This is a genomic window from Cohnella yongneupensis (genome assembly GCF_042655785.1).
GTDB classification, from domain to species: Bacteria; Bacillota; Bacilli; order Paenibacillales; family Paenibacillaceae; genus Cohnella; species Cohnella yongneupensis.
Genome location: NZ_JBHSNC010000036.1, coordinates 1 through 115,343 on the forward strand (window position 1 = coordinate 1; position 115,343 = coordinate 115,343).

110 protein-coding genes, 15 tRNA genes and 2 pseudogenes (1 of these 127 running past the window's edge) are annotated in these 115,343 nt (G+C 53.3%); 97 read left to right on the plus strand and 30 right to left on the minus strand.

Annotated features, from left to right (window positions below; all coding sequences use genetic code 11):
* Positions 1-84: 84 nt before the first annotated feature.
* From ACFPQ4_RS11430 to ACFPQ4_RS11510, 17 genes are all read left to right on the plus strand, one after another.
* A tRNA-Asn gene (locus ACFPQ4_RS11430) sits at positions 85-160 on the plus strand.
* A 4-nt stretch (positions 161-164) separates the two neighbouring features.
* Positions 165-257: transfer RNA gene (locus ACFPQ4_RS11435), tRNA-Ser, on the plus strand.
* A gap of 35 nt (positions 258-292) precedes the next feature.
* Positions 293-367: transfer RNA gene (locus ACFPQ4_RS11440), tRNA-Glu, on the plus strand.
* Between the two features lie 106 nt (positions 368-473).
* Positions 474-550 (plus strand) — tRNA-Met (locus ACFPQ4_RS11445).
* A 34-nt stretch (positions 551-584) separates the two neighbouring features.
* A tRNA-Asp gene (locus ACFPQ4_RS11450) sits at positions 585-661 on the plus strand.
* Between the two features lie 11 nt (positions 662-672).
* Positions 673-748, plus strand: a tRNA-Phe gene (locus tag ACFPQ4_RS11455).
* Between the two features lie 21 nt (positions 749-769).
* Positions 770-845: transfer RNA gene (locus ACFPQ4_RS11460), tRNA-Thr, on the plus strand.
* A gap of 17 nt (positions 846-862) precedes the next feature.
* A tRNA-Tyr gene (locus tag ACFPQ4_RS11465) sits at positions 863-946 on the plus strand.
* A 12-nt stretch (positions 947-958) separates the two neighbouring features.
* A tRNA-Trp gene (locus tag ACFPQ4_RS11470) sits at positions 959-1,032 on the plus strand.
* Between the two features lie 24 nt (positions 1,033-1,056).
* A tRNA-His gene (locus ACFPQ4_RS11475) sits at positions 1,057-1,132 on the plus strand.
* A gap of 17 nt (positions 1,133-1,149) precedes the next feature.
* Positions 1,150-1,223: transfer RNA gene (locus ACFPQ4_RS11480), tRNA-Gln, on the plus strand.
* A gap of 7 nt (positions 1,224-1,230) precedes the next feature.
* Positions 1,231-1,305 (plus strand) — tRNA-Gly (locus ACFPQ4_RS11485).
* A gap of 18 nt (positions 1,306-1,323) precedes the next feature.
* Positions 1,324-1,397, plus strand: a tRNA-Cys gene (locus tag ACFPQ4_RS11490).
* 15 nt (positions 1,398-1,412) lie between these two features.
* Positions 1,413-1,489: transfer RNA gene (locus tag ACFPQ4_RS11495), tRNA-Arg, on the plus strand.
* 21 nt (positions 1,490-1,510) lie between these two features.
* Positions 1,511-1,596 (plus strand) — tRNA-Leu (locus ACFPQ4_RS11500).
* 125 nt (positions 1,597-1,721) lie between these two features.
* On the plus strand, positions 1,722-2,156 hold the full coding sequence (locus tag ACFPQ4_RS11505) for an MEKHLA domain-containing protein (protein WP_378111990.1): 435 nt from the start codon (positions 1,722-1,724) through the stop codon (positions 2,154-2,156).
* Positions 2,157-2,291: 135 nt separating this feature from the next.
* Positions 2,292-3,899 (plus strand): methyl-accepting chemotaxis protein, encoded by a 1,608-nt coding sequence (locus ACFPQ4_RS11510; RefSeq protein WP_378111991.1) that lies wholly within the window; start codon positions 2,292-2,294, stop codon positions 3,897-3,899.
* 94 nt (positions 3,900-3,993) lie between these two features.
* Here the strand turns inward: ACFPQ4_RS11510 and ACFPQ4_RS11515 are convergent, their stop codons facing one another.
* Positions 3,994-4,719, minus strand: coding sequence for a C40 family peptidase (locus tag ACFPQ4_RS11515; protein ID WP_378111992.1), 726 nt, complete (start codon positions 4,717-4,719; stop codon positions 3,994-3,996).
* Positions 4,720-4,952: 233 nt separating this feature from the next.
* Between ACFPQ4_RS11515 and ACFPQ4_RS11520 the strand changes: the two genes are divergently transcribed.
* From ACFPQ4_RS11520 to ACFPQ4_RS11585, 14 genes are all read left to right on the plus strand, one after another.
* The gene (locus ACFPQ4_RS11520) at positions 4,953-5,243 is read left to right on the plus strand and encodes a LiaF transmembrane domain-containing protein (protein ID WP_378111993.1); all 291 of its coding nucleotides are present in this window, start codon (positions 4,953-4,955) and stop codon (positions 5,241-5,243) included.
* A gap of 15 nt (positions 5,244-5,258) precedes the next feature.
* Positions 5,259-5,933: a PspA/IM30 family protein gene (locus tag ACFPQ4_RS11525; protein ID WP_378111994.1), complete on the plus strand. Its 675-nt coding sequence runs from the start codon at positions 5,259-5,261 to the stop codon at positions 5,931-5,933.
* A complete protein-coding gene (locus ACFPQ4_RS11530; protein ID WP_378111995.1) occupies positions 5,926-6,432 on the plus strand; it encodes a PspC domain-containing protein in 507 nt (168 codons plus the stop codon). The genes ACFPQ4_RS11525 and ACFPQ4_RS11530 overlap by 8 nt, the downstream gene beginning before the upstream one ends.
* A gap of 2 nt (positions 6,433-6,434) precedes the next feature.
* Positions 6,435-7,106: a PspA/IM30 family protein gene (locus ACFPQ4_RS11535; protein ID WP_378111996.1), complete on the plus strand. Its 672-nt coding sequence runs from the start codon at positions 6,435-6,437 to the stop codon at positions 7,104-7,106.
* Positions 7,107-7,251: 145 nt separating this feature from the next.
* Positions 7,252-7,896, plus strand: coding sequence for a cell wall-active antibiotics response protein LiaF (gene liaF / locus ACFPQ4_RS11540; protein WP_378111997.1), 645 nt, complete (start codon positions 7,252-7,254; stop codon positions 7,894-7,896).
* Positions 7,897-7,921: 25 nt separating this feature from the next.
* Positions 7,922-8,965, plus strand: coding sequence for a HAMP domain-containing sensor histidine kinase (locus tag ACFPQ4_RS11545; RefSeq protein ID WP_378111998.1), 1,044 nt, complete (start codon positions 7,922-7,924; stop codon positions 8,963-8,965).
* Positions 8,966-8,971: 6 nt separating this feature from the next.
* The gene (locus ACFPQ4_RS11550; protein WP_378111999.1) at positions 8,972-9,616 is read left to right on the plus strand and encodes a response regulator; all 645 of its coding nucleotides are present in this window, start codon (positions 8,972-8,974) and stop codon (positions 9,614-9,616) included.
* 146 nt (positions 9,617-9,762) lie between these two features.
* Positions 9,763-11,316, plus strand: a complete 1,554-nt coding sequence (gene zwf, locus ACFPQ4_RS11555) for a glucose-6-phosphate dehydrogenase (RefSeq protein WP_378112000.1) — start codon at positions 9,763-9,765, stop codon at positions 11,314-11,316.
* 42 nt (positions 11,317-11,358) lie between these two features.
* Positions 11,359-11,982, plus strand: a complete 624-nt coding sequence (locus ACFPQ4_RS11560) for a cyclase family protein (RefSeq protein ID WP_378112001.1) — start codon at positions 11,359-11,361, stop codon at positions 11,980-11,982.
* 141 nt (positions 11,983-12,123) lie between these two features.
* Positions 12,124-12,747: a YhbD family protein gene (locus tag ACFPQ4_RS11565; protein WP_378112002.1), complete on the plus strand. Its 624-nt coding sequence runs from the start codon at positions 12,124-12,126 to the stop codon at positions 12,745-12,747.
* A 14-nt stretch (positions 12,748-12,761) separates the two neighbouring features.
* On the plus strand, positions 12,762-13,448 hold the full coding sequence (locus ACFPQ4_RS11570) for a hypothetical protein (RefSeq protein ID WP_378112003.1): 687 nt from the start codon (positions 12,762-12,764) through the stop codon (positions 13,446-13,448).
* Positions 13,441-14,115, plus strand: coding sequence for a hypothetical protein (locus tag ACFPQ4_RS11575; RefSeq protein WP_378112004.1), 675 nt, complete (start codon positions 13,441-13,443; stop codon positions 14,113-14,115). The genes ACFPQ4_RS11570 and ACFPQ4_RS11575 overlap by 8 nt, the downstream gene beginning before the upstream one ends.
* 20 nt (positions 14,116-14,135) lie before the next feature.
* Positions 14,136-15,683 (plus strand): MDR family MFS transporter, encoded by a 1,548-nt coding sequence (locus ACFPQ4_RS11580; RefSeq protein WP_378112005.1) that lies wholly within the window; start codon positions 14,136-14,138, stop codon positions 15,681-15,683.
* 110 nt (positions 15,684-15,793) lie between these two features.
* Positions 15,794-17,311 (plus strand): MDR family MFS transporter, encoded by a 1,518-nt coding sequence (locus ACFPQ4_RS11585; RefSeq protein ID WP_378112006.1) that lies wholly within the window; start codon positions 15,794-15,796, stop codon positions 17,309-17,311.
* A gap of 4 nt (positions 17,312-17,315) precedes the next feature.
* On the opposite strand, the gene clpP is transcribed toward ACFPQ4_RS11585, so the two are convergent.
* Complete coding sequence (gene clpP / locus ACFPQ4_RS11590) at positions 17,316-17,909, minus strand: ATP-dependent Clp endopeptidase proteolytic subunit ClpP (RefSeq protein ID WP_378112007.1); 594 nt, start codon at positions 17,907-17,909, stop codon at positions 17,316-17,318.
* A 179-nt stretch (positions 17,910-18,088) separates the two neighbouring features.
* Between clpP and ACFPQ4_RS11595 the strand changes: the two genes are divergently transcribed.
* From ACFPQ4_RS11595 to ACFPQ4_RS11615, 5 genes are all read left to right on the plus strand, one after another.
* Complete coding sequence (locus tag ACFPQ4_RS11595) at positions 18,089-18,802, plus strand: sigma-70 family RNA polymerase sigma factor (RefSeq protein ID WP_378112008.1); 714 nt, start codon at positions 18,089-18,091, stop codon at positions 18,800-18,802.
* A 146-nt stretch (positions 18,803-18,948) separates the two neighbouring features.
* Positions 18,949-20,532 (plus strand): peptide chain release factor 3, encoded by a 1,584-nt coding sequence (locus ACFPQ4_RS11600; RefSeq protein ID WP_378112009.1) that lies wholly within the window; start codon positions 18,949-18,951, stop codon positions 20,530-20,532.
* Between the two features lie 127 nt (positions 20,533-20,659).
* Entirely contained in the window at positions 20,660-21,832 is a 1,173-nt protein-coding gene (locus ACFPQ4_RS11605; RefSeq protein WP_378112010.1) for an alpha-D-ribose 1-methylphosphonate 5-triphosphate diphosphatase, read from the plus strand.
* A gap of 143 nt (positions 21,833-21,975) precedes the next feature.
* Positions 21,976-22,641 (plus strand): potassium channel family protein, encoded by a 666-nt coding sequence (locus tag ACFPQ4_RS11610; protein ID WP_378112011.1) that lies wholly within the window; start codon positions 21,976-21,978, stop codon positions 22,639-22,641.
* Positions 22,628-23,446, plus strand: a complete 819-nt coding sequence (locus tag ACFPQ4_RS11615; RefSeq protein ID WP_378112012.1) for a TrmH family RNA methyltransferase — start codon at positions 22,628-22,630, stop codon at positions 23,444-23,446. The genes ACFPQ4_RS11610 and ACFPQ4_RS11615 overlap by 14 nt, the downstream gene beginning before the upstream one ends.
* 69 nt (positions 23,447-23,515) lie before the next feature.
* Here ACFPQ4_RS11615 and ACFPQ4_RS11620 read toward each other — a convergent pair whose 3' ends face one another.
* The 3 genes and pseudogenes from ACFPQ4_RS11620 to ACFPQ4_RS11630 all read right to left on the minus strand — a co-directional run.
* On the minus strand, positions 23,516-24,337 hold the full coding sequence (locus ACFPQ4_RS11620; protein ID WP_378112013.1) for a DUF817 domain-containing protein: 822 nt from the start codon (positions 24,335-24,337) through the stop codon (positions 23,516-23,518).
* Between the two features lie 35 nt (positions 24,338-24,372).
* Entirely contained in the window at positions 24,373-24,774 is a 402-nt protein-coding gene (locus tag ACFPQ4_RS11625; protein ID WP_378112014.1) for a hypothetical protein, read from the minus strand.
* A 150-nt stretch (positions 24,775-24,924) separates the two neighbouring features.
* Positions 24,925-25,437: pseudogene (locus ACFPQ4_RS11630) on the minus strand (SDR family oxidoreductase); the annotation flags it as partial.
* Between the two features lie 42 nt (positions 25,438-25,479).
* On the opposite strand from ACFPQ4_RS11630, the gene ACFPQ4_RS11635 reads away from it, so the two are divergent.
* From ACFPQ4_RS11635 to kduD, 8 genes are all read left to right on the plus strand, one after another.
* Positions 25,480-26,067, plus strand: coding sequence for a TetR/AcrR family transcriptional regulator (locus ACFPQ4_RS11635; RefSeq protein ID WP_378112015.1), 588 nt, complete (start codon positions 25,480-25,482; stop codon positions 26,065-26,067).
* Between the two features lie 94 nt (positions 26,068-26,161).
* Positions 26,162-27,502 carry a helix-turn-helix domain-containing protein gene (locus ACFPQ4_RS11640; protein ID WP_378112016.1) on the plus strand — a complete coding sequence of 447 codons (1,341 nt, stop codon included), beginning with the start codon at positions 26,162-26,164 and terminating at the stop codon, positions 27,500-27,502.
* A 12-nt stretch (positions 27,503-27,514) separates the two neighbouring features.
* Positions 27,515-28,417: a VOC family protein gene (locus tag ACFPQ4_RS11645; RefSeq protein ID WP_378112017.1), complete on the plus strand. Its 903-nt coding sequence runs from the start codon at positions 27,515-27,517 to the stop codon at positions 28,415-28,417.
* A 147-nt stretch (positions 28,418-28,564) separates the two neighbouring features.
* Positions 28,565-29,854, plus strand: coding sequence for an ABC transporter substrate-binding protein (locus ACFPQ4_RS11650; protein ID WP_378112018.1), 1,290 nt, complete (start codon positions 28,565-28,567; stop codon positions 29,852-29,854).
* Positions 29,855-30,053: 199 nt separating this feature from the next.
* On the plus strand, positions 30,054-30,944 hold the full coding sequence (gene yunB / locus ACFPQ4_RS11655; RefSeq protein ID WP_378112019.1) for a sporulation protein YunB: 891 nt from the start codon (positions 30,054-30,056) through the stop codon (positions 30,942-30,944).
* Positions 30,945-31,021: 77 nt separating this feature from the next.
* A complete protein-coding gene (gene kduI / locus ACFPQ4_RS11660; protein WP_378112020.1) occupies positions 31,022-31,855 on the plus strand; it encodes a 5-dehydro-4-deoxy-D-glucuronate isomerase in 834 nt (277 codons plus the stop codon).
* 56 nt (positions 31,856-31,911) lie between these two features.
* Complete coding sequence (locus ACFPQ4_RS11665; protein WP_378112021.1) at positions 31,912-32,688, plus strand: DeoR/GlpR family DNA-binding transcription regulator; 777 nt, start codon at positions 31,912-31,914, stop codon at positions 32,686-32,688.
* Positions 32,654-33,430: a 2-dehydro-3-deoxy-D-gluconate 5-dehydrogenase KduD gene (gene kduD / locus ACFPQ4_RS11670; RefSeq protein WP_378112022.1), complete on the plus strand. Its 777-nt coding sequence runs from the start codon at positions 32,654-32,656 to the stop codon at positions 33,428-33,430. The genes ACFPQ4_RS11665 and kduD overlap by 35 nt, the downstream gene beginning before the upstream one ends.
* 18 nt (positions 33,431-33,448) lie before the next feature.
* On the opposite strand, the gene ACFPQ4_RS11675 is transcribed toward kduD, so the two are convergent.
* Positions 33,449-34,471, minus strand: a complete 1,023-nt coding sequence (locus tag ACFPQ4_RS11675) for a M23 family metallopeptidase (protein ID WP_378112107.1) — start codon at positions 34,469-34,471, stop codon at positions 33,449-33,451.
* Between the two features lie 136 nt (positions 34,472-34,607).
* Between ACFPQ4_RS11675 and lipA the strand changes: the two genes are divergently transcribed.
* Both lipA and ACFPQ4_RS11685 read left to right on the plus strand, forming a co-directional pair.
* Positions 34,608-35,513, plus strand: coding sequence for a lipoyl synthase (lipA, locus tag ACFPQ4_RS11680; protein ID WP_378112023.1), 906 nt, complete (start codon positions 34,608-34,610; stop codon positions 35,511-35,513).
* A gap of 5 nt (positions 35,514-35,518) precedes the next feature.
* On the plus strand, positions 35,519-36,472 hold the full coding sequence (locus ACFPQ4_RS11685; protein ID WP_378112108.1) for a YutD family protein: 954 nt from the start codon (positions 35,519-35,521) through the stop codon (positions 36,470-36,472).
* A 78-nt stretch (positions 36,473-36,550) separates the two neighbouring features.
* Here ACFPQ4_RS11685 and ACFPQ4_RS11690 read toward each other — a convergent pair whose 3' ends face one another.
* Complete coding sequence (locus ACFPQ4_RS11690; protein WP_378112024.1) at positions 36,551-37,348, minus strand: NAD kinase; 798 nt, start codon at positions 37,346-37,348, stop codon at positions 36,551-36,553.
* A 94-nt stretch (positions 37,349-37,442) separates the two neighbouring features.
* Positions 37,443-38,558: a nucleoside recognition domain-containing protein gene (locus ACFPQ4_RS11695; RefSeq protein ID WP_378112025.1), complete on the minus strand. Its 1,116-nt coding sequence runs from the start codon at positions 38,556-38,558 to the stop codon at positions 37,443-37,445.
* Positions 38,559-39,047: 489 nt separating this feature from the next.
* Between ACFPQ4_RS11695 and ACFPQ4_RS11700 the strand changes: the two genes are divergently transcribed.
* Both ACFPQ4_RS11700 and ACFPQ4_RS11705 read left to right on the plus strand, forming a co-directional pair.
* Positions 39,048-39,431, plus strand: a complete 384-nt coding sequence (locus tag ACFPQ4_RS11700; protein ID WP_378112026.1) for a globin domain-containing protein — start codon at positions 39,048-39,050, stop codon at positions 39,429-39,431.
* A 17-nt stretch (positions 39,432-39,448) separates the two neighbouring features.
* Positions 39,449-40,150, plus strand: coding sequence for a DUF2225 domain-containing protein (locus ACFPQ4_RS11705; RefSeq protein ID WP_378112027.1), 702 nt, complete (start codon positions 39,449-39,451; stop codon positions 40,148-40,150).
* A 27-nt stretch (positions 40,151-40,177) separates the two neighbouring features.
* On the opposite strand, the gene ACFPQ4_RS11710 is transcribed toward ACFPQ4_RS11705, so the two are convergent.
* Entirely contained in the window at positions 40,178-40,432 is a 255-nt protein-coding gene (locus ACFPQ4_RS11710) for a hypothetical protein (protein ID WP_378112028.1), read from the minus strand.
* A gap of 73 nt (positions 40,433-40,505) precedes the next feature.
* Between ACFPQ4_RS11710 and ACFPQ4_RS11715 the strand changes: the two genes are divergently transcribed.
* A complete protein-coding gene (locus ACFPQ4_RS11715) occupies positions 40,506-42,278 on the plus strand; it encodes a M3 family oligoendopeptidase (RefSeq protein WP_378112029.1) in 1,773 nt (590 codons plus the stop codon).
* Positions 42,279-42,505: 227 nt separating this feature from the next.
* Positions 42,506-42,904, plus strand: a complete 399-nt coding sequence (locus ACFPQ4_RS11720; protein WP_378112030.1) for an O-methyltransferase — start codon at positions 42,506-42,508, stop codon at positions 42,902-42,904.
* A 92-nt stretch (positions 42,905-42,996) separates the two neighbouring features.
* Here ACFPQ4_RS11720 and ACFPQ4_RS11725 read toward each other — a convergent pair whose 3' ends face one another.
* The 3 genes from ACFPQ4_RS11725 to ACFPQ4_RS11735 form a co-directional block, all read right to left on the minus strand.
* Positions 42,997-43,245 (minus strand): small, acid-soluble spore protein, alpha/beta type, encoded by a 249-nt coding sequence (locus ACFPQ4_RS11725; RefSeq protein ID WP_378112031.1) that lies wholly within the window; start codon positions 43,243-43,245, stop codon positions 42,997-42,999.
* Positions 43,246-43,327: 82 nt separating this feature from the next.
* On the minus strand, positions 43,328-44,179 hold the full coding sequence (locus tag ACFPQ4_RS11730) for a TIGR03943 family putative permease subunit (RefSeq protein ID WP_378112032.1): 852 nt from the start codon (positions 44,177-44,179) through the stop codon (positions 43,328-43,330).
* An 18-nt stretch (positions 44,180-44,197) separates the two neighbouring features.
* The gene (locus tag ACFPQ4_RS11735; protein ID WP_378112033.1) at positions 44,198-45,124 is read right to left on the minus strand and encodes a permease; all 927 of its coding nucleotides are present in this window, start codon (positions 45,122-45,124) and stop codon (positions 44,198-44,200) included.
* 436 nt (positions 45,125-45,560) lie between these two features.
* Here ACFPQ4_RS11735 and trpS point away from each other — a divergent pair, with 436 nt between their 5' ends.
* Complete coding sequence (gene trpS, locus ACFPQ4_RS11740) at positions 45,561-46,559, plus strand: tryptophan--tRNA ligase (protein WP_378112034.1); 999 nt, start codon at positions 45,561-45,563, stop codon at positions 46,557-46,559.
* Between the two features lie 16 nt (positions 46,560-46,575).
* Here trpS and ACFPQ4_RS11745 read toward each other — a convergent pair whose 3' ends face one another.
* Positions 46,576-46,752, minus strand: a complete 177-nt coding sequence (locus ACFPQ4_RS11745; RefSeq protein ID WP_378112035.1) for a hypothetical protein — start codon at positions 46,750-46,752, stop codon at positions 46,576-46,578.
* Positions 46,753-46,847: 95 nt separating this feature from the next.
* On the opposite strand from ACFPQ4_RS11745, the gene ACFPQ4_RS11750 reads away from it, so the two are divergent.
* Positions 46,848-47,054, plus strand: coding sequence for a small, acid-soluble spore protein, alpha/beta type (locus ACFPQ4_RS11750; protein WP_378112036.1), 207 nt, complete (start codon positions 46,848-46,850; stop codon positions 47,052-47,054).
* 120 nt (positions 47,055-47,174) lie between these two features.
* On the opposite strand, the gene ACFPQ4_RS11755 is transcribed toward ACFPQ4_RS11750, so the two are convergent.
* Positions 47,175-48,158 carry a metal-dependent hydrolase gene (locus ACFPQ4_RS11755; RefSeq protein WP_378112037.1) on the minus strand — a complete coding sequence of 328 codons (984 nt, stop codon included), beginning with the start codon at positions 48,156-48,158 and terminating at the stop codon, positions 47,175-47,177.
* An 81-nt stretch (positions 48,159-48,239) separates the two neighbouring features.
* On the opposite strand from ACFPQ4_RS11755, the gene ACFPQ4_RS11760 reads away from it, so the two are divergent.
* Complete coding sequence (locus tag ACFPQ4_RS11760) at positions 48,240-48,536, plus strand: hypothetical protein (protein WP_378112038.1); 297 nt, start codon at positions 48,240-48,242, stop codon at positions 48,534-48,536.
* Here the strand turns inward: ACFPQ4_RS11760 and gerQ are convergent.
* Both gerQ and ACFPQ4_RS11770 read right to left on the minus strand, forming a co-directional pair.
* Complete coding sequence (gene gerQ, locus ACFPQ4_RS11765; protein WP_378112039.1) at positions 48,523-48,984, minus strand: spore coat protein GerQ; 462 nt, start codon at positions 48,982-48,984, stop codon at positions 48,523-48,525. The two genes, ACFPQ4_RS11760 and gerQ, sit on opposite strands and share 14 nt — an antisense overlap.
* A 35-nt stretch (positions 48,985-49,019) precedes the next feature.
* A pseudogene (locus ACFPQ4_RS11770) lies at positions 49,020-49,253 on the minus strand (cell wall hydrolase); the annotation flags it as partial.
* 313 nt (positions 49,254-49,566) lie between these two features.
* Between ACFPQ4_RS11770 and cyoE the strand changes: the two are divergent.
* Positions 49,567-50,424, plus strand: coding sequence for a heme o synthase (gene cyoE, locus ACFPQ4_RS11775; RefSeq protein ID WP_378112040.1), 858 nt, complete (start codon positions 49,567-49,569; stop codon positions 50,422-50,424).
* Between the two features lie 4 nt (positions 50,425-50,428).
* Positions 50,429-51,148 carry an SCO family protein gene (locus tag ACFPQ4_RS11780; protein WP_378112041.1) on the plus strand — a complete coding sequence of 240 codons (720 nt, stop codon included), beginning with the start codon at positions 50,429-50,431 and terminating at the stop codon, positions 51,146-51,148.
* A 99-nt stretch (positions 51,149-51,247) separates the two neighbouring features.
* Here the strand turns inward: ACFPQ4_RS11780 and ACFPQ4_RS11785 are convergent, their stop codons facing one another.
* Both ACFPQ4_RS11785 and ACFPQ4_RS11790 read right to left on the minus strand, forming a co-directional pair.
* On the minus strand, positions 51,248-51,607 hold the full coding sequence (locus ACFPQ4_RS11785) for a toprim domain-containing protein (protein ID WP_378112042.1): 360 nt from the start codon (positions 51,605-51,607) through the stop codon (positions 51,248-51,250).
* A 381-nt stretch (positions 51,608-51,988) separates the two neighbouring features.
* Positions 51,989-53,203 carry an MFS transporter gene (locus ACFPQ4_RS11790; RefSeq protein WP_378112043.1) on the minus strand — a complete coding sequence of 405 codons (1,215 nt, stop codon included), beginning with the start codon at positions 53,201-53,203 and terminating at the stop codon, positions 51,989-51,991.
* 163 nt (positions 53,204-53,366) lie between these two features.
* On the opposite strand from ACFPQ4_RS11790, the gene ACFPQ4_RS11795 reads away from it, so the two are divergent.
* The 3 genes from ACFPQ4_RS11795 to ACFPQ4_RS11805 are packed head-to-tail and all read left to right on the plus strand — an operon-like array spanning position 53,367 to position 57,083.
* Positions 53,367-53,822 (plus strand): hypothetical protein, encoded by a 456-nt coding sequence (locus ACFPQ4_RS11795; protein WP_378112044.1) that lies wholly within the window; start codon positions 53,367-53,369, stop codon positions 53,820-53,822.
* 20 nt (positions 53,823-53,842) lie between these two features.
* Complete coding sequence (locus tag ACFPQ4_RS11800) at positions 53,843-54,958, plus strand: transglutaminase domain-containing protein (RefSeq protein ID WP_378112045.1); 1,116 nt, start codon at positions 53,843-53,845, stop codon at positions 54,956-54,958.
* A 34-nt stretch (positions 54,959-54,992) separates the two neighbouring features.
* Positions 54,993-57,083 (plus strand): peptidoglycan D,D-transpeptidase FtsI family protein, encoded by a 2,091-nt coding sequence (locus ACFPQ4_RS11805; protein ID WP_378112046.1) that lies wholly within the window; start codon positions 54,993-54,995, stop codon positions 57,081-57,083.
* A gap of 61 nt (positions 57,084-57,144) precedes the next feature.
* On the opposite strand, the gene ACFPQ4_RS11810 is transcribed toward ACFPQ4_RS11805, so the two are convergent.
* Positions 57,145-58,104 carry a GGDEF domain-containing protein gene (locus tag ACFPQ4_RS11810; protein WP_378112047.1) on the minus strand — a complete coding sequence of 320 codons (960 nt, stop codon included), beginning with the start codon at positions 58,102-58,104 and terminating at the stop codon, positions 57,145-57,147.
* A gap of 285 nt (positions 58,105-58,389) precedes the next feature.
* Between ACFPQ4_RS11810 and ytxC the strand changes: the two genes are divergently transcribed.
* The 6 genes from ytxC to ACFPQ4_RS11840 all read left to right on the plus strand — a co-directional run bounded on the left by ytxC (position 58,390) and on the right by ACFPQ4_RS11840 (position 64,423).
* Positions 58,390-59,256: a sporulation protein YtxC gene (gene ytxC / locus ACFPQ4_RS11815; RefSeq protein ID WP_378112048.1), complete on the plus strand. Its 867-nt coding sequence runs from the start codon at positions 58,390-58,392 to the stop codon at positions 59,254-59,256.
* Between the two features lie 372 nt (positions 59,257-59,628).
* Positions 59,629-61,581, plus strand: coding sequence for a threonine--tRNA ligase (thrS, locus tag ACFPQ4_RS11820; RefSeq protein WP_378112049.1), 1,953 nt, complete (start codon positions 59,629-59,631; stop codon positions 61,579-61,581).
* 150 nt (positions 61,582-61,731) lie between these two features.
* Entirely contained in the window at positions 61,732-62,256 is a 525-nt protein-coding gene (locus tag ACFPQ4_RS11825) for an RNA polymerase sigma factor (RefSeq protein WP_378112050.1), read from the plus strand.
* A 45-nt stretch (positions 62,257-62,301) separates the two neighbouring features.
* Positions 62,302-62,424 carry a hypothetical protein gene (locus ACFPQ4_RS11830; RefSeq protein WP_378112051.1) on the plus strand — a complete coding sequence of 41 codons (123 nt, stop codon included), beginning with the start codon at positions 62,302-62,304 and terminating at the stop codon, positions 62,422-62,424.
* 176 nt (positions 62,425-62,600) lie between these two features.
* Entirely contained in the window at positions 62,601-64,046 is a 1,446-nt protein-coding gene (locus ACFPQ4_RS11835; protein WP_378112052.1) for a methyl-accepting chemotaxis protein, read from the plus strand.
* 20 nt (positions 64,047-64,066) lie between these two features.
* Positions 64,067-64,423 carry a hypothetical protein gene (locus ACFPQ4_RS11840; protein ID WP_378112053.1) on the plus strand — a complete coding sequence of 119 codons (357 nt, stop codon included), beginning with the start codon at positions 64,067-64,069 and terminating at the stop codon, positions 64,421-64,423.
* A 112-nt stretch (positions 64,424-64,535) separates the two neighbouring features.
* On the opposite strand, the gene ACFPQ4_RS11845 is transcribed toward ACFPQ4_RS11840, so the two are convergent.
* Entirely contained in the window at positions 64,536-65,816 is a 1,281-nt protein-coding gene (locus ACFPQ4_RS11845) for an ammonium transporter (RefSeq protein ID WP_378112054.1), read from the minus strand.
* A 268-nt stretch (positions 65,817-66,084) separates the two neighbouring features.
* Here ACFPQ4_RS11845 and liaF (ACFPQ4_RS11850) point away from each other — a divergent pair, with 268 nt between their 5' ends.
* The 11 genes from liaF (ACFPQ4_RS11850) to glnA all read left to right on the plus strand — a co-directional run bounded on the left by liaF (ACFPQ4_RS11850) (position 66,085) and on the right by glnA (position 78,253).
* Positions 66,085-67,095, plus strand: a complete 1,011-nt coding sequence (gene liaF / locus ACFPQ4_RS11850; RefSeq protein WP_378112055.1) for a cell wall-active antibiotics response protein LiaF — start codon at positions 66,085-66,087, stop codon at positions 67,093-67,095.
* A 4-nt stretch (positions 67,096-67,099) separates the two neighbouring features.
* The gene (locus tag ACFPQ4_RS11855) at positions 67,100-68,122 is read left to right on the plus strand and encodes a HAMP domain-containing sensor histidine kinase (protein WP_378112057.1); all 1,023 of its coding nucleotides are present in this window, start codon (positions 67,100-67,102) and stop codon (positions 68,120-68,122) included.
* A 35-nt stretch (positions 68,123-68,157) separates the two neighbouring features.
* The gene (locus tag ACFPQ4_RS11860) at positions 68,158-68,832 is read left to right on the plus strand and encodes a response regulator (RefSeq protein ID WP_378112058.1); all 675 of its coding nucleotides are present in this window, start codon (positions 68,158-68,160) and stop codon (positions 68,830-68,832) included.
* Positions 68,833-68,887: 55 nt separating this feature from the next.
* Positions 68,888-69,301, plus strand: coding sequence for a YugN family protein (locus ACFPQ4_RS11865; RefSeq protein ID WP_378112059.1), 414 nt, complete (start codon positions 68,888-68,890; stop codon positions 69,299-69,301).
* Positions 69,302-69,464: 163 nt separating this feature from the next.
* A complete protein-coding gene (locus ACFPQ4_RS11870) occupies positions 69,465-70,973 on the plus strand; it encodes a S1C family serine protease (protein WP_378112060.1) in 1,509 nt (502 codons plus the stop codon).
* A 72-nt stretch (positions 70,974-71,045) separates the two neighbouring features.
* Positions 71,046-71,732 (plus strand): response regulator transcription factor, encoded by a 687-nt coding sequence (locus tag ACFPQ4_RS11875; RefSeq protein WP_378112061.1) that lies wholly within the window; start codon positions 71,046-71,048, stop codon positions 71,730-71,732.
* A 2-nt stretch (positions 71,733-71,734) separates the two neighbouring features.
* Entirely contained in the window at positions 71,735-73,213 is a 1,479-nt protein-coding gene (locus ACFPQ4_RS11880; RefSeq protein WP_378112062.1) for a sensor histidine kinase, read from the plus strand.
* Between the two features lie 629 nt (positions 73,214-73,842).
* Positions 73,843-74,805 (plus strand): 4-hydroxy-3-methylbut-2-enyl diphosphate reductase, encoded by a 963-nt coding sequence (locus ACFPQ4_RS11885; protein WP_378112063.1) that lies wholly within the window; start codon positions 73,843-73,845, stop codon positions 74,803-74,805.
* A 27-nt stretch (positions 74,806-74,832) separates the two neighbouring features.
* Entirely contained in the window at positions 74,833-75,336 is a 504-nt protein-coding gene (locus ACFPQ4_RS11890) for a DUF2062 domain-containing protein (protein WP_378112064.1), read from the plus strand.
* 159 nt (positions 75,337-75,495) lie between these two features.
* Positions 75,496-76,557 carry a 3-deoxy-7-phosphoheptulonate synthase gene (gene aroF / locus ACFPQ4_RS11895; protein ID WP_378112065.1) on the plus strand — a complete coding sequence of 354 codons (1,062 nt, stop codon included), beginning with the start codon at positions 75,496-75,498 and terminating at the stop codon, positions 76,555-76,557.
* A 271-nt stretch (positions 76,558-76,828) separates the two neighbouring features.
* Positions 76,829-78,253, plus strand: a complete 1,425-nt coding sequence (glnA, locus tag ACFPQ4_RS11900) for a type I glutamate--ammonia ligase (RefSeq protein WP_378112066.1) — start codon at positions 76,829-76,831, stop codon at positions 78,251-78,253.
* 360 nt (positions 78,254-78,613) lie between these two features.
* Here glnA and thpR read toward each other — a convergent pair whose 3' ends face one another.
* The gene (thpR, locus tag ACFPQ4_RS11905; protein WP_378112067.1) at positions 78,614-79,267 is read right to left on the minus strand and encodes an RNA 2',3'-cyclic phosphodiesterase; all 654 of its coding nucleotides are present in this window, start codon (positions 79,265-79,267) and stop codon (positions 78,614-78,616) included.
* A gap of 99 nt (positions 79,268-79,366) precedes the next feature.
* Between thpR and serC the strand changes: the two genes are divergently transcribed.
* From serC to ACFPQ4_RS11920, 3 genes are all read left to right on the plus strand, one after another.
* Positions 79,367-80,458: a 3-phosphoserine/phosphohydroxythreonine transaminase gene (gene serC, locus ACFPQ4_RS11910; protein WP_378112068.1), complete on the plus strand. Its 1,092-nt coding sequence runs from the start codon at positions 79,367-79,369 to the stop codon at positions 80,456-80,458.
* Positions 80,459-80,561: 103 nt separating this feature from the next.
* Positions 80,562-81,020 carry a tRNA (uridine(34)/cytosine(34)/5-carboxymethylaminomethyluridine(34)-2'-O)-methyltransferase TrmL gene (gene trmL / locus ACFPQ4_RS11915; RefSeq protein WP_378112069.1) on the plus strand — a complete coding sequence of 153 codons (459 nt, stop codon included), beginning with the start codon at positions 80,562-80,564 and terminating at the stop codon, positions 81,018-81,020.
* A 213-nt stretch (positions 81,021-81,233) separates the two neighbouring features.
* Positions 81,234-81,476, plus strand: coding sequence for an AbrB/MazE/SpoVT family DNA-binding domain-containing protein (locus tag ACFPQ4_RS11920; protein WP_378112071.1), 243 nt, complete (start codon positions 81,234-81,236; stop codon positions 81,474-81,476).
* A 113-nt stretch (positions 81,477-81,589) separates the two neighbouring features.
* Here the strand turns inward: ACFPQ4_RS11920 and ACFPQ4_RS11925 are convergent, their stop codons facing one another.
* A complete protein-coding gene (locus ACFPQ4_RS11925; protein WP_378112072.1) occupies positions 81,590-81,742 on the minus strand; it encodes a hypothetical protein in 153 nt (50 codons plus the stop codon).
* Between the two features lie 160 nt (positions 81,743-81,902).
* Between ACFPQ4_RS11925 and ACFPQ4_RS11930 the strand changes: the two genes are divergently transcribed.
* On the plus strand, positions 81,903-83,039 hold the full coding sequence (locus ACFPQ4_RS11930) for an aminotransferase class I/II-fold pyridoxal phosphate-dependent enzyme (RefSeq protein WP_378112073.1): 1,137 nt from the start codon (positions 81,903-81,905) through the stop codon (positions 83,037-83,039).
* Here ACFPQ4_RS11930 and ACFPQ4_RS11935 read toward each other — a convergent pair whose 3' ends face one another.
* Both ACFPQ4_RS11935 and ACFPQ4_RS11940 read right to left on the minus strand, forming a co-directional pair.
* Positions 83,040-83,345 (minus strand): Rieske (2Fe-2S) protein, encoded by a 306-nt coding sequence (locus ACFPQ4_RS11935; protein WP_378112074.1) that lies wholly within the window; start codon positions 83,343-83,345, stop codon positions 83,040-83,042.
* Entirely contained in the window at positions 83,314-84,168 is an 855-nt protein-coding gene (locus ACFPQ4_RS11940; protein WP_378112075.1) for a DUF2161 domain-containing phosphodiesterase, read from the minus strand. The genes ACFPQ4_RS11935 and ACFPQ4_RS11940 overlap by 32 nt, the downstream gene beginning before the upstream one ends.
* Positions 84,169-84,367: 199 nt before the next feature.
* Between ACFPQ4_RS11940 and ACFPQ4_RS11945 the strand changes: the two genes are divergently transcribed.
* A complete protein-coding gene (locus tag ACFPQ4_RS11945; protein WP_378112076.1) occupies positions 84,368-86,263 on the plus strand; it encodes a PrkA family serine protein kinase in 1,896 nt (631 codons plus the stop codon).
* Positions 86,264-86,428: 165 nt separating this feature from the next.
* A complete protein-coding gene (gene lacZ, locus ACFPQ4_RS11950) occupies positions 86,429-89,566 on the plus strand; it encodes a beta-galactosidase, LacZ type (RefSeq protein WP_378112077.1) in 3,138 nt (1,045 codons plus the stop codon).
* Between the two features lie 20 nt (positions 89,567-89,586).
* Here lacZ and ACFPQ4_RS11955 read toward each other — a convergent pair whose 3' ends face one another.
* From ACFPQ4_RS11955 to ACFPQ4_RS11965, 3 genes are all read right to left on the minus strand, one after another.
* A complete protein-coding gene (locus tag ACFPQ4_RS11955; RefSeq protein WP_378112078.1) occupies positions 89,587-91,128 on the minus strand; it encodes a glycosyl hydrolase family 18 protein in 1,542 nt (513 codons plus the stop codon).
* Positions 91,129-91,267: 139 nt separating this feature from the next.
* Complete coding sequence (locus ACFPQ4_RS11960; RefSeq protein WP_378112079.1) at positions 91,268-92,488, minus strand: sensor histidine kinase; 1,221 nt, start codon at positions 92,486-92,488, stop codon at positions 91,268-91,270.
* A gap of 152 nt (positions 92,489-92,640) precedes the next feature.
* On the minus strand, positions 92,641-93,987 hold the full coding sequence (locus ACFPQ4_RS11965; protein ID WP_378112080.1) for a sensor histidine kinase: 1,347 nt from the start codon (positions 93,985-93,987) through the stop codon (positions 92,641-92,643).
* Between the two features lie 242 nt (positions 93,988-94,229).
* On the opposite strand from ACFPQ4_RS11965, the gene ACFPQ4_RS11970 reads away from it, so the two are divergent.
* From ACFPQ4_RS11970 to ACFPQ4_RS11995, 6 genes are all read left to right on the plus strand, one after another.
* The gene (locus tag ACFPQ4_RS11970; protein WP_378112081.1) at positions 94,230-94,889 is read left to right on the plus strand and encodes a hypothetical protein; all 660 of its coding nucleotides are present in this window, start codon (positions 94,230-94,232) and stop codon (positions 94,887-94,889) included.
* Positions 94,882-95,412: an accessory gene regulator ArgB-like protein gene (locus tag ACFPQ4_RS11975; RefSeq protein WP_378112082.1), complete on the plus strand. Its 531-nt coding sequence runs from the start codon at positions 94,882-94,884 to the stop codon at positions 95,410-95,412. The genes ACFPQ4_RS11970 and ACFPQ4_RS11975 overlap by 8 nt, the downstream gene beginning before the upstream one ends.
* Entirely contained in the window at positions 95,409-95,549 is a 141-nt protein-coding gene (locus ACFPQ4_RS11980; RefSeq protein ID WP_378112083.1) for a cyclic lactone autoinducer peptide, read from the plus strand. Before ACFPQ4_RS11975 ends, ACFPQ4_RS11980 begins: the two co-directional genes overlap by 4 nt.
* A 13-nt stretch (positions 95,550-95,562) precedes the next feature.
* Positions 95,563-95,952, plus strand: coding sequence for a LytTR family DNA-binding domain-containing protein (locus ACFPQ4_RS11985; protein WP_378112084.1), 390 nt, complete (start codon positions 95,563-95,565; stop codon positions 95,950-95,952).
* 154 nt (positions 95,953-96,106) lie between these two features.
* Positions 96,107-96,883: a class I SAM-dependent methyltransferase gene (locus tag ACFPQ4_RS11990; RefSeq protein ID WP_378112085.1), complete on the plus strand. Its 777-nt coding sequence runs from the start codon at positions 96,107-96,109 to the stop codon at positions 96,881-96,883.
* Between the two features lie 112 nt (positions 96,884-96,995).
* Positions 96,996-98,342, plus strand: coding sequence for an MATE family efflux transporter (locus tag ACFPQ4_RS11995; RefSeq protein ID WP_378112086.1), 1,347 nt, complete (start codon positions 96,996-96,998; stop codon positions 98,340-98,342).
* A gap of 34 nt (positions 98,343-98,376) precedes the next feature.
* Here the strand turns inward: ACFPQ4_RS11995 and ACFPQ4_RS12000 are convergent, their stop codons facing one another.
* Both ACFPQ4_RS12000 and ACFPQ4_RS12005 read right to left on the minus strand, forming a co-directional pair.
* Positions 98,377-99,258 carry an SDR family oxidoreductase gene (locus tag ACFPQ4_RS12000; RefSeq protein ID WP_378112087.1) on the minus strand — a complete coding sequence of 294 codons (882 nt, stop codon included), beginning with the start codon at positions 99,256-99,258 and terminating at the stop codon, positions 98,377-98,379.
* Between the two features lie 152 nt (positions 99,259-99,410).
* Positions 99,411-100,826 (minus strand): SpoVR family protein, encoded by a 1,416-nt coding sequence (locus ACFPQ4_RS12005; protein WP_378112088.1) that lies wholly within the window; start codon positions 100,824-100,826, stop codon positions 99,411-99,413.
* A gap of 194 nt (positions 100,827-101,020) precedes the next feature.
* Here ACFPQ4_RS12005 and ACFPQ4_RS12010 point away from each other — a divergent pair, with 194 nt between their 5' ends.
* Positions 101,021-102,994, plus strand: coding sequence for a hypothetical protein (locus ACFPQ4_RS12010; protein WP_378112089.1), 1,974 nt, complete (start codon positions 101,021-101,023; stop codon positions 102,992-102,994).
* Here the strand turns inward: ACFPQ4_RS12010 and ACFPQ4_RS12015 are convergent.
* Entirely contained in the window at positions 102,968-103,267 is a 300-nt protein-coding gene (locus tag ACFPQ4_RS12015; protein WP_378112090.1) for a DUF1294 domain-containing protein, read from the minus strand. The genes ACFPQ4_RS12010 and ACFPQ4_RS12015 overlap by 27 nt on opposite strands.
* A 149-nt stretch (positions 103,268-103,416) precedes the next feature.
* Between ACFPQ4_RS12015 and ACFPQ4_RS12020 the strand changes: the two genes are divergently transcribed.
* From ACFPQ4_RS12020 to ACFPQ4_RS12060, 9 genes are all read left to right on the plus strand, one after another.
* A complete protein-coding gene (locus ACFPQ4_RS12020; RefSeq protein ID WP_378112091.1) occupies positions 103,417-103,944 on the plus strand; it encodes a DinB family protein in 528 nt (175 codons plus the stop codon).
* A gap of 145 nt (positions 103,945-104,089) precedes the next feature.
* Positions 104,090-104,422 (plus strand): PadR family transcriptional regulator, encoded by a 333-nt coding sequence (locus tag ACFPQ4_RS12025; RefSeq protein WP_378112092.1) that lies wholly within the window; start codon positions 104,090-104,092, stop codon positions 104,420-104,422.
* Entirely contained in the window at positions 104,419-105,756 is a 1,338-nt protein-coding gene (locus tag ACFPQ4_RS12030) for an FtsW/RodA/SpoVE family cell cycle protein (protein ID WP_378112093.1), read from the plus strand. Before ACFPQ4_RS12025 ends, ACFPQ4_RS12030 begins: the two co-directional genes overlap by 4 nt.
* Before the next feature lie 214 nt (positions 105,757-105,970).
* Positions 105,971-107,143, plus strand: a complete 1,173-nt coding sequence (locus ACFPQ4_RS12035; protein ID WP_378112094.1) for a BMP family ABC transporter substrate-binding protein — start codon at positions 105,971-105,973, stop codon at positions 107,141-107,143.
* A gap of 17 nt (positions 107,144-107,160) precedes the next feature.
* Positions 107,161-108,141, plus strand: a complete 981-nt coding sequence (locus tag ACFPQ4_RS12040; protein WP_378112095.1) for an aromatic ring-hydroxylating dioxygenase subunit alpha — start codon at positions 107,161-107,163, stop codon at positions 108,139-108,141.
* 135 nt (positions 108,142-108,276) lie between these two features.
* Positions 108,277-110,625 (plus strand): RNA polymerase recycling motor HelD, encoded by a 2,349-nt coding sequence (gene helD / locus ACFPQ4_RS12045; protein ID WP_378112096.1) that lies wholly within the window; start codon positions 108,277-108,279, stop codon positions 110,623-110,625.
* Positions 110,626-110,641: 16 nt separating this feature from the next.
* Positions 110,642-112,492, plus strand: a complete 1,851-nt coding sequence (gene recQ, locus ACFPQ4_RS12050) for a DNA helicase RecQ (RefSeq protein WP_378112097.1) — start codon at positions 110,642-110,644, stop codon at positions 112,490-112,492.
* Positions 112,493-112,552: 60 nt separating this feature from the next.
* A complete protein-coding gene (locus ACFPQ4_RS12055; protein ID WP_378112098.1) occupies positions 112,553-113,149 on the plus strand; it encodes an AraC family transcriptional regulator in 597 nt (198 codons plus the stop codon).
* 215 nt (positions 113,150-113,364) lie between these two features.
* Positions 113,365-115,343, plus strand: partial view of a fibronectin type III domain-containing protein gene (locus tag ACFPQ4_RS12060; RefSeq protein WP_378112099.1) — the 5' portion only. The gene runs 1,543 nt beyond the window's last position; only the first 1,979 of its 3,522 coding nucleotides appear in the window; its start codon is at positions 113,365-113,367; the stop codon falls past the right edge of the window.

Genomic DNA, 115,343 nt, shown 5'->3' on the forward strand with positions numbered 1-115,343 from the left:
GTTAAGACCTCCAGCGCCGATGGTACTTGGACCGCAGGGTCCTGGGAGAGTAGGACGTTGCCAGGCTAGATTCATTACTTACATTCCCTGATAGCTCAGTTGGTAGAGCACTCGACTGTTAATCGAGTTGTCACAGGTTCGAGTCCTGTTCGGGGAGCCATTATGGAGAGGTGTCCGAGTTTGGTCGAAGGAGCACGATTGGAAATCGTGTAGGCGCCTAAAACGTCTCGAGGGTTCGAATCCCTCTCTCTCCGCCATAATTATTTCTAGTATCAATGGTAGCAAACGGCATGGCCCCTTGGTCAAGCGGTTAAGACACCTCCCTTTCACGGAGGTAACAGGGGTTCGAATCCCCTAGGGGTCACCAGCTTCCCTCGAAAAAGAATTACCATAAATTGAGGGTTGCAAATGCTTGGCGATATCGGTTATGATATAAAAGTCGCCTTGAGAAAAAAAGAATACTTAATCAACGACGCGGGGTGGAGCAGCCCGGTAGCTCGTCGGGCTCATAACCCGAAGGCCGCAGGTTCAAATCCTGCCCCCGCAACCAATTAACTCTCGGCTGATTACCGAGGCAAGATCGCGGAGCCGTGGTGTAGTGGCCCAACATGCCTGCCTGTCACGCAGGAGACCGCGGGTTCGAATCCCGTCGGCTCCGCCACTTTTTATCAAGGCTCGATAGCTCAGCTGGTAGAGCAGAGGACTGAAAATCCTCGTGTCGGCGGTTCGATTCCGTCTCGAGCCACCATCACAACTTCATTAATAACATGCCGACTTAGCTCAACTGGTAGAGCAACTGACTTGTAATCAGTAGGTTGGGGGTTCAAGTCCTCTAGTCGGCACCAGTTTTACCTTAAGTCTCGGAGGCTTAGCGAAGTGGCCAAACGCGGCAGACTGTAAATCTGTTCCTCACGGTTCGGTGGTTCAAATCCATCAGCCTCCACCATTTTTTTGACTTAGGGGCATAGTTTAAGGGTAGAACAGCGGTCTCCAAAACCGTTAGTGTGGGTTCAATTCCTGCTGCCCCTGCCAAAGAGCTTTACAATTACGATCGTGGCGGTCGTGGCGAAGTGGTTAACGCATCGGTTTGTGGATCCGACATTCGGGGGTTCAATTCCCCTCGTCCGCCCCATTTGTTTCATTCAGTATAGGGGTTTAGCCAAGCGGTAAGGCAACGGACTTTGACTCCGTCATCCTAGGTTCGAATCCTAGATCCCCTGCCATTCACATGCGGAAATAGCTCAGTGGTAGAGCATCTCGTTGCCAACGAGAAGGTCGCGGGTTCGAATCCCGTTTTCCGCTCCAACTTATCTTTAAGCCTTTGGCGCCATAGCCAAGTGGTAAGGCAGAGCTCTGCAAAAGCTCTACCCCCAGTTCGAGTCTGGGTGGCGCCTCCAAAATCCTTAAAGCATGCGCCCTTAGCTCAGCTGGATAGAGCGTTTGACTACGAATCAAAAGGCCAGGAGTTCGAATCTCTTAGGGCGCGCCAAGTTTTTAAATAATTGAATATGCCGGTGTGGCGGAATGGCAGACGCGACGGACTCAAAATCCGTTTCTTGAGAGGGAGTGGGGGTTCGAGTCCCTTCACCGGCACCATATCTCAAACGATCAGCTTCAGGATCAACATCCTGAAGCTTTTTTTCTGCGTTCGGCATGAATTCTATTCTATACATATGGAGCGGTGACGGATGGTTGTTGTTAATCGGAAGGATTACTCCGACATGGAAGAGCATGGTCGGTTATTGCTGGAGAGCTACGCACGGGTGGTCGGGAAATCACTGCTGGAATATGATCCGGAAAAGCAGTCTGCGATAGAAGCATTGTTCCATGCCCCTTTCGTCTTACTTTCGCATGGGACGGAAGCCGATCCGATCTTGAACTTCGGCAACAGGCAAGCGCTGACGCTCTGGGAGATGGATTGGCAATCGTTCACATCGATGCCGTCTAGACTTACCGCCGAACCGATGGAAAGAAGCGAACGAGATAAGTTATTAGCTGACGCTAAGCGACAAGGTTATGCCGATGACATTCGCGGTATTCGAATCGCAAGCAGCGGAAAGCGCTTCGAGATAGTGGCGTTATTGTGGAACCTGGTGGATGAAGAAGGTACATACAACGGTCAAGCAGCAATGTTCAAGGAATGGCAGTTTGTATAAGCCATCCCATTCTATTTATTAGCAAACCTCACAACAAACTCATCGATTTCTAATGGTTAAACCTCTATTTTCAATACATTCGGGTCTTATATTGAGTCTTAAGGATGTTAATCTTAGAATTCGGATGTGATTCGATTGAGAAACGTACGTCTGTCTTACAAGCTATTCACGACATTAGCCATTGCATTGATCGTGCTTATATCAACGAACTTGATGGGTGTCGTAAATTTGGATAAAGTTGCGAACGGACTAGTACGCTCGTTGTACGATGAATCCTATAAGGGAGCGGATCTGTTACTTAACGCAGATCGCGATATGTACCAGGCGCTCGTCGATGAACGAGTCGTCCTCGATTCAAGCCCAGGGTCCTCCGAATACAACAACGCGCTTAGTTCGTATGAAGAAAACGTCGGTCAAGTGAACGAACGGGTGAATGCTGCGAAAACCATTTTCGAGCATAATCGTGCTGCATTCGAGCCCCTTAAGCATGAAACATCAGGTAGCTCGTTCTTCGATAGCTTCTCGGGCTTCGAGACGGATTTCAAATCGTGGACGACTTCCGTGGCAGGCGTGATCGAAACAGCCAAACAACAGTCCGATATCGTAAAGGACGATAGCAATTTCGACTCGGCTCGCGGAAGTCTGAACGAACTGGAAGAAATGCTTGTCGTCTATGCGGAAAATGATATAGAGCAAACGAAGTCAGACAATATCCGTATCAAATGGAGTTTGATTACCGTCGTATTGATCTCCTGCGCGGTCGTCGTCTTGTTCGGTTGGCAAGTCATTCGTTCCATCGTTAACGGAATCAAGCGGACGGTAGAGGTGACAGAGCAAGTGGCAAGCGGCAACTTGCGCGTAGAACCGCTATCGATCAAGTCGAAGGACGAAGTCGGCCAGCTTGCGAATTCGATTAACCATATGACGGAAAGTCTTAGACAGATGATTCACCATATTATTTCGTCTTCGCATAGCCTATCCGCTGCCTCAAGGCAGATCTCCAAAGGCACCGAAGAAATTTCGGGAAGCGCAACGAGTCAGGCGAGCAACGCCAAAAGTATTATGGAGTTGTTCAAGGAGTTGTCCGACGCGATTAATTCAGTAGCCGTTAATGCGGAGAGCGCGGCGGAATTGGCCGAGCAGACGGTGTCCATAGCAGGAGAGGGCGCCACGGCCGTGACCGCGTCCAAAGCGGGAATGAACGATGTAAGCAGCCGTATGACGCGTCTGGAAACCGACTCTCAGCAAATCGGCCTTATCATAGAAGTCATCGACGAAATATCGGAACAGACTAACCTGCTCGCATTGAACGCGGCGATCGAAGCTGCCAGAGCCGGCGAACAAGGAAGAGGGTTCGCCGTAGTAGCGGATGAAGTGCGTAAGCTTGCGGAACGTAGCGGCGAGGCGACGAAACAAATTACGGCCATTATTAAAGGCATGCAATTGAGTACTTCGGAGAGCGTTAAAGCAGTTGCGAGCAGCGCGAAGCAGACGGAATTAACGGAGCAAGCGTTCCATCATATTACCGAGTATGTCGATCAATCTTCACGTAAAGTGATGGAGATTGCGGCAGCGAGCGAGGAACAGGCGGCACAAGCGACGGAAGTATTGCAGTCAGTGGAAAGCATTGCGGCCGCGAGTCAGCAGACGGCTTCGGCTTCCGAGGAAACGGCATCTTCCTCTCAATCGCTTGCAGCATTGGCGGATGAGTTGAATCGAATGGTCGTGAAGTTCAAGGTGTAAGGTGATCCTGAGCGAACGGGATAACGTTTATAGGTAACAAAGCAACAACAAACCTCCACTTAGCGTGGAGGTTTGTTGTTGTTGCGTGATAAGTTTAAATTACGCTGCCGCCGTACAGGAAGCGGTGCTCCCATGACGTACCGGCAAAGCTGTCCGTATGAACGCCGCCGCTATCTTTGGAGTAAGTGTGCAAGATTTTTCCGTTGCCCAAGTAAATTCCGACGTGCGTAATGCGTTCGGTCTTTTTGTTCACGTTCTTGTAATCGGATGCGCTCGAGCCCTCGTAAGACATGAAGAACATAAGATCTCCGCGCTTAAGCTTGTGCCAGTCGGTCTGAACGGTGTTTGGCTCGTGTTCTTTGACGTAGTCGCCTTGTTGACGCGAGTCCGCAGGAAGCTTAACGTCCAGCGTTTCGTTGAAGATCCATTTTACGAAGTCGGAGCAGTCGAAAGTCGTCTTCGTGCTTCGGTTCGAACCGAATTCATACGGCGTACCTACATATTTCATGCCATCCGCGATGACTTTCTCGATCTCGACGGATCCTTGATCTGAAGGCGTAGTGGTATTCGTGTCGTCCTTGCCATTATCGGAAGGCTTTTCGGTTACGTTATTGCCTGTATGGTTGGCCGGTACGTCGTTCGCCGGCGTATTTGTTGACTGATTGCTATTGTCATTAAAGTAAGATGCCCAGTTAAACCAATTGGAATTAGACGAAGCATTATTGTAACCAGATGAAGCAGCCGATACCGACATCGGAACGACGGACAGTCCGCTCATTAATACTCCGGCAGCCAGCAATCCCATGAATTGTTTTCTCAAGTTACCTCACCTCCGGTTAGTTTGCTTAACTAGGCTAACACAGGGCCATCGCGGTTCAAACCCTCAATTGTTGCCAAGCGCGCTTAACCTTAGGTCGCACAAGGAAAAGTCTTAAGACCATTACGTTGCCCGACTACAGTCTAGGACAAAAAACATACGCGAGTCCGTTATGTTAAAGCAAGCTGAAGCTTACAATGAAATCATAAAGCGAAAGAAACGAGGTGAAGCAAACGATGAGAAGCGGTAACGGACTCGCGATAATCCTGATCGGATTCGGCGGTCTCATCATTCTTGGAAAGTTGGGCTTCGGATTAGGGTTTTTGTTCGGGTTGATCATCCCGATTTTAGTTGTATTGCTCGGCGTAATGGCATGGAATAACGTCAGCCGAATGCTCGGAGGCATCATTGGCGTCATCGGCGGCATAATGCTTCTCGGCCAGCTATCCCACTTGTTCGTCTGGGTGGCTGCGATCGCCCTGATCATGTTCGGCGTATCGATGCTGCGTAGAAACCCGAGGGTATAGGAGGTAGAAACGTAGATGAGCGTGATGAGAAGAGTACGGGACCTGACGGCAGCGAATATGCACGAACGGTTGAGCCAATCGGAAGACCCGGTACGCGTTATCGATCAGTTCCTCTGGTCGACGCACCAAGAAATCGTGCAAAGCGAAGGACTGCAGCGTCAATACGCCGCGCACACCGAGCATTTGTACAGGCAGTGGAAAGACGCGGAGCAATGGAAGGCGAAACGCGAAGCACAAGCCGTTACCGCGCTAAAAGCGGGCGAAGAGGATGTCGCGAGGTTGGCGTTGCAAGAGAAAGTGATGCAAGAGGCGCAGGCGGACAATTACGGCCGTCTGTACGAACAGAGCAAGCACGAGCTTGCCGAGCTGGAACAGCTGCTTCAAGAGCTACGATCCGAATATCGGACCGTGTACGATCGCCGCCAATATTACGTCGCTAGAATGGAATCGCTTCGCCTTCAACAACGATTGAACGCGAAATTCGGTTCGGGCGGCTTGGATACTTCGCGGATGTTTCGCACGATTGAAGATCGGATGACGGACATCGAGTTGGAGGCTCAAAGCTTGCGCGAAATCCGACGCGGCGGTCAAGAAACCGCATATGCCGTTTCGGCCGTTCAACATACGATCGAGCAAGAGCTCGATTCAATGAAACGCAGACTGCAACAAGGAGGAACAACAAATGCGTAAGCTATACCGTTCGACGCGCGACAAAAAGATATTCGGGATTTGCGGAGGGTTAGCGGACTACCTGAACGTCGATACGACGTTGCTCCGCGTACTGCTGATCATCGTGGCCGTATTCTCGGCCGGTTCCGTCATTATCGTGTACATCATCGCCGGCTTCGTTATTCCGCGGGAGCCGAATTACGGCGGCGGATACGGGGCTACGCCTCCACCGTACGGTTGGGGCGGCAGGGAGCAGCCTCCTCAATACGGTTCTCAGAACTGGCCTCCACAAAGCCCGTCTTGGAACCATTCCGGACAGCCGCCGCAGCCGCCGCGTCCGCCTGCTCCGGACTTCGGGAAGCCGCCGGCCTATACGCCGACTACTCCCGCGGCCAGACCAACGTCGGCACCTGGCATCGATCAGATGATGGAGGATATCGAGAAGAAATCGCTGCGTAGGGAAATCGAAGAGCTGAAAGCAAAGATCGACAAAATCGAGAAGGATTCGAAAGGAGAATAACGATGGGCGTATTTCAACGAATGAAGGATATGACGAAAGCTTCGATGCACGATTGGTTGGACAAATTAGAGGATCCGATCGTCATGATCAATCAGTACATTCGCGACATGGAGAAAGAAATCCATGAAGCGGAAGTGACGGTCGCGAAGCAAATGGCATCCGAACGCAGAATGAAGCAACGGCTGGACGAATCGGTTCGTCTGAGCGCGGAACGCGAAGGCCAAGCCGAGCTTGCGCTACGCGGAGGCAATGAGGAGCTTGCCCGTAAATTGCTCGAAGATAAAGTGCAATTCGTTCGCCAAGCGGAAGAGCTGACGAGCTTGCACAATCAAGCATACGCTCAGGTTACGGAGCTCACGGCTCAGCTGCACGAAATGAAAGAGGAATACTACAAGCTGCGCAACAAGCGGAACGAGCTGGCGGCGCGCGCCCAAATGGCCAAAGCACGCAAGCAGATGGCGCAAGTCAGCGCTCTCCATACGATCGAGAGCGGCAACGCTTCGCGCGGGTTTCATCGGATGGAGGAGCGAATCATGCAGATGGAAGCGGAAGCCGAAGTCGCGCGGATTCCGAGCACGCCGTTCACCGGCGCGCCCGCTCATCTCGATCCGGAGAAGAGCTACCGCGTGGAGCAAGAGCTGGAACAGCTCAAAAGTCGCTTAGGAACGAACTAATCCGCAAGCAAAACAAGCATTCTCGCTGTTGCCAAGTTATGCTATGATGTCAAGGTGCGCAAGCGATCACACCCGCCATAACGGAAATTTCCGTTATGGCTTTCGCTACGAAATCAACGAGATTCGCGAGGAGGTGTAACCCGATATGAGAATGCCCATGTCCAAGAACGCGATGATTATTATCGCAGCCGGAATTTACCTCGCGCTTGGAGGCGTAGCGGGTTACCCGACGGTTAATGCGGCGTTGTTAATATTGATCGGCGTAGATCGCTATCGCTATGATCGATCGCGGCTGTCGTTCATCCTTATCGCGATCAGCATACTCGTCCTAATCGTGAACCAATTCGCGTTATTCGCGCTCGTCGTGCTTATCTCGCTGGGCATCTTTTACTTTAGGGCGAGGCCGCCGGGCGTCGGAACTTATACGAGCAAGCATCAGCTACTGCTTAATATGAGGCTCGACGAACGATCATGGGTGCTTCATTCGATGAGCTTCTGGCATGCGATCGGCGAGGTGCGCATGGATATGACGCTCGCCGTGCCGGAAGATCGGCAGCTAACGATCGTACTTCAAGGGCTCGTGGGCAACGTGGACTTGAACGTGCCGGACGATTACGGCTTGGAAGTGGAAGCGTCCGTGCTCCTGGGGCAAATCACCTTCAGGCAAACGGAAGAAAGCGGGATCTTCCAAAGGCTGTCCTGGAAATCGCCGAATTACGATACGTGCGAGACGCAATTGAAACTTCAGTTATTTTATCTCGTAGGAGATATCAAAATAAGAACGATTTGACGAATCGCCCAAGAGGAGGAGCGGAATGGAGTCTCGGAAAGCATCGAATATGGTTTGGCGCCATATGGGCGAGGCCGTTCTCTACTCTCTCGGAATCGGCGTATTAATCGTCTATTTACTTCGCGTTCAGGGAATGCTGGCGCCATTCGAAAGCTGGGCTTCGGTCATCAAATTCGCGATTTATGCGATTGGGGTGCTGGTAGTAGCCGGAGCGGCGTTCGGATTCGTGCGCAGCTATCCGATTCGCAATCGGCTGGAAGTGTTAAGCGACGCGATGTCGTCGCTCGAGAAGGGCAATCCGAGCTTGCCGTTGCCGGAGCTCGGCCATGATGAGATCGGAAGGCTAGGGGAGAAGCTCGTAAGGCTTGGCCGCAAGTGGGAAGAGCAAGTCGCATCGTTGCAGCGTTTATCTACGAACAACGCGGAGCTCGCTACTAAGGCGCGAATGAGCGCAGTCGTGGAAGAGAGACAGCGGCTCGCGCGAGAGCTGCACGACGCGGTCAGCCAGCAGCTGTTCGCGATATCGATGACCGCGACGGCTGTCGGGCGCACGCTGGATCACGACTTCGAGCGGGCTAGACGGCAAGTGGAGCTGATCGAGGAGATGGCTGCCGTGGCGCAGTCCGAGATGCGCGCGTTGTTACTGCACTTGCGTCCGGTTCATCTGGAAGGCAAAAGGCTCGTCGAAGCGATTCCGGAGCTCGTCGAAGAGATGCGCACGAAGATCGCGGTCGATATCGCCCTCGACATGGAAGAGGATTTGCTGCTGAACAAAGGGATGGAAAACCATCTGTTCCGCATCGTGCAAGAAGCGCTTTCCAATACGTTGCGCCATGCGAAAGCTACGAAGATGGATATCGTGCTCCAGCGCCGCGGAGATTCCGTGCGTCTGGGCATTCGAGATAACGGAGTCGGCTTCGATCCGCTGCAGAAGAAGCATGCCTCTTACGGGATGGTAAACATGGAGGAGCGGGTGAACGAAATCGGCGGCTCGCTTAACGTAGCCAGCGCGCCGGGCAAAGGCACGCGGATCGAAATCAGGGTTCCCATAATGGGAGAAGGCGGTTGATCGGATATGGCGGACATTCGGGTGTTGTTGGTCGATGACCATGAGATGGTACGGATCGGCTTGGCGGCGGTGCTCAGTACGGAGGAAGGAATCGAAGTCGTCGGCGAAGCGGGTAACGGAATGGACGGATTGCGTCTTGCAAGCGAATATAAGCCCGACGTCGTGTTGATGGATTTGGTCATGGAACCGATGGACGGAATCGAGACGACGCGCCGGTTGATGGAGGAGCTTCCTAATTGCCGGGTTATCGTGCTTACGAGCTTCCTTGACGACGAGAAGCTGTATCCGGTCATCGAAGCGGGGGCGTTCAGCTACTTGCTCAAGACTTCGCGCGCATCCGAGATCGCGGACGCCATTCGGGCGGCCGGACGGGGTCAATCGGTGTTGGAATCGCAGGTTGCTTCGAAAATGATGAACCGGTTCCGCCGGCCCGCGCAAGCCGCGGCTCAGCCTCACGAAGTTTTAACGGACCGGGAAATGGAAGTGTTGAAGTTGATCGCCGAAGGGAAGTCTAATCAAGAAATAGCGGACGACTTGTTCATCGGCATTAAGACGGTCAAATATCATCTCACGAATTTATTCGGCAAGCTCGGCGTCGAAGACCGCACGCAAGCGGCGATTTACGCCCACCGCAACGGACTCGCCGAATAAGGACAATCGGGGATACGGACGCCCATTGTGGAAATAGTAGGGTAAAAATATAGCGTTGTTCCGGCAATTATGCTACAATACATTAAATTTAGTATACTTTGTTTACTCCTATCCTTAGATCCCCTGAGAGAAGAAAGATGAGGAATATGACAAACAACACACACGATACCGTATCCGCCCATGAAGCGGTCTATTTCATTTTTGGCGCAACGGGAGATTTGGCTCGCCGGAAGTTGTTTCCCGCCCTGTACAGCCTTTATCGCGAAGGAAAGCTCGGCGAAAGGTTCGCGATCGTCGGTCTTGCACGCCGTCCGCGCACGAACGCGCAATTCCGCGACGACGTATACGAAGCGATTAAAGAATTTTGCAGATATAAACCGAGCGACACCGAGTCCTGGAACGCCTTCGTCGAGCATTTTACATACCAGTCGCTCGATATCAACAACGTGGAAGGCTTCCGCGAGCTAAAGGTGCACACGGAAGAGCTCGAAGCGAAATATTCGATTCAAGGCAACCGCCTGTTCTACTTGGCACTAGCTCCAGAGTTGTTCGGCCACGTGTCCCGCAGCTTGCGCGACGGCGGCATGCTCGAGTCGAAAGGTTGGAGACATCTCGTCATCGAGAAGCCGTTCGGCTACGATTATGCGTCCGCGGAGAAGCTCAACCAAGAAATCAGCGAAGTATTCCGCGAAGACGAAGTGTACCGGATCGACCATTATCTCGGCAAGGAAATGGTCCAGAACATCGAAGTCATTCGCTTCGCGAACGCGTTCTTCGAACCGCTGTGGAACAAAAACCATATTGCTAACATCCAAATTACGCTAGCGGAAACAGTAGGCGTCGAAGATCGCGGCGCTTATTACAATAAATCCGGCGCATTGCGCGACATGGTGCAAAACCACTTGATGCAAATGCTGACGATGGTCGCGATGGAGCCGCCAAGCCGTCTGGACGCGGAAGACATTAGGGACGAGAAGGTGAAAGTACTTCGCTCGATCCGCAAAATGAACTCCCGTGAAGAAGTCGTAAGCAACGTCATCCGCGGTCAATACGCCCCGGGTTCGATGAAGGGCAAAGAATTGAAAGGTTACCGCGACGAGGATTCCGTCGATTCGGCTTCCTCGACCGAGACTTTCTTTGCGGCAACGCTATACGTGGACAATTTCCGCTGGGCGGGCGTTCCGTTCTACGTGCGTACGGGCAAACGCCTGCCGGTCAAGTCGACGGAAATCGTAATCGAATTCAAAAACGTACCTAACAACGTATTGTTCGCGAACAAACAAAACGTGCTGCCTAATCTGCTCGTTATTCGCGTAAATCCGATGGAAGGCATTTATATTAAGCTGAATGCCAAGAAGCCTGGCAACGATATGTCGATTCAGACGGTCGCGACGGAATATTGCCAAAGCTGCCTTATCGGCATTAACACGCCGGAAGCGTACGAGCGCCTTATTTTCGACGCGGCGCGCGGGGACCATACGTATTTCACTCGCTGGGACGAACTTGCGGTCGCTTGGAAGCTTGTCGACCCGATCGCCGCGGCGTGGAAAGAAGATTCGAGCGATTTGCAGTTTTATGCTGCCGGATCTTGGGGACCCGACAAAGTCGAGCAAATGCTCGCCGAAGACGGGTATCACTGGTGGCCGGTTAACGGACAAGACGAAGATAACGTCATCTGGATCTCGAACACGGGCAAGTAAGCCGATTGCGGCTTAAGCCCGCCATGCAAGGAGGAGAAACGAATGCCCCGCATTATCGACATAAGCATGACGATCGAAGAGAGCATGCAAGTTTGGAAAAGTTACGAAGCCAAGAAGCCGCACATCACGAACGTGCAAAATCACGATCAAGGCAAGCCGCACGAGAGCTTGCTGACGATGAACGTGCACACTGGAACGCACGTCGATGCCCCGCTGCATATGATCGCAGGAGGCGCGACGATCGAGACGATCTCGCTCGATCGGTTGGTCGGACCGGCGCGCGTGCTTGATCTGACTCATGTGAAAGGCTTCATCACGAAGGAAGATCTCGAGCCGTACGCCATTCAGCGCGGCGAGCGACTGCTGTTCAAGACGTCGAGCTCGCTGACGGAAGATTTCGATCTCGAATTCCCGTTCCTGCGGGAAGATGGCGCGAAATATTTGGCGGAAATCGGCGTTGGCGTCGTAGCGACGGACGCGCTTGGCATCGAACGCGCGCAGCCGGATTACGCAACGCATCGCACGTTGATGAGCAACGACATCATCATCGTCGAAGGATTGCGTCTTAAGAATGTCGAGCCAGGCAACTACACGCTGGTCATCGCGCCGCTGAAGATGACGGGAATCGATGCCGCGCCGGCAAGAGCGTTCTTGCTCGCGGACTAACGAATATCGAATGAGGCCATGCCGATTGCGGCGTGGTCTTTTTTTATCGGAATTGAAGGAATACTAAACCCAGACTTACACCTTTACGCTTTACAACGTAACAATGTTATGTTACATTATCCTCATGAAGGAGATGAAACAATGGACCGGGACCTTATTTCGAAAAAAGATTTGCTGGATACGACGGGCATTTCCTATGGTCAGTTGTATCGTTGGAAAAGGAAGCAGCTCATTCCGGAAGACTGGTTTATTCGCAAATCCACGTTTACAGGGCAGGAAACGTTTTTCCCGAAAGACCTGATCTTGGCGCGTATCGATAAAATCGTTAACATGAAGGACGATTTGTCGCTCGACCAAGTGGCCGACAAGCTGTCTCCGATGCTATTGGACTATGAATTACGTAAAAGTGCGTTTTCGGAACGTAACATTGTTTCGAGAGTAGTACTGGAACAATACGCAAGCGCGGACCCGGAACACACCGTCTATTCGTTCGAGATGCTGCTAACGTTCTACGCCGTCGATAAGCTGCTGCAGACGGGTGAAATGACAATGGATGAAGGCGGACGGTTGCTAACCGTGCTGAGGGAGCATTTTCAGAAATTCGAAGGTAAGCCGTGCGATTTGATCTTCATCCGGAAAATGGGCGTATCGACGTTCCTGCTCGTTAGCGCGTATGCGGATATTTATTTCGATACCGGAGTCAAAATCGTCGCCAAGCTGCCGATGGCTGAGCTCATCGAACAATTGAGAGGAAAACTGATATGACGGGGGAGAAAACAATGATAAAAAGCGGATTGCCGGATTTGGTCGTGAACGGAGTCAGCACCGCAGCCGGCGGCACCTACGGCAACGTGAAGATCGACGGCGTAGGCAAAGTAAGCGGCGATATCGACGCGAAGACGATCAAAGCAAACGGAGTTATTCGGATGAACGGCGCGGTAAAGGCAGAGGAAATGGATTGCGACGGGAAGCTGACGGTCGGGGGTAATCTTGCGGTAGGGCGGATACGCCTTGACGGACTAGTATCCGTAAAAGGGATCATGTCCGGGGAGCACCTGGATCTGCATGGCCTGATTAACGTAAAAGGCGATTGCGAAATCGAAAAGTTCGATGGCGAAGGCGTATTCGAAGTCGACGGACTCCTTAGTGTAGGGACGCTGAACATAAAATTGCAAGGCAGGGCCAAAGCGAGAGAGATCGGCGTGGAGTCGATGGTTATTAGGCAAGTTCCGAGGAGCGTCTGGAGCAAACTGTGGAGTTGGATGTCCACGAAGTTCGTGCCCGAGCTGCAAGCGACGACGATCGAAGGCGACGATATCGACTTGGAGTACACGAAGGCGCAAGTCGTTCGAGGCAACCGTGTCGTCATCGGCAAAGGCTGCGTTATCGATCGGGTGGAATACAAAACGGAGTTAAAGGTAAATCCGGGAGCGACGATTAAGGAGAGGGTGAAGACCGGTGGCTGACGCGAACAGGCAAGATTTGAGAATTATCGGCGAGACGAACTCGGCAGGAGGACAATTCGGTAAAGTGCGCATAACCGGCGAATGCACGTTTTCGGGAGATGTCGATTGTACGAAGCTGTCGTGTATGGGCGAAACGAAAGTTGCTGGAAGTTTGCGCGCGAGTGAGCTTAAGCTTACGGGCGAAGTCGAAATCGACGGAAGCCTTGACGCAGGCCACGTAGGCGGGCGGGGGGAACTGGAAGTATCGTCGCGCATGCGCGGAGAACATATTAAGTTGATGGGCAATCTCGAGGTTGGCGGCGACTGCGAAGCCGGCGTATTCGACATCAGCGGAGCGTTTAACGTAAAAGGCCTCGTCAGCGCGGAAAGCTTGAACGTGAAAATGTACGGACCGTGCCGGGCACGGGAGATCGGAGGAGGCACGCTAACCGTCAAGCGCAGCCGCGCGTCCGCGCTGATCCATCTGTTCAAGCCGAATACGGCGGGAGATTTGATCGCGGATTCGATCGAAGGCGACGTGGTCGAACTGCAACATACGACAGCAGGCGTCGTTAGAGGCAAACGCGTAACGATCGGACCGGGATGCGTGATCGAGCGCGTGGAATACGCGGAAATGCTCGATATTCATAAGAGCTCTACCGTAAAAGAAATGATACGACAAGCGTAACCGAAGGAGATTAATCAACTATGACGCAATCGAACAAAAACGGGTTAGGCGCGGTAATCGCCGGCTTGCTACTCGGCATCCTGATGGCTTCCATGGATAATACGATAGTCGCGACCGCGATGGGCAACATCGTCGGGGAACTGGGCGGCATGGATAAGTTCGTCTGGGTTACTTCGGCTTATATGGTAGCCGAGATGGCGGGGATGCCGATTTTCGGCAAGCTGTCGGATATGTACGGACGCAAAAAGTTTTTCGTGTTCGGCATCATCGTCTTCATGCTTGGCTCCGTGATGTGCGGAACGGCGAATTCGATTACGGAATTGGCTATCTACCGCGCGATCCAAGGCATCGGCGGCGGGGCTCTCGTACCTATCGCGTTCACGATCATGTTCGACGCCGTGCCGCTTGAAACCCGCGGCAAGCTCGGCGGATTGTTCGGCGCGGTGTTCGGATTATCGAGTATTTTCGGACCGCTGCTCGGCGCATATATTACGGACCACATTCAATGGGAATGGATTTTCTACATTAACTTGCCGATCGGCATCGTGGCGTTCATCTTGGTCGCGTTCTTCTACAAGGAATCGCACGAGCATTCCAAGCAACCGATCGACTGGCTAGGCGCAGGCACGCTGCTCGGCTCCGTTATTTGCCTTATGTTCGCGCTTGAGCTCGGCGGCAAAACCTACGCTTGGGATTCGGGTCAAATTCTCGGCTTGTTCGCAGGCTTCGCCGTTCTGTTGATCGCCTTCCTCGTCACGGAGACGAAAGCCGAGGAGCCGATAATATCTTACGCGCTGTTCAAAAACCGATTGTACGCGACGAGCGTTCTTACCGCCCTCTTCAGCGGCGCGGCGTTCATCGTCGCATCCGTCTATATCCCGATTTTCATTCAAGGGGTGCTCGGGGGCTCGGCGACGAATTCCGGTCTCGTCCTGTTGCCGATGATGGTCGGCTCCGTCGTTACGGCGACGATGGGCGGCTTCCTCATGACGAAGATGCCGTACCGAAACGTACTCATCCCGACGCTATTAATTCTCGTGGCAGGTACCGCGCTCGTCGCTACGCTTAATTACGACTCGACTCGTTTCACCGTAACGATCTACATGATTCTGATCGGTCTGGGCATCGGCGCGTCGTTCTCGGTGCTCGGCAACGCCGCCATCCACGGCTTATCGTACCGTCAACGCGGTTCGGCCAGCGCCACGCTGAACTTCGTCCGTTCGCTTGGCATGACGATCGGGATTACGACGTTCGGCATCATTCAAAGCCATGTGTTCCTGAACAAAATGACTGACGCATTCCAAGGCGGTGGCGGTGGCGGCAATGCGCCTCAGTTGCCCGAAGGGCTCGATCTGAAGGACCCGCATGCGCTGCTCGAACCGTCTACGCGGGCGTTGTTCCCGCAAGACGTCCTAACGAGCATCTCGAAGATGCTGTCTTCCTCGATCGTGTATACGTTCGCTTGGGCGATTATTCCCGCGGTGCTGGCGTTGATCGCTTCCTTGTTCATGGGCAATAAGAAGCTAGACGCTTCGGCGGAAATCAAGGAACCGGTCTCGGGGCATTAATCGGATTCGAGACCGCATTCATCGTTCATCGTTCACATTGGGTTCATATGGGAGAAGTATGCTTGCGAAGGTTAATCGAAAGACAGTAGCAAGCAAAGCGAGGGAAAACTGTGACGACAACTGGAAATAACAAAAAGCTCGTATTGACGGGTTTGCTCATCGGACTTATTTTTGCGGAGCTTGACGAGACGGTCGTATCTACCGCGATGCCGACCATCATCCGGGAGCTGCATGGATTGGCGCTCTACGGATGGGTCGCGGGCATCTACATGCTGGCGGTTACGATGTTCATGCCGATTATCGGCAAAATGGCGGACTTATACGGACGCAAAAAAGTGTATCTGACTTGTATGGCTCTGTTTATTTGCGGATCGATCGTGTGCGGGATGGCATCCTCGATGACGATGCTCCTCGCCGGCCGCGGCATACAGGGCATCGGAGCGGGCGGCTTGATGCCGCTGGCGCTCGTCATTATCGGCGATACGTATCCGTTGGAGCAACGCGCCAAGGTTCAAAGTTTGTTCGGACCGCTTATGATTTTGCCGCAATTGCTCGGACCGACAGTCGGAGGCTACATCGTCGGCAACGTGAACTGGCATTGGGTATTCCTTATTAACATCCCTATCGGCTTGATCGCGGCAGCGTTTATGTCCAAAGGGATGCGGGAGTCCAGAGGAGACGAGCAGCGTTCGATAGACTGGACCGGCGCGTTCACGCTTATGCTGGGGCTGCTTTCCTTGCTCATGGCACCGGTATTGATCGAAAACAAAGGCTATTCGTGGGGCTCGCCAATCATTATCGGCATGCTGGCGTTATCCGCGGCATTGTTCGCTCTGTTCGTCTGGGTTGAGACTAAGGCGAAAGAGCCGATCATTCCGCTCCACCTGTTCCGCAACCGTAACGTAGTCGTCTTATCGACCATGGTATTTTTGCTCATGCTCGGTCTAATGGGCGGACTCGCGACATTCCCGTTCTTCGCTCAAAACGTGATGGGGCTGACGCCGACCGGATCCGGTTACTTGAACCTTGCTTTCATGGGCGGCGCCATCCCTTCGAGTATTATCGTCGGGTTTCTCATTACGAAGGTCGCATACCGCAATTTATTCATCGTTTGCTTGTCGCTGCCTATCGTCGGATATGCGATGCTAACGCAGATCGATGTAAATACGACGGTGCTATACATTGTCATTAGCTTCTTAATACTCGGCATCGGCCTCGGCGCTCTGTTCGGCGGAGACAATCTGATCGTGCAGGAGTCGGTCGACAAAGCGCACAGCGGCGTCGCCCTGTCTACCGTACAACTGTTCCAGTCGCTCGGCGCTACGATCGGAATGAGCGTATTCGGCAGCATACTGGCGAATAATATTAAGAGCGGATTGGACTCGGTCGGCGATCAGCTTCCGAAAGACGTAGCGGATACGATCGCGACGGGCGGCATTCCAAAAGGGCTAGATACCGGCTTGGCGGATCAGGTTAAGCTTGTGTTCGCGGACGCATTCCAGCATTTATTCATTATTAGCATCGGCTTCCTTATCGCGGGGTTCGCGGTCGCTTGGTTCTTGAAGAAGGAAGTGCTGACGAAGCGGGAAGAAGAGCCGGAACAAGAACCGGTCCCGGCGCACGCTTAACGCGTCATAGCGCTCCGATGGACTTGACTACGTCGTCGATGATGCCGTAGTCGAGCGCTTCTTGGGCGGACATGAAGTAATCGCGATCCATATCTTGCTCGACTTTCTCGATCGGCTGTCCCGTGCGGTCCGCGGTTATGCGATTCAGCCTCGCACGCGTATCCAATATTCGTCTGGCGCTGATCGCGATATCGCTGGCTTGGCCCTGCGCGCCTCCATGCGGCTGGTGGATCATCACTTCGCTGCTGGGAAGCGCGAATCGTTTGCCGGGGGCTCCGGCCAACAGTAAGATTGCCGCGAACGAAGCGGCCATGCCGACGCAAATCGTATGAACCGGCGGTTTAATGAATTGCATCGTGTCGTAGATGGCGAATCCGGCCGTCGTCGAACCGCCGGGCGAGTTGATGTAAAGGCTGATCTCCTTGTCGGGGTCTTCGGCCGCTAGGAACAACAGCTGCGCCACGATGCTGTTTGCTACTTGGTCGTCGATCGCCGATCCCAAGAAAACGATTCTGTCCTTCAATAGCCGGGAATAAATATCGTAAGATCTCTCGCCACGGTTGGTCTGCTCTACGACGTACGGAATGAAATTGCTCATTGGGTTCATCCTCTCGAATCGATTTCGTTATTGGCTTGCGACCCGTAAACGAATGGATGCGGCAAAAAGATACGTTCAGAAAAAGATTTGCAGGTGCGTATCCTTTGCGAGGCTTCATTCGTTTACGTAATATAAGAGCATAGGTTATTAAGCCAGCGGTTAAGGAGGCGGAGTCCGCCATGAAGGAAACGACGAAGGATCGTACGGACATCGACAAGCTGCAAGCGACGCTTGCTCGCTATAGCCTCGCCTTGACGGAATCTCGGTGGGATGCGGAGGATTTGGCGCAGGAAGCTTGGCTCAAAGCGCTTGAATCGAAGACGGTTACGGAGCATGCGAATCCGGAAGCTTATATGCTGCGGGTTGCCCGCAATGCTTGGACCGATACGAAAAGAAGGCGTGCGACGTTACAGCGTGTCATGCGCCCTTTGAGCGCGATCATGCAGACGGTCGAGCCTGCGGACGAAAGCTTCCTCCAGACGGAGGAAGCATTTCATGCCGTCATGCTCCGGTTGCCGCGGTTGCAAAGAGCTGTTTTTATGCTAAGAGACGTATACGGCTACTCCGCTTCGGAGACGGCGGATAGACTAGGCATCACGGAAGGCGCGGTTAAAGCAGCTTTGCATCGGGCTCGCCGGACGTTGCCCGAGGTTAAGGCAATGCTCGTGCAAGGGAAGTTGGCGATGCCGAAGGACGAGGATCTTAAAGCGGTGTTGCGTGTGCTTGCCTCGGCATATAGGAGCGGAGATATAGAGTCGACCCTATCGCTCGTGCAGTACGACGCGCTGGAGCCAACGCTTGCGATCGGTATGCTGCAAAGCAGAAGACTGCGGGCGATAGCATCGCCGGCGAAGCGTAATGCAAGCTCGACGACGATGGCGATGGCCGCATAACGGGAAGAGAGACTGCTTCGGTCGTTTGATGACGACTGAAGCGGTTTTTTTTGTATCGAACAGCCTAATGGGGATAGCGGAGCTTTTTCGTCTAAATATGCTATAATGAAAGCTGTTATTTTACTGAGGAAGGGACTTTTCCACGAATGAGTTCAAAGCCTACGGACGAGTTGCGGCAAGAAGTCGAGAAACGCCGCACCTTTGCGATTATTTCTCACCCCGATGCGGGGAAAACGACGTTAACGGAAAAGCTGCTTCTGTTCGGGGGCGCGATCCACACGGCGGGCTCCGTCAAAGCGCGCAAAGCCGCGCGCCACGCGACGAGCGACTGGATGGAAATCGAGAAGCAGCGGGGGATCTCGGTTACGTCCTCCGTCATGCAATTCCAATATGCGGGCAAGCAAGTGAACATCCTCGACACGCCTGGTCACCAAGACTTCTCCGAGGATACGTACCGGACGCTAACTGCCGCGGATAGCGCGGTCATGTTGATCGACGTCGCCAAAGGCGTCGAGGCGCAGACGATCAAGCTATTCCAGGTGTGCAGCAAGCGCGGCATACCGATCTTCACGTTCATTAACAAATTGGACCGCGAAGGTCAAAATCCGTTCGAGCTGCTCGAGGAAATCGAGCGCGTGCTCGGCATCCGCTCCGTGCCGATGAACTGGCCGATCGGCATGGGACGCGAGCTGTGCGGCGTGTACGACCGGATGAAAAACCAAGTCGAGCTGTTCAACGGCAAAGATCATTCCTCGATCGAAGTACGTCCTACGTCGGACTACAACGACCCGATCATTCGCGAGATGGCGGGCGACTACTTGGCGGATCAGCTGGCGCAAGATCTTGAATTGCTAGACGTTGCTGGCGATTCGTTCGACTACGACAAAGTAGCCCGCGGCGAATTGACACCCGTCTTCTTCGGAAGCGCGGTCAACAACTTCGGGGTGCAAACGTTCTTGGAGAACTTCCTGCAGCTAGCGCCTTCGCCGACGCCCCGCAGGAGCACCGAGGGAGAGATCGATCCGACCGACGAGAAATTCTCGGGCTACGTGTTCAAGATTCAAGCGAACATGAACCCGGCGCACCGCGACCGCATCGCGTTCCTGCGTATTTGCTCGGGCAAGTTCAACCGCGGGATGGCCGTACGTCACGTGCGCGCGGGCAAAGAGATTAAGCTGTCGCAGCCGCAACAGTTCCTCGCGCAAGACCGCGATATCGTCGAGACGGCGTATCCGGGCGACATTATCGGCTTGTTCGACCCCGGGATTTTCCGAATCGGTGATAGTCTAGCGGAAGGTCGCGACGTTACGTTCGACGAGCTGCCTACGTTCTCGCCGGAAATTTTCGCCAAAGTGTCCGTCAAGAACGCGCTAAAGCAGAAGCAATACATCAAAGGACTCGACCAGCTTACGGAAGAAGGCATGGTGCAAGTATTCCGTTCGGTCGGACCGTTCGAAGATACGTATCTCGGCGTCGTCGGGCAACTGCAGTTCGAGGTGTTCGAGTATCGGATGAAAAACGAATACGGCGTCGATATCCAGCTCAATCGCACGACGTACCAGTTCGCCAGATGGCTCGTCGGCAAAGTGGATCCGTCGAAATTCCGGATCAACTCGACGCTCGTGAAGGATAAGAACGATAACGACGTCGCGCTGTTCGAGAACGAATACGCGATGAGAACGGCGATGGAGCGTCTGCCGGACGTGAAGTTCCTGGAGATGGCACCTTAATAGCACGACATTAGCGAACCGCATCCCTTAGGGGTGCGGTTCTTTATTCGTTGCGTTGGCGTTCGCTTGGAGATGACCGCGGCATGCGTTAAAATAAAAGCAAGCTAACGTAGAGGACGGGCATGTAATGGGGAGCAGATTAAGGATTCAAGGCGGAACGATCGTGTTACCAGATCGCTTGGTACAAGGCGACGTTATCGTTGAAGACGGCGTAATCGCGGAGATCGAAGCGAGGGAAGCGAACGGGACCCGTTCGTCGTCGGGAGACAAAGTTATCGACGCGGAAGGCGCTTGGGTATTGCCGGGACTGATCGACGTACATTGCGACGCGATCGAGAAGGAAGTGGAACCTAGACCGAATACGCTGTTTCCGATGGACATGGCGTTTCTGAATTTCGAGAAGAAGCTTGCGGGGCACGGCATTACGACGATGCTCCACTCGCTGTCGCTAGGCGTAGGATTAAGCTTGCGCGGCGAGCATCTCGTATCGAAAATGATCGATTTGATTTCATCGTTCCGCGTGGGACCAGCGATGATCCGCCACGGCGTGCATCTTCGGTACGAGGTTTCGCATTTGACCGGGTTCGAGCTCGCGGGGCGTTGCATATCGGATGGACTTATCGATTATTTATCACTCATGGACCATGCTCCGGGCGTTGGTCAATATCATCGGCCGGGCGCTTTCGAACGGTACGTGATGAAAAACCAAGGCGTCGGACTAGATGAAGTAAAGGCGATCGTCGAAGAGCTGCAGGGTCGCCGGTCGCTCGTAGATTGGGAGCGCCTGAGAGCGTTGACGTCCGAGGCTCGCCGTCGCGGTATCGCCGTCGCTTCGCATGACGACGACAGCGAAGCGGCTGTCGACCACTCGCTATCGTTCGGCGCGACCGTCTCCGAATTTCCGCTAAGCTTGGAGACGGCGGAGTATGCAACATCGCGCGGAATGGAAGTGTGCGTAGGCGCGCCGAATATCGTCAGAGGCGGTTCGCATGACGGCAACATGAAAGCCGTCGATGCGATTAAACAAGGCGCGGCGAACATCATCTGCTCGGATTATCATCCGGCCTCGCTGTTGCATGCGATATTCGCGCTGGAGAGCGAAGGGGTCGCGTTGCCCGATGCGGTGGCGATGGGCACGCTCGCGCCGGCTCGCATGCTTGGCCGCGACAAGGAGATTGGCTCGATAGAAGCAGGCAAGCGGGCAGACCTTATTATCGTGCGAAAGACGAGAGGCGTTCCGCTCGTCAGCGAGACGCTTGTGGATGGCGCGGTCGTTCATGCAACGCGCAATTATCGTTAAGGGTTTAAGAATACGCCGAGACTCGGTAACGTCACTTCGGCTTGATGGATCGAATCGTCGATCGTTTCGGAGTTCGGTTATGCCGGCCATGCCTTATGCTATAATGGTTCATATTGGAGTGCTGCCGTAGAGGGGGAAATGCCGTGCGGAAGAAGCAATACGCCGTCATCGGGCTCGGGCGATTCGGTTCGAGCGTGGCCAAATATTTGTCGCAGATGGGTTATGAAGTGCTTGCGGTGGACGATAACGCGGAGCGGGTGCAAGAAGTCGCCAACGCCGTTACGCATGCGGTCAGCGCCGATTCGACCGACGAAGAGGCGATGCGAGCGCTCGGCATTCGCAACTTCGACGTTGCGGTCGTGGCGATCGGCCAAGATATACAGTCGAGCATACTGACGACGCTTATTTTGAAGGACCTGGGCGTCCCGACCATAATCGTTAAAGCGCAAAATGAGCTTCACGGGAAAGTGTTGAACAAGATCGGCGCGGATAAGGTCGTATATCCGGAACGCGATATGGGGCTTCGCGTAGCCCATCATCTGATCTCTCCGAACATCCTCGAACATATCGAGCTATCGCCGGATTATAGCATCGTGGAAATGCAGGTGCCCTCGGCCATGTACGGCAAAAGCTTGAAGATGCTCGATATTCGGCAAAAGTACAATTGCAACGTGCTGGCGGTCAAGCAAAACGGCGATATGAACATCACGCCGAGCGCGGATGTGCCATTGACGGCAGAAGACATTCTCGTCATCGTAGGAAAGAACGAACAATTAACGAAATTGGAGCAAGCGTATGCGGAAGCTTGAAGGATATATTAGCTCTGCGGCCAACCCTCGCGTGAAAGAGTGGGCGAAGCTGCTCGATCGGAAATACCGGGAACGGGAAGGGAAGTTTTTGCTCGAAGGCGTTCACCTCGTGAAGGAAGCGCTCGATGCGAGATGGTCGCTGGAAGTCGTCGCGTTCGATGAAGGGTCGGAAGTCGCCGATCAATTCGCCTCTTACATGGACGAAGTAGAGGAGGCGGAGCATGGACCATCGTGGGTGCCGGTATCGCCGGACGTAATCGCCAAGTGCAGCGGCACGGAGACGCCGCAGCCGATCTTCGCCGTCGCGCTGAAGCGGCCGCCGGAGCGGGATGCGTTGTTCGGAGAGGATCGCGCGTTGGTCGCGGTACTCGACGGCGTGCAAGATCCGGGCAACGTCGGCACTATCGTCCGTAGCGCCGCCGCTTGCGGAGCGACGGCCGTCGTGCTCGGCAAAGGAACGGCCGACTTGTACAATCCGAAGACGATCCGCGCGACGATGGGGGCGCTGTTCCACGTGCCGGTGCTGGAAGCGGATTTGTCCGAGTTGTTGCCTGAAGCAAGGCAGAACGGCGCGGCTGTAGCGGGTACGAGCTTGCAATCTTCACGCTCCTGCTACGATTACGATTTCCGCGGCCGAGGCGTCTGGCTCGTGTTCGGCAACGAAGGCAGCGGCATGTCGGCGTGCGTCTCCGAGCTCGTCGACGACAACCTAATCATTCCGATGTCGGGCCGCGCCGAATCGCTCAACGTCGCCATGGCCGCGACGGTGCTGCTATTCGAAGCGCAGCGGCAGCGGTTGGGGTGACTGGATTAACTTAAAAAGACAGGGGCTCGCTAAGGCTTAATATGCTGATGCGGGTTCCTGTCTTTCTTTTTAGACTTTGTGCGTTCGATCCAGCGTTGACGACTGTTTACCCGTCCACGTAGGATGCTCCTTCACCCGTTTTAACGTGGCGACGATCAGGAAGCTGACGATGACAAGCAATAGCCAGGAGCTGACCTTGCCGAGGTGAACGAGGTGCCACGTCTTGGATTGGTTCGGATATTGCCAGGCGGCGAAGAAAGTGGCTACATTCTCCGCGATCCAGATGAAGAAGCCGATCAGGACGAAGGAAAGCGATAGAGGCATCCGGTAACGGAGCCCGCCAACTTCATACGTCACCCAAGTACGCCAAAATACGATGAGAACGAGCGCGGACAGCCACCACCGCACGTCGATCCAATAGTGATGAACGAAGAAATTCAAGTAAATTGCGGCAGCTAGCGGAGCGACGACCCAGAACGGTGGCCAATGCATCAATTCGACGTTCATTCGCCGCCACGCTTGGCATAAATAACTTGCGACGCTGGCGTACATGAATCCGCTATAGAGCGGAACGCCGTAAATCATCGTATAGGCATCGCCCGGGTACGACCACGAACCCTTATGAACTTTGAATAGCTCAAGTGCAAGCCCGATCAAATGGAAAAGCGTTATGACTTTAAGCTCGTCGCGGGATTCGAGGCCGGAACGCACCATCGCCACTTGCATCGCAAGGCAAATAAGAAGCATCCAGTCATATCGGGCGAGCCAAGGTAAATCGATGAATTGAGTAATGGCGAGCGAAGCGAAAATAACGACCGGGAATAAGCAAGATAGCGCCTGTTCCATGCCGAAGCGTACGAGCTGGCGAAACTTATGAGAGATCGTCGACAAGTTATGAACTCCCGTCTAGATAAGATAGGCTGCCGTCATTCAAGCTTTTGAATGGCTGCTCTAATTCTATCATCTATTCCGTTGTCCGGATGCATCCCATACACATACAAGATCAAGACGTTGTTAATTTCGAACGGACGATTTAGCACGAGCGTGACAGGCCTATTGTAGAAATCCTCTAGCCCCTTAATCCGAGCCTTCTCGGACTTGAACTTATAAATATAAACCGTTCCATCGGCCAGTCGATAAAAGCTAGGCTTCACCCCGTTGATTCCCTGTTCGAAAATATTGTCCGGATTAGATTGCGCAGGATCGAGGCGGAGCCCTTCTCGTTGGAACGCGTCCAACACTTGCTGAAGGTTCAAGGAGTTGCCGGCAGTACCAAAGGGAGTGCATCCCGTAAGCGCGATAAGTAAAAGTAGTATAACAATTCGCAAATCTACACCTCCAACGCTATGTATTTTCAAGCACCGGCATCATGTTCAATTAATTAGACGCAGGCGCCTCCAAAATGTTCCAAACCCATGTTGAACAGAAAAAAGCCTCCCGTTAAAGGAGGCTTGTACCAACTACGCTAAAGCGAAAAATTAATACGCCGTCCATCCCGCATCCGCGGTCACGACGGTGCCGTTCACGAAGCTCGAATCGTCCGAACCGAGGAATAGAGCGACTTTCGCGATTTCCTCCGGTTCGCCCGCGCGAGGATTGAGGCTCATGCCGGCCATCGCCCGTCCCATGCCGAATTCGTTAGGCGCGGTAATCGTGCTGCCGATATTCGTAGCGACGCCGCCCGGTGCGATCGCGTTGCAACGAATGCCTAGCGGGGCATATTGGAACCCGACGTTTTTCGTGAAGCCGACGACCGCATGCTTGGAAGCGGTGTACGCGGCTCCGGCTCTAGAGCCGAACAAGCCGCCTGCAGACGCGATGTTGACGATGACGCCGCTTTTCTTCTCCGTGAAGATCGGAAGCACTTTCCGCGTCGTTCTCATCGGGCCCGTCGTATTGATCGCGAAAATTCGCTCCCAAACTTCGTCCGTCATATCCGCGGCAGGGACGAAGTTGTCCATAATGCCCGCGTTGTTGACCAGTATATCTACTGAACAAATGCATTCCGTTTGTTGAAAAAAGGATGGTCCCAAATGGAGAAAAAAGAGGATAGGCGCGTCGTCAGAAGCAAAGAGGCGCTTAAGCAAGCGTTGTTGAACTTAATGGCGCGCAAAGAATACGAAGCGATCTCGATTACCGAGATCGTGGAGCTCGCTAACTATAATCGAGGGACGTTCTATTCGCACTACGGCAACAAGGACGACCTCCTCGACGACATAATCGCGGAACTGATACGGGAGCTGCTGGCTTCGTTTCGCGCGCCGTACGAGAACGAGGACGTGTTCATCATCTCCGAGCTAACGGCGAAATCCGTCATGATCTTCGAGCACGTGCATCTGAACGCGAACGTGTATACGACGCTACTCAGAAGCAACGTCATCGCGAACTTGCGGGAAAAAATGTTTCTCGCGCTCAAACAAATTTCGATGGACGAGCTAGTGCACGTGGACAACGGTATTAATCCCGAACTGCTTGCCATTTATTCGATTCATGCGCTGCTCGGGCTTATTTTCCACTGGGTGGAGGGTGGGTTCAAATACGCTCCTTCTTACATGCAAGAGCAATTGATCATGATCATTAATTGGCGGCCATCCGAGGCGAGAACGAACCGCAAAAAATGATCGAAACACTTAGGTTTGTGAGAATTCCGGACCTATTGGAGCGAAAATCCCTTGCTATAATGAGTTCTATAAAACAGCGATAACAGGTGAGCCAATGAGCGATAGGGAGTCCGTGCAACGAGCGATCGACTATATCGAAGCGCTTTTGGAGGAAGAAATCGAACTGTCCGCGATCGCGGCGGAGGCATTCCTCTCGATTGCCCAGCTGTACCGCGCTTTCTACGCGCTAACCGGTCATCCCGTCAAAGATTACGTGCGTAAGCGAAGGACGAGCGTCGCGGCCGGACAACTGCGGTATACGCAGCGCAGCGTTGAGGCGATCGCATGGGACAGCCGGTTCGAGTCGTACGCGGCGTTCGCCAAAGCGTTCAAGAAGCTTGTCGGGATGACGCCGGCGGCCTACCGCCGTTCGGATGTCTTCTATAGCTTCGAGGCGATCCGATTGAACGAGCAAGTCGCTTATGTCGAAGACAGAGAACAGTCCGAACGGTTCCCCGACGTGAAAGTGGTCAGGCTGCCGCCGGAGAAAATGCTTACTTATTTGCACGTCTCCACGCAAGAAGCCGGCATCGAGAACGAAGCCTTTCAAGTCGTATACGACAAGCTATACGGGGGAGAGACTTCGAGCAGAGAGCATCCGAAAATTCGCCTGTTCGGCAGTAATGTCGATCTTCAGATAAACGGCGAAGCTCGATTCGGATATCGGATCCTCGCATCCGGATGCGAGAGGTTGCCGGGCGATCGTGACTTTGAAGCGACTTCGTTCGAAGGAGGGCTGTACGCGATGAGCAAAGTCGCTGCAACCGCGCCTGATATCGTGCAAGGAGGTTGGAACAGGCTGCTGGCCGAATGGCTGCCGAAAAGTACGTTCGAGCTAGGCGAACATCCGGCGATTGAACAGTTCGTCGCCTACGGCCGCAACGTCGCGAGAATGAATTTGTATTTGCCCGTTCGCAAGAAATCGGTCAGCGAGTCGATCATCGTCGTCGAACTGCCGGAACAGGACGCTATTTACAGTCGAGGTTGTGGATATGAGGCGCAAGCCAACGCGGAGCGGGAATTCATAACCTGGCAGCGGCAACGATCCGAACGTCGCGACATGCCGGACGAAGGCCGTTATTATTTGTCTTACCATTACGGAGCGTCCGGAACGGACGAGTATTGGTGGGAGAACGGCGTTATCGAGGCGGTCTATTCGGACCGTATAGCGTCAAACCTAGCGGTGAAAAGGTTAGGAGCAGGAGCCTACGCCGCTTGTAAGACACGCGCTTACGGCATGTTGACCGGGGTATTGGAACGCATGCATAGGTGGATTGACGGTAGCCGCGATTATCGCGTAGACGAACAGCGGCAATGGTTCGCATCGTACGAGCCGGTTGCCGGCAAAGACGTGGAGCGCGACTCCGTCGTTACGATCTATATTCCTGTCCGATAAAGGAGAGTTCAGATGACTCAGCTTGCCAAACATCCGAGCGATGATCAAAATTACCGGCCGCAATACGTCACGCAAGCTTTCAAAGTTTACGCGGGCGGAATGCTCAATCCGGCTAAGGGAGGGAACAAGGTGGAGATGGTTCGTAGTCCGATAGAAAACGCGGCGGATACCGTGTTTATTCACGTAACCGACTTGCGCAGATCGGCCGAGTGGTACAGCATGCTAATGGAGTTACCTTTGTTGGAAGAGAGGTTGAACGGCGGCAACGTCTACTGGCTCATGCTCGAAGGCGGAACCGGGATCAATCTGGACGATAACCGCAATACTTCGCCGGACACGCCCCGCGTCAGATTTATGTACAAGACGGACGACATCGACGAAGCCTATCGTTATTTGGAGCAAAAAGGCATTGCGACGTTGACACCAATCGAAAGATACCCTTGGGGGCTATCGTACTTCCGATTCACAGATCCCGACGGCAACGGGCTGATGGTTACCCAGTCCGATTACGTATCGGAAGTAGTCGAACGCCTGCCGGACACGGAAAGTCCGATCTTGAACAAGTTTGGCGGTATTTTCCTGAACGTGTCGGATATCGCTCGGGCTACTCGCTTCCACTATGACGTCCTCGGATTGCCGGTTCCGGATAATAAGGGTCAAGAAGATGAGTCCATTCATGTGCTCCCGACCAGTAGAGGAACCCAAATTCTATTGGACAATAACCGTTATCGCAACGGCGAAGACTACGAAGCGCTATTCATGCTGCTAACCCTGGATGTGGAGGCTGCCAAAGCGTACTTGGCGAAAAACGGGGTAGACATATTCACCGACATCGAAAGGCATGGCGAGCTTGCGTTCTTCACGGTCAAAGACCCAGACGACAACGTCATTATGATTTGCAATATCGTGGATTGATCACAAACCCCGTTTCCTTATGAAACGGGGTTTAGTTTGTGCAACGTAGGGTATCGGAAATGACGGTAACGTTTAAGATCGACCTATTGTCCCTCGGACTATTTGGCATTAAATTACAAATATAGAATAGTTCATGGGGGATTGGCGATGAAATTGCGGAAGGTGCGATTAGGATTAACGGTGGGGATGCTCGCGACAATTTTACTTATGTCCGCGTGTAACGACATTGAACCGCCGCCGATGAAGACGGAGAAAGCAGAAATCCACTTCCAAGCTTTCATCTTAGAGGATCGGCAATTCAAGGAGGCGATCGAACATTTCGAAGAAATTCATCCCGAGATTAAAGTTATAATCGATCCCGTTTCCAATGCAAGCAGCGATGAACTTATCGATCAAATGAAAGGTGAACATTCTCCCGATATAGTTGCGTTTAGTCAGTTGTTTTTCCCGGCGCAGTTCATGGATGCGGTGAACCAAGGGCTTGTGCTCGATTTGCAACCCTACATGGATTCGGATGAAATAGCATTGCCGCAGTCGGCAACTTTGCATATGCGGTTGAAAGGGGGAGCGAACTTATATGCGATTCCCTATGCGGCTTATCCGAGCGCGATTTATTACAATAAGCAATTATTCGATATCGCTCAGCTTTCTTATCCGGGCGGGGATTGGACATGGGAACTGTTCGATCAGTTATCGCGGAATTTAGAGCAATCTTCTCCGAACACGATCGGTTCCGGATTACGATTACGATATGGAGTCGGGCAGCTTAATTGGCTAATGAGCGGCAGCGGTAAACATATTATTGCCGATGACGGGTCGACTTTCGTTGGCTTTTTGGATAGCGCCGAAGCCGTCCAGGCGATTCAGTGGATGAACGGTTACGGGGAACGAAGCAGGGCGGCGAAGGTCGATCCGAATGACCAGCGGCTGACTCTGGCCAATGGAAGCTTAGGGATGAAGGTCGATTGGATCGGGGCGGAGCTAGGCGAATGGATGAAAAAAATCGAGGTTGGCATAGCCCCTATGCCTCATCTGGAGGGCAGGGGGCGGGGCAATCCAAGCTACTACAACTATTACGGGATCTCGAGCAAGAGTAAGTCGCCTTCCGCCGCATGGGAGTTGCTTAAGTATTTGTATTTATCCGATAACCAAGATGCCGTAAACGCGGCGATCGAAGGAAATTACGTCCCTACGTACGAACCGCTTCGCGATGCGTTACGTAAACAAGCGGATGAGACAATGCGAATCTCGATCGATGAAGCTGCTTATATCGATATTGCGTCGATTGAAGGCTCCTATGCGCTCATGCGCGTATGGGACCCGGGGTTCGACGGACAATTCTCCGGCCTGCGGACTGTTCCTGACGCTGAGCTTCAGGGACGGCTGCACCAACTCGCTCTTAAACTGGACGAAAGGCTTCATAAGCTGTCGCCGTAACCGTAACGTGAAATCCGGAGCCGCCGCGAACGCCAGGCTCCGGATTTTCATTGGCCAACTACTTATGAACGCGAGTCAAGATGCCGTGTCAGCGCTCGCTAAGCCAAGCGATGTGCTTATTTGCCATGTCCGCGCATAAGCTTGAACGATACGCAGGGGGACGAACCCGCCCCTGCGGCACGGACGAGGAGGGATCGCATTGGCTCGAAAATGGGGCATTTCTTTGCCGAAGCCAGCTCCGCGTAAATGGGGCAGAGGGCGGATTATGCTGGGCGGCGGCTTCAAGCCGAAGACGGCGCCTCGCAAATGGGGTACGCGCAAATGGTTCTCGGCTTCTCGGCCGTCGGTAAGCGTTCCCGCGGCGAAATGGGCGTCGAAGCGACCGAGGCGGAGGCTTAAACGAAAGCATATGTGGATGATCACGATCTTCTTCGTCTTGTTCCTTATCGTACAGGGAGTACTGTTCCTCGATCGGGAGCTTCGCGGTCCGCTCATGTTTCTCGCGAAAATAAGAGTGACGCAGATGGCGACGGAGGCGATCAATACCGCGATTACGGAAGAAATCGCGCAGACGGTCGACTCGGACCAGCTGTTGGAGTGGAAGACGAACGCGGCAGGCAAAGTGACGGGGCTCGTCCTCGACTATAAACAACAGATGAGCATAACGGCGAAGACGATCGAAGTCGTCACCCGGACACTGAAGGAGCATGAGGATATGCCCGAGCATATTCCGATCGGCCATGCGCTGAACAGTCCGTTCATCTCGTCGATCGGACCTAGCGTATCGGTGAAATTCCATCCGGTGTCGGCGGTGAAGGTGGACGTCGATACGAGATCGACTGAAGCGGGAATCAACAATTTACTCGTAGAGGTATTCGTTCGCATTCGTACGGATATCGCGGTCATTATTCCGTTCGATCAGGAGCCGGAGCCGCTCGAGACGGAAATTCCGCTCTCCTATGTCATGGTCGTCGGCGACGTGCCGACTTATTATTACGACAATCACGGCAACCCGGTTGGCAACTCCGCCCCGCAAGCGCCGGTCATATCGCTTCCGAAGACCGAGACCCCTGTTCCTGTCGCTCCCTGAAAATAATGTTCGATAATGTTCGTTTGCGTATGTTATGGTGTAAACATACGATAACGAACAAAAGGGAGACGGTAAAGATGGACATTAGACATTCCACGAACCCGGCAGACGCCAAAGGCTACGATACGGCCAGATTGAGACAGCAATATTTGATCGAGAGCGTTTTCGTTCCCGGCGAAGTGAAATTGACTTATTCGCACGACGATCGCCTCATTCTCGGCGGAGCGATGCCGGTTAAGGAAGCGCTCACCCTCGAAGCTGAGGACGTCTTAAAGACGGACTATTTCCTGGAGCGCAGAGAGGTCGCGTTCATGAACATCGGCGGCGGGGAAGCGTTTATCGACGTCGAGGGCGAGCGCTTCACGCTCGTCAAGCTAGATACGCTGTACGTCGGCAAAGGCGTGCGCGATCTTAAGATCGCCAGCGTAGACGCGGACAATCCGGCGAAATTGTACATCACTTCGGCGACGGCTCACGCGAAATACCCGACGCGCAAGGCTACCGTACAAGAGGCGAATACGCTGAATCTCGGGGCACTGGAATCTTCCAACGAGCGCACGATTCATCAGGTTATTCATGAAGTTGGCATTCAAAGCTGCCAACTGATGCTCGGCGTAACGTTGTTCAAGCCGGGAAGCGTGTGGAATACGATGCCGGCGCATATTCACGATCGCCGGATGGAGGCGTATTTGTACTTCGATATGAACGACAACGCGCGCGTTTTCCACTTTATGGGCGAGCCGAGCGAGACGCGCCATATCGTCATCGCGAACGAGCAAGCGGTCATTTCGCCGGCGTGGTCGGTTCATTCGGGAGCGGGCACGAGCAGCTATGCGTTCGTATGGGCGATGGCAGGCGAAAATTATACGTTCAAAGATATGGATGTCATTCCGATGAATGCGTTAAAGTAGAAGCATCGAGATAGGCTTATATACAAGTTGCTGAACCATTCGGGAGGAAAGACGATATGTTAGCCGTTACGCGTCATCAATCGATTCTGGAGCTGATTCAAGCGGAAGGCACGGTGCAAGTGTCCGATCTTAGCGAGCGATTCAACGTGACCGCCAAGACGATTCGCGAGGATTTGGAGAAGCTCGAGGAAAAAGGGCTGCTCAAGCGCATTCACGGCGGCGCGGTCGTTCCGCGGGAGGGCGAGGAGCCGTTGCTGCCGCTGCAAATTCCGAATTTGAAGCATGCCAGCGAGAAGGAAGCGATCGCGCTTCACGCGCTGAGTTACATACAGCCGAATGACGTAATTGCGCTGGATGCGGGAAGCACGACGTTCGAGATCGCGAGGCGGCTTCCGATTATGCCGCTAACAGTGTTGACGAACGACCTGCTCATCATGCGCGAGCTGTTGCCGCGCGAGGATATTCGCCTCGTCGTTCCCGGCGGCTATCGCCATCGGAACGTGCTCGTCGGCAACGATGCGCTGGAGTGGGTAACGAAGCTTAACGTGCAGAAGCTGTTTCTGTCCGCGACCGGCGTTCACGATAAGTTCGGCTTGTCGGTGTTTACTAGCGAGTTGCTGGATCTCAAAAAAGCGTATTTGTCCGGCGCCAAAGAAGTGTACGGCGTCGCCGACCATAGCAAATTCGACCGCGCGGCGTTGTTCACGTTCGCGGCTTTGAACGAATTGGACGTGTTGATTACGGATGACGGATTGGACGAAGAGGTCGTCCGCCGATATGAGGGAGGTTCGGTGAGAATTGAGCGAGCAAGCGCGAGGAGCAGGCAGATTTGAACTGACGGGCAAAACCGCGATCGTGACTGGTGCAGGCAGAGGCCTTGGTCGCGCGATCGCGATCGGGCTGGCGGAGGCGGGGGCGAACGTCGTTCTTGTGACGAATCGGACGCCTGCCGATGAAGTGAAACAAGCCATCGAAGCGCTGGGCAGACAGGCGAACGTCGTTACGGCTGACATAGGCGATCGAGGCCAACTGCCTGGCGTTATCGATTCGGCGTTGCAGACGTTCGGCACAGTAAACATTCTCGTGAATAACGCGGGCATCATTAGACGCACGCCGGCCGCAGAGCACGCCTATGCCGATTGGCAAGAAGTGCTGGACGTGAACTTGAACTCGGTGTTCGTGCTCAGCCAGCTGGCTGGCCGCGTCATGATCGAGCAAGGCTCCGGCAAAATCATTAACGTCGCGTCGATGCTGTCGTTCCAAGGCGGCATCAACGTTCTCGGTTATACGGCAAGCAAACACGCCGTGGCCGGATTGACCAAGGCGCTCGCCAACGAATGGGCGTCCAAAGGCGTACAGGTAAACGCGATCGCGCCGGGGTACATGGCGACGGACAATACGGAAGCGCTTCGCAACGACCCGACGCGCAGCAAACAAATTTTGGAGCGGATTCCCGCCGGTCGTTGGGGTTCGGACGCGGACTTGGTAGGACCCGCGATTTTCTTGGCATCTAGCGCGTCCGACTACATGAACGGGCACGTCTTATGCGTCGACGGCGGATGGATGAACCGATAGGATCGCCTAGGTTCATCGTTAACGATGAACCTTAAGCGATTTGCGTTCGTCGCGCTCCCAACGCTTCAATAGCGGATAGGGGTCGAATGCCCACTCCACTAACCCGCGATCCCGATAGACGCCATAATGAAGGTGTGGGGGGAACTTTCCTTGCGTGCCCGGACGACCGTAGCCCGAGCTGCCGACCCAACCGATCACTTGACCAGGCCGGACTACGTCTCCGGCCTTTAGCGTTTTCTCGAAACCGGATAGATGCGCGTAATAATGATACAAATTGTTCAAGTCGCGAATGCCGATTCGCCAACCTCCGTACCTGTTCCAGCCTTTGATCTCGACGATGCCATAGCAAGTGCTTCGGACGGGTACGCCTTGTTCCGCGAAAATATCGGTTCCCTCGTGAATCCGGTACCCTCCCCAGCTTCTGCTGTTCCCCCAAGTGCTGCGGAACGAATACACGCTGTTAAGCGGCAACGGGAAAGCGTTCCCCGTTATGTCCGGTTTGCCGAACGTTTTGTACAGCTTGGCAAACTGCAGTATCCGTTGAACCGCTCGCGTGTTTTGGTAATATTCCCACAGCCCGATCGCGAAGTCCTCCCTCACGCTGCCGTAACGCAGAACTTCGGCGGCGACGGAGAAGAGCAGATCCTCGTCTTGGTTACGATCGGCCAGCCGATCGCCTGAGCCGTCCCGACCGATGCCTTGAAAGAACCGGATCGACGCGGGCTCGGTATCTCCCTCGTCCGGATTGAGCACTCCGCTCCATTCGGTCGGTGGAATATAAACGCCGGTAACCGCGGTTTCCCGAAGCGGCCGCGTTTTGGGATGCGCGCGAGACATCGTTCGCTCGTATTGGTCAATCGCCGCGAGCACGGTCCAATCGAGCCCGGTGAGAACGCTGACTCGGTCGTAAAGCTGAACGCGTTTTTTAATCTGATCGGGCTGCGCCGGTGCGGCGGTCGCAACGGAAGGGATTCCGCATAATCCGAATGCAAGGATTAGTGCCAGAACCCCGTTAATCGAGCGTCGCAACCGGGGGCGCATATCGTTAAAACCTTTCCACCAATGCCGATTCAACGCCACCCCTCCTCCTCTTCGTCATGTAGAAGTAGGGTTTTACAGATCATTGGATTTTATCCGAATCATGCTATAATAAGGGGGACAGAAAGAGGGGAACGCAATGACTACGAGCACGAGGCTTCCAAAGCCGGAATGGCTTAAAATAAAGCTGACCACCGGAGAGCCCTATAAAGAAATCAAACAAATGATGCGGACGAAGACGCTGCACACCGTGTGCGAGGAAGCGCGATGTCCTAATATATATGAATGCTGGGCCAACCGAACGGCGACGTTCATGATTCTTGGCGATATTTGCACGAGAGCATGCCGGTTCTGCGCGGTGAAGACGGGATTGCCGACGGAGCTGGATTTGCAGGAGCCGGAACGCGTCGCGGAAGCCGCGGAACAGATGGGACTTCGCCATTGCGTAGTCACTTCGGTAGCGCGGGACGACTTGAAGGATGGCGGAGCTACGATTTTCGCCGAGACGATCAAAGCGATCAGACGCAAAATGCCGCTATGCAGCGTCGAAGTACTTATTCCGGATTTCCTAGGCAACGAGGAGTCCCTTAAGATCGTTATGGATGCGAAGCCGGACATCCTGAACCACAACATAGAGACCGTAGAACGGTTATCGAATCGCGTGCGCGCCAAGGCGAAATACCGCCGCTCGCTGGAGTTGCTGAGCCGCGCCAAAGCGATGAACCCGGACATCCCGACGAAATCGAGCATTATGCTAGGACTCGGCGAGACGCGGGAAGAAATTTTGCAAGCGATGGACGACCTGCGCGCGATCGATTGCAACATCTTAACGTTAGGACAATACTTGCAGCCGTCGGCGAGCCACTTGAATGTCGTTCGTTATGTGCATCCGGACGAGTTCAAGCAGCTTAAACTCGATGGTTTGGAACGCGGATTCTCGCATGTCGAGTCGGCGCCGTTCGTTCGTAGTTCCTATCATGCGCACGAACAGGTCAAATCCGCGGAGGCAAGAACGATGAGTGTTCGGGAGGAGAGCCTAACGTGATTTTCATGGCTGGTAACAACGCTTACTCTGTACTGCACGAGCATAAGAACGGATGGAATCCGGAAGCTTTCCGCGAGCGGTACAGCGAAGTGCTGGAGCGCTTCGATTATATCGTAGGCGATTGGGGCTACAGCCAGCTGCGACTGCGCGGTTTTTACAAGGATGGCCATCCTCGCGCTACGAAGGAATCCGCGATTTCGAGCTTGGTCGATTACATTAACGAATATTGCAATTTTGGATGCGCTTATTTCGTCATCACGAAAGTGGACAGCAAATCTTTGTCTCCCGAGGAGCTCGAGAAAAGCCAGCAGGACGCGGTAGCCGCCGTGAGCACGGCGATCGGCGAAGCCGGCGAGCAGGCCGCTGAGACGGCGGCCGCTCTTAGCAGCGGACCGCTTATGCGATGGCCGCTGAAGGAACGTCCGGGCGGCCCTGTCAGAGTACCGAATGTAACCGTATCCGCCGTAGCCAGAGCGGCCGCGGATGCCGAACGTCGCAACGCGAACAACGGCGGCGGACATTCCGGCGGATCGTCCTCGCGGGGGGGATCCCGTCAAGGGCAAGACGGCGGATCGCAGAACCGGCAAGGGAAGCCGTCGCACGGATCCGGCGGCGGAGATCGTCGCCAAGGACAAGGCTCCGGCAATCAGAGCCATGGCAATCAGGAGCGCGGCGGACAACAGGTCCAAGGCAATCATGGGCAAAGCCGCGGACACAATGGCGGTCCCCGCGGTCAGCGTCCGCAACAAAGCGCGGAAGGCAACAACCGTCAAGCGGCCGAAGGACGCCTGCAAGGCGGTGAGGCGAGCGCGCATCCGAACGCGGAAGCAGCGCGTAACGGAAGCCGGTGGCCGGGTAAAAACCGTCGCCGCAAAAGCTTCGGCGGCAAGCCGGGTCCAAGGCCGGAAGGCGGCGGACAGCACTCCGAGGCGAGCAGTAATCCGCGGGCGAGCGAATAACGAAATCATAAAAAAGCCTTTTTCCGAAATCGACTTCGGAAAAAGGCTTTTTGATTGGAGCGAGACAGGGTGGGGGGGTTAGTCGCCCGAGCCGATGAACGCTTCTCTGACGCGATTCCAGAACGGAAAAGGACGATAGCGGGCGAACGAGACTTTCTGGTTCGACACGCGGCACGTAATGGAAGTTACCCCAGCCATCTGTACGACCAACTGATCGATGGCGATATGAAGCTCCTTTTCCGGATCGGGTGGAACGATGTCGCAATGGTGATGCTTCGGTAAAATAACCGAAGAGCCTAACGTACGGTATACGCGATTGTTGATCGACGCGATTTCCGCGATTTGCAGCGCCTCGAGCGACGGGTGGATGACCGCGCCGCCAAGGCTTTTATTGTAGCCGGTGCTCCCGGACGGAGTGGAGATTACGATACCGTCGCCGCGGAACATTTCGAACGGCTCGTCGTTAATGCGAAGCGCGGCGACGAGCGTGCCGTCAACGCTTTTTAACGTACATTCGTTCAAAGCCAGATAAGACGTGCTGCCCGATTTCGTATTTACTTCGAGATGCAACAGAGGATAACTGGCGTTACGCGGCTCCGAGGTTGCCATCATCTCGACTAGCTTGGGGAGCTCGTCTTTTTTCCAATCGGCGTAAAACCCGAGATGTCCGGTATGAATCCCAACGAAAGTAACCCGGTGCAATTGATTTTCATAACGATGGAAAGCTTGCAACAGCGTACCGTCCCCGCCGATCGAGACGACGACTTCCGGGGCTTCTTCGTCATGGATTAACCCCTTGTCGTTCGCGAGGGCGTGAAGTTGCTGGGCTAGTTGCTTGGAAAGTCGGTCTCCACGGTCTAATAGTGCGTATTTCAAGCGGTGACGCTCCTTCCGGTCGTACGTTCCTTATCTGATACGATAATAAACAATAACCCGCGGGAATACAATGCCGGCGCTTGTAAGACGCGCGTTATTGGGACAAGGGCCAGATCAAGTAGACGAGGATCATCGCGACGATACCGTGAAATAGCCGAAATCGGGCGAACGGCAAGTACCGCCATTTCGTTCGGCTCATTAACCCGGCAACCTGCGCATGAACCGATAGCCCAGCCCAGGAGAGGACGAATGCCGCGGCGGCGACGCGATCTACTAACGGGAGCGACGATCCTGCCGTACCGCTGTTCGCGGCGGCTTTAGCGCCGATCGTCACCTCGAACGTTCCGTTAATGAGCGAAGGGGTTAAGTGAGGGGACATGCCGCACAGTTGAAGAAATCCAGCGATGGCATGGTGGAACAAAATTAGCGATCCGCTATCGACGAGCAGCGTCATCGCCGCGGAGAAAAACACGACAAGACCGCCTACGATCATCATTAGAGCCAGCGATGACTGAAGCGATTGTTGGAGGAGAACGGCGAAAGGCCGTCCATCGGCTATTCGGGCATGATGCATAGCTGCAAAAGCACTGCGAATTCTGCCTTCCGTTCGTTGTTTGGCAGGCGTCCCCGACACGGTAAGCGGTTCGCCCTCCTCGTGCTTATCCGCGCGAAACCTTGATAGGACGCCTAACAATAGAGCGCCGCCGTAATGGGCGATAGCGAGTATCGGTGCCGGCTGCAAGCTGCCGAAGAAGCCGATGCTCACGGCGCCTATAAGGAAGATCGGATCGGACGTCGTAGTCATCGCGACGAGACGCTCCCCTTGATCCCGATTAATCATCTTTTGTTCCATTAATCGCGACGTTAAGCGGGCGCCGACAGGATACCCGGACACGAAGCCCATCGCGACGACGAACCCCCCGACTCCGGGAAGGCGAAATAACGGTCGCATGAACGGATCGAGCAGCTTGCCCGCGAAATGCACGATTCCGAAGCCAAGCATAATATCCGAGAGCACGAAGAAAGGGAAAAGCGCGGGAAACAGCACTTCCCACCATACCGAGACGCCGCGTAACGAAGCTTCTAGCGCCTTGCCCGGCATGCCAAGCGCCAAACCTCCAAGCAGCAGGGCGAACCCGCCGATGCCAAGCACGCTTAACGCCGTGACTAGTCCGGATTGTTTTCCGTTAACGGAGTGCTCTAATCGCAAAGCCGTCCCCTCCCATACATACCGACGCTCTTGTCCAATATATGAGTACGAGAGGACAATCTTGCCCAACAATTGTTAGGCTATTTCCATGTAACCGTTTGCAAAAAATCAGTGCCGGCCACGATGAGATATGGTACAATCGAATTAGGTATTCACGCAATGAATTATCGCATTGAATCTGCTTCGTATCGGAGTGATGAAGATGGCAGGCATAGTTGCAGGATTGCTTGTATGCGCTTTCGTGTATGTCATTCGGGAATCTTTGATGGGTCCGGAAGAAGAAATGTAAGCGAATATATACGTAACGGCTAGCCGCGATCAGATCGTCCTTTTTGGGACGATCTTTATTTTTTTCAAGAGGCAAATTGTGTCTTTGTGGTATAATAGGCTTAATCCATTAGCCGTGGTCTTATAGGTCCGGCAACCCATAGAGAAGTGCGGATTCGACAATTATTGATCATTTGATCGATCGCACGCAGGAGGGACGAGTTGTCCAGCTACGCAACGCTATACGAAGCGATCGGCGGCGCATCAATGTTGCGCGATATCGTCGAGAAATTTTATCCGAAAGTTCAGCAGCACCCGCTTTTATCTCCTTTGTTTCCGGCTGATATCCGTCCGGTCATGGAAAAGCAGGTTCAGTTCCTGACGCAGTTTTTCGGAGGGCCCTCGCTGTTTTCCGATGAACACGGCCATCCGATGATGAGAGCGCGTCACATGCCTTTTCCGATTACGCCGGCACATGCACAAGCTTGGTTATCCTGCATGGCTGAAGCGCTATCCGAGACCACCCTTCCCGAGCAACTGCAACAGCTAATGCTTGAGCGGCTTTCCGGCCCGGCTCAACATTTCGTTAATACCGATCCATCTTAATCAAGGGGGAAGGCTTCATGGAGCCGTTATTTCAGATCAAGGTCAAATGCATTTGTTGCGAATCGAGCTTTCAAACCTCGCGAGTACGCCCTAGCCTGAAGAAGGCGATTAAAACCGACTCGGATTTCTGTTCTTATTTCAAGGACATCAATCCTGATTTTTACGTCGTGCGCGTATGCCCGTATTGCGGATTCGCGTCTACGGAAAATTTCAGAGAACATTTAGTGGATAAACAGAAAAAAGCCTACTACGATAAAATGGGCAACCACTGGAAGCATAGAGATTACGGCGGCGTGCGGACGGAAGCCGATGCGATGGAATGCTACAAATTGTCGTTGCTCACCGCCCAAACGGTCGGGGAAAAGGACCGCGTCGTCTCCGGATTGCTCCATCATATTGCATGGCTTTACCGGTACGAGGGAAATACGACGCAGGAAAACAGATTTCTGGGTTTCGCGCTAGGCGCATACATAAACGTATTCGAGAAGGAAACGGAGTCGCTCAGCAACACTCGTCTCATGTTTTTGATCGGTGAACTGAATCGGCGTTTGGGGAATTTCAACGAAGCGGTCAAATGGTTCAGCAGAATCATTCACGATCGCAGCATTACGGATGCCGCAATGATTCGAGCGTCGCGAGAGCAGTGGCAGAACATCCGCGAGGAAATGACGGGGAACGGCACGGAACTGCCTGAAGAAATGCAAATAAGCGGCGCTTAAGAGTAGCGCCGTTTCGCGTATCAAGACTCAGTCCGAGATCGGATTTTCCGTTCGGAGCGGGCGGTTAGCGAGCAAATAGTCGGGGTCCGCGTCTACGATGCGAACTCGGCTATGACAACACGGGAAGACGAGCAAGATTTTGCGCGCCCCATCGTATAAACTCACTACATCCGCGGGTTTAAGCGGCAGAAGCACGTTTGATGCTTTGCAAAAGGGACATTCTTGTACGAAGACGTCATTGCCTGTAATATCATAAGGCCAGCTATTTCGGAATGGGATCAAGAGGGTCCCCCCTTTCTTGTACTAAGATACCGCACGGAGAAGCGACGTGCAAATGGAAAGGAAGCGATCGGATATGAATATGAAATGGAACTTGGAGTCGCTCTTCGAAGGCGGCTCTTCTTCACCGCGATTTTCTGCTTTCGTTCAGGAGACGGAAAGCCTCGTCGCGATTTTGTTGAAAGAATTGCAGTCCGTAAACCATGCTGCGAGTGATGATCAATTATCGGAATGGACCGATCGGCTTCAACAAGCATTGGCTCGGCTTCGGGAAGCGGATGCGTTCGTATCCTGTTTAACCTCTCAGCAAATGAGCGACAAACGGGCGGTATCGTTGACCGAACGAATCCAATCGCTGTCTGCTAAATACAAGCAAGCGCAAGATTTGTACGAAGCGAAGTTGGCGGAGGTACCGGAGGAGCAATGGACGAATTGGAGCGGAGACGCTGCGCGATCTTCCGTGCTGTTCCCGCTCGGCGAACGTCGCGAGGCCGCGAAAGAGAAGCTACCTCCAGAGCTGGAAAGCGTGGCGAGCGAATTGGCCGTGGACGGTTACCATGGCTGGGGAGAGCATTATAATACGATCGTTAGCCGCATTTCCATTCCATGGCAGGACGGCGAGTCAGTAGCCTCGTTGTCCGTCGGTCAAGCAGCGAATAAGCTCGACGACGCGAAAGCGGAAGTCCGCGACCTAATGGCGACCAAGTGGGAAGAAGCATGGTCCGAGCAAGCGGATCTTTGCGCAGATACGTTAAACCGACTTGCCGGCTTCAGACTGAAGCTATATGGGATGCGGGGGTGGAACGATCCGTTACGCGAGCCGTTAAAGATGAATCGGATGAGCGGAGCAACGTTGAACGCAATGTGGACGGCCGTGGCGGAAGGCGTTGAGCCGTTAACGAAATATTTATCGCTCAAAGCCGGCCGATTCGGCAAGACGCAGCTAGCGTGGCACGACGTGGATGCACCGATTGCTTCCAGTCAGGCTAAAATTTCGTATGACGAAGCCGCGAAGATCATAACGGAAGCGTTCGAACAATTTTCTCCCGACATGGCTAAGCTTGCCCGCAAAGCGTTCGACGATAATTGGATCGAAGCCGAGGACCGTCCCGGCAAACGCCCTGGCGGATTTTGCACGAGCTTCCCGATCAGCGAGCAAAGCCGAATTTTCATGACGTATTCCGGTACGCCCGGCAACGTCTCCACGTTGGCGCACGAGCTAGGGCACGCCTATCATGGCGCGCTTGTCGACGGCTTGCCGCCATTCGCCCAAGAATACGCGATGAACGTGGCGGAGACGGCTTCGACGTTCGCGGAGGCTCTCGTGAATGACGCGCTATTACGCAGGGCATCCAGCAACGAGGAGAAGCTCGCGTTGCTCGATGACCGCTTGCAACGCGCCGTTGCCTTCTTCATGAACATTCGCTCGCGTTTCTTGTTCGAGACCCGATTTTACGAGCGACGCGCGGCGGGCATAGTCGAAGCTGAAGAACTTAGCAAACTGATGGTAGAGGCGCAACAAGAAGCTTTCGGCAATGCGCTTAGCTCGTGGCACCCGCATTTCTGGGCATCCAAGCTTCATTTTTACTTAACGGACGTTCCGTTCTATAACTTCCCGTACACGTTCGGATACTTGTTCAGCACGGGTCTCGTCGCCGTAGCCGAACGCGAGGGCGAAAGCTTCCGCTCGAAGTACGATCGGTTGTTGAAAGACACTGGGGTCATGACAGTAGAGCAACTCGCTTCCCATCACTTAGGCGTCAAGCTAGACGAGCCGGAATTTTGGCGCGATGCCGTCTCTCGCGTCGTCGCGGATGTCGAGACCTTCGCATCGCTTTGCGCACAATAGGATTAACAGGACGATCGACTTTAAGCCCCCCAGATGAAAGTCTGTGCGGGCTTTTTTGTCGATTACGCTGCTCTTTTTCTCCTTTTGAACGATATCCCCGTCACGAATTTACACAAAGATACAATAATTGACAAAATGATTGCAATTATCTAAATTTTCTTTTACAATGGGTCTGGGGTATGAGGTAAACCCTTACATTTTATCTAGTATAAGTACAAAGGAGGAGAATGATGGATCAAATTTCACTGGCAAGACAAGTCAATGTAGCATTAGAACAACTTGAGGCGGAGCTTAAGGGACTAACTGCAGGGACGATTGTACTGCAAATTCGAGAGGACAAGGTTGGGCGCTTCGGCATCCGGCATTTGCCGCTCGATTGCGGAAGCCAGCAACCGAATCACGCGGGGGGATTAACGGCCACCCAAGCGAAGCAACTACGCGTGATGGCGGTGGAAGCATTGCGCCACAAACGGACGTGGACGCACGGGGAAATCGCATACGATTTCGCTCTGCGCCAAGGGCAAATTTACGTTAGCGTCCAATTCGAATCGAACTATAACATGGCTAACGTGTTTTTCAGACCTCCGGCCCCTAAGCGGGATCGGAAAGAAATTTCGGGCGAATAGCATACTAACTTACATACGAACATGAATCAGGGACTGTCTTATCTCGTCTTGACGAGTAGGCAGTCCCTGGTTGTATTGTGCAGATTTGCAATTTAACGGCGCATGAAACTGCTGCTTCCTCCCGATAGTTGCTGCTCTGCCATTTGAACAAGACGGCGAGTAATTTGACCTCCGATGGATCCGGCATCGCGGGTTAACATGTTGCCGTAGTATCCATCCGGCGAAATCTGAATACCGAGCTCTTGTGCGACTTCATACTTCAACTGTTCCAAAGCTTGTCTGGCTTGAGGGACGACGAGGGAACTGCTGCCACTGCGTGAGCTTGAATTTGAACTTGCCATCGCGCTCACCTCCTTTGAGGGGTAGTATGGACTTTATTGGGAGTGCTATGCACTTTCAGGAACAATTTCCAGAATAATTGTGCTATTCCGATTCGAAGTCGATATCCGGCGACACGTAAGGATCATCCGGGATATGGATACGTTGAATCACATTTGCGTCGATCTCAATAATTTCCTTACCGTTATAATTGGTAGTGCTTAACTTGCCGGTCACGGAAACCCATTCGTTCGACTCCAATAAGTAGGCTTTACCGTAGTTAATGAGAATTCCATAGGGATACGCATCCGCGGAACAGCAGCTTACGGCGAAACGCGTCGCGCTGAACTGATGGTTGTTCATCCCTTTTTCGCGGAAGACGAAGCCGCTAAGCCGGATTGTTTTACCTATAAAAGCGGTACGGTACAAGTCGAGCGTAGTCAACGTCTCGATAAAACGTTCGTCGGAGATGCCAATAGGGTTTTGCTTAATGAGCTGTTGACCGTATTTAGCGAATCTTTGTAAAAAGGGGGAGGAGGGAGATTCCGGCATAACGACTTGCTCGGGAGAGTATTGCACGCCTTTTGCAGCGGCCATCGCGCTCCCTAACATGCCATCCGGAACGGCTAATGCCAGTACGAGAGGCAATAAGAACCAGCCGTAAAGCAGCAAGCTGGCACGCCAAGAGTTCGGCAGATCGTGGGAATGATCGTCGCAGCATGCATGCGAGTGGTGTGTATGATTCGCCCAAGACCGGATGCCGGCGTATAGCTGCTGCGCGGCGATGACATACATGCCGAGCGCCGTCAATTTTACGATGAATTGCATTCGTGTCGCGATATATAGATCAAGGTTGTCTGTACGGACGAGAACGACGATAAAGTAGGCGAAGGCAGCAAGGATGAACGACCGAATGAAGTAATGAGAAGCCATTTGAATGGAATGCTTAGCGTGCATGAACGGATCGCCCCTCCCTTACACCCATCCTAACTTGCCGAACAGGACCGAGCCCAGCAGAACTAGCGCGAACAGGATTGCTATGAATTTTAGGACGAATTTGCGCCGGAAAACAGCAAGCATCATAAGCGTGCTCTTAAGATCGATCATCGGACCGAAGACGAGGAAAGCGAGCAACGCGCTTGGAGGAAACAACGTATTGAAAGAAGCGGCGACGAAGGCGTCGGAGGTCGAGCATAAGGAGAGCGCGTAAGCGAAACCCATCATGAACAGGTGGGAGCCGAAATCGTGGTCGGCGATGACCGCGAACGATTGACGGGAAATTATAGTTTGCAGCAAGGCCGTCACGAATGCGCCGAAAAATAAATATTTGCCCATGTCGAAAAATTCTTCGGCGGCATGGGCTGGCGTATGGGCAAGTTTTTGCACGAATCGGTCGCGCGGCTTATCGGCAGCGTGCGAATGCTCGTGATGATGGTGATGCGCGTTAACATGAACTTTGTCTTTTAACGGACTTTTCCTAACGAAATGAAATAAAATCAATCCAATCGCAACAGATACGAGGAAGGCTAAATAAAATCGCGAATAAGCGAGCTCGCGGTTCGTGCGGAAAGCCGCGAATGTAGCACCGAAAACGACAGGGTTAATAATCGGTCCGGCGATAATATAAGTAAGTCCGATGTAAGCGGGAAGACCTTTGCGCATGAGCCTGCGGACGATCGGAATCATCCCGCATTCGCATAAAGGAAGCACGATACCGAGCAAGCTCCCGAACAAGACGCCTGCGACGGGATGCTTGGGCGTTAGCTTTCCGATGAGCGTGTCCGATACGAATGCCTGCAAAATCGCGGAAATGAGCACGCCGACAAGCAAGAAAGGCAATGCTTCCAATAGGATGCTGATGAAAATAATTTTGAACGTCTGCAGTTTTTCGATGTCCGACAACACGAAGTCACTTCCCGACGTATAATAAGGTGTAGGATTACAAGAGCATATGCTTGGCCATAAATGATTATGAACGACGAGGTTGACAACTGAAACGCGTAGCGTATAATGATGTACAAACGTTGATAGGATACGGCGATGAAGGGAATAAGTACGCGTATGCGGAGCGCTCACAGAGAGCCGGTGGTTGCTGGAAACCGGTGCGCCCCTTTGCGGAATGGATCCTGGAGCCGAGGACGGAACGACGGATACCGAAGGCGTAACGCATGTCCTTCGCAGGTGTCCTGTCCCATGTTCTCCGGATGTTCCCCGATAGCGGAACCGAAGGTTGCGCGGCGCTACATGCCCGCGGAACGAATTAGGGTGGCACCACGGCTTTCTCGTCCCTTGCGGATGAGGGCTTTTTTTTATTTTCAAAAAGAGGGGTACGATCACGATGTCCAAATTACGCGTACTGTCTGGGATTCAACCGAGCGGCAAGCTCACGCTAGGCAATTACATCGGCGCGATGAAAAACTTCGTTGCGCTGCAGCATGAACACGAGTGCTTTTTCATGGTCGTCGATCTCCACGCGGTAACCGTTCCACAGGAACCGGAGGCGCTCCGCGAACAAAGCGAAGCGGTAGCGGCTCTGTTCGTCGCGGCTGGGCTTGATCCCGCGCAAGCGTCCATCTTCATGCAATCGCATGTCCCTGCGCACGCGGAGCTCGGATGGCTGATGACGACGCTATCCTATATGGGCGAGCTAGAGCGTATGACGCAATTCAAAGATAAATCCGAAGGCAAGGAAGCGATCGGCGCGGGGCTGTTCGTCTATCCGTCGCTCATGGCGGCCGATATTTTGCTCTATAATACGAACCTCGTACCCGTGGGCGATGATCAAAAGCAACATCTGGAGCTTACGCGCGACTTGGCGGGCCGATTCAATTACAGGTTCGGCGAGACGTTCGTCATTCCGGAGCCGTTCATTCCGAAAGTCGGCGCACGGATCATGTCGCTCGACGACGGCACGAAGAAGATGAGCAAGAGCAACCCGAACGCGGGAAGCTACATCGCTCTTCTCGACACGCCGGAAGATATTCGCAAAAAAATATCCCGCGCCAAGACGGATCTCGGGCGGGAAATCGTATTCGACGTCCAGAACAAGCCGGAAGTCAGCAATTTAATGAGTATCTACGCGAAGTGCTCCGGTCAGACGATTGAGCAAATTCAAGCCGCGTACGACGGCCAAGGCTACGGCGCCTTCAAAAAGGACTTGGCCGAGGTTGTCGTAAGCGCGCTGGAGCCGCTTCAAAAGAAATACAACGCTATTCGTTCCTCCGGGGAGATCGGCAAAATTTTGCGCGACGGCGCGGAGCGCGCGAACGTCGTGGCGGAGCAGACGCTCGCTAAAGTGAAGGAAGCGATGGGCTTCTTGCCGCCGCTGCGGCGCTAAAAGCGGCTTAAGCTAGTTAGCTTCGATTTTGACGAGATTTGCGGGCTTTGACGGTGAAACCTAAGCCTATCGTAACGAACGTAAGCAAGCCGAACAACGCAGCGAGCCACCCGTTCTCGCTCAAGGTGAATGCGGTAGCGAGCATCAACGCCACGGAAGTACAGGCAAAAAATAGCGATAACGATTTACTCACAATGGATCAACTCCTTAAGCATATTTTTCTGTACATCTAGCATACTAACAAGGCAAGCTTGCAACCAATCATCAAGGCGAAAGGAGAATTCACTCATGGCAGGAAGCAACCAAATTATCGTTCCGCAAGCGAAAGCAGCTCTGAACAGCATGAAAACGGAAGCAGCTCAATCCCTTGGCGTAACGCTCCCGGCTGATGGTTATTACGGCAACGTAACATCCCGCGATGCAGGTTCTCTGGGTGGTTACATTACCAAGAAACTCGTCCAAATGGCTGAGCAACAATTGTCCGGCGGCCGTTAACTAAAATCGTTACCCGCCGAAAGCCCGAGGCTAGCCCTTGGGCTTTTCATATTGTGCGCTTATAGGCGTCGGCAGTCAAGACCGCGACACAAGAAAAAAGCGGTAGCTAAGCACCGCTTGTTAATAGGAATTCATACGCAATCTTTTCTCTAAACGCTCATCGCTGAGCCAGCCTACATACGATTGCAACGGGGAGAAGGAGAAATCCATCATCACGACGGCGACGAAAGGATATTGCTTTCGATAACGGTACCGGATATCGACCCATCGCACTTCGTATCCCCAGGTTTGCCGCTTTACTTGTCCGCAAGGGAATGGAGTGACGCACAGAAAAGCTTGTACGTCTTGATTTACCTTGGAAGCTTCGAGAGCCGGGTGTTCGTCGCATTTCATGACGTCGAGCCATCGAAGCGTGCCGTGATCCCATTCTCCGATGCCGTAGGTACAATCCTTCGATCTCCTGACAATATTCCAACGATATAGCGATACGGTAGGCATTAGCGTATATCGGTCGCCTTCTTGCCGATTAGCATCGATCAAAGGCACTTTGCGCGACAATCTTCGATGGACTTGCGTTCGCCATACGTAGTAGACGGCGATCAAACCGTACAACACCGGGAAAACGACGGTCGGATCGGCGAAACCGGATATCCAGAGCAGTATAGCCAGCAAGTGAGAGGAAAAAATAAACGGGTCGAAGATATGGATAATATTCCAAGCGACCCATTGACGGCTAACCGGTCGATACGCTTGCGTACCGTACGAGTTGAACAAATCGACGAACACGTGGACGACGACGGAGAGAAGGACCCAAAACCCGATGTGCCACCATGGGATGTTACGGAACATCAGCGACACGCAAGCGGTAATGATTGCTGCCCACCCGAAGATGGCCGGAAAAGAATGGGACAGCCCGCGATGGTTTTTGATATAATCGGCATTGCTCTTGAAACGAAGCACACTGTCCAGATCGGGCGCGTTAGAGCCAGCCACCGTGCCGAGCAATATGGCGACGGGGCCATAGGCGTGTGCGGAAATGACGGGATCGACCATCGCCAGACCGCCGAGCCCGAGCCCGAACACGAAATGCGTGCCGGTGTCCATGTCGAGGAGCCTCCTTATTTTCGATCGCTACTGCTTCAGTATGGACGTCCGGCGGTTAAATTATAAAGATGAAGGCAGGAAATGCGGATGATCGTCTTCTGCGAATACGTTGTTTTAGAGGAATATCGAAGTGTTTACAGCTCGTGGATTCAGTCGCGATCGCAACAAGGCAAGCCGTTTCAAGCTTTGGAAAATACGAGCCAACCCGGCGTTTTCGTGGAAATTTGGCATGCCGAGGATGGCGAACAAGCGGCGCAAATCGAAAAGGAACGCCGCGAAGGGCGTTCCTGGACAGAGATGATGCTATGGATAAAGGGCGGCGAAGCCGGACTTCGCATATGGACGTTCCGCCCCATAGGCGAACTTAACGTCCCGTAGTGCCCATTGCGCCGCCAGATCCGAAAGGCAACGTATAATTAAGCGGCTCGTCGAACGTGATGTAGTCTAGGTTGAGCGTCAGGAGCAAATATCTTTTGCCCGTCGCGGGATCGCTAATAATGATGTGATCGCGGCCGGCTGCTTCCAAAACGCCTTTGAAAATTTTGGCGTTCCACTCGGAGTTGTTCTCGTAAGTCATGTAGAGCGTGGCGGTCTTACCCAGGTTCATGCGCAAAATATTTTCGACGTAAGACTCCTCGGGGACGAATGTTCCCGGCAACGTCGTGCCGCCCGGCGTAATCGGAATACCGCTCGGGACTTGAGGCGGCATAGGCATCGGCACAGGCATCGGCATTTGCGTAGGCATTTGCGTAGCCATTCCGTGCATAGGCATCATTCCGGGTTGATGTTGCATTCCAGGCCATGGCATTTTGTTGTTAGTAAACATGTAAAAATCCTCCTTCATCTCTCAGAACAAAGTTATTAATACACAGCGGGACAATCAGCTGCGGTTGGGGCGAAGAAGCAATGCTTCTTGTATCTCCCCGTGTTCGCTTGGTCGTACCAAGTATCCGGGCAATCGCCGGTAGGCCGGAAAAACCATAAAGCGTTTGAGGCAGGATGCTGACGCTCACCATTGATGACGCGTTCGGCGAGTCGAACGTCCCGATCCCGGGAACTCTGATAGAAATAAGGCTTCTGCGCCGCTTCGAAGCCCAACATTTTTACCTGTTCGCTGTTGGTCTTGATGCGGGCCATCGTTTCGCATGCCACCCTTCCTCATTCAAGCCGCCTACGCACTTCGTAAGCGTGATAGGCACTTGTCGCAATACAGTGTATTTACCAAAGCGGCATTGTGTGACTGGCGACGCAACGTTTCCTTTCTCGTTCGCACCTTGTTCACAGCAGGTGGCGATTTCATGAACACGGGAAGGCGAACATTGTCAATGGTTGAACATATGCGGTATCATTGAACAGACATAATCGCAGACTCGCATTGCCGCTCTGTTCGACATAAAGGAGGAGCACCGTGCTTAAAGATCTTGTAGCCCTAACGAAGCCGCGAATCATTCGACTGAATTTGATTGCGGCGTTCGGCGGATTCTGGGTTGCTTCAAAGTGGGATATCGATGGATGGTTGCTCGTATGGATGCTGCTCGGTTCGGCGCTAACTATGGCATCCTCTTGCGTATTCAATAACTACTTGGACCGGGATTTCGATACGAAAATGGCGCGTACCCGCAATCGGGCGTTGCCGCAAGGACGGATGACCCCGGGAGGGGTACTCTCGTACGCTATTATGCTTGGAATCGCAGGACTTGTCGTATTGTTCCTGCTCGTAAATCCGTTGACCGGTTGGCTTGGCTTACTCGGCATGTTCGTGTACGTCGTCATCTACACGATGTGGTTGAAGCGCAATTCCACTTGGAGTACGTCGATCGGCGGAATATCCGGCGCGATGCCTCCTGTAATCGGATATTGCGCCGTTACGGGAACGGTGGACGAAGGAGCGTGGATTCTGTTCGCGCTATTGTTCCTATGGCAACCGGCGCACTTCTGGTCGCTCGCGATTCGCCGCAAAGAAGAATATCGCGCGGCAGGCTTCCCGTTGTTGCCGGTAGTGAAAGGCGTTACGCGGACGAAGTGGCAAATGCTGCCTTACATTTTGCTGCTTATTCCGGCAACGATCCTGATGTACACGTACGATTACGTGGGTATGTACTTCCTTATTTTATCGCTTGTTATCGTCGTCATTTGGTTCATCCACGCGGTATCCGGTTTCGGAGCGAAGGATGACGACAAATGGGCTAAAACCGATTTCATTATTTCGATCAATTATTTGATGATCATGTTCTTCGTCATGATTCTCGATACGAACGGAGTGTAGCGAAGTGGAGCAGGAACGAGATGAGAAGCAGATTGTTAATAATATCAATGAGACCATCAACGATACGATTGAGCAAGTTGGCGTAGCGCCCATTAAGCAAGAGCGTACGTTCCTGCAGCGCTACGGCTTTCCGCTTGTTTTGCTGACGGTGTGCTTGGTGTTGGGCGGCTATTTACTATACAGCCAAAATAAAACAACAGATAATTTGCAAGTACAGATGGCCGGTGTGAACTTTTCGTACGCGGATACGGACGGCAACGAAGTTACGCTGGAGAACACGAACGGCAAAGTCAGATTGCTCTACTTCTTCTTCGCGAGCTGCCCGAATGTTTGTCCTCCGACGACCGCGCTGTTGTCGCAGGTTCAGGACGAGCTTAAGGCAGATAAAGTATTCGGCAATAAAGTCGAGTTCATGTCCGTCACGATCGATCCTACGAAAGACACGACGGATGTGCTGAAGGATTACGCGGATACGTACGACGCGGATTTGACCGGTTGGAAGTTTTTGCGAGGGCAAGAGCAAGCGACGGCAGAGCTCGCCAAAAAGTACCAAATACTGGTAGATAAAGACGACGAAGGAAACTTCAGCCATATGAACTTGATCGTACTGCTCGATAAGAAGGGGAACGTTCGCGATTGGATTTCTGCGAACGACTATATCGAGGAAGGCGTCAACAATAAGACACCGCAAGATATGGCGAAAGAAATCAAGAGCCTGCTATAAGACAAAAATAAAGGACGATGCAGAGAAGGATCTGCGTCGTCCTTTATTTTTAACAACGTTATCCCCTTCGCTCAGAAACTTTAACGATTGGCAAAACGTTTATTCCTTAGGCCATTCCGTGAGCGGATCGGGGTACTTAATATACGCTTCGAGCCCGGCTTTCTCGAGCTGTTGAATTAAATATTCTTCGGGGGTGCCTTCGACTCCGTTATATCCGCGTCGCGTGTAAATATGTTCGGCATCGGGGAACACGTCGCGCAATACGCCCCGGATTCTGCGCCCCGAGGCATCGGGATCGGTGAACAAGTATACTTGCCGGTCGCCGACCGCCTTGCGAAGCGTTTCGATGCGTTCGGTATTCAACGTTCCGAACGTGCATAGAATAGGGATTTCTTCCGATAGCACGCGGGATAGACGGGTTCGGTCGTTCTTTCCTTCGACGATGATCGCGGCATCCATTGGCGAAAGCCCCCGTTTCGAATGGGATGAAGGTGAAGTTGTTTTCTCAATTGTACCACGGGGCTTGTCCACATATGTAATTCGCCCTGCAAAGGGCCGCACCGCGGCCCTTCCAAGCAGCTTTTCGGGTTCATTGGCTAGTTATTTATGGTTCAGTAACCGGCGCGGAGAACGATAACGAGCAGAATGAACAGAACGAGAACGATCGTCGTGCTAGCTCCGATAACATTGGACATGTGAGTTCACCCCTCACGCTAAAATCAAGAGCCCCGCTAGGATGGTTTGGCCACGGGCGTAGGCTATATAGCATATGCCTCTTCGGGCAACTTGACGTGTGCGGGTACCCAGAGGCAGAAGGAATGGGGCTTTTTATCTTTTCGTTCAAGAGCCGGGCGCGTGCGGCGTCGAGGATTTGCTGCTATTCCAGTTCATGCGGAACACCGGACGAGGGAACAGGCAGAGCAACGCGAGCATCAAGACAAGGAACGATAAAAAATAGGGCGAGAAGGAATCGCGTACCGCTCCCGCCGCGACGGGACCGAGAAACGAGCCGATCGACAACGCGATGGACAAGGCGGAGAACGTTCTCCCATAGCGCGAAGGACCGCTGAGTTGCAACATGAGCGAAGTCATTGCGGGGAAAATAACGCCTTTGGACATGCCGATAACGAAAAGCAACAACATAAGCGGAAGCGGCCATCCCGATGCTAGTCCATAATAAGCGATCGCAAGCAGCATGACGCCGGAGATCGTCCGCGAGTAAGGTAAATATCGGTTCAGGAATAACAGGCCGAGCGTGGAGAGCGCGCCGAGACTGACGACGGAGAACAGCAGTCCGGTCGTCATGATTTCCGCGCTCGTCGAGCTTCCGCGGAGCGGGAGCTCGAAAGCGAGTATCCCTTGCGCGAACGCCATGCTAATCGGCAGAACGAAGACGGACCATGGGAATGTACGCGGAGTTGGTTGACTTTCAGCAGCGGGTATCGGCGGACTAGCGTGAGCATGGGCAGGAGTCATTTTAGGCGCGGGTTGCGATTGCTCTGCCGATTTGGAAGGTTCGCGTATGAACCAGATGGAGCCGATGCCCGTAGCTAGCAGCACCCAGCCTAGAATGGCGAACGACCTGCTGAAGCCGATCGTCGCCGCCAACCAGGCGCCGGCCGCCGGAGAGACGACCGAGGCGATCGTATGAACGAGACCGTTGCCCGCCATAAGCTTGCCTTGATGGATATGGTCTTTGGCGAGCCGCGCGAGCAGAGACATGCAGGCGGGAGAGAGGAAGGCAAGAACGAATCCGCTAATCGAGCGAATATAGAGCAATTGCCAAGGATCGGTAACATGAGATTGGAATAAGAGCAGCACGCCGGCTCCGGTTAAGCTCGCCATGATGAACAATCGGCTGCCAAGTCGATCTACGCCATACCCGGCAATCAGGTTTCCGGGCAAATGCGTGAGGGAATACATTCCCATGACGAGCCCGATGAACGAAGGCGCGGCGCCGAGCGACACGGCGAACGGAGTCAGCATCGGATACTGCGCATGGAGGTCGAAGAAAGCGACGAACAGGAACAAATAGAGCCACACGGCGGTTTTCATCGGTGAAGCCTCCTTAACCTTGGGAACCCTTGTCCGCTACCGCGGCCTATCCTACTTGTACGTAACGGAGCGCGCAGTTATGACGGTCGTTTACGTGGGATTGCCCCGTAAGGTATAATAGGAGGAATGCTATTTTACAGATCTCTCTGTTGGAGGAGATACGATGAGTTTCGATAGCGAATATTGGAGTCAGTTCCTGCAAGACAATTGGGTCATCGTCGTAGTCGCGCTATTGGCTATAATCATCGTCATGAAAGTCGTCAAGACGGTCATGAAATGGATCCTCGTCGCGGCGATCGTTGTCGGATTCGGGGTATACGGCGGATACAGCATAGACGATCTGAAGGAAGTAGGCAGCAAAGTTTCGCAGCTCGGCGATAAAGTGACGGACGAGCTGAAGGACCAAGCCATCAATACGATGGCAGGCGAAGCTAACGAAGCCAAGTACGTCGATAACGCGGACGGCTCCTACTCCATTACGACGCCGAATTTGGAGCTTAACGGCGTACCGAATTCCGGCAAAGTGTCAGTGAAATTGAGAGGCGTATCGCTTGGAACGTGGGACATGGAAGGTCAAGTCCGCGACTTCGTCACTCAAGCCCGCGACGCGGCGAAATAATTCGAATGGAAGGCAACGGGATGGTAGATGCGAACGTCGTAACGTGGGTATTGCTCCTCGTCGTGGCGGTTTCCTTGTATCAAGGCATTCGGCGAGGCGCCTCGGGCTCCGCCAAGCAACTGCTGTCCTTTCTGCTCAGCGCGCTGCTGACGGTTGCGGCTATCGTGGCTTCGGCGATACTGGCCGCTACGCTGTCGCCGCAATTGCAAGCGTGGCTGTCGGATACGAGCACGTCTAGACCTGGTCCGGACGGCTCGTTATTGTCGCAAGTCGTTTATACTGTCGTATCAAGTCTCCGCGATTTACCGCTGCTCCGTTTCTCCGTCTTGTTCCTGCTCGTCTCCTTCATCATTCGGCTGTTGCTTGGACTTCTAGCTCGCGCGCTTGCCACGATCGCTGTATTGCCTCTATCGGCGTTGCCTTCCGGCGGGTCGGTCGGAAGATCGATCGGCGGGTTTATCGGCGCCGCGCTGGGAGCGGGTCGCGCTTTGTTATTCACGGCGATCTTATTCGCTTACTGCGCGATCTTTCCGAGCGCGCCCATGACCGACTATATCCAGCAATCCGGGCTGTATCGCGAAGTAGCTGCACAGGTCATCCGGCCGGCTACCGGCTCGCTTCTCGAGGACCGGCTCCCGGTTTTCGCGCAGTCGTTCAACGAGGAATTGGGACAGCTATGGCAGCGAAGATACGATCTAATCGACGCGGATTTACCCGATGCGATTGTAGCAACGGCGGAATCGACTACGCAAGGATTGACGACGGATGAACAAAAGGCGAGAGCGCTGTATGATTGGGTAGGGAGCGCAATCGCTTACGATTACGATAAAGCCAATGACTATATAGAGCGCGGAGAATGGCGGGAGCAAGATCCCGAGGCGACGTTCGCGACGCGCAAAGGCGTCTGCATCGACTACGCCAGGCTTTACGCCGCGATGGCAAGGTCGGTAGGGTTAGACGCAAGGGTCGTGACCGGACTCGGCTACGATGGCCGCGGCGGCTACGGCGCGCATGCCTGGAACGAAGTATTCGAGTCGGAAACGGGCCGCTGGGCGCCGCTCGACGCGACATGGGCGCAAACGGGCGACTGGTTCGATGTCGCGGGTTTCGCCGATACGCATATCGAGAAAACTTAATGCAAGAAAAGACAAGCATCAAGGGGTGAAAGAGATGAGCAGCAATTCTACGGAAGAAGCGCAGAAGCGCGAGATAAGGAATCGCAGACATTTCAGCTTTCGGCTGAACGTGTTTTTCTTCTTTACGTTTTTCGTGTTTTCCTTGTTGATCGTGCGGCTTGCTTATCTCCAGTTCGTAGAAGGACCTACGCTTAAGGAGAAAGAGCACGCGCTGGGCAACCGGTCGGTACCGGTTCCGCCGATCCGGGGCAATATTTACGACGACCAAGGCAGTCCGATCGCTTATTCCACGTCAACGCAATCGTTGTACTATACGTTCGAGACGAAGATCAAGGAAGACGAAGGCCACGCGCTTGCCGCGCGGATCGTAGACGTCTTCAACCAATACGGCGACAAGACGAAGAAGCCGCTCACCGTCGACGAAGTGTTCGGCAAAATGGATTTCAAAGGCAAAGTTTATATGTCCTACATGCCACGGCGAATCAAAGCGGGCTTGACGAAGGAAGAAATCGCCTATTTCGCCGAGCATAGCGAAGAATTCAAGGGGATCGACGTCGTCGAGGAGAGCATTAGGCAATATAGCAACGAGCACGTTGCCGTTCAGCTCGTAGGATACATGAAGACGCTCAGCGGAGCCACGACGCTCGATAAGTACAAAGACATCAAGGAAAACAATCCGGATCCGAAACTGAAATATTTGGATAAAGAAGAAGTCGGTTACGACGGATTAGAGCTTATGTACCAAGACGAATTGCGCGGCTATAACGGGGTCAAGGAATATCCGGTCAACAAGGACAGCGAGATTATCGGACCGATGAAGCTGACGAAGCCGATCAAGGGCGAGAATCTGTTCCTCACGATTAATAAAGACATACAGTTGGCCACGCAAAAGGCGATTACCGAGCATATTCAGAAAATCCGCACTTCCACGAACAATTGGGAGCATGCACCGAACGCAACGACGGGTTATGCGGTGGCGATGGAAGTCGATACCGGCAAAATCATCGCGATGGCGAGCATGCCGGATTACGATCCGAGCGTGTGGCAAGGCGGCATTAGCCAGAAGGATCTTGACGCCGTCAAGCTGTTCCAATATAACGGAACGATTCGGACGGCGCCGGCCGCTATTCCGGACGACAAAGAACGGGTCAACCATCCGACTTCCCTAGTGTATCTCGGCTCCACGCAGAAGCCGCTGTCCGTTCTGATCGGCTTAAACGAGAAGTTATTTACGCCAACGGAAACATTCAACGATATTGGGTATTTCGAGTTCGGTAAAGAAGGCCATAAGGTCAAGATCCGCAACTCCCAGGACGCCGTTAATGGCCATATTAACGCTTCCCAGGCAATCGCGAAATCTTCAAACGCGTTCATGTCCGCGATGGTCGGCAATAGGCTGTATTTTAAAAGCGGCGTTGACAGCGTCAATATTTGGGATACTTATCTCAAGCAATTCGGGCTCGGCGTTACGACGGGAAGCGGACTGCCGGGAGAGTCGGCCGGAGTTATCGACTATTTCCATGAGGCTGAGAAAGCGAGCCCCCAATCCGCGATGGTCCGTGCTGCTTGGGGCCAACAAGGGCGTTATACCGCGCTCCAGCTCGCCCAATACGCGTCGATGCTCGCGAATCACGGCAAGCGGATGAAACCGCAATTCGTTAATGAGATCAAAGACGTCGACGGGAACGTGATACAGCCGTTCCAACCCGAAGTGCTTAATACGGTCGATTTTCCCGAGTCCTATTGGAAGACGATCGAGAAGGGCATGTCGCAGGTTCCGGTTCAAGGCTTCGAAGGCGTTCCTTATACGTTCAACCGTAAAACCGGTACGTCGCAGCAGGATGTCGGCAATCGGTTGAAAGTAGAGAACGCGGTGTTCATCGCCTACGCGCCGGCGGATAAACCGAAACTAGCGGTAGCGGTCATCGTGCCGGACGGCGGCTTCGGCGGCTACGGCGCCGCGCCGATCGCCCGCAAAATCTTCGATGCCTACGACGCGAAATACGGCTTGGACGGGAAGCCGCGCCAACCTGTCGTCGTTACGCCTCCCGCAGTGGATTCGACCGGAAATCCGGTTAATGCGGGCAACAATGTAACGCCGAATAACGGAGCTGGCCAACGATAAAATCATTAAATTAAAAGACCGACCTTCGGAATTAATCGAAGGTCGGTCTTTTGCATGAGTCCTATACAGCCGACACCGTGCCCGCTTTCGCGAGCACCGTGCGATTTTTGCCGGAGCGCTTGGCTTCGTAGACGGCGGCGTCCGCGCCTACGAAAAATGCGTCTTTGCCCATTCCGGACGCGTAAGCGCTCAGACCGACGCTAATCGTTACCGCCTTCCATTGAATCACGTCGTGTAGCGTCGTCTCCGCGGTTTTACGAATATCCTCTACGGTATCGTACGCTTCTTGGAACGTCTTTTCGGTGAAAATCAACGCGAACTCTTCCCCGCCGTAGCGGGCGACGATATCGTTGGCGCCGACTTTCGAACGGATAATAGTGGACATTTTTTTGAGCACCGCATCCCCGGCTTTATGACCGTACGTATCGTTCACTTTCTTGAAATCGTCGATATCGATGATGGCCAAGTGCAGGTTCATTCGCCCGTTATCTGCTTGCACGACGTAGTGATCCATGAATTCGTGATAGGCCATATGGTTGAACGTTTCAGTGAGCGCGTCAGTCTTGGCCAGCTTGTCCATGAGTATCGTGCGCACGAGCAGTTCTTGGTTCGACTCGTAGGATGTACGCAAGTGGATGAGTATTTCTCTGCCGCGCGCTAACACGCCGAATGCGACGCAACTGAAAATAAGCAGGATACAGGTCATCGTTAGGATATCTACGGCAGACGCGGCCGGCTGTAAACTCGGATCGCCGACGTAGAAGATGAACAGGTCGATCGCCGTACACGAGACGGCATAGAGGAGCTTCTTGAACTGGAAGTAAAATATGCTGACCATGATCGGGATGAAGAGAAAAAACAGGAGATATTCTACCGAGACGTTAATCTTCGTAATAATGATCGAAAACAGCGCGATCGCAGAGATGATTATGTAATCGTGGTGTTTGGGCAGCCATCGTATCCCGCTTTCGGCAAGCAGTCCGACGATCGCGAGCATAATAGTAGGTCGGGCGATGTACATTGCTATGAAATCGTCTTTGGGTATATCGGTATTTTGAAGGAAAAGGAGTTCGATGATAACCGATAACGCCAATATAACCCAGTAACAGTGCAGAAGAAGACGATTCCACCGCTTTTGATTAAATTCTAGCGAAGGGAATGACATTGGGGGCTTCCTTTCTTATTCAAACTTCATAAAATATACCATAGCTTGCGTCCCATCGTATATCCCTTTTTGGGCTACCATATAGTTAGTAACAAGCCAAGAACGACGAACACGTCAAAACTTGGAGAAGGGGGTAGGGGGATGAAAAAAGTCGGGTACTTCATGAGATGCCGGCAAGATCAGCCTTCCCTGGAACGGCTCGCGGGCATGCTTAATCGGTCGCAGATCAGCGCGCCGGATCCTGCCGTCGATTGCGTCGAATGGGAGTTGTCGCTGGACGACGGCATCATTCACTGTCAATTTCCGTTAGGATCGGAGTCCGCGGACAAACAACGCATCTGCGACAAGGTCGGACGCATTCTTGCCGAATATACGTTGTCGGAGCATGAGCCGTCGCTATTACGCGGGATTTTCCAGGTACGTTACGGATTAAAGGAAAACGTCGAGATCGATGCGTTAATCGCGGAAGCGGTATCCATGCTGGACGGAGAACCGGATTTGGAAGGGGCTTGGGCAGGACGAGGAAGAGAACGCCGAATCGGCAAGCTCACGACCCGGTTTTCTACGTATTTGGATGGCAGCCATCGCTTGAATTTGCAGGGCTTCCTTAGATTTAGGTTAAGCGAATATCGTGCGGAAGTGTTGGAGGCGGCCGATACGGCGATCGAGGAAAGACTGATGGAACGCCAATATCAAGAATTTATGTTTTTGCTCCGGACGATGGCGGAATGGCAGGAAATAAGAACGACGGCCGTCCATGTGCTTCATAGCGGAGGCAACGCGTTCCGCTTGCTCGACGAGCAGATGCGTCCGCTTGAGTCCCAGACGGCGGATAATGAGCAGAAGGAAGAGCTTGAGGAGGAGAGCAGAGTCGTAAGCCGGCTGCTGGCCGTATCTCCCCGCCAATTGTTCATCCACACGCCGGAGCCGGAGTCGCAAGTAATACGCACCATTATCGGAATATTCGGCAATCGCGCCGCGCTTTGTCCCGATCAACCGAGCCTTTAACCTTAGTGGGTATTGCCCGCTTGACTGAAAGGGCTAGCGGAGCGTATAATGTGCGATATCAATCCACATTCAATAGCGATGAGAAAGACACCGATGCTTGTATTTGGACGGCTCAGAGAGAGGAACCTTGGCTGTAAGTTCCTTCCGGACCGACTCGCATCGACCCCTTTCGAGCTGCATGGAGGAATTCGATGTTCGCCTAAGTGGCGACGCGATACTATTCCATGTCGGGTCACGACCGTTACTCGTGCCTGAGAATCGGGCTTTACCGCCGATTGAAGGAGGGTGGAACCACGGGCCGCTAATAAGCACCCGTCCCTTTCGGGACGAGGTGTTTTTTTATTGCCCATATTCACTAAGGAGGCGTCTAGCATGGCGGTTCAGGTTCAAGTACAAGTAAAATTTCCGGATGGAGCGGTTCGTTCCTTCGATAGCGGCGTAACGGTCGAAGACGTAGCCGGATCGATCAGCTCCGGGCTGAAGAAGAACGCGATCGCGGGTAAAATCAACGGCAAAGCCGTTGATCTTAGCACGCCGATCACCGAGGACGTATCGCTCGAGATCTTGACCGTCGATAATGCAGACGGGCTCGAAGTGATGCGCCACAGCACCGCTCACTTGATGGCGCAAGCGATCAAGCGTTTATACGGCGGCAATAACGTGAAGCTGGGCATCGGTCCCGTCATCGAGGACGGCTTCTATTACGATATCGATATGGAGCAATCCGTTACGCCCGAAGATCTGGATAAGATCGAGAAGGAAATGGAGAAGATCGTGAAAGAAGATCTGCCGATCGTTCGTCGGGAAGTTAACCGCGAAGAAGCGATCCGGATTTTCGAAGAAATCCAAGATCCGCTCAAGCTGGAGCTCATTCGCGATTTGCCGGACGGCGTTGCGATCACGATCTACGATCAAGGCGAGTTTTTCGATCTATGCCGGGGTCCTCACTTGCCTTCTACCGGCAAGATCAAGTCGTTTAAGCTGCTTAGCGTCGCGGGCGCTTACTGGCGCGGCGACAGCAAGAACAAGATGCTGCAACGGATTTACGCGACCGGTTTCGCTAAGAAAGCGCAGCTCGACGAGCATCTTCATTTCTTGGAAGAAGCGAAGAAACGCGACCATCGCAAGCTCGGCCGCGAGCTGAAGATGTTCACGTTCTCCCGCGAAGTCGGCCAAGGGTTGCCGCTTTGGCTGCCGTACGGCGCGAAAGTGCGTCAGACGTTGGAACGTTATATCGTCGACCTGGAAGAGAAGCTCGGTTATACGCACGTGTATACGCCTGTGCTGGCTAACGTGGAGCTTTACAAAATTTCCGGCCACTGGGAGCATTACAAGGAAGACATGTTCCCGCCGATGGAGCTGGACAACGAAGAACTCGTTCTTCGCCCGATGAACTGCCCGCATCACATGATGGTTTATAAAAGCGAAATGCGCAGCTATCGCGACCTTCCGGTCCGCGTAGCCGAGCTCGGCACGATGCACCGTTACGAGATGTCCGGCGCATTGACCGGCCTTCACCGCGTGCGCGCGATGACGCTGAACGACGCGCATATTTTCTGCCGCGTCGATCAGATCAAGGAAGAGTTCAAACGCGTCGTTACGCTGATCCAGCAAGTTTACGAAGACTTCGGCATCAAGGAATACCGCTTCCGGTTGTCCTATCGCGATCCGAAGGACACGGAGAAGTACTGGCCGGACGATGAGATGTGGGAAAACTCGCAGCGCATGCTTCGCGAAGTCGTGGAAGAGCTCGGCCTGCCGTTCTTCGAAGCGGAAGGCGAAGCGGCGTTCTACGGTCCGAAGCTCGACGTTCAAATCAAAACCGCGCTCGGCAAAGAAGAGACGCTGTCGACGGCTCAACTCGACGTGCTCCTGCCGGAGCGCTTCCAACTTGAATACGTGGGCGACGACGGCAAGAAACACCGTCCCGTCGTTATCCACCGCGGCATTATTAGCACGATGGAGCGCATGACCGCGTTCCTGCTCGAGAACTTCGCCGGCGCGTTGCCGCTATGGCTGTCGCCGGTTCAAGCGAAGCTTATTCCGGTTAATCCCGCTTACGAAGCATACGTGCGCGAAGTCGCCGAGAAGCTGCAGCTTGCAGGCGTACGCGTCGATATGGATCTGCGTAACGAAAAGCTCGGTTACAAAATTCGCGAAGCGCAACTCGAGAAGATTCCTTACATGCTCGTTATCGGCGAGAACGAAGCGGCTAACGGAACGGTATCTGTCCGTCGTCGCGGCGAAGGAGACCTCGGCGCCCAAGCGGTATCCGAATTCATCGCGAGGATCACCGGCGAAATCGCCTCTAAACGCATAGATTAAAAAGAAACAAGCCTGTTGCACAAACGTGACAGGCTTTTCTTCATGGCTGTCGATATATTCCTATATAATGGCAAATATTCTCTTTTTCTCGCGACTGTGTTAGAATGGTACTATTCATAAATATGCATCTGTTTAGGAGTGACAGGATCGATGAGCTTCCTCCGAGAACCCGATGTCCCTGGCGCATTCCGGTCAGAAGAAGAGCTGCTGGGCGAACTCTACAATCAAATGCTGCGCGTCGTACGCCATAAGCTGTGGCATAAGAGCGATGCGGGCGATGTGGTTCAAGAAGCATGGGTGCGTATTTTAGAAAAGAAGTCGACGCTCAGGGAGCAAGACAAGATTATCCCTTGGGCGAAAGCGATCGCTGCCAATCTAGCCGCCAACGCCAATCGGGCGAGACGCTACGAAGTGTCCAGCGATCAATACGAAGGCGCTTTTGAAGCTTATTCGTCCGCAGCCGGGCCGGAATTGATGATGGAATTATCGGATTTGTTAGGCCGGCTCGATCCGAAGTCGCGGACGTTGTTGCTATACAAATTTTATTACGGTTTGAAGGACGCCGAGATCGCCGCGGCGCTTCAATTGCCCGTCGGGACGGTCAAAGCGCAAATTCATCGCAGCAAAGCGAGATTGCACGCGTTAGACAAAGAAGACGAACGGAATCATACATAAACCCGAAGTTCGCTGTCCATGCTAGTGGTGGAGGTGAATGACAACGTGGCCAAGAAAAACAAACAGAAGCAAGCTAGCCAAGACACGGAGTTCGCGGCGGATAATGCTGTGAGCAACAACGCTTCTAACAGAATTGCCCAGAAAAATTCCAATCAGCAAAACCGCTAAAATGAACGACAGTTAACGTAACATCGATGTTAGGTTTATACTTAGATTTGCATAATTTTAAGAGGATCCCATTGGGATCCTCTTTCTTTTTGTCGATTGTCATTATATAATGTTAGAAAAAGTTACATCCACTTAAGAGGAATGTAACGAATAGGTTGTTCTGGGAGTGGTGAGAGATGGCTCAGTGGCAGCGTTGGCTCGATAAGGGTACTAAAGGGTTCATCAAACGCAGTTCGGCTTCACGGTACGAAGGTCCGGCATCTCCAAACAAAGCGGACGCGCCCGATCAGGATAATCAAGCCGCTCTTCGCCGCATGGTGGAAGAAGCGGTCGTTATTTCCGATAGGCTCCAAGCAACCGTATCCGAAGTCGATTCCAGCATGGGGCAGCTGAGCGCGATCGCCGATCGCTCCGCGGAGCAAGAAGACAAGCTTAGATTGAACAGCAAGACGGCTATGACCCGACTCGAGGATGCGTTCTCGTCTTTACAGGAAGTGTCCGCTTCTTCTCAAGAAATCAGAAGCGTGACGGAAGTGATGAGCCAGCAAAGCAAAGAGACTAGAGAAGTCGTCGTGGAAGTATGCCGATCGTTGACGCATACGGACGAGGTTATGAACGACTTGTCCACGAATCACGGAACGATGGAGGCGCGGGTTAACGAGCTGATCGAACATGCTTCCAAAATCAGCGAAATCAACTCGCTCATTCAGGAGATCGTCACGCAAACCTCGTTGCTGTCGTTGAACGCCGCGATCGAAGCCGCCCATGCGGGCGAGCACGGCCGCGGATTCTCGATCGTAGCCGGGGAAATCCGCAAGCTTGCCGAGCAGAGCGGACAAGCCGTCAAGCGTTCTACGGGTATCGTTCAAAGCATAGAATCCGGCATCCGCCAAGTCGTAAGTTCCGTCGATCGCGAGAAGAAATCCGTCTCGCTCGGGTTGGAAGAGATGAGCAAGACGCGCGAACGGATGGACATTATATTTAACCAATTCCTCAAAGTCGACGATCACGTGAATCGTACCCGGGAGTTTGCTTCCGAGCAAGCGGAGCGCACGTCGATCACGAACGGGATGCTGGAGGAAGTCGTCGAGTCTTTGAGCAAAACGTTAGGCAGCGTAGACGATACGCTCGCGCAGAACCATAAGCAACGAGCGGAGATCAACAACTTGGGCCGCGTGTCCGAAGAGTTGAAGGAATCTGCAGAAGAGTTGATCGCCTCCGTGCAGCAAGCAGGGGGACGCGTATGGGAAGGCGCGGTGTCCGCCGATACGGCGAAGTGGACCGAGCTGCTTAAGTCGGTAACGGCAGACCCGTCGCTCGCGAACATGGACGAAGAAACCCATCGCGTAGTGCTTGGCGGGTTGCTCAGACGCTCGACGGGGATGGAAGCGATCTGGTCGAACCGCGCGGACGGCTCCTTCGTCTATTCAGAGCCCGAAGCGGGGCTGTTGAACGCCCGCGGACGCGAGTGGTGGAAGAGGGCTATGGCCGGCGAGGATTTCGTCTCGGAAGTGTATATTTCAGCGATAACGAAAAGGCCGTGCTTGACCGTGTCTATGCCCTTGTGGCGATTCGACGGATCGGCGTTCGGCGTAATCGGCATCGATATTACGGTTTCATAAGCTTAAAGGAGGGAAGGAACGTGGTGGAGCCGCTCACGTCTGACGAGGTTGTACCGTTGGCGACGCGTAAACCAGCCGACGTCCATTCGCTGTTGGAGGCACTTATCGCGAAGAAGGAGCTCGTCGTCGCGGAGATCGAACAGATGGTCGAGCGTTACGAGCGCCGATTAAGATTGGAAGAACAGGCATATCGGTCGATGTCTCCGATTCGTCGCATGCTTACGGGCAAGAAGCCCGATCATCATTTGGCGCTCGAGTACATTCATTACGTAAAGAAGCCCATGGAGAAGGCTCGTGCTCTTCGGGCGGAAATCGCGAGGTACGAAGCGATGCTGAACGGCACGTTGCCGGCAGAGGTCCCGTTGTTCGATGAATAACAAGGTCTGTTTAATAAATATGGGGTAAGTAAGTAAAAAGAGCGATCCTGCAGGTAACGACAGCAGGATCGCTCTTTTTATTATGGTTTTTGATTACGGCTATCGCATAAGCTTACGGCTGAGAGCGCAGTTTGTCCACGTCGAGAAAATCCGGCTCTTGGCTATAGGCTGGCACGCCGTGAATGCCGACGTCAAGACCGATGAGCTCTTCGTCCCGGGTGACCCGTACCGGCTTAAACCATTGAATCAGCTGTAATCCGCCCCATGTCAACGCGAAGCCCCATACGCTAACGACGAGCAATCCAAGCGCCTGGACGCCAAGCAGATACCATCCTCCGCCGTAAAATAAGCCTTTGTGAGCGGCGGTATCCGGCAGTGCGAACAGTCCGACGGCGAGCGTGCCGATGGTGCCGCTAACGCCGTGTACAGCGAAAGCTCCGACCGGATCGTCGACCCGGCGTTTCTCGAGACGTTCGCTGGCGAGCACCATCGCGACGCCGGAGATGACGCCGATAACGATCGCCGCGGCATGAGAGACATAAGCGCATCCGGCGGTAATGCCGACAAGGCCGGCCAGCGCGCCGTTGATGACCATTGGCGGGTCGGCCTTCTGGTACCGGAAAATCGTGAACAAGATGCACGCCGCGCACCCTGCAGCGGATGCGAGCATCGTCGTGACCGCGATATGGCCGATGCTTCCGTTCGTTGCGCTAAGCGTGCTGCCCGAGTTAAAGCCGAACCAGCCGAACCATAGAATAAAGGCGCCTACGGAAGCAAGCGGCAGATTGGACGGAGGAACGATGTTCGTTTTGCCGTCGGGTCCGAATTTGCCGATCCGCGGGCCCAAGAATATGGCGGCGGCAAGCGCCGCGAAGCCGCCTAGCGCGTGGATGGCGGCGGAGCCTGCGAAGTCGATCATGCCAAGTTTGGCTAGCCAACCGTTCGCGGACCAGATCCAGTGGCCGGAGACCGGATAGATGAAGCCGGTCATCATGATCGTAAATAGAATATAGGCACGAAAATGTATGCGTTCCGCGACCGCTCCCGAGACGATGGAAATCGCCGCAATGACGAACGCGCATTGGAAAAACCAGTACGTATCGATCGAAATATCGAAGTTAAGGTGCGTAAGGTCTCCTTCCATGAAGAAGCCGGTCGTTCCGAATAGGCCGCCCGCGTCTTTGCCGTACATCAAGGCGAATCCTATGGCGAAGAAGACGAGCGCTCCGAACGCGATATCGACGAACACTTTCATTATGATGCTTACCGCGTTTTTCTGGCGCACGAATCCGGCTTCCAGCAAAGCGAAGCCTCCCTCCATGAGCAGGATCATGGCGGCGGTTAGAATGACCCAAATCGTATCTAGACCCCTTGACAATTCGGTTATATCCATCGATTTAATACCTCTCTGACCTATAAAATCTGACATGATTACCTGAAATCCGCCCTCATTATATAAGCGGCGGAGGGAAGTGTCAATGAAATGTGTAATAATAGCTAACACGAATAGATGATTTTAATTAAATTCTATGAATATGTCACATTCCCTTCTCCGTCTGTAGACCGAGGACGATTTACGCCCCGCGCCGCTATCGCGCGGTCAAGCGCTCGGATATACTGATAACAGAATCATCATTGCGATCGTATACGGAGGTTTTTATATGTTCTCGTCGTTTATGCATAGATTTATTTGGGGCATTGTCGCCGTCGCGGTCGGCGTCGTGTTCTTATTAAACCATTTGGGCGTCGTTACGATGAGCATCGGCGAATTTTTCTCGCTCTATTGGCCGGTATTCATCATATTGTTCGGCGTCCAAGGCTTGCTCATGCAGACGAGGTCGGTGTTCTGGAATCCGCTCGTCATATTGATCGGTTTTCTGTTCCTTGGTCGCAATCTGTCATGGTTCGATTGGGACTTCTCCGATCTGATCCAGCTGATTTGGCCGATTATTCTTATCCTGTTCGGAGTTTCCATGATATTCAAAGGCGGACGTTCAAGGAGATCGCGATCGGAAGACGAGCAATGGAACCCCATTACGCCTCCGATGCCGCCGATTCCGCCGACGCCTCCGGGACCGCCTCCCGCCCCGCCAGCAGACGGCGAGTCGTTCGACCGACGCGATCCTCCGCCGGCGCCGGATTGGTCTAATGTAAATAATTTTCACGATGCCAAGCGTCAATGGAAGGAAAATATCGGCGAATTCAAGCAACAATGGCGCGAAAATCATCGGAAACATCACGGATGGCGCCATGCGCACGAGCATCATAATCATTGGGGTCACGGGCAGGCCAAAAAGGTTACGCACTCCCGGTTTATCGGCGATATATACTTCGGTCACGATTATTGGGAATTGGTACCGATGAGCGTCTCGCATTTTATTGGCGATACGACGTTGGATTTGACCAAGGCGCAAGTGCCGATCGGAGAAACGAGAATCGAGGTTTCTTCTTTCATAGGCGACGTGAAAGTGTACGTGCCGAACGATATGCGGATCGGCATCCAAGTGATGTCCAGTTGCCTCATTGGCGACGTGAAAGTGCTCGACCAGAACAAGGGCGGCGTCTTTAATCAGATGTCCGTGGAAACGCCTAGTTATTCCGATGCCGAACAGCGCGTCGTTCTCGTCGTCAGCAGCTTCATCGGCGATGTTCGCGTGATGAAGGTAGGCTGAGGTCATGAAGAAGATCATTCGTTATAGCAAATGGAGCGCGCCGATCAACTCGAGCGCGGCGACGCTCGGACTCATGTTAGTGCTGTACTTCTCTTGGAGCCAATTCGGAAGCGGGCCGCCGCTGGAAACGCATCTATGGATCAGTTGGACGTTCGGCTTGCTTCTCGTACAGGCAGGCGTCTCTTATCGGTTTGGACTGGCTACGCAACGAAAGCTGGATCAGCTGCAGCATGCGATGAAGCATGCGTCGGCCGGAAATTGGAGCGCTAGATTGCCCGAGATCGAATACGACGCCTTCACGGAAATCAATAGAGAGTTCAATCGGATGCTCGGCTCGCTCGAAGCGCGTCTGAAGCTGCTCCAACAGCTTGGCGAGCGCAATATTATGGAAGAAGCGACGAATCAGGAAGCCGCCGTATTGGAAGAGAGGCGCAGGCTCGCCCGCGACTTGCACGACTCCGTAAGCCAGCAGCTGTTCGCCTTGCATATGTCGGCGTCGTCGCTCCCGAAGCTGCTCGAGCTCAATCCGGAACAAGCGAGCAAAGTGATGGAGCAGCTGATCGCCATGTCGTCCACGGCGCAGCGCCAAATGCGCGGCCTTATCGCGCAATTGCGCCCGATGGAGCTGCAAGGCCGGACGTTGTGCGAAGCGATGGACCGGTGGTTCCCGGATTATTGTCGCCAGAACGGCCTGCAAGGGACGCTGGACATTCAGCTGCATAGCCGATTGTCGGAAGCGATGGAGCATCAACTGTTCCTTATCATTCAAGAAGCGATGGGCAACGTGGTGAAGCATGCCGATGCGCAGAGCGTCCGCTTGTTCTTGGGAGAGACCGATAGACAAGTGATACTGGACATCGAAGATAACGGCACTGGCTTCCGCAACGAGCAAGTGCGAACTGGCGCATACGGTTTGTCTACAATGAGAGAACGCGCCCAGAAGCTTGGCGGGGAAGCCGAAATTAGGAGCAAGCCCGGAGCCGGAACGAAAGTGAAAGTATGGTTCCCTATTTTCGGATCGGAATGAAATAGACAGGACGATAGATTCGGGGAGATGAGCGCATGACGGAGGCTTCGGCTACTCCATGGAAAGTATTGATCGTAGACGATCACGAGATGGTCAGGATGGGTTTGCGCACGTATCTCATGCTGGATCCGCGATTCGAGGTCATCGGGGAGGCGAGCAGCGGCGTTGCGGCGATCGAAACGTTGGCCAGCGGCGGTTACGACGGCAAGCTGCCTCAGCTTGTGCTGATGGATCTTATGATGCCGCATATGGACGGCGTGGAGACGACTCGCGCGTTGCTAGGGCGCTATCCGGATTTGCGCATCGTCATTCTTACGAGCTTCCTGGAAGACGAGAAGGTCGTAGAAGCGATCGAAGCGGGCGCGGTCAGCTACGTGCTGAAGACGGTGTCGGCGGATGAGCTTCTGTACGCGATGCAAGGCGCGATCCGCAACATGCCGGTCATGAGCGGGGACGTATCGCAAGCGCTCACGCGCGGGTTGCGCAAACGATCCGCTAGTCCCGACGTCGAGGGCATGACCGAGCGGGAGCGCGAAGTGCTGTTGCTAATCGCGGAAGGCCGTTCCAATAAAGAAATCGGCGACGAGCTTCATATTAGCATTAAAACGGTCAAAACCCACGTGAGCAACCTGCTTATGAAGTGCGAGTTGGAGGATCGGACGCAGCTTGCGATTTTCGCGCACCGGAAAGGCTGGGTCAAGGAAGGATAAAACGCCCTAAAGCGGGATAGGCTTATGATGACACATAAAGGGGGTTATATCCGGGATGCAATCCATTCCCTCCTCGCTTACGTCGCAGGAACAGGAATTCGTCATCGTCAAAAACGGTTTGTCCGAGCACGGTTTCTCGTTAGGCGGCAATTGGGATTACGATCACGGCTCGTTCGATTGCGCGCTGGACGACGCGAACAAGGTGTGGCTAAGGCTGCCGTTCGACGTAACCAACGGCAACCTGGACAGCGAGACGCAAGAGATCGACGCGAAGATCCGATTCGGCGAGCCCTACGTGCTAAAGCATATTTACAACGAAGGGCTCGACAAGGAAGCGCAGCCGAGAGTTTTGGGAGCGCTGGTCGACCAATTTTCCGACCCGGTCGACCCGGACGCGCCGATCGAGAGCCGTTGGGTCGAAGAGGCGAAGACGAAATTGAGAAAGGTCGAAGCCATATATCCCGCGTGAACGGCACGAAGTGCCGTTCTTTTTGCGTTCAAGCCAATCGTTAAATTCGCCCATGTTTTTACTTCGTTCTCATTTCCGTTTAAGATAGTTTTAAGGTTTCGCGATTAAGATAGGAACATGAAATACAGTATGTCGCCGATAGAGGCGCGAGGAGGCAATCGCGATGGACGAATATAATAAGAAGCCAGATGATCAACAAGAAGGACTAGGACAAGGGCAAGACCGTAGCGACGATCCGTACGCGAGCGTGCGCAGAGAGTCTGAACCCTATACATTCGGGCCGTTCGGGTCCAATCCGCCGAGGCAGCTCTCGAACGAGCAATCGAGCGACGAGCAGTCACCGAGGGAGATCGTCGTTCCAGGAGCGGCATCGCGGGAATATCGCCCGTTCACCGTTTCCGGCGGGGTACCGAAGAGCGAATGGGGCGGCTCCAAACCGCCGCGCCGCACATCTCTCCGCTCCGTATTCGCGGCGTTCTTGGTCGGCGTTCTGACCGTAGGCGCGCTGATGTATTCCGCGGACCGTTGGAACTGGTTCTCGTCGGACTTGCTCGGCGGCGGCACGAAGGCCGCGCAAGAAGCGAACGTTAAGGCGGCAAGCAATCCGGTCAGCAATTCTAACGACGTCGTACGGCCGAACAACATCGCCAAAATTTTCGAGCAATCATCCCCTGCGGTCGTACAGATCGAAACATACGCCAAAGCTCGCAGCACCGATTCGAGCGGACTATGGCAAGACGACTTCTTCCGCCAGTTTTTCGGAGACGACCCTAGCCAGCAAGATAACGGAGCGCAAGGCGACGGCGCGCTTCAGCAAAGCGGCATGGGCTCCGGGTTTATTTTCGACTCGACGGGCTATATCCTTACGAACCAGCACGTGATCGCTGACGCAGACGAGATCAAAGTTATCGTGGCCGGACATGAACAGCCATTCACGGCAGAGCTGCTAGGCTCGAGCTATGATCTTGACCTTGCGGTGCTGAAAATCAAAGGCACGGACTTCCCTACGCTTAAGCTTGGCGATTCCGGCGGCATGAACATGGGAGATTGGGTCGTAGCGATCGGTAACCCGTACGGCTTCGATCACACGGTAACGGTCGGCGTGCTAAGCTCCAACGAGCGCGAGATCAGCATTCCGGACACGAACGGTACGCGTAACTACAAACATTTGCTGCAAACCGACGCATCGATCAACCCAGGTAACTCCGGCGGTCCGCTCATTAACTTGCAAGGTGAAGTTATCGGGATCAATACGGCCGTAAGCTCGCAAGCGCAAGGGATCGGATTCGCGATTCCGTCGAGCACGATCAAGGACGTCCTTGAGAATTTGAAGAGTAACACGAAAATTCCGCAGAAGCCGTCGCCGTTCATCGGCGCGACGTTGATGGACGTAACTCCGGATATCGCGAATAAGCTCGGCATCGGCAAAGACACCAAAGGCGCGTTCGTCCGCGAAGTGTTGTTCAACTCCCCGGCTTACAAAGCGGATCTGAGACAATACGACGTCATTACCGGCTTGGACGGCAAAGCCTACGGTACGACGAACGATCTGATCGCGGCGATTCAGAAGAAGAACGTCGGCGACAAAGTGACGCTGAACGTTTCCCGCGGCGATAAGAAGCTCGACGTCGTCGTCGAAATCGGCGACCGCAACGAATTCGAGACGCAATAACGAACAAAGTGAGAAGAGCGGGATACCCAAGCGGTTGTCCCGCTCTTTGGCGATAGAGGAGGACGAATCTTAGTGAGACCACACATTGCGGTAATAGACGACGACGATAAAATCACTTCGCTGCTTCGGCGCAGTCTCGCGTTCGAAGGGTATGAAGTTTCCACGGCGCAAGACGGTACGGAGGGCTTGAAGCTGTTAAGCCAGCGCCAAGCGGACTTGATCGTCTTGGACGTCATGATGCCGAAGATGGACGGCTGGGAAGTGTGCCGCCGGTTGCGGGAGGCAGGCATAACGTCTCCGGTGCTGCTGCTGACCGCGAAGGACGAAGTGCAGGATCGGGTCAAAGGACTGGATCTCGGCGCCGACGATTATCTCGTCAAGCCGTTTGCGCTTGAAGAGCTGATGGCCAGAGTCCGCGCGTTACTTAGAAGAAGGCCAGAGAAGGCGGAAGAGTCCGCTCAGTTCCGCTATGACGACCTTGTGCTCGACGTGGACGGACGCGAGACGATACGCGGAGACCGGCGAGTCGAGCTGACGGCCAAGGAATTCGATCTGCTGCATCTGTTCCTGCAAAATCCGAAGCGCGTATTGTCGCGCGATCAGATCATGGAGAAAATATGGGGCTACGATTACAGCGGCGAATCGAACGTGCTCGAGGTGTACATCGCCATGCTGCGTCAGAAGCTGGAGGAGCAGGGGGAGAAGCGGCTAATTCAGACGGTCCGCGGCGCTGGCTACGTGCTGAAAGGGGATAGCTGACCATGTCTATCCGACTCAAGCTGACGCTTTGGTATTCCGGGTTATTCGCCATCGCGTTCATCATATTCGGCATTACCGTCTACAACGTCGTCTTTCATAACTCGCAAGCCGAGCTTAAGGGGCGTCTCAAGGAAGTCGCGGCCAAAGCGCAGCCTGCGGGAGGGGTATTCGGGGAGTTCAGTCTAGACTCTTCCGCTCCCGGATTCAATGCCTCGATTATCGTTATGCAATTGGTTAGTTATGCGGAGAGTAAGGACGGGGTCGTCGCCAGAAAATCCCGTAATATTATCGGAACGACTTTGACATTGCCATACGTAAAGCAGTCGGAGGTTCGTGAGCGGTTCTTTCACAAGGATATCGACGGAATGCCATTCTTGATCTATGAGAAGCCATTCCACGTCAAAGGGTCTGAAGAAGTCATCGCGTTACTGCAAGTCGGAGCGCTTATGGAACGCGACGAGGGATTCTTCTCGCAATTAAGAGGTATTCTGTGGTTGTCCGGCGGGGCCGCGCTGCTGGCTGCGTTCTTGCTCGGCATGTTCTTGTCCCGAAAGGCGCTGACGCCGATCGGCAGAGTTACGGCGGCCGCCCAGCAAATTCAGAGCGGCTCGGATCTTGGGCTGCGCATTCCGCGCGAGCGTGCCGACGACGAGGTCGGCCGCCTGACGGATACGCTAAATGGGATGCTTTCGGGTTTGGAGCGGGCTTACAAAAACTTGGAAGAAACGAACGCGGCGCAACGTAGGTTCGTCTCGGACGCTTCGCATGAGCTTCGAACGCCGCTTACGACGATTCGCGGCAACGTGGATTTGCTGGAGAAAATATGGGCGGATAACGAAGGAGCCGACGGAGCTCCCGCTCAGGAGAACCGGCTGACGGAAATGGATAAGCGCGCGATGTCGCTGGAGTCGATTCACGACATTGCCGATGAGGCAAGGCGCATGAGCCGATTGGTGAACGATTTGCTGGCGCTCGCTCGCGCGGATGCAGGCTACGCGGTGGAGATGGAAAGCATGCCTTTGCGGCCTCTCGCCGAAGAAGCGGCGCGCCGGGCATCGTTCCTTCCGCGCCGCGCGGAGTGGGTGGCCGGACCGTTCGATGCGCTTGACGGCGTGTGGGTGCAAGGAAACCGGGACTATTTGCTACAACTGCTCTTCATTCTCATCGAGAACGGTTTTAAATACACGCCAAAGGGCGAAGTAAGACTGTACGCGTCGGTATCCGGTTCCTACGTAGGGCTGTCCGTCGTCGATACCGGCATCGGAATGCGGGCGGAGCATGTGCCGCATATTTTCGAAAGATTTTATCGCGCGGACGCATCCCGGGGCGAGACGTCCGGCACCGGACTCGGACTCTCGATCGCGCGATGGATCGCCGAGCTGCACCACGCGACGATCGACGTGCAGAGCCGCCCTGGCGAAGGCTCAGCGTTCACGCTTTGGCTTCCGGTCATTCCGGAGCCGCAACAGTCGTTAGCCTAATACGGACGATCGGGCAGCCCTAGGGCTGCGCCGGTCGTTTTTTGATGCAGTGGGCAGTTTTGGTCCGCGCTATCGTTATTGGGCGGATAGGGGTTTCAGGTGCTTTTGAACGTTATCCCCTTCGCTCAGGAAAGGGGAGCGGAGTGTTAGCGGCCTTTTAAGAAGCGGCTTATGTAACACTGAATACGTCACAATCTCCGATCTAATGGAATAAGGGTATGTGTGCCTCTAATTGAGTTGAAATCACGGGCTAAGGTGAAATAAAGGCATATATGCCTCTAAATTTACCGAGATCAGAAGTTCGGGTGGAATAAAGGCATATATGCCTCTAATTGTGCAGGAATCGACGATTTGGATGGAATAAGGGCAAATATGCCTCTACATGCGTCAAAATCTCGGATTTTAATGGAATAAGGGTATATGTGCCTCTATATGCATCGAGTTCGCGCGAAATTACCTGAGCGAAGGGGATAACGTTCAAAAGGGAATTTTCGGCATCGGTGCCGCACGATCGTACCTCGGCTTTTCCCGCTATAGGCAATAAGGTATAATGTTAGTTATACATTCGCTGTATCCGCAAGATTGAGGTCACATTTCCGCGGGAGCGGAAGAGAAAGCAGGCGTTCATCATGGAAGTCGTAAAAATTTCTCCCAGAGGTTACTGCTATGGCGTAGTCGACGCGATGGTATTGGCGCTCCAGACGGCGCGCAACCTGTCGCTGCCCCGTCCGATTTATATATTAGGCATGATTGTTCATAATAGCCACGTGACGGATGCATTCAAAGAGGAAGGCATCATCACGCTCGACGGCAACGACCGTCTGGAAATACTAGAACAGGTCGAGCAAGGGACGGTTATTTTCACCGCGCACGGAGTCTCGCCCGAGGTCCGCCGCAGGGCGAAGGAGAAGGGGCTCACGCTAGTAGACGCCACCTGTCCGGACGTTACGAAGACGCACGATCTTATTCGCGAAAAAGTCGGCGACGGATACGAGGTCATCTATATCGGGAAAAAAGGACATCCGGAGCCGGAGGGTGCGATCGGCATCGCGCCGGGCCATGTTCATTTAATCGAAGGCGAAGAAGATGTTTTGAAACTGACTTTGGATTCCGAGCGTATAATAATAACGAACCAGACGACGATGTCCCAATGGGATATCAAGCATTTGATGGCGAAGCTTCTGAGCGCGTTTCCGACCGCCGAAATCCATAACGAGATATGCCTGGCCACGCAGGTTCGGCAGGAAGCGGTGGCCGCGCAAGCGAAGGAAGCCGACCTGTGCATCGTCGTCGGCGATCCGCGCAGCAACAATTCGAACCGGCTCGCGCAAGTGTCCGAGGAGATCGCCGGCGTGCCCGCCTATCGAATCGCGGATCTGGGAGAGTTGAAACAAGAATGGCTCGAGGGCGTTCAACGGGTATCTGTCACATCCGGTGCATCGACGCCGACGGCGCTGACGAAGGAAGTTATAGCCTACTTAGAGCAATACGATCACGATATTCCTGCGACATGGCCGCTTGTTCGCACCGTCAATCCGAACAAACTATTGCCCAATGTCAAGGAGCGCGCCACCACCGAAGATCCCAAATAACGGTTCCCCTCGAAGAAGGAGATCTACATGCAACAACGACTTCGCACCACTTGGCGATGGCTCAAATATAAATACTTGATGTTAATGCGCGCCAAAGGCGGCGCATCGATGGTCGCGATGGGCTTCGCTATCGGCATAGCCGTGGAGATGTTCACGTTGCCGACGCTCGGCTTCGCATTCATTCTAATCTTTCCGCTCGTTTACGTGCTCAAAGGCAATTTTCCGGCGGCGTTGATCGGTTTTGTCATCGGCAAGCTAATTTACATTCCGATGATCTATCCGAACCGGAAAGTCGGGGCATGGGTGCTCCCGAGTCACTTAAGCTTCCATTATTCGTTTTTGCCGGAGTGGGTAAACAACCTGTTGCTTGAGAATTTGAAGTTAATCGTCGGCGGGATTATCGACGGCGCGTTATTGGGGCTATTATGTTACTTCCCGATCAAGATGAGCATTAACGGGTTCAAGGCCAAGCGCAAGGAAAAGCGGAGGCTGAACCGTGCTCGCGCAGACGCGAACGCGATGATCAAATAGGCGAATAGCTGGCGTAAAGATGGCTGTTAGCGGCACCCGATTGCGCGGGTGACCGTTGACAAGGCATCTTTTTTTCGTTATATTTACTTTAGTGCTTAAAAGCGTATAAGCGTTGAAGCGGATAAGCGTTAAACAATTCCAATTGGAGCGTGAACTTATATGATCGTCATTACTTCTCCTTCCATAACCGACAGTCGCATCGCGGAAATCGTGCGCGTAATCGAGCAAAGCGGCGTACAAGCGCACGTATCCCGCGGTACGGACCGTACCGTCATCGGCATTATCGGCAAAGCAACGCCTTCGCTGGCAGAGCACATCCGCTCTATGCAAGGAGTTGAGAACGTCATTAAGATTTCGAAATCTTACAAGCTGGCGAGCCGGGATTTCCACCCGGACGATACGATCATCGAAGTGAAGGGCATAAAGATCGGCGGAGACAACCTCGTCGTCATGGGCGGCCCTTGTGCCGTAGAAACGCCGGAGCAGATCGACGAGATCGCTCGCTTAGTCAAAGCCGCGGGCGGCCAAGTGTTGCGCGGCGGAGCGTTCAAGCCTCGCACGGGTCCTTATAGCTTCCAAGGAATCGGCATCGAAGGCTTGAAATGGATGAAAGAGGCGGGCGACAAATACGGTTTGATTACGATTACGGAAGTTATGGCTCCCGAATTCGTAGACGTGTGCGCGGAATACGCGGACATTATGCAAGTAGGCACGCGAAACATGCAAAACTTCGACTTGCTTCGCAAGTTGGGTACGATCAAAAATCCGGTGCTTTTGAAGCGCGGCTTCAGCGCGACGTACGACGAATGGTTGAACGCGGCGGAATATATTCTTGCCGGCGGCAACCCGAACGTCATGTTATGCGAGCGCGGCATTCGCACGTTCGAGACGTACACGCGCAATACGTTCGATCTCACGGCGATTCCGGTCGTTCAGCAGCTGTCTCATCTCCCGGTAATCGCGGATCCGAGCCATGCAACCGGACGCCGCGAGCTCGTCGAGACGATGACGAAAGCTTCCGTGGCGGCGGGCGCGAACGGCCTCATTATCGAGATGCATACGGATCCGGACAATTCGGCTACCGGCGACGGCGTGCAATCGCTCTTCCCGGATCAATTCGCGAATTTGCTGAAGGAGCTCGAACAGCTTGCTCCGCTGCTCGGCAAAAAGTTCGATACGGCCAAAGAGCCCGCCGAAGCGTTCGCGACTTGGGTGAAATAATAGCGATAGTTCACAAAAAACGCGGTCTGCGTAAAGCAGGCCGTTTTTGCTTTGTAAGGTCGATTAACGTAATGTCCAGGGGTGCTTTTGAACGTTTTATGAACTTTAGGGTTAAAGTGTGAGCAATGCTAACATTACCACAAAAAATACCTTACATAAGTATTGACGCTCCACAAGACTCGGTTTTATAATAACCTCATAAGTTCAGTCGAAACTTGAACAATAGACCGACAAATCACTCTTAATGTTCGGAAATGGGGAGGAAATTTAAATGTCTGCACAACAAGTATTGGATTTGATCAAGGAAAAGAACATTGAATTCGTTGACTTCCGCTTCATCGACCTCGGTGGCCGTGCTCACCACATTACGCTTCCAGCGACTGAAGTAGAAGCTGAAACGTTCGTAAATGGCGTAGCGTTCGACGGTTCCTCGATCACGGGCTTCCGTGGAATTGAAGAGTCCGATATGGTTATGATGCCTGACACTGATTCCGTCTACGTAGATCCATTCACCGCGCATGCGACTCTTATCGTTATTTGTAACATCCATACGCCAGACGGCGAGCGCTATGAGCGCGACCCGCGTTCCATCGCTCACAAAGCTGAAGAATACTTGCAAAAAGCAGGCGTAGGCACGACGGCTTACTTCGCGCCTGAATCCGAGTTCTTCATTTTCGACGACGTTCGTTACGAGAGCACGATGAATTCCTCTTCGTTCTTCGTTGATTCCGAAGAAGCGGCTTGGAACACGAACCGCAAAGAAGAAGGCGGCAACCTAGGCTTCAAAGTAGGCGTTAAAGGCGGCTATGTACCTGTTGCTCCTGTAGACTCCCAACAAGATATCCGTAGCGAAATGGTTCGCCTGATGCAAGAGTCCGGCTTGCGCATCGAGCGTCACCACCACGAAGTAGCAACGGCTGGTCAAGCAGAAATCAACTTCCGCTTTGACACGTTGACGAAAACGGCCGACAACCTGATGAAGTACAAATACATCATCCATAACGTTGCTCGCCAATATGGCAAAGTCGCAACGTTTATGCCTAAACCGCTCTTCGGCGACAATGGTAGCGGCATGCACGTTCACCAATCGATCTTCAACGAAGGCAACCCGCTGTTCTATGAAAAAGGCGGCTACGCTAACTTGAGCCAAATGGCTCTTCACTACATCGGCGGTATTCTGCATCATGCTCCGGCATTGATCGCGATCACGAACCCGTCCACGAACTCGTTCAAACGTCTCGTGCCTGGTTACGAAGCGCCGGTCAACTTGGTTTACTCCAAAGGCAACCGTTCCGCTGCCGTCCGTATCCCGGTTGCAGCAGTTACGCCTAAAGGCTGCCGCATCGAGTTCCGTACGCCGGACTCCACGGCTAACCCGTACCTTGCTTTCGCAGCGATGCTGATGGCAGGTTTGGACGGAATCAAACGCAAAATCGATCCATCCGCACTCGGCTATGGACCGTTCGACACGAACATCTACGAGCTGTCCGATGATCAAAAGAAAGAAATCCGCAGCGTACCTGGAACGCTTGACGAAGCGCTTGACGCTCTGGAAGCTGATTCCGAGTTCTTGACTGAAGGCGGCGTCTTCACGAAAGAGTTCATCGAGAACTATGTATCCGTAAAACGCGCTGAAGCGAAATCCGTTGCGATCCGCATTCATCCTTACGAGTACGGTCTCTACTTCGACTGCTAATCGGAACTTATACGATAACGAAAAGCTCCCCGCGAGGGGGGCTTTTTTTGTTACTAATGAAGAGCTCTCCATGCGGAGGGCTCTTATCTATGGTTTGTATAATTTTCAAAGGAAAATATTTACTTCTTAGGGTAAACGGCGAATGTTGCTTCCTGTAGAATCGCCTGCCGGTGCAGGACATTAATATTAACAATATCAAGATCGAAGAAGTGATCAAGCAAATTTATACGGCTTAGGAATTACCGAAGGAGAGCTATACCAGGGGCAAAAACCTGCAAAAGAGCAGGAATTACTCGCAGATGGGGTAGCGGACTGAAAATGACTGCATTATCGCAGGCATTATACTTTAGTCGCGTCGAGCTAGGGATGTGGAGTATCATAATCGCGGAACGGGAACGAGCCGATCGGCTCGTAGCTCGGCCGGCGGCCAAGATGCGTGAGGAACAGCGTGACCGCGTCCGCTGTCCACACGCGTTGCGCCTGCGGCGCGTGGCACGGTGCAGCGTGCCACGCCGCCGCGATTGCCGCCGCCGGATCGCCTTCGGCTCCGGCGGCGCCGGACCATCCGCGCGCGAGAGTCGCGTGCGCGCGGAAGGGCCTCGCCTCCGTGGCGAAGCCGGAGGCGTTAAGGCGCGCGCCCAGCGCCGCGTGCAGCGCGGCTAGCGCGCCCTCGGGTGCGGCGGCGGGCTCCGCCAGGCCGCACCACAGCACGCGCGGCGCAGACGGCGGGCCGAAGGTGCCCGCCTCCGTCAGCGCGAGCGTGAACGGCGCCGCCTGCGACGCGGCTTCCGCCGCTGCGGCGCTTAGCTCTTCTACCCGCGAAGCCGGCGTGTCGCCGATGAAGTGCAACGTCACGTGAAGGTCCGCGGGATGCGTCCAGCTCCGGAAGGAGAGCGCCTTTGCCATCTCGGACATTTTGCACGATAAATACGCTTTTGCCTGTTCGGACAGCTGCAAACCGAGAAAAAGACGAAAATTCTCCAATGTTCCCACTACTTTCGTTCGGAATTTCACGAATCCGACGTACTTCTGGCGTAGTTTCTAGTTGCTACGCAGGCGACCGCTTGTTATGATAAGCCTATCCTAATAATAAACAAGGTGGGAACAGGAAAGATGGCTAATCGTGCCTATAACTTCAATGCCGGTCCGGCGGCGTTACCGCTCGAGGTGCTGAAGCAAGCGCAGGAGCAATTCGTAGAATACGGCAATAGCGGAATGTCCTTGATGGAGATGTCCCATCGCGGACCGATTTACGAGAAGGTTCATTACGAAGCGGATTCGCTTCTTCGCGAGCTGCTCGGCATTCCAAGCGGCTACAAAGTGCTCTTCATCCAAGGCGGAGCAAGCACGCAATTCGCCATGATTCCTATGAACCTACTTACTCCGGGCGCTACGGCAGCTTACGTCTCCACGGGCAGCTGGGCGACGAAAGCGATCCAAGAAGCTCAAATGTTCGGTCAAGTGTCGATCGCGGCTTCCTCCGAAGCGGACAAGTTCATGCGGATTCCGTCGATCGGCGAGTTGAACTACCCTTCCGATGCGGCTTACCTTCACCTTACTTCCAACGAAACGATCGAAGGCACGCAATGGGCGGAATATCCGGATACCGGTTCCGTGCCGCTAGTCGGCGATATGTCCAGCGACATCCTGTGCCGCCCGGTCGACGTTTCCAAATTCGGTCTTATCTACGCGGGCGCTCAGAAGAACCTCGGTCCTTCCGGCGTTACGATCGTTATTATTCGCGAAGATCTCATTCGCAAACCCGAGCTGACCGGCGTGCCGACGATGCTTCGCTACGATACGCATGCCAAAGCCGATTCCTTGTACAACACGCCTCCGACCTTCGCGATCTACATGGTGAACGAAGTGCTCAAATGGGTGAAATCGCAAGGAGGCGCCGAGGCTATGGCGGCGCTGAACGCGGACAAAGCGGGCTTGCTGTACAATTTGATCGACGGTTCGGGCGGTTTCTATCGCGGCTGCGCGATGCCGGGAAGCCGTTCGATCATGAACGTGACGTTCCGCCTCGGTTCGGAAGAGCTAGAGAAGCAGTTCGCCAAAGAATCGGAGCAACAAGGCTTCGTGGGCTTGAAAGGCCACCGCAGCGTAGGCGGCTTGCGCGCTTCCATCTATAACGCGGTGCCGCTCGAGAGCGTTCGGGCGCTGACCGAGTTCATGCAAGATTTCCAACAACGCAACGGCTAATAGAAGACGATGACGCATACTAGCGGTACATTGTACCGCTGTTTGCGTTGTACGGACATTTTCAATTTCGATCGCGCGTACTCAAGTAAGGAGGAAATATCCGATGGCTTTTCACATCGTGCTCGTCAATCCGGAAATTCCCGCTAACACCGGCAATATCGCCCGCACTTGCGCCGCGACCGGCACCCATCTTCACTTGGTGCGGCCGCTGGGCTTCGATACCGACGACCGGACGCTAAAGCGCGCGGGTCTCGATTATTGGTACGCGGTTAACATTACGTATTACGACTCGTTCGAAGAAGTAAAGGCCGCGTTCCCGGAAGGCCGATTTTTCGTCGCGAGCACGAAGGTCGCCAGAACTTACAGCGACTTTGCGTTCAAAGACGGAGACTTGTTCGTGTTCGGCCGGGAAACGAAAGGGCTGCCGCAGGAAATATTGGACGCGCACCCGGAGACGGGCATTCGCATCCCGATGACCGACAAAGTTCGTTCGCTTAATTTGGCGAACTCGGCGGCGATCGTTATATACGAAGCGCTACGCCAAAATGATTTTCCTGTTTGAAAATGGCGAAACACTCAACATATGATCGGTTTTTCGTTCGCTGTCGTGTTCGACAATTATCTGTATATTTAGATTTATTTTGACTATTTTTGCACTATATTAAGTAAATCTTTGTTTAAGCAGGAGATTAAGTACCGATAGGCGAACGGTATAGGATGGAAAAAGTGTTTCAGTATAACTAACTAGATTTGACACTTGAATGGAGGAAATGCTTTGAAACCGGCTGGCGTAGTTCGTAAGGTGGATCAACTGGGACGTATCGTGCTTCCCAAATCTTTGCGTAAAAGGTATCAAATGAACGAAGGGGATCCTGTTGAAATCTTGGTCCAAGGCGATCATATTATTCTTGAACGTTACCGGCCCCGCTGCGTGTTCTGTACCTCGATGGAGAGCGTAGGAGAATTCAAAGAACGTTATGTGTGCGCTTCCTGTCTGAAGGATATGTCCGGGCTGTAAACATAACCGCAAGTAAGAAGCCGTCCTTAGGGACGGTTTTTTGTTGTCGGCGGTCCCAACGAAAAAAGCCGGACGCTCCCATAAGGGAGACATCCGGCTTCGGGGCCAATCGATTAGAGCCCGCTTGTTTTGTCGTCGTTATACGATGCCGTCAGGATTGCGCCGATGAACAGCACCAAGACGAGAATGACGATCCAGAATTGATTGGACATACCGAATAACTTGAAATCCTCTGCTGCTTTGGCAGCCGTCTCCGCAAGAAACATGTCCTACACCTCCACTTAGCTTATTTTATTATAACCAACACCCTCCAAAAAGAAAACGCTAAATGTGTGAACAATTTGCAACTCGCATGCGGCTATGGAACCGAGATGATAAGCATATAAATGTACCAAGACGGCGCAAATGTCTGGGGGAGGGAACGCCTTGAACCAGGTCATTAACTGGATGGGTGGATGGCCCAAGGAAGGTTTAATCACGGGCGCGGATTGGGACGAAAGGTTGGCGCGGGCCGCCACGAAAGCCGCCGAGACCGCCGCGATCAGCGGCATATCGAATCGTTTCGAGGCGCAAGGCGCGCAAAAGCTGCGCGATCAGCTGTCGCAAAGCTTGCTCAAAGGCAAGACCGGGGGAAATAGCCGGCTTCTTACGGTAACGTCCGGCGCGGACGGGGCGCTTGCCTGGATACTGGAGAGGATGGCGAAGCCGGGCGACGTCGTGCTCGTCGAGCGGCTGACGTCGAGATCGGCGCTGCAATCGTTCCGCCGCTCGGGCATGCAGCCGGTGGCTATCGCGGGCGACCGCAACGGCATGGATCCGGAAGCGCTCACGACGGCGTTATACCGCTATCGGCCGAAGCTCGTGTACGTCGGATGGACGTGCACGGACCCCGAAGGAGGAACGTGGAGCGCGGAGCGCAAGCAAGCGGTCCGTTCGAGATGCCAGGAAGCGGGCGTACTGCTCGTCACCGACGACAGGCAGGAGATGCTCGTATACGACGGCGAAGAACCGGACCTTCACCGGCGCGTCGAACCGGGCGTTGTCTCGATCGGCCAATTGCCGCCCGGTTTGATCTCGGGTCTGCGTATCGGCTGGATCGTTGGCGCTACGAAGCTGCTTAGGCTAGATTCGCACGGCGATGTCGCGCATGGCAAAGAGCCGCAAGTGAGCGTCATAGAGCAGCGCGCGCTTTCGGATTTGATCGACGAGCAGCCGCTTGCTCCGCTCATCGATATGTTCAAAGTGCAATGCGACGTAAGAATGAGAAAAATAACGGAGCTGCTCGCGCACAAGCGGCTGCCCGATCTCGCATGGGTAACGCCGAAAGGCGGGTTGCATCTATGGGTTATACTGCCGCCCGGATTGGACGGCGAGACGCTGTTGAAAGGCGCGTGGCTTAAAGGCCTTATCTTTCAGCCGGGAGGACCGTTCTACGCGAAGGATCCGCAAAACAATACGGTAAGGCTCACGTATGCGTTCGCTGACGAAAAGCAGCTCAAGCTAGGCGTTACCCGACTCGCCGAAAGCATCGAAGAGTTCACGGGAAGATGGTCGGTCAATTGATTATTCGTCTTCTCCCTCGGCAATAAACCGGTCGCCGCGTATAACTACTTTCCGCCTCATCAACCGTTCGTCGGGATTGTTCAGGCACGAGCCGCTTTGCGCGTCGAACGTCCAGAAGTGCAGCGGGCAGAACAAGACATCGTTCATGGGGCGAATTTCTCCTCCCGCGTGGGGACATAGGCCGCTAAGCAGCCGATATTCGCCTTCGGCGCAGCGCACAAGCCAATAGGGCGACGATGCTATCGTGATTTCCGCAGGCAAGGAAGGGTATTCTTCAATCGGTCCCAGATCGATCTCTTTCATCATGCCATCCTCCGTTCGCCTCTGCTGCCGCGGCAGCCCATGCATATTTGCTAGTCCATGCCGCGACGACTTCGGCATATTGCTTGAGCGCCTCATAACCCGATGGCGCCAGCTCGTAACGTCCCAGGCCGAGGCGATTGAACCATCCGTAATAATTAGTGCGCAGCATCGGTCCGGCATCCGCGCAGTTCGTCCATTCCCGCACTTGCTTCGGCGCCGACGGACCATGGCGGGCTAACGCCATGGCGCATTGGATCGCGCGCTCGCGGTAGGCGGTGACGAGCTTGCGCTTCGTGCTGCCGCCGACGTTGTAATCTCCGCTTCGCGAGGAGAATTCTTTAATCAGGCGAGCGGCGCCCTTCTTGCGGCCGCCTGCCGCCGCGGCGAGCTCATAGGATTGCTTGGACTCGGCTGCATCCGTCATGGTCTGGACGCGGGTACGCTCGGAAGCGTAAGGCGCTCCTGGCTCGCACCATACTTCGATGACGGGCGATTTGGTTTTGAAGAACGTAACGGTCAGAAACCCGAGCTGCAACCTGCGGCACAGCGTCGTGATATCTCCGAACCGTTGATTGTGCGCGCCCTTCTTCGTACGGTTCCGTTCGACGGCTAGCCATACGGCTGAGCCGGTTTTCTGTCTCTCTATGCCTTGCAACAGCAAGGGGAGCGTGAACGTTTTCTTCATCTCGACGATCGTAGGCTCGGCGTGCTCGGGATGGAGCGCGACTAGATCGCAGTTGCGAACTTCCGCCTTTACCTCGAATCCGCGAAGGACGAAAAACGCTTTGATCGGCGGATAAAGCTCGGTCTCTTGTTTGACGGCCACGGCTGCGCCTCCTCGTATTACGGTCGAACCAGTGTAGATTATCGTCATTATAGCATACGTCGCTTAGGCTAAAGACAAGTCGTTCCCTCGGAATTGATTCCATGTCCTAGCAATGTTAGGTCAAATTCGTCCGGCAACCCGCATAGGTATGTAATACGTTCGGGTGACGAGTAGAGAAAGAGAGCGAGGAGGAAGCGGCATGGACATCTTCAAGCGGATTGCGGAGTATCGGGCCGAGAGTGAGAAGCTAAACTGGTCGGGGACGTTCCGGGATTATATCGCGCTGCTTCGGCGCGATAACACGCCCGCAATGACCGCTCACGCCAGGGTATACGACATGATCGTCTCCCAAGGGGTAGAGGAGAAGGGCGGGAACAAAAGATATAAGTTTTTCGATTCGGAAATTTTCGGTCTAGATCGGACGATGGAGAAGCTCGTGGAGGAATATTTCCATTCCTCGGCGCGCAGGCTCGACGTGCGCAAGCGGATCTTGCTGCTAATGGGTCCGGTGAGCGGAGGGAAGTCGACGATCGTTACGCTGCTCAAAAAAGGGTTGGAGCGCTACTCCCGTACCGATCGCGGAGCCGTGTACGCCATTAAAGGCTGTCCGATGCACGAGGATCCGCTGCATCTCATCCCTTCCGAGCTGAGGGATGACGTCGAGCGAGAGCTTGGCGTCCGGATCGAAGGCAACCTGTGTCCGTCTTGCCAAATGCGGCTGCGCACGGAGTACGATGGCGTGATCGAGCAAGTGGCCGTCGAGCGCGTACTTATCTCGGAGGAAAACCGGGTCGGTATCGGCACGTTCAGTCCGTCCGATCCGAAGTCTCAGGATATCGCCGACTTGACGGGGAGCATCGACTTCTCGACCATTACCGAGTACGGCTCGGAATCCGATCCGCGCGCGTACCGGTTCGACGGGGAGCTCAATAAAGCGAACCGCGGGTTAATGGAATTCCAGGAAATGCTTAAGTGCGACGAGAAGTTTTTGTGGAATTTGTTGTCGCTGACGCAGGAGGGGAATTTCAAAGCCGGCAGGTTCGCGCTCATTAGCGCCGACGAGCTCATCGTGGCGCACACGAACGAATCGGAGTACAAGGCGTTCATCTCGAACAAGAAAAACGAGGCGCTGCAATCGCGGATGATCGTCATGCCGGTGCCTTACAATCTAAGGGTTTCGTCTGAAGAGAAAATTTACGCTAAGCTAATCTCCCAATCGGATATGAAGCATATCCACATCGCTCCTCATGCGCTCAAGGCGGCCGCAATCTTTTCCATCCTGACGAGATTGAAGGAATCGAAGAAGCAGGGCATGGACCTCGTGAAGAAGATGCGCATGTACGACGGTGAAGAGGTCGAGGGCTACAAGGAAGCGGATCTCAAGGAAATGCAGAACGAGTACAGCGACGAGGGCATGTCCGGAATCGATCCGCGCTACGTCATCAACCGGATTTCCAGCGCGCTCATCAAGCACGACATGCCTTGTATTAACGCGCTCGACGTGCTGCGCGCGCTTAAGGACGGCCTAGACCAGCATCCTTCAATTTCAAAGGAGGAGCGGGAAAAATATCTCAACTTCATCTCCGTAGCGCGCAAGGAATACGATAACCTGGCCAAGAAAGAGGTGCAGAAGGCGTTCGTCTACTCGTTCGAGGAGTCGGCGCGTACGTTGTTCGAGAACTATTTGGATAATATCGAGTCGTACTGCAACTGGTCGAAGATAAAGGACCCGCTTACCGGCGAGGAGATGGACCCCGACGAGCGGCTCATGCGGTCGATCGAGGAGCAAATCGGCATTTCGGAGAACGCCAAGAAAGCGTTCCGAGAGGAAATTCTTATCCGGATTTCCGCCTATTCGCGCAAAGGCAAGAAGTTTGACTATAGCACGCACGACCGGCTCCGCGAAGCGATCGAGAAGAAGCTGTTCACCGACTTGAAGGACATCGTGAAAATCACCACTTCGACGAAGACGCCGGACGAGAACCAGCTGAAGCGGATTAACGAAGTGACGAAACGGTTGATCGACGAACACGGCTATTGTCCGGTATGCTCCAACGAGCTGATGAAGTACGTGGGTAGCTTATTGAACCGGTAATAGGGAATGACGATTGTCGTTGTCGGCCCCTGTCTCGATCAGAGACAGGGGTTATTTTGCGCTTCCATATTCTTATATCGGGTACCCGGAATCTTATATAGGATTAGCCATCGCACTTCGGTAAAATAAACCATTATATAACATTACGACTAGGGGGAATGACAGTTGTCGGCAAGCAACAAATTTATATATTCGCCTCCGGCGAACGGGTATCCCGAGTGGAACAATAACCCGGATATTTTCCAGCTGAACCGCATGGAGGCACATGCGACGTTAATGCCTTACCGCTCGATCGCGCAAGCATTGCAAGGGGATCGGGAGGCTTCGGAATGGTTCCGGTCCCTGAACGGCAACTGGCGGTTCCATTGGTCGGACAATCCCTCGAATCGGATCGAGGCGTTCTACGCATCGGATTTCGACGACGCTGCTTGGGCAACGATACCTGTGCCATCTCATTGGCAACTGCAAGGCTATGATTACCCGCAATATACGAATATCAGATATCCATGGAGTGAATCGGAGGACATCAAGCCGCCGTTCGCGCCTACGAAATACAATCCGGTCGGGCAATATACGCGCACGTTCGAGGTGCCGGCGGAGTGGCGGGATCAGCCGGTGTTCATCAGCTTTCAAGGGGTCGAGGCCGCTTTTTACGTATGGTTAAACGGGGATCTCGTCGGGTATAGCGAAGATACGTTTACGCCGGCGGAATTCGATTTGACGCCGTACTTGAAGGACGGGGAGAACCGGCTCGCGGTGGAAGTGTATCGATGGTGCGATGCGAGCTGGCTGGAGGATCAGGATTTCTGGCGGCTTAGCGGCATCTTCCGCGACGTCTATTTGTACGCGACGCCGAACGTGCACATCTACGATTTTCACGCTCATGCGGATTTGGACGAGAAGTACGAGTATGGAAAGTTGAACGTGGATGCTCGAATCGTTCAATACGGCTCGCCGGGGGCAGCTTCGGCATGGCTCGAAACCATGCTCTACGATAACGAAGGTAATCCTGTGGGGAAGACTCCGAATCGCGAAGCGATTGCTCTTGGCGGCGATGGGCAAGCGGACATTCGGATTCGTTCGTCGATGGACGTCGACCGTCCGCGTAAATGGAGCGCGGAAACCCCGGAGTTGTACACCCTCGTGCTTAGTTTGGTCGGAGAGGACGGCAGCTTAATCGAGGCGCTTAGCTGCAAGGTCGGTTTTCGCCGCTTCGAGCTTAAGGACGGTCTGATGACCATTAACGGCGAACGCATTTTGTTCAAGGGCGTTAACCGCCACGAGTTCGATTGCGACCTAGGACGCGCGGTCGACCGCGATGCCATGGTGAAGGACATCGTGCTGATGAAGCGTTATAACATTAACGCCGTCCGTACATCCCATTATCCGAATCATCCGCTCTGGTACGAGCTGTGCGATGAATACGGCTTGTACGTCATCGACGAGACGAACCTCGAGACGCACGGTCTGTGGCGGTACGGCCAGAAGGGGCTGGAGGATACGGTTCCAGGCAGCAGGCCGGAATGGCGCGATAACGTGCTAGACCGATGCAACTCGATGATGCAACGGGACAAAAATCACCCGTCGATCGTGCTTTGGTCGCTTGGCAACGAATCGTTCGGCGGCGATAACTTTATTGCGATGCACGACTTTTTGAGAGAGAACGATCCTTCCCGGCTTGTGCATTACGAAGGGGTATTCAATTATCGTCTTTCGGAAGCGGCATCGGATGTCGAGAGCACGATGTATGCCAAACCGCACGAAGTCGAGCAATACGCGCTCAATAATCCGGCTAAGCCATATATTCTGTGCGAATACTCCCATGCGATGGGCAACTCGTCGGGTAATCTGTCGAAGTATACGGACTTGTTCGACCGGTATCCCGTGTTGCAGGGCGGATTTATATGGGATTGGAAAGATCAATCGCTCCGGACGACGAACGAAGACGGGATTACCTACATGGCTTACGGCGGGGATTTCGGAGAATCGCCGCACGACGGGAATTTCTCGGGAAACGGGATTATTTTCGCGGACGGGAATATCTCGCCGAAAATTCACGAGGTGAAGAAGTGCTACCAGAACGTCCGATTTAAAGCGGCGAACGTAGCGGATGGCGAAATCGAGGTGACGAATCGGTTCTTATTCGATCGGCTGGACGGCTATGCGTTCGTATGGCAAGTCGACGTTGCAGGAGTTCAAGTGGCCGAAGGCGTTCTCGCCGAGCTTGAAGTGGCCCCGGGAGAAACCCGCTCGGTAAAATTGCCAATCGGCGAGGTGTTGTCTCGTTGCTCGGAGGGCAGCGAAGCGGTGCTGACGGTGGGCTATCGTCTTAAAACCGCTACAAGATGGGCGGATGCCGGCCATGAGATCGCTTGGGAGCAATTTATTGTCAGAGCCGCAGCGGAGAGACGGATGGAGGGGACGAGCGCGGGCAGTGCGTTGACAGTTGCCGAGCATGGCTCGAGAGTCGTCGTAAGCAACGCGACGTTCGAAGCCGCGTTCGATACAAGCTCCGGGGAAATCGTCTCCTACCGGTATCAAGGCGCGGATTTGCTTGCCGAAGGACCCGCGCCGAATTTCTGGCGGGCGATGACCGACAACGATCTGGGCAGCAAGCTGCCGCACCGTAGCGGCACCTGGCGGAATGCCGGGCGCGAACGCGCTTTGCGCTCCCTGAAGGTAGGAGGAGAAGGCACGGATGAAGTAACCGTCATAACGACGTTCGACCTGCCGACGTCGGTGACGTCACAGGTCGAAGTGTTGTACGCGATCTACGGCAATGGCTTAATCGATGTCCGTATGACGTTGTCACCGGGGAACTCGCTGCCGGAAATTCCCGAAGTCGGCATGATGCTGGCGCTCCCCGCATCGTACGGTCGACTGACCTGGTACGGCAAAGGACCTCACGAGAATTACTGGGATCGCGCGGATGGGGCTAAGCTTGGCATTTACGAAGGAACGGTAGCCGAGCAGTTCACGCCTTACCTGCGACCGCAGGAGTGCGGGAATAAGACGGAAGTCAGATGGCTAACGTTAACGGATCCAAGCGGCATCGGACTGCGCATTGTCGGTGCGCCGACGCTGGAGGCGAACGCGCTCGCTTATTCCCCCTCGGATCTCGAAGCTCACGATCATCCCTACAAGCTGCCGCCGAGCGATCGGGTGTATGTGCGCCTGAACTACAAACAGATGGGCGTCGGAGGTGACGACAGCTGGGGGGCTAAGACGCATCCGGAATATACGTTATTCGCTAACCGGGTCTATACGTACAGCTATTCGATGCAAGGGATATCATCTACTTAGTACGTTTCTTCATTAACGAATTATCGACCTAAATCGCCGCTGAGCTTGTTTAATAACGTATTATTGCCGTCATCCTGGGTTAATTCCCAGACCATCGCTCCGCCAAGGCCGCGTGCTTTCAAGTAGTCTGTTTTGTAACCGATCGATTCGGCATCTTCGTAAGAGACGAAGGTGCCGGTCGTTTTTTTGTACAGATAAGGCGCTTTCGCTTCGCTGTTCCAATAACGGACGAAGCCATTGCCGTTAATCCAGCCTTGTTGTTTCAAGTCGTCGTAGCCGTACATTTTGCGGGTCGGCCCGTCGCAAGCTTGGTAAAGCCCGTTGTTGGTCGCATCGCAGGAAGTCCAGCTCCGGCCATAGAACGGAATGCCGAGCACAAGCTTCTTGGCGGGAACTCCCGCTTTCACATATAGATCGATGACGGCGTTAATATTGTCTGTGGCTTGCTGGCCGCGAGGGCTTTTGCTATCCGCGTAAAGCGAAGCGAGAAGACCGCTTGCGTGGTCCCAATCGCCATGAAAATCATAGGTCATGAGGTTCATCCAGTCTACGATTCCGGACAAGGCAGCCAGCTCTACGTTGTTGACATAGGAAGGAAAAGCTCCGGCTGCGATCGTGAGTAAATAGCCGCGCCCGTCGAGCTTCTCCGCGGAGTCGAGCTGTTTGCGAATTTCCTGTAGCAACAGCGTAAAGTTATGCTTATCATCCGGCCGCATCGTATTCGTCGACATGCCGTCCGCCACCGGAAACTCCCAGTCGAGATCGACGCCGTCGAAGCCGTATTTCCGAATGAATGCAACGGCGCTTGCGGCGAATTTCGATCTAGCGGATGCGGAATAGGAGGCATCCGAAAAGCCTCCAGACCATCCCCAGCCCCCGACGCTAATGAGCGTGCGAAGGTTCGGATTGGCGATTTTCGCGTTTTTCAATTGTTTGAAGTTCTCAACATCTGTCGCGGGATCTCCCAATACGACTTGGCCGCCGGATACGTTCGCGAAGGCGTAGTTAAGATGGGAGAGCTTTGATACCTGTTGCTCGGTTAGGGGATGCTTCAAGGAAAGCCCCCAAGAAGGATAATAACCGACAATCTTGTATGGACTCTCCGCGGGAATGCTTGGTTTTTGCCCGTTTCCCGTAAGCGCGACCGTGTTCCGGGCTTGGTCCCATGCGACGGTATAGCCTAATAGCTGTGCGATCGCGCGAAGCGGCAGGAATAACGTAGCCCCGTCCTTAAGCGGCGCGGGCGAGATCGTTGCCGGCTTGCCGTTGACGGTAGCCGAGGTGCGGTCAACCTCTAGAACGATCGTAGTGTCCGATTTGGTTAAACTAAGCCGAGTCCGATCGAGCCAATCGATGCGGAAACCAAGCGTCTCCGCCACGGGACGCGCTTGCACGTACGTCGTGCCGTTTCTAATGAACGGGTTTACGGCGAAAGCGATTCGTTGTCCGTTATAAGTGATTTGAAGAGGACTGGCCGCATGACCGACAGGAAGAGGCATCGAACAGAGCGATACGGTTATGATTAATAACATAAGGAATGCTCTTGCGGCTGCTTTGTTCAATGAGGTCTCTCCTTCGGGAAAACGAAGCTAGGCATGTGCATGCGAAGCTTCGATTCTACTAAGTCGTTACTTTACTTAGTTTCAGGGAGAGAGAGAATAGTGTAAAGGCTTACATAATGGTATCGGAGGGAATAAGAGGTTAAGAGGCCGCTTGTTCGCGGTAGGGTAACTCTATCTTGAAGGTCGTCGTTTGCGTATCGGCGTCGGATCGAATATCGAGGTTCCCTTTGTAATGATGAACTCTATCTTGAACGATAGCCAATCCAAGTCCCGAGTGTCCCTCGCCTTTGGTAGAGAAACCATGCTGGAACATGCGAGATTTGACTTCAGGGTCGAGCGGGTGACCGCTGTTGGCGACTTCTAGAGCTATGATGTTGTTAACGGTTTGGATCGTAACGCATACCGTCCTTAGTTCTGTCGGTAACCGCATCGTCTCGTCGAATGCGTTGTCAACTAGATTGCCGAGAATCTTGATAAGATCGATCATCGCGATCGAGGACTCTTGGACATTCCACGCTATCGGAAGTTCGCACGTAAAGGAGATACCAAGGCCGAGCGCCACCGTCGTCTTCGCTTGAGCGAATGCGGCTAACGCAGGTGAGGCATGGTTAATAATGTCGCTGACTTCGCGCGTCTCTTGTACGAGCGTCGCGGTATAAGCCTGCAACTGGTCTAACTTGCCCATTTGAGCCATCGTATGAATGACCTGGACGTGGTTGAGGAAGTCGTGACGTTGACCGCGTACGGAAGTGAACATGTTATGGATGTCGTCCACGTAAATCGCTTGCGTCGTTCGAACCGCATCCGCTCTGGCAATCGTCAGCATGCGCAGCATGAAGACGACGCCCGCAAGGCTGACGGCAAACGTAAGATAAATGAGAACGGTCAAGATCAGCGACTTATCGGAATCGACTCCATATTGAATGGAGAACATCGACCCAAGAATGACGAATTGGATCAAAATTAAAGTAAGGACTTTTACTAGACTTCTATTCTCTTTAATATTTACTGCGATTTGTTTTAACGGATAGTCGGACATCTTCCTGCGAACGAACCAAGATGCGATTGCGATAAGGAGTAATTGGGGGTACAAGATCGATACGAGATCGGGCAGATGCTCGCGTCTTAACGAATCAAGATCCGTAATGTCCATATTGATCGCGATAACGGAAATAATCGCATCCATTATGATGCTAAATACGATCGAGGCAGAGAATACGGCTATTTTTTTGCCCAATCCCAGTTCCTTAAACAGCAGGAATATTAGCGTGGCTAAAGCGAACAGCGTATTAGCCAATTGTAGGTAGACAGGGATATACAAAATAAACATATCCGTGTAGACCGAATGAATAATAGCCAAAATCAAGACTCGTTTAAATAGCTTGTCAGGCTGAGGCCGCAAGAACGAGAAAACGAAGAGCCAATTAATAAAAGCTTGCGGAATCGAAACTATTAAATCCAGTTTAATCGTATCGTGTATAGTATCCATCGTCAGCGGGTCCCCTTAGTCTGTTAACCTGCAATAGGTTCAAGATGAGGTAACGTAACACGGAAAGTCGTCTTTCTCTCATCCTTGTTCGAATCTACGTCAATGTTACCTTGATAATGGCTTACTCTCTCTCTAACGATGGCTAATCCAAGTCCAGAGTGTCCTTCGCCCTTGGTCGAGTAGCCGTGTTGGAACATGCGATCTCTGACTTCAGGGGTCATTGGATGGCCGCTGTTAGCGACTTCAAGCGAAATAACGTCGTTAAAAGTCTTAATAGAAACGTGTACCATTCTTTGTTCGATCGGCAACCGCATCGTCTCGTCGAAGGCGTTGTCGACTAGATTGCCGAGGATCTTGATAAGATCGATCATCGCAATGGCGGATTCTTGGACATTCCACACGGTAGGGAGTTCACATTTAAAAGCAATGCCGAGGCCGAGCGCTACCGTCGTCTTTGCCTGGGCAAATGCGGCTAATGCAGGCGAGGCGTGGTTAATGATTTCGCTTACCTCGCGGGTTTCTTGGACTAATGTTGAGGTGTAGGCTTGCAACTGGTCAAACTTACCCATTTGGGCCATCGAATGTATGACTTGCACATGATTCAGGAAGTCGTGGCGCTGGCCGCGAATGGAAGTGAACATGTTATTGATGTCGTCGACATAAATCGCCTGCGTCGAACGTATGGCGTCAGCGCGAGTTAGCGTCAGCATGCGGAGCATGAAGACAAGCGCAGCCAGGCTGATGACCATTGTGAAGTAGATTAGAATAGTCAAAATATGTCCGCCCGCTTCGGAGGCGAATTTCAACGTTTCCATCACGCCTAAAGTAAAGAATTGAACTAGGACAAGCGCGATCACCTTGAGGAGTGCTCGCTTTTCTGCGATGTTGACGGTCAATAATTTTATGGAGCTAAAGGTAACTCTTTTGCGTATAGACCAAGCCGCGATCAAAATGAGGATCAATTGAGGATAAATAATAGAAACGAGAGTGAAAAGATGTTCGCGTCTTAACGAATTTAAGTCCTCAATTCCGTTAGCAATCGCGATACCGGACGATATCATGTCCATGGCAATGCCGAATAAGACTCCGCCAACGAACAGGAATATTTTTTTGCGAAGCGGCAGCTCTTTGAATAATAAAAAAATAAGCACGACCATCGCGAACAGCGTGTTGATAAGCTGAAGATAGGTCGGAATATATAGGATTAAAAGATCGGTATAAACGGAGTGCACTACGGTCAATATCAAAATTCTAGCGATAAGTTTATTCGGTTGCGGACGCAAGAGAGAAAATACGAACAGCCAGGTAATGAACGTTTGCGGCAATGAGACTAGTACGTGAAGCTGTAAGGCATCAAGTAAAGTATCCATGTATGATTCGTCCCCTTAAGATGCTTTTCCGATTTCCGAAAAATAAACGACTAACAAGAACGATATGGTATTGAAAACGCTTCGAATTGGAGTAGAGTACTACTATAGAGTTAAAAATTTCCGGGAAACACTGACTTTAATACTATAGAAAAATACATTGTTTAGCGATAAGTTTTGATAATTATTTATTAAGTTATGGTAAAATGGTAACGAAGTATTCTGTGGCTAGGGAGAAAACATCGATGAGTTTGCTGAAATATATTATCTTTTCATTGGTAGAATACTTATCTTCGTTCGTATTCATTTTAATTCAATTCAGGTTTACGCTAAAAGAAAATATATCCCAAATCCTATTGATTTCATTATTGCTTTCCTTTGTTTCGTATTCATTCATGAGCGCTGATTTGAGTGCATTCTTCCCGCTCATTCAACTTATTATCGTGCTTTTATACATACAGATGGCGATGAAAGTGAGTATTTTCAATGCTCTCATCATGTTCTTCACCGGTTATATCGTACTTGGGGTTGCACAAACTTGTATCATTGCTTTAGCCATGCATCTACAATTCATTGAAGGCGAATTGAAGGCGGGCACGGATAGTGGATATGTTCTTCAATTTATTTCCAGCTGCATGATGTTATTATTTAGTTTTCTAACTTATAAGTTGAAAGGCGGATTCAGTTTCATAGAATCACGCAGCCGATTTTCGAAGAAAACGTTCACAGGTAAAAATATGGTATTCATCAGCTTCATCATTTTAGCTTTTGTCATAACGATCGTTTCGAGTATCGTAATTCTGGAATATGAAAACCCGCCTTATCTGCTGATCGCGTCGATCCTACTTGTCATACTGGTTCTTCTGTTCTATTTATCGTTGAGAAGGGATGAGGCCGTTGATTGAAGCGCTATCCCGCCGTATGGCCATAAAGCTGAAGGAAGTCAATCCCGAAGAGACCGCAAGCGTAGAAGTGATGAGCTATGCGCTCCAAGGGATCTTACATAATGCAATTACTTTTATTACCGCGTTTTTGGCCGGAATATTGTTCGGTCATTTCGTGGACACGCTAATAGCCGTAGTTTGTTTTATGGGATTACGTTTTGTATCCGGGGGTTTTCATTTCAAGAGCGCACTTGCGTGTTTCCTATTCTCGGCGACGATCTTTATCGGAATACCGTTTCTGGATTTGAACGATCACGTACTTATGATCATTAATGGCGCCAGTCTCGTGCTGGCGGCACTTTTCGCTCCTTCGAATATCAAAGAGCATATTCGTGTCTCAGAGCGGTATTTTCCGGTTTTTAAGCTACTCAGTGTTTTATTAGTGACGATTAACTTCATCTACTTGATGCCAGTCGTCACTCTTGCTTTTTTCGCACAAGCAGCTTCACTCATTCCATTTAAAAAGGAGGTGAAAAGCTTATGAAGAATCAAGTAACGAAAAAAGCGGTCGTAATCGTATCGAGGATGCTGGCCGTTGTTGCAGTTGCTTTCGTAAGTACGGCATCGATGTGGGTACTTCATCGTCCTAACACACCTGCCGAGCTGAAGTCGAAAAAGTAAGGGGGGATCCTGCATGTCAGAGTACATCCGATTGTTGGATCGCGACGGCAACCCTTGCTTAGTGAAAGTCGAGGAATTAATCGCGATCAAACCGACGGCTGACGGTCCCGAGTTTCATACGAAGGACAACCTGTATTACTATCCCACCACGCTTGAAGAGCTTCTCGTTATTTTGAAGGAACAAGGATTCGAGCGATTGGATCGCACGAATCTGGTGAACTTGAACCACATCAAGGCTTTTGACAAGAAGGCACGCAAGGTGTACTTCGACTCGCCTCACAGCAAAGATAGCAAGTTCGCGACCGTTTCCGAAGCGAATATCAGTAAGGTGGAGCATCTAGCCAACGAGGAACAGTCTGCGTATCGGGCATTTCCTAAACCGTCCATGCTTTGGAACAAGTAAAAACGAGCAGCCGGCCGAGAGGCATGGCTGCTTTGTTGTTTGCATAACTATAGATAATAACTATTAATAAAATAGGTTTTATATATTTATACAATAAACGCAGGCGTGATATAACAGGAGTAACAACAATTGAGCTGTAGGAGCGTGAACGGCGATGGTGAAGAAGGAACAGAAGGTCCATTGGGAAGCGGATAAATACGATGGATCTATGAGGTTCGTATCTGCGTTCGGAAGCAACATGTTGGAGATGTTAAACCCGCAACCGGGTGAGGTAATCGTTGACTTCGGCTGCGGTACGGGGGATTTGGCGGCTCGGATCGCGGAGTGCGGAGCAACGGTAACCGGAGTCGATATTTCCCCGGTAATGGTCGAAAGAGCTCGAACGAAATATCCGCACATTACGTTCGAATGCGCGGACGCAATTGGCTGGCTTGCGACTCGCCAATATGACGCGGTGTTCAGTAATGCCGCGCTTCACTGGATGCAGGATGCGGAGGCGGCGGTTAAGACGATGGCGAACTGTTTGCGCGTTGGCGGAAGGTTAGTTGCCGAATTTGGCGGCTATGGGAATGTCGGCAGCATCGTTAAGGCAGTAAGGGAGACGCTAGAGGCGAAGGGGCGAACGGATGCGTTCGTTATGCCTTGGTATTTTCCGAAGGTAGGGCAATATGCGGCGTTGTTGGAAAGGGAAGGGTTCGAAGTTCTTATGGCGATCTTGTTCGATCGGCCGACGCCGCTCGAGGACGGCGAGCAAGGAATGATGGGCTGGCTGCGCATGTTCGGAACGGCCATGGTGCCAAATGCAACGGATGCGGAAATGGACAATTGGTTTGCCGAAGCTTGCCAGCGGATGAAGGATGAGTGCTACATGGACGGTCAATGGACGGCTGACTATCGGAGAATCCGCATCCAAGCGATTAAACACAGCTGAAACGGGGTGCAAGGCAATAATGGATATAACTTCGTCCTTATCCTGCATTGACGGCTGATGGGATGTCGGCGAGAATGAAGGGAATCAACCAGACGAAGGACCGTGCAACGAGATGAAACTTATGAAAAGCTGGTACGCCATACTCCTATTAGCCTTACCTTCCTTGTTCGCGTTCGCGACGCAGACCGTTACCGGATCCGTGAATCTTATATTGGTAGGCGACTTAGGGTATCTGGTTATCGCGATCGTCGGTGTATCGAACATTATTATGTACAACATGTTTGCGATCTTCTCCGGCATCGGCCACTCCGTTAACTACTTAGTCGCTCAAAACTATGGAGCCGGCGAAATGCGCAAAGGGATGCAACGAACGTATTTGGCGCTGCTCGTAAGCGTTGCTGTCGGTCTTTTTATTACTTTGGCAGGATGGCTGGCTAGCGGTGCGGTGTTGGAGTTAACCGGAGCGACGCCGAATCTAGTCTCGACCGGCGGCGAGTATTTGGAGCTTCGCTTCTACGCCATGGCGTTCGGCATTATAAGCTTCGTGTTCCATGGCTTCTTCCGCGGCGTAGGGGATACGAGGACGTCGATGATCGTTTCGATTATCGCGAACGTGCTCATGGTGGTGTTAACTTACGGATTAACATACGGGCACTGGGGATTGCCCGACATGGGCATCGTCGGCGCAGGTTATGCGTTGCTGATCGGAGAAGCGGTTCAACTTGCTATCTGCCTCATCGTCTTCTGGGGACCGATGCATGGCAAATTCCAGACGCGGAGCTTCCCTCGCCCGGATTGGAAGGAGCTTCGCCTAATCTCGCAAGAAAGCGGCAAGTTGGGATTGCAAGAATTTTCCATGAGTGTATCGATGTATATTTTCACGATATTCGTGCTAACGCTCGGCGAAGTCGCGACGGCCGCGAACGAGATAGCGCTCAATGTCATGTCGTTCGGGTTCATGCCGGCGTTCGCGTTCGGTTCGACTGCAACGATCTTGATCGGCCAGCAGCTCGGCCAGCGAAATCCGAAGCTTGCCAAAATAATGGGTACGCATTCGGCCATTCTCGGTACGATCTTCCTGATCGGCCTCGGAACGGCGGAATTGATCTGGGCGGAGCCGATTGCGCGGCTGTATAGCAACGATCCCGAAGTGTATAGGCTTGCGGCTGATCTAATCCGGGCTTCAGCCTACTTGCAAATTTTCGATGGGGTATACATTTTCTACGCTGGCGGATTACGGGGGATCGGGGACACGACTTTCCTCATGCGCGCTTCGATCGTGCTTAGCTTGTTCCTGTTCGTGCCCGTCACGTATTTGTTCGTCAGCGTGTTCGACTGGGGCAGCATGGGCGCTTGGTACGCGCTATACTCTTACCTTGTCGTCCTCGGCCTTGCGGTTATGATCCGCTACTACCGCACCGACTTCACCACCGTGCAGTTGAAGGAAGCGCACGGGTAAATAATAGCTCCACAAAAACGGGTGAGCCACTGGCTCACCCGTTTACGATTTCGCCGCCGTTAACGTGAAGAACTTGACCGGCCATGTAGGAGGAATCCTCGCTAGCCAAATACACGTAAGCCGGGGCAAGCTCTGATGGTTGGCCGGCTCTCATCATCGGCGTATCCGCGCCGAATTTGGCGACCTTCTGGGCGTCGAACGTCGACGGGATCAGCGGCGTCCAGATCGGTCCAGGCGCAACGGCGTTGACGCGAATGCCTTGTCCGATGACGTTAAGCGCGAGCGAACGGGTGAAGGCGACTTGCGCGCCTTTGGTCGACGAGTAGTCGAGCAAGGTCGGACTACCTTTGTAAGCCGTAATCGAAGTCGTGTTGATAATCGTCGCGCCTGCGGTTAAGTGTGGCAATGCGGCCGACGTGAGATAGAACATGCCGAACACGTTCGTACGGAACGTCCGCTCTAGCTGCTGCGGGGTGATCATCTCCAGCTTGTCCTGCGGATGCTGCTCGGCTGCGTTGTTTACGACGACGTCCAGCCGTCCGTAGTGCTTGATAGTTTGGTCGACCGCATATTTGCAGAAAGTCGGGTCCCCTACGTCGCCAGGCAGGAGCAAAATTTGCCCTCCGACGGCTTCGACTTGTTTTTGCGTCTCCTGCGCGTCGACTTCTTCGTTTAAGTAGATGATGGCTACTTTCGCGCCTTCTTTGGCATATAGGATGGAGACGGCGCGTCCGATGCCGCTGTCTCCGCCGCTAATGATCGCTACTTTGCCTTGCAGCTTGCCGGCCGGGAAATAAAGCGGCGATTGCGATTCGGGCAGCGGATTCATATCCTTCTCGTGGCCGGGTTGCCTGTTCTGATGCTGCGGCGGAAACGAAGTCGGCCGCTGCGGTTGTTGGTTCGATGTCGGGGTCAAAGGGGGCACGCTCCTTTCGTGATGAGGGTAGGGTTTACGAATTTGGCAAAAATTAGTCATCGGCATCGGGGGCTCCTTCCGGCAAACGCAAGCAAGGGCAAAGCACGGGGGAAACCCGATACTTTGCCCCAATTCGTTGTCCGTTCGATAACTCATGCATTCTTACGCGAAGTTTTCTTCCCGTCGCAGCTGAACAGCACTTTTTTGTCCTCGACGACCGTCTCCAGATGGACTTGTTTTCCCCACAGGTTTACGAGATAAGGCAACGTGCGCTCCACGTATTTCAGATCGAGCTCAATTCCCTCGAACCGGTGGACGATATATAACTCTCCGTTGCGTTGGTAGTCGCCGTCCGTAACTTCCAAGTACGGGAAGCCGCCGTTCACGCGGGAGAACGCGAGCTGGTCGCGAATATTTTCCCACGACTTATCGGTAATTTGCCACTCGGGTCCCTTCTTCTCGAAAATATAAAGATCGAGATCCTCGACAAGCTTCTTGGTGAGGTAATTACGCAAGAACGAGATGTCCGAATCGAGCTCGCGCACCTCGAATATTTTCTCCTGACCGAACCGGCGCTCGATGTCTTCGAAAATTTTGAGTCCGAGATAGTACGGGTTCAGCGAATGGCGCGACGGTTGAACGACGGCGGAGTTCAGCTTGGCGTATTCGATCGTCTCTTCGCTCGTCAGCGGCAGCTCGCGCATGATTTTCTGGTGCCAGTAGGAAGCCCAGCCTTCGTTCATGATCTTCGTCTCGATTTGCGGCCAGAAGTAGAGCATTTCCTCGCGCAAAATGCTCATGATGTCGCGTTGCCAGTCTTCCAGCTGCGGCGAAAATTCTTGGATGAACCAGACGATATCTTTCTCCGGCTGCAGCGGGAATTTGCGCGCATCGGCGGCATCGTCCGCGCGCTTGGCTTGGCGCATCGCTTGACGCGCGTCGGAGGAGTCCTCCAGCTCCCACAAATCCGCGTATCTCGGATCCATGCTGCGGGGCAATTGATCTTCTTTATTCCGCCGAATCTGAAGATCCATATATTTTTTCTTATCCAGCCCGTAAGGCTTGTGGATGCTCGCATCCACGTGCTCCTGCACCGCCATGACCGCGTCGAGGAACCGTTCGACTTCCGCCGCGCCGTGCTCGATCTCGTATCCGTTAATCCGCTCGGCGGCGGCTGACATGCTCTCGACCATGTTGCGGTTGGAGATGGAGAAGCGGGCGTTGTTCTTGAAAAAGTCGCAGTGCGCGAGCACGTGGGCGACGATCAGCTTGTTTTGCACGAGCGAGTTGCCGTCGAGGAGGAAGGCGTAGCAAGGGTTGGAGTTAATGACGAGCTCGTAAATTTTGCTGAGGCCGAGGTCGTATTGCATTTTCATCTTATTGAACGTTTTTCCGAAGCTCCAGTGCGAAAATCGGGTGGGCATCCCGTATGCGCCGAACGTATAGATGATGTCCGATGGGCAAATTTCGTAGCGCATGGGGTAGAAGTCAAGCTTGAAGCCTTCAGCAATCTCGGTGATCGCCGATATCGCTTCTTCCAATTCGAGTCGTTCCTGTTCAAGCGGCATGCTAGGTCAAGCCCCCTGTCGATCGCGATAGATTTCACCACTCTATGTATATGTGGAAACCGGCGGGAGCGTGACAGGGAAAGTTCTAACGGCGAGAGAAGATCGGACCAAAGGATCATTTTCGATAGCAATGGAAGGGAAATGTTGGAATATGTCGAAAACATATAGGATTGCCTAATAAAGGAGTTCTCATCATGAGCAGAAAATCCACTCGCATTAAGTTGTACGTGTTGCTGGCGCTATCCGTACTTGCGACGTCATTGTTGCGGGGCGGCTACGAGACCGCACAAGCCGCCGCGAGCCCGGGCGTGCGCACGGAAGTCGAGTTCGACTTCTCGCTAAGCTCCGACAAGAAAAGCTGGATTCCCCAAGTAACGGTATACAAGGGGGATTTCTCTACGGGGATAACGACGACCGAGCATGATGCGTATCTCGAGAAAGCCATTCCGTATAAGAACGATTCGAGCCCTCGTTGCTCTAGAGATAGAACGGCGCTCGTTAAAGGTCAGGACGGCTATGTCGCCTATTGGGTCAGCTGTTATTCGAATAAGGTAGGCAAGACGGAGTCCGAGACTTACTTCTTGTATTCGTTCGACCTCGCAACGAAGAAATGGGGAGTCGTAGCGGAAACGCCAGGTTTGGAAATTACGCTCTTCCCTAGTTTCGGCGCGTATGCGACTAATCCGCCTTACGATTCCGATTCGTACGACATAGAAGATCTGAACGTGAAAACCTATGACCTGAAGACGAAGAAGCTGCTGCTTAAGACTCGCGACGTTCCGCGCGCAGACGGCGAATCGCTGCGATATATCGTCTACCAAGCCGAGAAAAAGCCGTCCAGAAATGTAACGGAGTTAGATTTCAAGCTTGATAAACAAGGCCGTAAAACCAATCTCGGCAACTTCAAGGGCTTAAATTATTCAGAGCCGATAAACAAAAAGATCGGAAGCCTGACGTATACGAACTACGACGACAAGAAGAAAAAAGAGGCGTTTTTCGGCTTTTACAAAGGTAAAACGTTCACGCCTCTCGATGATCCGGGCTACGACAGTAAAGTGGAATTTTCGCCGAACGACAAATATTTGTTCATTACGGAGTATCCGAGCAACCGCAATAAGTATGCGCACACGGTCGATTACAAGACGAAGATCGTAGACCCCAAGACGGGTAAAATCCTGCACGTGCTGCCGATGTTCAACAACGTCAATTATTATTTCCTGCTCGATTGGAACTACGGGGACGAGATCGTTCGCGTCAACTTTTTCTATAAGAACGGCAGTACGATATCCGGTTACGTGCAATTGGCGAGTGGCATCTATACTCAGGCGCCGGATACGAGACAGGAGAATGAGCTGACCCATCATTTTTACGCTTACAGCGGCTCTTACGAAGGACTGTTGTCGCCGCTCACGCCGGGAGCGCTTATGATCGACGGACAACCTGTCGTCTATCATGGACAAGGGGCGTTCGTCGCGGAGAACGGCAAATGGTACGTCGGGGTACAGGACTTCGCGGATCGAATCGGCGGAACGGTGATGGTAGGCGCGAAGGATTTGACGCTTAAAGCGGGCGAGCAAAGCGTCAAGATAGCGCTTGAGAATTCAGTCGCGGCGTTCGGTAAACGGTACGCGTCCGTGACTGAATTGGCGAAAGGGCTCGGTTATGCAACTGTGCTTTACAGCGGCGGGGAAATGGGGCCGAGAACGATATCGATCTATTCGGCTAACTTCACGGAGGAGCAGTTTCTGGCGCAGCATCCGGAAGCGAAGGTTATGGAGGATGAAGCAGGATATCTCAAAATGAACGGTGTCGTTCCCGAGTTCGTCGCCGAAGACGCATCGGAATATCACACTTACGCGAACGGCGGACTCATTGATTTCATTACGTTCAAACAAGGGAAACTGCATAGCATCGAAACGGAGAAAAGCTTGTACGCGATAGAGAAGGGAATCTCCTATTACGATCCGCAGAAGAAAGTATTGAAAGCTTACGGTACGGGGAAAAAATCTACCGTTAAATACCGATGGAACTACACTGCCGATATGTATGTTTATCCCTACAAAGGTTATCAGAACATACAAATGATCATGCACGGCAACTATATCGGCGAATTCGTCATCTTGGACGAAGCTCCGTCCCCGTCATCTATGGAGCCAGTCCATACTTAACTGATCGGTCAGCCACAGGACGCAAAATGCGTTCCACAACAGCAATAGCGGTACTCCGAGCACGAAGCCGAGATGCTTCGTCTTGTGCCGAAAGGCGTACATGCCGATCCATGCGCCAAGAGCGCCTCCGGCGAAAGCGATGAACATAAGCGTATTTTCGGGGGTGCGTCGCGTATGTCGGCGCGCCTTTTGTTTGTCGCTGCGCATGGCCGAGAAGCCGATAAGGCTAAGGATGATGAAATAAGCGATAAGCAAAACCGTTTGGAGTTCCATGTCTCAATCTCCCGTCTCTGTGCGGTAAAAGCAGGTTTCATTATATCACTAATCGTCTCGCGAATTGCTCGGGGATGGAGTAAAATAGGTTGTTGCTGATACAATAACGACAATAACGATAGCTAAATTCAAACGACGCGGAGGGCAACATGTTGAACATGGATAATATTTATCTCATTACGGACGTGCCTGGTTATACGCCTCAAATAGGCCGTTTGTTATCGATGATGAACTATGCAAGGCATACGACATTAGCAGCTGCGAAAGATTTATCCGTTGATCAATTGGACTTTTTGATGGATTCCGAGAGCAATTCGATCGGCGCGCTGTTGCTGCATTTTGCAGGGGTAGAGTACGCCTATCAAGTGGAAACGTTCGAAAAAAGAGAATTGAACGACGAAGAGATGGCGATCTGGGGAGCTGCACTCAATCTCGGCGCAGAAGGACGGGACAAGATTAAGGGCAACGATCTGGCTTATTACGTTGAGAAGCTCAACGAAGTCAGAAATCGCACCTATGAATTATTCAAAACCGTCGACGACGACTGGTTGTACCAACAAGAAGCGTTCTGGTATCAAAAGCAAGCCAACCATTATTTCATGTGGTTCCATGTATTCGAAGATGAGATCAACCATAGAGGACAGATTCGTCTGATAAGGAAAAGATATAAGGGTTAACGGAAATTAAAGCCACTCCTAACGATGGAGTGGCTTTAACTTTGTTGCTTGATTTATTTTCCAATCGCCGCTATTATATACCTAGATAATCTATGCATAGGTTAACGATGCATGGATCAAGCACTGTGGCAAAGGTCGTGAGGGATTGGCAATCAATAAGGAACTGTTAAAAGGAAGCACGGTCATTATGATTTTAACGATGCTGAGCGAACAGGAAATGTACGGCTACGAAATTATCAAGGAGATGGAACGTAAATCCAACGGCGTCTTCATATTCAAAGAAGGGACGTTATATCCGATTCTTCACGGATTAGAGACGGAAGATTGGGTAACGTCCTATTGGCAAACCCATGATTCGCGCAAACGAAAATATTATCGCATCACGAAGTCGGGACAAGCTCTATTACAAGAGAAAGTAAAGGAATGGAACTTGTTTCGGAATGCGGTTGACGGCGTTCTCGGGGAGGGTCATGCATGAGTAAAGACAATGGAAACCGCTCTGATTTCTCTCAGTTTCTTGATTCCGTTTGCGGTCATGTGCGAGCCAAACAGCTTCATCCCGAGATCAAGGACGAGCTAACCGGTCACCTCGAAGAGCTCGTCGAGGAATACATAGCCGAAGGCAAAACGGAACAAGAAGCGATAGATGCCGCGATCTCTCGCATGGGCGAACCCCATCTTATCGGACGTGAGCTGGATCGCACTCATCGGCCGCGCACGGATTGGGTTATGTTGCTGCTGATTTTACTATTCACTGGCATTGGCTTGCTAGCTATCTACAACGTTCAAACTTACGCTAGCGGAAGCTTGGGTAACAGTCAGTTATTAGAGCGCAAAATCGTCTTTACGGTTATAGGCATAGCCATGATGTGCGCGCTATGGGCGATCGACTATCAGCGAATCAAGAAGTACTCGGAGTACTTCTTCGTAGCCGGGTTGCTATTGATGGCCTGGGTTTCGCAGTTCGCTTGGCAAGTAAACGGCCAACGAACTTGGCTTGTAGTCGGATCATTCAGTTTCTATGTCCCGACCGTCGCTATATTCGCGATGATCGTGGGAATGGCCGGCATTAAGCCGTTAAAGGACCGGAATTGGAAAGAGAGCCTGCTCTTGATCGCTTATCGCGGCATTGTGCCGATCTATCTGCTTATGGAAATGAAAACGGCAACGATGGCTGCCATCTATACGGTAATCTTTGTCGTATATTTGTGCTTAACGAGTCGCTTCTGGTGGCAGGCGGCTGCCTTTGCTGCCGGTTGCGTTCTGTTCGCAGGTTTTATGGCAATCAATAGTCCCTATGGATTCGTAACCCGGCGCGCGCTAAATTTTCTGAATCATTGGGACGATCCTCGGGGATCGGGTTACGTGATTAATCTGTCGTTGGACATTTTGCGTTCGGCAGGTTGGTGGGGAAAAGGCGGTCTTCCTAAAATTATCGTTCCCTTCCCCCAAAGCGAAGGATTGCTTCCGAATTTCATTTACGCTTTCGGTTGGGCGGGGGGCGTCATCGTTATTATGTTGATCGTAGGTTTTATCGGCAAAATAGTGATAACGTCCATACACCTCAAGGACGCATACGGCAAACTGCTGGTCGCCGTGCTAGGCAGTTGGTTTATCATCCAATTCATTTGGACTGTCGCGATGATCTTCGGGTATGCTCCATTCGTCGGAATTTCGCTTCCGTTCATTAGCTATGGAGGCACGGAACAACTCATCCAATTCGCCGCTATCGGTCTGATGCTAGGCGTATATCGTCGCAGAAATAGGATTGCCGCCTCTCGCGATCAATCGGAAGAGATTTTAGCGAATTAATGTTAAAGGCAAATAGTAACGCAAATGGCTCCTGTGATGATTGAGTAATGTTAAATAACATAAAACCCTCGATACTTGTGCCTCCAAGCGCCGACATGGCGCTTTTTTTGTGCTTTTCACAAAATTGCGTTAATTAAGTTGACGTATATTTACCATCAAATATATAGTTCTAAGCAGAACCAGAGAAAATCAAGGATGGAGAGGGGAAATACGCATGCTCAAAAAAGGTTGGTTGATCGTTCTCTCGTTAATGATGGTGGTCGTCGTCGCTTGCTCCACTAATAACAACGAGGGGTCATCGCCTAGCGCCAGTCCGAGCGCGAGCTCGCCGGCGCCAAGCGAACCTGGCGCGAGTCCGTCCGAGTCGGCAACGACGCCCGCGGCGAGCGATAAGCCGCTGCCGAAGGTCGCGTTCGTGTACATCGGCGTACCGGGAGACGGTGGTTGGACGTTCCAGCACGACCTTGGCCGCAAGATGCTCGAAGAGGAACTAGGCATCAAAGCAACGGTCGTAGACAGCGTGCCGGAAGGGCCGGACGCCGAGCGCGTATTCGAGGATCTCGCGAAAGACAACGACATCATTATCGGCACGAGCTTCGGCTACATGGATTCGATGGTAGCGGTAGCGGCGCGTCATCCGGACAAAATTTTCCTCCATAATACGGGTTACAAAACAGCCGATAATCTCGGCACGTACATGGGACGCGAATATCAGAGCGGTTACCTCACGGGCATCACGGCCGGCAAAATGACGAAAAACAATAAAATCGGCTACGTAGCGGCGTTCCCGATTCCGGAAGTCGTCTACACGATCAACGCCTTCACGCTCGGGGCGCAAAGCGTCAATCCGGACGTCGAGGTGTCGGTCGTCTGGAGCAATACGTGGTATGATCCGGCCGTCGAACGACAAGCGGCGGTAAGCTTGCTCGATACCGGGGTCGACGTGCTAGCCGCTTATCAAGATTCCCCGGCGAGCATTCAAGCGGCTGCAGAACGCAACGTATGGGGGATCGGCAACGACTCCGACATGGGACATTTCGCGCCGGATACCTACCTAACGAACCCGGTCTGGAACTGGGGACCGTATTACGTCGACGTCGTGAAACAAGTAATGGATGGCACATGGAAGACCGGATCGTATTGGGGCGCGATGAGCACGGGCATTACCGACATCGCTCCGTTCGGCAAAAACGTGCCGAAAGACGTGCAGGATCTAGTCGAAGCGACGAGGAAAGAGCTCAAGGCTGACAATTTCGAAGTGTTCAAAGGACCGATCGTCGACGCGGACGGCAAAGTCCGAGCGGAAGAAGGCAAAACGCTGACGGACGAAGAGGTGCTCGCGATGAACTGGTTCGTCAAAGGCGTTAAAGGCACGATCCCGCAATAAAACGGAGGTGATGGAGCATGACGACGGAATTGTCCGAGGCTGTCGCATCGGAGTGGTATCCGGTACTTTTATCGAAACAGCTTAGCGACAAGCCGGTATCCGTAACTTTGCTCGGGCAATCGCTCGTGGTGTTCCGGACTTCGGCGGGCGTTCATGCTTTCAATGATTTATGCATCCATCGCGGAGTACCTTTATCGCTTGGCCGCGTAGTAGACGATAGACTCGTATGCGCGTATCACGGGTGGTGCTACGACGGGGCGGGGAAATGCGTGAGCATTCCTTCGCTCCCGGCGGAGCGGGCGATTCCGGACAAGGCGAGGGCGACAACCTATTCCTGCATCGAGGAGTCCTGCATCGTCTGGGTATGCCCGGGGACGCCGGCGCTCCCTTATCCTTCTTTCTTTCCTTATAGGAATGCGGAAGATAAAACGGTGCTGATGGGACCCTACGAGCTAGCCGCGGCCGGACCGAGAATCGTGGAAAATTTCCTCGACGTCTCCCACCTGATGTTCGTGCACGAGGGCTTGCTTGGCGACAGCCGATATTCGGAAATTCAAGATTACCGGGTGAACGAGCTTGACGGGGTACTACGTTCGGACGAAATCGTCGTCTATCAGCCGGATGCGGACGGTCGGGGAACGAGCATGCACAGCCATTACGTATATGAGGTGTACGGTCCGTTCACGGCAGCGATAATCAAGCGAAATCCGGACAACGGCGAAAGGTTTCATCTGTTCCTCATGGTTCAGCCGATGTCCGAACAGTTGAGCCGGGCGTTTATGCTGAAAGCGCGCAACTATGACAAGGAAGCATCGGACGACGCGTTCGTTGCATTCCAGGATACGTTGATCGAGCAAGACCGGCTGATGGTCGAAAATCAAAAGCCCGAGCTGCTGCCGCTCGACCTGCAGGCGGAGTTGCATCTCGTGTGCGATCGGCTTAGCATCGCGTACCGGCAGCGGTTGAGGCACTGGGGTGTGAATTTCGGCACGGCGTAAATAATAAAGACGAAAGTCCCGCAAAATCGCGGGGCTTTTTGCTTTGAAGAAGGAAGTTAAAGGCAGGGTTGCACTCATCCCCCGCGCGTGATACAACAGAGAATACAATGAATCCGAAAGGGAGTGGACGGTCAGGTGGCGGAACACAATGCGCCTCGGTTAGAGGAGGAGCAAAGGCTGCGCGATACGCTTGAACAGGTAAGCCGCAGGCTGCGCAAAGAGATGGCGCTGCTCGGAGATCGGCGCGACGACGTCGTCGGCATTCGCCAGGAGTTCTGGGACGACGTTCGGATGAGCTTCACCGACTCTACGGAGGTAGAAGAAACTTGGCGCAGCATCATGCAACAGGCGGAGCTGCTCGCGGAGCGGGAGCGTAGCCATCGCGTCGCGTCGGAAGCGGTCGAACGGCTGACGAAACAGTTCGACTCTCCTTATTTCGCAAGAATCGACTTCAAGGAACGGGGCGGCCCGGACGAAGTCATTTACATAGGAAGAGCTTCGCTTGTCGGGGAAGACGGGGATACGTTCTGGGTATACGATTGGCGGGCACCGATCTCGAGCTTGTTTTACGATCACGAGCCGGGTCCGGCCTCGTACGCGATTCCGGACGGCGTCATGACGGGAGAGCTCCTGCTGAAGCGGCAATTCGTCATACGCGCGGGACAGATGAAGCATATGTTCGATACGTCGGAGACGGTCGGGGACGAAATCCTGCAGACGGTGCTGTCGGAAGGCTCGGACACGTCGATGAAGAGCATCGTCGCGACGATCCAGAAGGAACAGAACCGGATCATCCGCGACGAGAAACACCGGCTGTTGGTCGTGCAAGGGGCGGCCGGCAGCGGCAAAACGTCCGCTGCGCTCCAGAGGATCGCCTATTTGCTGTACCGGTATCGCGAGACATTGAAACCGGATCAAATTATCCTGTTCTCGCCGAACCCGGTGTTCAAAGGGTACGTGTCCCGCGTGTTGCCCGACCTCGGGGAAGCGAACATGCGCCAGATGACGTTCCGCGAATTGATCGAAGCCAGACTCGGACGCCGGTTCGAGGTGGAGGACTTGTTCGCGCAGACGGAAGCGTTGGCAGGGGCCGCATCGACCGCCGATGGCACCGCAAGGGAGCGGGCGGTGCAGTACAAAGGCTCGGAGCATTACTTTACGACCGTGGAAAATTACTTGAAACGGCTGGAGCAGGAAGGCGTCCGCTTCCGCCCGCTGAGATTCCGCAACATGACGATCGCTTCGGCGGAGGAGATGGCGGAGCACTTCTACGGCATTCGCTCGTCCGAAGGGTTCGGTATCCGAGCCGCGGGGTTGCGCAAATGGTTGAACGAGAAGCTGAAAGCTTGGATCGACTCGCAACTGGACGAGAAATGGGTCGAGGAAGCGGCGGAGCTGGCGGACATCGAGGACGTTCAGCGGGCGTTCGTCGACGTAAGGCGTAGCGGCGGCTTCCACGACGAAACGTTCGACGACGAGGACCAGATGAGCGCAAGAATCCGCAAGCGCGTGGCCGAAGACGCGATCGCGCCTTTGATCAAGGCCGTTCGGGGCTATCGCTTCATGGATCCGGTCGCGACTTATCAGGAGTTGTTCTACAGTCGAACGTTGTTCACCGCTTGCGCGCCGGACGGAAGATTGCCACCCGGTTGGGATTGGATGGCGCTGCGAGCGGAGGAGACGCTTGGCCGGAAGACGATCGACCACGAGGACGCGACGCCGCTTATGTACTTAGCCGAAGCGCTCGAAGGTTTCCGCCGCGTCGAGGGCGATATTTCGCACGTGTTCGTGGACGAAGCGCAAGATTACTCGCCGTTCCAGGCGGCGTACCTGCGCAGGCGTTATCCCCGCGCGCGGATGACCGTGCTTGGCGATTTCAATCAAGCGATTTATTTGCAATCGCAGCAAAACGGCGGGTTCGGCGGATGGACGAGGCTGATGGCGCCGGAAAATACGGCCGTGTGGAAGCTGACGACGAGCTACCGCTCTACTCGCGAAATCGTTGAATATACGAAGGGCATCCTGTCGCCGGAAGACGCGGCGAGCATTACGCCGTTCGACCGCTCGGGCGAAGCGCCGACGGTGACGGCATGCAGGGATGGCGCCCAGATCGGGGAAAGGATCGCGTCGGCCATCTTGGAATTGACGGCAAGCGGATACGGCACGATCGGCGTCATAGCGAAGACGTCGCAAGTTAGCGGAGACGCTTACGCGCTGCTGAAGGAGCGGCTGTCGGACGAAGTGCCGCTGACGCTAGTGACGGGCGTATCGGCCGAGCTACCGAAGGGCGTATCCGTCATTCCTTCGTACTTGGCCAAAGGAATAGAGTTCGACGCGGTGCTCGTCTGGGATGCAGGCGCCGAGCCCTACGGCAGGGAGCAAGATCGCAAGCTGCTTTATACCGTGTGCACGAGAGCGCTGCACGTGCTGCGCGTGTATTATACTGGGGAGCCTTCGCCGTGGCTGCCGACGCCGACCAAATAGCTGAGCTGGAGGGCCTATGAGTCTTAATTTGAATTTTGAAGGCGCCTTGCAAGCGCTACGAACCTACTTCGGCTACGATGCTTTTCGCGAAGGGCAACGCAAGCTGATCGAGGCGTTGCTGCAAGGCCGGGACGTGCTAGGCATTATGCCGACCGGCGCGGGAAAGTCGATCTGCTATCAAATTCCGGCGGTGCTGCTGCCGGGCGTGACGCTCGTCGTCTCCCCGCTCATCTCGCTTATGAAAGACCAAGTGGACGCGCTTAACGAGACGGGTATACCGGCTGCTTACATTAATAGCTCTCTGTCGCTCGCCGAGACGAACGAACGCATGCGGCAAGTGGCGGCGGGTCGTTTCAAGCTGCTCTACGTCGCGCCGGAACGGCTCGAATCGGAGCATTTTCGCGCGCTCGTGCGCCAGCTTGAAATTCCGCTTATTGCGGTAGACGAGGCGCATTGCGTCTCGCAATGGGGGCATGATTTCCGTCCCAGTTATATGACGATCGTACGCTTATTGAGAGATATCGAGTCGCGTCCGATCATGGCTGCGTTCACCGCGACCGCGACCGACGTCGTGAAGGACGATATCGTGGATCGGCTGAAATTGAGCGAGCCCGTCAGGGTGACGACCGGCTATGCGCGGGATAACCTGACGTTATCGGTCGTTCGCGGGGCGGATAAAAGGCAGTATATTAGCCATTTTCTGCGCGAGAGGGCTGGGCAAGCGGGCATTATTTATGCTTCGACGAGACGCGAGGTAGACGGGACACATGCATGGCTGAACGGTCTCGGCATCTCGGCGGGCAAGTATCATGCGGGATTGCCCGAAGAAGACCGGGCGCGGACGCAAGACGCGTTCCAGCGGGACGACGTGCAGGTGATCGTGGCGACGAACGCGTTCGGGATGGGCATCGATAAGTCCAACGTGCGGTTCGTCATCCATCACAATATGCCTAAGAACCTGGAAGCCTACTATCAAGAAGCTGGACGTGCGGGACGGGACGGAGAGCCGGGCGATTGCGTGCTGCTGTTCTCGCCGCAGGACGTCGTTACGCAAAAGTTTTTCATCGAGCAGAGCGAGGCCGACGAGGAGCGCAAGCGCAACGACTACCGGTTGTTGAACGAGATGGTGCAGTACGCGCACACCGGCGAATGCTTGCAGCTTACGATCGTGCGCTACTTCGGCGAAGAGAACGGAGAGCCTTGCGGCCGGTGCGCCAACTGTACGGACGATCGGGAGATGGTCGACGCGACGGACGAGGCGAAGCTCGTCTTCGGATGCATCCATAAGCTGAGCCAGCGATTCGGCGTGACGATGGTCGCCAAGGTGCTGCGCGGGGCGAAGGACGCGAAGCTGCAGCAATTCGGATTCGACCGTTTGGCGTATTACGGCAAAATGAGCGGGCAGACGGAAAAAGCGATCGTGCAGCTGATCCAATCGCTGATCGGCGACGGTTACTTGCGGCTGACGGATAGCCAATACCCGGTCGTGCAATTCACCGAGCGCGTGCGCGATGTCATCGAGCAAGGCGAGCGCGTCTATCGCCGCGTGGAGCGGGAGCTGCCGCCCGAGCTGGCTCGCGGCGGAAGCAGCGGCAGATCGCGGGGCTCGCGTTCCAGCGGCGGCGGAAGCGCGCGCGGATATTCGGAAGATCCGGCGCTGTTCGACGCGCTGCGGCAGCTCCGCAAGCGGATCGCGGACGGCGAGCGGCTGCCTCCGTTCGTTATTTTCCACGATGCGGTGCTGCAGGAGATGTGCCGCGTGAAGCCGCGCACGGAGAGCGAGATGCGCGGCGTCAAAGGGATCGGCGAGGCTAAACTTGCCAAGTACGGGCAAGCGTTCCTGGAAGTGATTCGGGCGCATATTTAATAGCACGGCTCGCATTCGAGAAGATGCGGGCCGTTTTGTTATGGGCAGTTCGGTAACGATTTGGTAAAGGCGGAATACATTCGCAAACGCAAGCTGACGTTGGCGGCTCAGGAGCTTGCGAGCTCTTCGTCCAAGGTGCTCGATATCGCGCATAAGTATGGCTACGACTCTCCGGAGTCGTTCGCGAAAGCGTTCCGCAAGCTGCACGGCATCGCGCCGTCGGATGCCCGCAAAACCGGAGTTAGCTTGAAAGCATTCCCCCGCATAACGTTCCGCATTTCTCTTAAAGGGGATAAGGATATGGATTACAGAATCGTCGAGAAGGATGCGTTTAATGTTATCGGTAAAGCGATTGAAACGACTTCCGTGGACGGAGAGAATTCTCGGGACATTCCGCGGTTTTGGCAGGAGAGCAATCAGAACGGCACGGTCGGCAATCTGATTTCGCTAGTCGGCGGAGCGGATGCCGTGCTCGGGATCTGCATGGACATGGCGATGGAAAAAGGCACGTTCACGTACTTGATCATCGTCGAAAATAAGATCCCGGCGACGGGCTACGAACATGCCGGCGGACCGGAGATGGAGTCGTATCCGGAAGGCGACGTGAACGCCGACGATTATCGGTGCGAGGTTTGGGTTCCTATTGTTAAGATGTGAGCGCAGATTTATATGATGCAACTATATGAACAACGTGTTTCCGTCAGGAAATGCGTTGTTTTTTTGTTCATAGATACAAATTTACTTGAAGTCTATCCATTCGACGATATTCTACAAATTCAAACAAATTACACCTCTATCCAAATATTAAAATACTGGTAGAATATCCATTGGCATATTTCCAAAATACCATTGTTTAGGAGGAATAGTAGCGAATGAGGAAGTTGAAGCGAGTTTTGCACGTAAGTCTTTGCTTTGTGCTGCTTGTTACTGGGATTATCGTTAACGACTTCGATAATACAGCCAGCGCAGCCACGGTTAAAATCACACAGACGAGTTTTCCTGAAAGCGGTTCATCGGCTAGTCGCACGCAGACGATCACGCTGCCCAATTTGAAGTCCATAACTAGTGTTACGGTGGAGCCTTCGAACGCATCGTTCAACTACACCGTAAGCGGCGATCAAGTAACGATCACCGCGGGCGGCGGAAGCCCAACGAGATCGAGCTATAACAGTTATAAGTATTCTAAATACGTAACTACCGATGTACTGGCCGCGACGGATAGTTTTTACAATCCGATTACTTATTCCGACGGTACTGGTTATGTCGGGACGCTATACAAGAACGGAGCGCCTGTATACAGCAATCCGTATCGGGCGCCAAGCTCGAAGACGGTATCGACCTCAATGTCCCAGAGCGGCTCTTGTCCTTCATCAAGCAGCATATCGTATAGCTCGGGGTATTACACTGGGACGTTGAGCGCGACAGGTTGCTACGTATCGACTCCTTCCTCCACGCAAAGTCAAACGTTCACCGGCTCTTATACGAATACATGCACTTCGACCTATGTAAAAGGGGTTTACCAAAATAACGAAACCTGTTCGGGATCGGCCCCCAGTTCTCTATCTATTAACTCGAATGGCTATGTCGGATCTATTCCCCGAACAGGTACGACTTTAGTTTCCGATAATGGTCCATGTTCAGGATGTACCTATACCAGGACAAGGGTCTGGCGAGCGGATTACTCCGGAACGTTATCGAAGACGATTCCGGCTGTTTACACGCAAGGGTACTCCGGTACAGTTACCGATCCGGGCACGGGCTACGTAAAACAAAATTATACCGGTTATATCTATAGCGGCGGTTATGATTACTACTATTCCTATACGGTAAAAATCAACTATTTGGAAAACGGTTCTCCTCAATTCGATCTGACGTTGCCTAAAGCTGATACGGTCGTTTCCAATCAAACGGGGTACAATTCGTTATTCATCAAGGGAACCATTAATAAACCTGATACCGGCGATACGGTAACCGTCAAGTATAGTATCGATAATTTAGCTGCCGTAACCTTGCAAACTTTGACGACTACGGGATCTACACAATCGTTCGGTCCTTTCGCGTTGAACGTGAACACGGGCTGGACCGAAGGCAGCCATACGTTGTCCGTTTGGTCGGAGGATCAGTTAGGGGCTAAATCGAATGCGATAATCCAAACGTTCTTTTACGATAAAACGGCACCTACCGCTCCAGTAGGATTGAAATCTCCTCGACAATCGATTACTTCCGTGGATCTTGCATGGGATCCTTCCGTTTCCGCGGATACGGTAGATTATCAAGTGTACAAGAATGGCGTATTGCTAGGCAACTCCAATGGGATTACCTCCTATCCGATCATTGGGTTAATCGAAAATACTTCGTATTCGTTTACAGTTAAAGCGGTCGACCGCGGAGGCAATGTTTCATCGGAAAGTAATCCCATAATTGTCTTGACGATGCCATGGGACGGCACCCCTGATACGCAGGCGCCAAGCGCCCCGACATATCTCTCTTCCATGGAAATAACGGATAAATCCGTACGTCTGCAATGGTCGCCGTCAACCGACAATTTTGGCGTCATGCAATACGAAATTTATAATGCCACTACGTCCGAATTAATGGGAACGGCTACGCAAACTACCGCAGAATTGAAAAATTTAGCGCCCGCGAATACGTATCGCGTTAAGGTGAGAGCTAAAGACGCGGCAGGCAACGCATCGGCCTTTAGTTCGGATTTAGTGTTCGTCACGCAACCATCGACCGGCCCGACACTCATTAATGCCGATCCGGCGACCGGAAGTTTGCAAGTACCGCTTGATCCGACAATTCAGTTGAATTACAGCAAAGCAATACTGTCAGGCCTTGGAATTAACAC

Bases quoted from the DNA above. Each gene is read 5' to 3' on its own strand.
- ACFPQ4_RS11995 (WP_378112086.1), top strand. From the start codon at position 96,996: ATGAAACTTATGAAAAGCTGGTACGCCATACTCCTATTAGCCTTACCT.
- ACFPQ4_RS12035 (WP_378112094.1), top strand. From the start codon at position 105,971: ATGCTCAAAAAAGGTTGGTTGATCGTTCTCTCGTTAATGATGGTGGTC.
- ACFPQ4_RS11530 (WP_378111995.1), top strand. From the start codon at position 5,926: ATGCGTAAGCTATACCGTTCGACGCGCGACAAAAAGATATTCGGGATT.
- ACFPQ4_RS12015 (WP_378112090.1), bottom strand. From the start codon at position 103,267: ATGGAACTCCAAACGGTTTTGCTTATCGCTTATTTCATCATCCTTAGC.
- ACFPQ4_RS11650 (WP_378112018.1), top strand. From the start codon at position 28,565: ATGAAATTGCGGAAGGTGCGATTAGGATTAACGGTGGGGATGCTCGCG.
- ACFPQ4_RS11805 (WP_378112046.1), top strand. From the start codon at position 54,993: ATGAGCAGCAATTCTACGGAAGAAGCGCAGAAGCGCGAGATAAGGAAT.
- ACFPQ4_RS11835 (WP_378112052.1), top strand. From the start codon at position 62,601: ATGGCTCAGTGGCAGCGTTGGCTCGATAAGGGTACTAAAGGGTTCATC.
- ACFPQ4_RS11645 (WP_378112017.1), top strand. From the start codon at position 27,515: ATGACTCAGCTTGCCAAACATCCGAGCGATGATCAAAATTACCGGCCG.
- ACFPQ4_RS11880 (WP_378112062.1), top strand. From the start codon at position 71,735: ATGTCTATCCGACTCAAGCTGACGCTTTGGTATTCCGGGTTATTCGCC.
- ACFPQ4_RS12020 (WP_378112091.1), top strand. From the start codon at position 103,417: ATGTTGAACATGGATAATATTTATCTCATTACGGACGTGCCTGGTTAT.
- ACFPQ4_RS11665 (WP_378112021.1), top strand. From the start codon at position 31,912: ATGTTAGCCGTTACGCGTCATCAATCGATTCTGGAGCTGATTCAAGCG.
- ACFPQ4_RS11675 (WP_378112107.1), bottom strand. From the start codon at position 34,471: ATGCGCCCCCGGTTGCGACGCTCGATTAACGGGGTTCTGGCACTAATC.
- aroF (WP_378112065.1), top strand. From the start codon at position 75,496: ATGATCGTCATTACTTCTCCTTCCATAACCGACAGTCGCATCGCGGAA.
- ACFPQ4_RS11750 (WP_378112036.1), top strand. From the start codon at position 46,848: ATGGCAGGAAGCAACCAAATTATCGTTCCGCAAGCGAAAGCAGCTCTG.
- ACFPQ4_RS11845 (WP_378112054.1), bottom strand. From the start codon at position 65,816: ATGGATATAACCGAATTGTCAAGGGGTCTAGATACGATTTGGGTCATT.
- ACFPQ4_RS11990 (WP_378112085.1), top strand. From the start codon at position 96,107: ATGGTGAAGAAGGAACAGAAGGTCCATTGGGAAGCGGATAAATACGAT.
- ACFPQ4_RS11560 (WP_378112001.1), top strand. From the start codon at position 11,359: ATGCCCCGCATTATCGACATAAGCATGACGATCGAAGAGAGCATGCAA.
- ACFPQ4_RS11925 (WP_378112072.1), bottom strand. From the start codon at position 81,742: ATGTTTCTTGCGGAGACGGCTGCCAAAGCAGCAGAGGATTTCAAGTTA.
- ACFPQ4_RS11725 (WP_378112031.1), bottom strand. From the start codon at position 43,245: ATGGCAAGTTCAAATTCAAGCTCACGCAGTGGCAGCAGTTCCCTCGTC.
- ACFPQ4_RS11985 (WP_378112084.1), top strand. From the start codon at position 95,563: ATGTCAGAGTACATCCGATTGTTGGATCGCGACGGCAACCCTTGCTTA.
- ACFPQ4_RS11785 (WP_378112042.1), bottom strand. From the start codon at position 51,607: ATGGATGCCGCGATCATCGTCGAAGGAAAGAACGACCGAACCCGTCTA.
- serC (WP_378112068.1), top strand. From the start codon at position 79,367: ATGGCTAATCGTGCCTATAACTTCAATGCCGGTCCGGCGGCGTTACCG.
- ACFPQ4_RS11535 (WP_378111996.1), top strand. From the start codon at position 6,435: ATGGGCGTATTTCAACGAATGAAGGATATGACGAAAGCTTCGATGCAC.
- ACFPQ4_RS12010 (WP_378112089.1), top strand. From the start codon at position 101,021: ATGAGCAGAAAATCCACTCGCATTAAGTTGTACGTGTTGCTGGCGCTA.
- ACFPQ4_RS11685 (WP_378112108.1), top strand. From the start codon at position 35,519: ATGGCTGGTAACAACGCTTACTCTGTACTGCACGAGCATAAGAACGGA.
- ACFPQ4_RS11885 (WP_378112063.1), top strand. From the start codon at position 73,843: ATGGAAGTCGTAAAAATTTCTCCCAGAGGTTACTGCTATGGCGTAGTC.
- ACFPQ4_RS11825 (WP_378112050.1), top strand. From the start codon at position 61,732: ATGAGCTTCCTCCGAGAACCCGATGTCCCTGGCGCATTCCGGTCAGAA.
- ACFPQ4_RS11505 (WP_378111990.1), top strand. From the start codon at position 1,722: ATGGAAGAGCATGGTCGGTTATTGCTGGAGAGCTACGCACGGGTGGTC.
- ACFPQ4_RS11565 (WP_378112002.1), top strand. From the start codon at position 12,124: ATGGACCGGGACCTTATTTCGAAAAAAGATTTGCTGGATACGACGGGC.
- ACFPQ4_RS11635 (WP_378112015.1), top strand. From the start codon at position 25,480: ATGGAGAAAAAAGAGGATAGGCGCGTCGTCAGAAGCAAAGAGGCGCTT.
- ACFPQ4_RS11570 (WP_378112003.1), top strand. From the start codon at position 12,762: ATGATAAAAAGCGGATTGCCGGATTTGGTCGTGAACGGAGTCAGCACC.
- gerQ (WP_378112039.1), bottom strand. From the start codon at position 48,984: ATGTTTACTAACAACAAAATGCCATGGCCTGGAATGCAACATCAACCC.
- ACFPQ4_RS11855 (WP_378112057.1), top strand. From the start codon at position 67,100: ATGAAGAAGATCATTCGTTATAGCAAATGGAGCGCGCCGATCAACTCG.
- ACFPQ4_RS11865 (WP_378112059.1), top strand. From the start codon at position 68,888: ATGCAATCCATTCCCTCCTCGCTTACGTCGCAGGAACAGGAATTCGTC.
- ACFPQ4_RS11755 (WP_378112037.1), bottom strand. From the start codon at position 48,158: ATGGACACCGGCACGCATTTCGTGTTCGGGCTCGGGCTCGGCGGTCTG.
- ACFPQ4_RS11870 (WP_378112060.1), top strand. From the start codon at position 69,465: ATGGACGAATATAATAAGAAGCCAGATGATCAACAAGAAGGACTAGGA.
- recQ (WP_378112097.1), top strand. From the start codon at position 110,642: ATGAGTCTTAATTTGAATTTTGAAGGCGCCTTGCAAGCGCTACGAACC.
- ACFPQ4_RS11720 (WP_378112030.1), top strand. From the start codon at position 42,506: ATGATGGATCAAATTTCACTGGCAAGACAAGTCAATGTAGCATTAGAA.
- ACFPQ4_RS11525 (WP_378111994.1), top strand. From the start codon at position 5,259: ATGAGCGTGATGAGAAGAGTACGGGACCTGACGGCAGCGAATATGCAC.
- ACFPQ4_RS12040 (WP_378112095.1), top strand. From the start codon at position 107,161: ATGACGACGGAATTGTCCGAGGCTGTCGCATCGGAGTGGTATCCGGTA.
- thrS (WP_378112049.1), top strand. From the start codon at position 59,629: ATGGCGGTTCAGGTTCAAGTACAAGTAAAATTTCCGGATGGAGCGGTT.
- ACFPQ4_RS11615 (WP_378112012.1), top strand. From the start codon at position 22,628: ATGCGGAAGCTTGAAGGATATATTAGCTCTGCGGCCAACCCTCGCGTG.
- ACFPQ4_RS11545 (WP_378111998.1), top strand. From the start codon at position 7,922: ATGGAGTCTCGGAAAGCATCGAATATGGTTTGGCGCCATATGGGCGAG.
- ACFPQ4_RS11580 (WP_378112005.1), top strand. From the start codon at position 14,136: ATGACGCAATCGAACAAAAACGGGTTAGGCGCGGTAATCGCCGGCTTG.
- ACFPQ4_RS11760 (WP_378112038.1), top strand. From the start codon at position 48,240: ATGCGGATGATCGTCTTCTGCGAATACGTTGTTTTAGAGGAATATCGA.
- ACFPQ4_RS12030 (WP_378112093.1), top strand. From the start codon at position 104,419: ATGAGTAAAGACAATGGAAACCGCTCTGATTTCTCTCAGTTTCTTGAT.
- ACFPQ4_RS11715 (WP_378112029.1), top strand. From the start codon at position 40,506: ATGAATATGAAATGGAACTTGGAGTCGCTCTTCGAAGGCGGCTCTTCT.
- ACFPQ4_RS11705 (WP_378112027.1), top strand. From the start codon at position 39,449: ATGGAGCCGTTATTTCAGATCAAGGTCAAATGCATTTGTTGCGAATCG.
- clpP (WP_378112007.1), bottom strand. From the start codon at position 17,909: ATGAGCAATTTCATTCCGTACGTCGTAGAGCAGACCAACCGTGGCGAG.
- liaF (WP_378111997.1), top strand. From the start codon at position 7,252: ATGAGAATGCCCATGTCCAAGAACGCGATGATTATTATCGCAGCCGGA.
- ACFPQ4_RS11800 (WP_378112045.1), top strand. From the start codon at position 53,843: ATGGTAGATGCGAACGTCGTAACGTGGGTATTGCTCCTCGTCGTGGCG.
- ACFPQ4_RS11945 (WP_378112076.1), top strand. From the start codon at position 84,368: ATGGACATCTTCAAGCGGATTGCGGAGTATCGGGCCGAGAGTGAGAAG.
- ACFPQ4_RS11520 (WP_378111993.1), top strand. From the start codon at position 4,953: ATGAGAAGCGGTAACGGACTCGCGATAATCCTGATCGGATTCGGCGGT.
- ACFPQ4_RS11860 (WP_378112058.1), top strand. From the start codon at position 68,158: ATGACGGAGGCTTCGGCTACTCCATGGAAAGTATTGATCGTAGACGAT.
- trpS (WP_378112034.1), top strand. From the start codon at position 45,561: ATGTCCAAATTACGCGTACTGTCTGGGATTCAACCGAGCGGCAAGCTC.
- ACFPQ4_RS11595 (WP_378112008.1), top strand. From the start codon at position 18,089: ATGAAGGAAACGACGAAGGATCGTACGGACATCGACAAGCTGCAAGCG.
- ACFPQ4_RS11980 (WP_378112083.1), top strand. From the start codon at position 95,409: ATGAAGAATCAAGTAACGAAAAAAGCGGTCGTAATCGTATCGAGGATG.
- ACFPQ4_RS12005 (WP_378112088.1), bottom strand. From the start codon at position 100,826: ATGCCGCTTGAACAGGAACGACTCGAATTGGAAGAAGCGATATCGGCG.
- ACFPQ4_RS11965 (WP_378112080.1), bottom strand. From the start codon at position 93,987: ATGGATACTTTACTTGATGCCTTACAGCTTCACGTACTAGTCTCATTG.
- ACFPQ4_RS11795 (WP_378112044.1), top strand. From the start codon at position 53,367: ATGAGTTTCGATAGCGAATATTGGAGTCAGTTCCTGCAAGACAATTGG.
- ACFPQ4_RS11605 (WP_378112010.1), top strand. From the start codon at position 20,660: ATGGGGAGCAGATTAAGGATTCAAGGCGGAACGATCGTGTTACCAGAT.
- lipA (WP_378112023.1), top strand. From the start codon at position 34,608: ATGACTACGAGCACGAGGCTTCCAAAGCCGGAATGGCTTAAAATAAAG.
- ACFPQ4_RS11790 (WP_378112043.1), bottom strand. From the start codon at position 53,203: ATGAAAACCGCCGTGTGGCTCTATTTGTTCCTGTTCGTCGCTTTCTTC.
- ACFPQ4_RS11810 (WP_378112047.1), bottom strand. From the start codon at position 58,104: ATGTACATCGCCCGACCTACTATTATGCTCGCGATCGTCGGACTGCTT.
- ACFPQ4_RS11640 (WP_378112016.1), top strand. From the start codon at position 26,162: ATGAGCGATAGGGAGTCCGTGCAACGAGCGATCGACTATATCGAAGCG.
- ACFPQ4_RS11970 (WP_378112081.1), top strand. From the start codon at position 94,230: ATGAGTTTGCTGAAATATATTATCTTTTCATTGGTAGAATACTTATCT.
- ytxC (WP_378112048.1), top strand. From the start codon at position 58,390: ATGAAAAAAGTCGGGTACTTCATGAGATGCCGGCAAGATCAGCCTTCC.
- kduI (WP_378112020.1), top strand. From the start codon at position 31,022: ATGGACATTAGACATTCCACGAACCCGGCAGACGCCAAAGGCTACGAT.
- liaF (WP_378112055.1), top strand. From the start codon at position 66,085: ATGTTCTCGTCGTTTATGCATAGATTTATTTGGGGCATTGTCGCCGTC.
- glnA (WP_378112066.1), top strand. From the start codon at position 76,829: ATGTCTGCACAACAAGTATTGGATTTGATCAAGGAAAAGAACATTGAA.
- ACFPQ4_RS11935 (WP_378112074.1), bottom strand. From the start codon at position 83,345: ATGATGAAAGAGATCGATCTGGGACCGATTGAAGAATACCCTTCCTTG.
- ACFPQ4_RS11600 (WP_378112009.1), top strand. From the start codon at position 18,949: ATGAGTTCAAAGCCTACGGACGAGTTGCGGCAAGAAGTCGAGAAACGC.
- trmL (WP_378112069.1), top strand. From the start codon at position 80,562: ATGGCTTTTCACATCGTGCTCGTCAATCCGGAAATTCCCGCTAACACC.
- ACFPQ4_RS11550 (WP_378111999.1), top strand. From the start codon at position 8,972: ATGGCGGACATTCGGGTGTTGTTGGTCGATGACCATGAGATGGTACGG.
- zwf (WP_378112000.1), top strand. From the start codon at position 9,763: ATGACAAACAACACACACGATACCGTATCCGCCCATGAAGCGGTCTAT.
- ACFPQ4_RS11730 (WP_378112032.1), bottom strand. From the start codon at position 44,179: ATGCACGCTAAGCATTCCATTCAAATGGCTTCTCATTACTTCATTCGG.
- ACFPQ4_RS11890 (WP_378112064.1), top strand. From the start codon at position 74,833: ATGCAACAACGACTTCGCACCACTTGGCGATGGCTCAAATATAAATAC.